Annotated in this window: 67 protein-coding genes, 2 rRNA genes and 4 pseudogenes; 53 read left to right on the top strand and 20 right to left on the bottom strand. The window is 59.7% G+C overall.

Translation table 11 applies throughout. The features are described 5' to 3' along the window. The 3 genes from rrf (FIV35_RS30365) to FIV35_RS21600 all read left to right on the top strand — a co-directional run. Nucleotides 1-81: ribosomal RNA gene (gene rrf, locus FIV35_RS30365) — 5S ribosomal RNA — on the top strand; the annotation flags it as partial. 108 nt (nucleotides 82-189) lie between these two features. Continuing rightward, nucleotides 190-305: ribosomal RNA gene (gene rrf, locus FIV35_RS21605) — 5S ribosomal RNA — on the top strand. Nucleotides 306-629: 324 nt separating this feature from the next. Next, entirely contained in the window at nucleotides 630-2,510 is a 1,881-nt protein-coding gene (locus FIV35_RS21600; RefSeq protein WP_034111183.1) for a methyl-accepting chemotaxis protein, read from the top strand. A gap of 38 nt (nucleotides 2,511-2,548) precedes the next feature. On the opposite strand, the gene FIV35_RS21595 is transcribed toward FIV35_RS21600, so the two are convergent. The 5 genes from FIV35_RS21595 to FIV35_RS21575 all read right to left on the bottom strand — a co-directional run bounded on the left by FIV35_RS21595 (nucleotide 2,549) and on the right by FIV35_RS21575 (nucleotide 9,209). Then, nucleotides 2,549-3,013 (bottom strand): SRPBCC family protein, encoded by a 465-nt coding sequence (locus tag FIV35_RS21595; protein ID WP_083377922.1) that lies wholly within the window; start codon nucleotides 3,011-3,013, stop codon nucleotides 2,549-2,551. Between the two features lie 19 nt (nucleotides 3,014-3,032). Beyond that, entirely contained in the window at nucleotides 3,033-6,410 is a 3,378-nt protein-coding gene (locus tag FIV35_RS21590; protein ID WP_034136382.1) for an amino acid adenylation domain-containing protein, read from the bottom strand. Beyond that, nucleotides 6,407-7,354, bottom strand: coding sequence for a diiron oxygenase (locus tag FIV35_RS21585; RefSeq protein ID WP_034136383.1), 948 nt, complete (start codon nucleotides 7,352-7,354; stop codon nucleotides 6,407-6,409). Before FIV35_RS21585 ends, FIV35_RS21590 begins: the two co-directional genes overlap by 4 nt. Then, complete coding sequence (locus tag FIV35_RS21580) at nucleotides 7,351-8,109, bottom strand: DUF3050 domain-containing protein (protein WP_034136384.1); 759 nt, start codon at nucleotides 8,107-8,109, stop codon at nucleotides 7,351-7,353. Before FIV35_RS21580 ends, FIV35_RS21585 begins: the two co-directional genes overlap by 4 nt. 389 nt (nucleotides 8,110-8,498) lie before the next feature. Then, a complete protein-coding gene (locus FIV35_RS21575; RefSeq protein WP_034095238.1) occupies nucleotides 8,499-9,209 on the bottom strand; it encodes a GntR family transcriptional regulator in 711 nt (236 codons plus the stop codon). A 214-nt stretch (nucleotides 9,210-9,423) separates the two neighbouring features. On the opposite strand from FIV35_RS21575, the pseudogene FIV35_RS21570 reads away from it, so the two are divergent. The 8 genes and pseudogenes from FIV35_RS21570 to FIV35_RS21535 all read left to right on the top strand — a co-directional run. After that, nucleotides 9,424-9,516: pseudogene (locus FIV35_RS21570) on the top strand (ABC transporter permease); the annotation flags it as partial. 59 nt (nucleotides 9,517-9,575) lie between these two features. Then, nucleotides 9,576-10,496, top strand: coding sequence for a LysR family transcriptional regulator (locus tag FIV35_RS21565; protein WP_034136385.1), 921 nt, complete (start codon nucleotides 9,576-9,578; stop codon nucleotides 10,494-10,496). A 235-nt stretch (nucleotides 10,497-10,731) separates the two neighbouring features. Further along, nucleotides 10,732-12,267 carry an MFS transporter gene (locus FIV35_RS21560; protein WP_034136386.1) on the top strand — a complete coding sequence of 512 codons (1,536 nt, stop codon included), beginning with the start codon at nucleotides 10,732-10,734 and terminating at the stop codon, nucleotides 12,265-12,267. Between the two features lie 15 nt (nucleotides 12,268-12,282). Beyond that, a complete protein-coding gene (locus FIV35_RS21555) occupies nucleotides 12,283-13,341 on the top strand; it encodes an HlyD family secretion protein (RefSeq protein ID WP_034136387.1) in 1,059 nt (352 codons plus the stop codon). Next, a complete protein-coding gene (locus FIV35_RS21550) occupies nucleotides 13,338-14,783 on the top strand; it encodes an efflux transporter outer membrane subunit (protein WP_034136388.1) in 1,446 nt (481 codons plus the stop codon). Before FIV35_RS21555 ends, FIV35_RS21550 begins: the two co-directional genes overlap by 4 nt. 73 nt (nucleotides 14,784-14,856) lie before the next feature. After that, entirely contained in the window at nucleotides 14,857-15,366 is a 510-nt protein-coding gene (locus tag FIV35_RS21545; protein ID WP_034095247.1) for a sigma-70 family RNA polymerase sigma factor, read from the top strand. Next, entirely contained in the window at nucleotides 15,363-16,313 is a 951-nt protein-coding gene (locus FIV35_RS21540) for a FecR domain-containing protein (protein ID WP_034136389.1), read from the top strand. The genes FIV35_RS21545 and FIV35_RS21540 overlap by 4 nt, the downstream gene beginning before the upstream one ends. Nucleotides 16,314-16,405: 92 nt before the next feature. Continuing rightward, nucleotides 16,406-18,859, top strand: coding sequence for a TonB-dependent siderophore receptor (locus tag FIV35_RS21535; RefSeq protein ID WP_034136390.1), 2,454 nt, complete (start codon nucleotides 16,406-16,408; stop codon nucleotides 18,857-18,859). 40 nt (nucleotides 18,860-18,899) lie between these two features. Here the strand turns inward: FIV35_RS21535 and FIV35_RS21530 are convergent, their stop codons facing one another. Together FIV35_RS21530 and FIV35_RS21525 are read right to left on the bottom strand one after the other, a co-directional pair. Further along, a complete protein-coding gene (locus FIV35_RS21530) occupies nucleotides 18,900-19,604 on the bottom strand; it encodes a DUF3142 domain-containing protein (RefSeq protein WP_034136391.1) in 705 nt (234 codons plus the stop codon). Next, a complete protein-coding gene (locus tag FIV35_RS21525) occupies nucleotides 19,601-21,772 on the bottom strand; it encodes a PA5441 family protein (protein WP_034136392.1) in 2,172 nt (723 codons plus the stop codon). The genes FIV35_RS21530 and FIV35_RS21525 overlap by 4 nt, the downstream gene beginning before the upstream one ends. A gap of 160 nt (nucleotides 21,773-21,932) precedes the next feature. Here FIV35_RS21525 and FIV35_RS21520 point away from each other — a divergent pair, with 160 nt between their 5' ends. Genes FIV35_RS21520 through FIV35_RS21505 form a run of 4 tightly spaced genes read left to right on the top strand, consistent with a single transcriptional unit; the run spans nucleotide 21,933 to nucleotide 26,621 of the window. Continuing rightward, nucleotides 21,933-22,706, top strand: a complete 774-nt coding sequence (locus tag FIV35_RS21520; RefSeq protein WP_034136393.1) for an efflux RND transporter periplasmic adaptor subunit — start codon at nucleotides 21,933-21,935, stop codon at nucleotides 22,704-22,706. Continuing rightward, a complete protein-coding gene (locus FIV35_RS21515) occupies nucleotides 22,703-24,022 on the top strand; it encodes an efflux RND transporter periplasmic adaptor subunit (RefSeq protein WP_034136394.1) in 1,320 nt (439 codons plus the stop codon). The genes FIV35_RS21520 and FIV35_RS21515 overlap by 4 nt, the downstream gene beginning before the upstream one ends. Nucleotide 24,023: 1 nt before the next feature. Then, a complete protein-coding gene (locus FIV35_RS21510; RefSeq protein WP_034136395.1) occupies nucleotides 24,024-26,120 on the top strand; it encodes a site-2 protease family protein in 2,097 nt (698 codons plus the stop codon). A 9-nt stretch (nucleotides 26,121-26,129) separates the two neighbouring features. Beyond that, nucleotides 26,130-26,621: a GNAT family N-acetyltransferase gene (locus FIV35_RS21505; protein ID WP_034136396.1), complete on the top strand. Its 492-nt coding sequence runs from the start codon at nucleotides 26,130-26,132 to the stop codon at nucleotides 26,619-26,621. A 21-nt stretch (nucleotides 26,622-26,642) separates the two neighbouring features. Here FIV35_RS21505 and FIV35_RS21500 read toward each other — a convergent pair whose 3' ends face one another. Together FIV35_RS21500 and FIV35_RS21495 are read right to left on the bottom strand one after the other, a co-directional pair. Continuing rightward, on the bottom strand, nucleotides 26,643-26,954 hold the full coding sequence (locus FIV35_RS21500; RefSeq protein WP_034136397.1) for a DUF6916 family protein: 312 nt from the start codon (nucleotides 26,952-26,954) through the stop codon (nucleotides 26,643-26,645). 46 nt (nucleotides 26,955-27,000) lie between these two features. Next, entirely contained in the window at nucleotides 27,001-27,588 is a 588-nt protein-coding gene (locus tag FIV35_RS21495; RefSeq protein WP_034111238.1) for a phage tail protein, read from the bottom strand. Between the two features lie 306 nt (nucleotides 27,589-27,894). Between FIV35_RS21495 and FIV35_RS21490 the strand changes: the two genes are divergently transcribed. The 24 genes and pseudogenes from FIV35_RS21490 (at nucleotide 27,895) to FIV35_RS21380 (ending at nucleotide 66,066) form a co-directional block, all read left to right on the top strand. Next, the gene (locus FIV35_RS21490) at nucleotides 27,895-28,740 is read left to right on the top strand and encodes a sulfotransferase family protein (RefSeq protein ID WP_034136398.1); all 846 of its coding nucleotides are present in this window, start codon (nucleotides 27,895-27,897) and stop codon (nucleotides 28,738-28,740) included. 51 nt (nucleotides 28,741-28,791) lie between these two features. Beyond that, nucleotides 28,792-35,112, top strand: a complete 6,321-nt coding sequence (locus FIV35_RS21485; protein WP_034136399.1) for an Ig-like domain-containing protein — start codon at nucleotides 28,792-28,794, stop codon at nucleotides 35,110-35,112. A gap of 40 nt (nucleotides 35,113-35,152) precedes the next feature. Further along, on the top strand, nucleotides 35,153-36,667 hold the full coding sequence (locus FIV35_RS21480; RefSeq protein WP_034136400.1) for a TolC family protein: 1,515 nt from the start codon (nucleotides 35,153-35,155) through the stop codon (nucleotides 36,665-36,667). Then, nucleotides 36,651-37,226: pseudogene (gene cysC, locus FIV35_RS21475) on the top strand (adenylyl-sulfate kinase); the annotation flags it as partial. The gene FIV35_RS21480 and the pseudogene cysC, both read left to right, overlap by 17 nt. Nucleotides 37,227-37,271: 45 nt before the next feature. Beyond that, nucleotides 37,272-37,517 (top strand): DUF2789 domain-containing protein, encoded by a 246-nt coding sequence (locus FIV35_RS29785; RefSeq protein ID WP_173668953.1) that lies wholly within the window; start codon nucleotides 37,272-37,274, stop codon nucleotides 37,515-37,517. Nucleotides 37,518-37,934: 417 nt separating this feature from the next. Next, nucleotides 37,935-38,345, top strand: coding sequence for a MarR family winged helix-turn-helix transcriptional regulator (locus FIV35_RS21470; protein ID WP_034136401.1), 411 nt, complete (start codon nucleotides 37,935-37,937; stop codon nucleotides 38,343-38,345). Then, nucleotides 38,342-40,420 carry an FUSC family protein gene (locus FIV35_RS21465; protein WP_034136402.1) on the top strand — a complete coding sequence of 693 codons (2,079 nt, stop codon included), beginning with the start codon at nucleotides 38,342-38,344 and terminating at the stop codon, nucleotides 40,418-40,420. Before FIV35_RS21470 ends, FIV35_RS21465 begins: the two co-directional genes overlap by 4 nt. Then, nucleotides 40,417-40,626, top strand: a complete 210-nt coding sequence (locus FIV35_RS21460) for a DUF1656 domain-containing protein (protein ID WP_010214247.1) — start codon at nucleotides 40,417-40,419, stop codon at nucleotides 40,624-40,626. The genes FIV35_RS21465 and FIV35_RS21460 overlap by 4 nt, the downstream gene beginning before the upstream one ends. Further along, complete coding sequence (locus tag FIV35_RS21455; RefSeq protein WP_034095266.1) at nucleotides 40,623-41,513, top strand: efflux RND transporter periplasmic adaptor subunit; 891 nt, start codon at nucleotides 40,623-40,625, stop codon at nucleotides 41,511-41,513. The genes FIV35_RS21460 and FIV35_RS21455 overlap by 4 nt, the downstream gene beginning before the upstream one ends. Then, nucleotides 41,510-42,952, top strand: a complete 1,443-nt coding sequence (locus FIV35_RS21450; RefSeq protein ID WP_034136403.1) for an efflux transporter outer membrane subunit — start codon at nucleotides 41,510-41,512, stop codon at nucleotides 42,950-42,952. Before FIV35_RS21455 ends, FIV35_RS21450 begins: the two co-directional genes overlap by 4 nt. A 92-nt stretch (nucleotides 42,953-43,044) precedes the next feature. Then, on the top strand, nucleotides 43,045-43,677 hold the full coding sequence (locus tag FIV35_RS21445) for a hypothetical protein (protein ID WP_034136404.1): 633 nt from the start codon (nucleotides 43,045-43,047) through the stop codon (nucleotides 43,675-43,677). A gap of 147 nt (nucleotides 43,678-43,824) precedes the next feature. Beyond that, nucleotides 43,825-45,321: a YdgA family protein gene (locus FIV35_RS21440; protein ID WP_034095269.1), complete on the top strand. Its 1,497-nt coding sequence runs from the start codon at nucleotides 43,825-43,827 to the stop codon at nucleotides 45,319-45,321. A 242-nt stretch (nucleotides 45,322-45,563) separates the two neighbouring features. Then, entirely contained in the window at nucleotides 45,564-48,044 is a 2,481-nt protein-coding gene (pgaA, locus tag FIV35_RS21435) for a poly-beta-1,6 N-acetyl-D-glucosamine export porin PgaA (RefSeq protein ID WP_034136405.1), read from the top strand. Nucleotides 48,045-48,056: 12 nt separating this feature from the next. Continuing rightward, nucleotides 48,057-50,054, top strand: coding sequence for a poly-beta-1,6-N-acetyl-D-glucosamine N-deacetylase PgaB (gene pgaB, locus FIV35_RS21430; protein WP_034136406.1), 1,998 nt, complete (start codon nucleotides 48,057-48,059; stop codon nucleotides 50,052-50,054). A gap of 2 nt (nucleotides 50,055-50,056) precedes the next feature. Then, the gene (gene pgaC, locus FIV35_RS21425; protein ID WP_034095272.1) at nucleotides 50,057-51,397 is read left to right on the top strand and encodes a poly-beta-1,6-N-acetyl-D-glucosamine synthase; all 1,341 of its coding nucleotides are present in this window, start codon (nucleotides 50,057-50,059) and stop codon (nucleotides 51,395-51,397) included. A 2-nt stretch (nucleotides 51,398-51,399) separates the two neighbouring features. Continuing rightward, nucleotides 51,400-51,882, top strand: coding sequence for a poly-beta-1,6-N-acetyl-D-glucosamine biosynthesis protein PgaD (gene pgaD / locus FIV35_RS21420; RefSeq protein ID WP_034136407.1), 483 nt, complete (start codon nucleotides 51,400-51,402; stop codon nucleotides 51,880-51,882). A gap of 414 nt (nucleotides 51,883-52,296) precedes the next feature. After that, a complete protein-coding gene (locus tag FIV35_RS21415) occupies nucleotides 52,297-54,018 on the top strand; it encodes a ShlB/FhaC/HecB family hemolysin secretion/activation protein (RefSeq protein ID WP_034136408.1) in 1,722 nt (573 codons plus the stop codon). 31 nt (nucleotides 54,019-54,049) lie between these two features. Next, nucleotides 54,050-62,425, top strand: coding sequence for a two-partner secretion domain-containing protein (locus tag FIV35_RS21410; protein WP_231980878.1), 8,376 nt, complete (start codon nucleotides 54,050-54,052; stop codon nucleotides 62,423-62,425). A 7-nt stretch (nucleotides 62,426-62,432) separates the two neighbouring features. Then, on the top strand, nucleotides 62,433-62,726 hold the full coding sequence (locus tag FIV35_RS21405) for a hypothetical protein (protein ID WP_034136410.1): 294 nt from the start codon (nucleotides 62,433-62,435) through the stop codon (nucleotides 62,724-62,726). Between the two features lie 594 nt (nucleotides 62,727-63,320). Further along, on the top strand, nucleotides 63,321-63,836 hold the full coding sequence (locus FIV35_RS21400) for a hypothetical protein (protein ID WP_143521026.1): 516 nt from the start codon (nucleotides 63,321-63,323) through the stop codon (nucleotides 63,834-63,836). A gap of 400 nt (nucleotides 63,837-64,236) precedes the next feature. Beyond that, nucleotides 64,237-64,467 carry a hypothetical protein gene (locus FIV35_RS21395; protein WP_003218173.1) on the top strand — a complete coding sequence of 77 codons (231 nt, stop codon included), beginning with the start codon at nucleotides 64,237-64,239 and terminating at the stop codon, nucleotides 64,465-64,467. Nucleotides 64,468-64,778: 311 nt separating this feature from the next. Next, nucleotides 64,779-65,039: a NucA/NucB deoxyribonuclease domain-containing protein gene (locus FIV35_RS30360; RefSeq protein WP_080761368.1), complete on the top strand. Its 261-nt coding sequence runs from the start codon at nucleotides 64,779-64,781 to the stop codon at nucleotides 65,037-65,039. A 26-nt stretch (nucleotides 65,040-65,065) separates the two neighbouring features. Next, entirely contained in the window at nucleotides 65,066-65,512 is a 447-nt protein-coding gene (gene comJ / locus FIV35_RS21385; protein WP_231980877.1) for a competence protein ComJ, read from the top strand. Nucleotides 65,513-65,622: 110 nt separating this feature from the next. Then, nucleotides 65,623-66,066, top strand: coding sequence for a hypothetical protein (locus FIV35_RS21380; protein ID WP_080761370.1), 444 nt, complete (start codon nucleotides 65,623-65,625; stop codon nucleotides 66,064-66,066). 78 nt (nucleotides 66,067-66,144) lie between these two features. Here the strand turns inward: FIV35_RS21380 and FIV35_RS21375 are convergent, their stop codons facing one another. Beyond that, entirely contained in the window at nucleotides 66,145-66,402 is a 258-nt protein-coding gene (locus FIV35_RS21375) for a hypothetical protein (RefSeq protein ID WP_034112929.1), read from the bottom strand. 267 nt (nucleotides 66,403-66,669) lie between these two features. On the opposite strand from FIV35_RS21375, the pseudogene FIV35_RS30355 reads away from it, so the two are divergent. Further along, nucleotides 66,670-68,475: pseudogene (locus FIV35_RS30355) on the top strand (hemagglutinin repeat-containing protein); the annotation flags it as partial. A 1,275-nt stretch (nucleotides 68,476-69,750) separates the two neighbouring features. Further along, entirely contained in the window at nucleotides 69,751-70,323 is a 573-nt protein-coding gene (locus tag FIV35_RS21365; protein ID WP_146375055.1) for a hypothetical protein, read from the top strand. Nucleotides 70,324-70,973: 650 nt separating this feature from the next. Here the strand turns inward: FIV35_RS21365 and FIV35_RS29960 are convergent. After that, nucleotides 70,974-71,179, bottom strand: a pseudogene (locus tag FIV35_RS29960) (hypothetical protein); the annotation flags it as partial. A 420-nt stretch (nucleotides 71,180-71,599) separates the two neighbouring features. Between FIV35_RS29960 and FIV35_RS21350 the strand changes: the two are divergent. Next, nucleotides 71,600-72,025, top strand: a complete 426-nt coding sequence (locus tag FIV35_RS21350; RefSeq protein ID WP_146375053.1) for a hypothetical protein — start codon at nucleotides 71,600-71,602, stop codon at nucleotides 72,023-72,025. Between the two features lie 1,137 nt (nucleotides 72,026-73,162). Here FIV35_RS21350 and FIV35_RS21335 read toward each other — a convergent pair. Next, entirely contained in the window at nucleotides 73,163-73,915 is a 753-nt protein-coding gene (locus FIV35_RS21335; protein WP_034136414.1) for an SDR family oxidoreductase, read from the bottom strand. 127 nt (nucleotides 73,916-74,042) lie between these two features. On the opposite strand from FIV35_RS21335, the gene FIV35_RS21330 reads away from it, so the two are divergent. The 3 genes from FIV35_RS21330 (at nucleotide 74,043) to FIV35_RS21320 (ending at nucleotide 76,001) form a co-directional block, all read left to right on the top strand. Continuing rightward, entirely contained in the window at nucleotides 74,043-74,951 is a 909-nt protein-coding gene (locus tag FIV35_RS21330; RefSeq protein WP_034136415.1) for a LysR family transcriptional regulator, read from the top strand. A 48-nt stretch (nucleotides 74,952-74,999) separates the two neighbouring features. Beyond that, nucleotides 75,000-75,431: a hypothetical protein gene (locus tag FIV35_RS21325; protein ID WP_034136416.1), complete on the top strand. Its 432-nt coding sequence runs from the start codon at nucleotides 75,000-75,002 to the stop codon at nucleotides 75,429-75,431. An 87-nt stretch (nucleotides 75,432-75,518) separates the two neighbouring features. After that, the gene (locus tag FIV35_RS21320; protein WP_052198893.1) at nucleotides 75,519-76,001 is read left to right on the top strand and encodes a hypothetical protein; all 483 of its coding nucleotides are present in this window, start codon (nucleotides 75,519-75,521) and stop codon (nucleotides 75,999-76,001) included. Nucleotides 76,002-76,104: 103 nt separating this feature from the next. On the opposite strand, the gene FIV35_RS21315 is transcribed toward FIV35_RS21320, so the two are convergent. Further along, entirely contained in the window at nucleotides 76,105-76,692 is a 588-nt protein-coding gene (locus FIV35_RS21315) for a lipoprotein (protein ID WP_034095290.1), read from the bottom strand. Nucleotides 76,693-76,708: 16 nt separating this feature from the next. Further along, nucleotides 76,709-77,320 (bottom strand): hypothetical protein, encoded by a 612-nt coding sequence (locus FIV35_RS21310; RefSeq protein ID WP_034095291.1) that lies wholly within the window; start codon nucleotides 77,318-77,320, stop codon nucleotides 76,709-76,711. A gap of 172 nt (nucleotides 77,321-77,492) precedes the next feature. Between FIV35_RS21310 and FIV35_RS21305 the strand changes: the two genes are divergently transcribed. The 7 genes from FIV35_RS21305 (at nucleotide 77,493) to FIV35_RS21275 (ending at nucleotide 83,129) form a co-directional block, all read left to right on the top strand. After that, complete coding sequence (locus FIV35_RS21305; RefSeq protein ID WP_034112920.1) at nucleotides 77,493-78,074, top strand: hypothetical protein; 582 nt, start codon at nucleotides 77,493-77,495, stop codon at nucleotides 78,072-78,074. Further along, nucleotides 78,046-78,792: a CsgG/HfaB family protein gene (locus FIV35_RS21300; RefSeq protein WP_371263973.1), complete on the top strand. Its 747-nt coding sequence runs from the start codon at nucleotides 78,046-78,048 to the stop codon at nucleotides 78,790-78,792. The genes FIV35_RS21305 and FIV35_RS21300 overlap by 29 nt, the downstream gene beginning before the upstream one ends. Before the next feature lie 29 nt (nucleotides 78,793-78,821). Further along, the gene (locus tag FIV35_RS21295) at nucleotides 78,822-79,184 is read left to right on the top strand and encodes a DUF4810 domain-containing protein (RefSeq protein WP_034095294.1); all 363 of its coding nucleotides are present in this window, start codon (nucleotides 78,822-78,824) and stop codon (nucleotides 79,182-79,184) included. Continuing rightward, on the top strand, nucleotides 79,181-79,831 hold the full coding sequence (locus FIV35_RS21290; protein WP_034136418.1) for a DUF799 domain-containing protein: 651 nt from the start codon (nucleotides 79,181-79,183) through the stop codon (nucleotides 79,829-79,831). The genes FIV35_RS21295 and FIV35_RS21290 overlap by 4 nt, the downstream gene beginning before the upstream one ends. A gap of 402 nt (nucleotides 79,832-80,233) precedes the next feature. After that, a complete protein-coding gene (locus tag FIV35_RS21285) occupies nucleotides 80,234-81,874 on the top strand; it encodes a vWA domain-containing protein (protein ID WP_034136419.1) in 1,641 nt (546 codons plus the stop codon). Nucleotides 81,875-81,975: 101 nt separating this feature from the next. Next, nucleotides 81,976-82,548 carry an RNA polymerase sigma factor gene (locus tag FIV35_RS21280; protein WP_034095297.1) on the top strand — a complete coding sequence of 191 codons (573 nt, stop codon included), beginning with the start codon at nucleotides 81,976-81,978 and terminating at the stop codon, nucleotides 82,546-82,548. Next, nucleotides 82,545-83,129 carry a hypothetical protein gene (locus FIV35_RS21275; protein WP_034136420.1) on the top strand — a complete coding sequence of 195 codons (585 nt, stop codon included), beginning with the start codon at nucleotides 82,545-82,547 and terminating at the stop codon, nucleotides 83,127-83,129. The genes FIV35_RS21280 and FIV35_RS21275 overlap by 4 nt, the downstream gene beginning before the upstream one ends. A 60-nt stretch (nucleotides 83,130-83,189) precedes the next feature. On the opposite strand, the gene FIV35_RS21270 is transcribed toward FIV35_RS21275, so the two are convergent. Continuing rightward, nucleotides 83,190-83,825 (bottom strand): LysE family translocator, encoded by a 636-nt coding sequence (locus FIV35_RS21270; RefSeq protein ID WP_034136421.1) that lies wholly within the window; start codon nucleotides 83,823-83,825, stop codon nucleotides 83,190-83,192. Nucleotides 83,826-84,201: 376 nt separating this feature from the next. Here FIV35_RS21270 and FIV35_RS21265 point away from each other — a divergent pair, with 376 nt between their 5' ends. Beyond that, complete coding sequence (locus tag FIV35_RS21265) at nucleotides 84,202-85,266, top strand: 2,3-butanediol dehydrogenase (RefSeq protein WP_231980938.1); 1,065 nt, start codon at nucleotides 84,202-84,204, stop codon at nucleotides 85,264-85,266. A 107-nt stretch (nucleotides 85,267-85,373) separates the two neighbouring features. Here the strand turns inward: FIV35_RS21265 and FIV35_RS21260 are convergent, their stop codons facing one another. The 5 genes from FIV35_RS21260 to FIV35_RS21240 form a co-directional block, all read right to left on the bottom strand. Continuing rightward, complete coding sequence (locus FIV35_RS21260; RefSeq protein WP_034136423.1) at nucleotides 85,374-85,769, bottom strand: hypothetical protein; 396 nt, start codon at nucleotides 85,767-85,769, stop codon at nucleotides 85,374-85,376. Nucleotides 85,770-85,936: 167 nt separating this feature from the next. Then, on the bottom strand, nucleotides 85,937-86,842 hold the full coding sequence (gene yddG, locus FIV35_RS21255; protein ID WP_034136424.1) for an aromatic amino acid exporter YddG: 906 nt from the start codon (nucleotides 86,840-86,842) through the stop codon (nucleotides 85,937-85,939). Between the two features lie 103 nt (nucleotides 86,843-86,945). Next, on the bottom strand, nucleotides 86,946-87,722 hold the full coding sequence (locus FIV35_RS21250) for a helix-turn-helix domain-containing protein (protein ID WP_034136425.1): 777 nt from the start codon (nucleotides 87,720-87,722) through the stop codon (nucleotides 86,946-86,948). 407 nt (nucleotides 87,723-88,129) lie between these two features. After that, nucleotides 88,130-88,348 carry a hypothetical protein gene (locus FIV35_RS21245; protein ID WP_074909989.1) on the bottom strand — a complete coding sequence of 73 codons (219 nt, stop codon included), beginning with the start codon at nucleotides 88,346-88,348 and terminating at the stop codon, nucleotides 88,130-88,132. A 1,116-nt stretch (nucleotides 88,349-89,464) separates the two neighbouring features. Next, nucleotides 89,465-89,561 (bottom strand): transposase domain-containing protein (locus FIV35_RS21240; RefSeq protein ID WP_146374934.1); only part of this gene is annotated, 97 nt, incomplete at its 5' end.

The raw sequence follows: 89,561 nt of genomic DNA, 5'->3' as shown, positions 1-89,561 counted from the left end.
CATCCCGAACTCAGCAGTGAAACGATGCATCGCCGATGGTAGTGTGGGGTTTCCCCATGTGAGAGTAGGTCATCGTCAAGATTAAATTCCGAAACCCCAATTGCGAAAGCAGTTGGGGTTTTGTTTTATGTAGAAGTCCACGAATTTTCACCGGAACGATGCTCAAGGTCGATCTGGTACACAGAATTTCTTGACGACCATAGAGCATTGGAACCACCTGATCCCATCCCGAACTCAGCAGTGAAACGATGCATCGCCGATGGTAGTGTGGGGTTTCCCCATGTGAGAGTAGGTCATCGTCAAGATTAAATTCCAAAGCCCCTGTCTGCTAACGCAGGCAGGGGTTTTGTCGTTTATAGGGAATTAATAGGCGTCAAATCAAAGATTCGCCATTGAAGGGTGTCATAGGCTGGTTTAATGATTTTTGGTAGTTCGGATTTACCGCCTGTCGGTTTAACACTCAAAAAGAGGATGTTTCCCACAAAACCTTAAGATTTCACTCCGTTTGGCCGAAAGCCTGATGAGCCATGCGTGCACCGAAATAGAGCGGCCCGAGAAGCCGGCTATACCGTTACATGGAATGTTCCGTTCGGCACGCTCATCCCCCTTTGGCAAAAGAAGTCGACGAAATGAATCTCAAGTTCAGCCACAAAATTCTGCTAGCTGCGTCAGGCGTCGTAGTCCTAGCCTTCGCATTATTCACGCTTTACAACGATTATCTGCAACGGAGCACGATCAAGCAGAACCTGGAGTCGTCTATCCAGCAATCCGGTGAGCTGACCGCCAGCAGCGTGCAGAACTGGCTCAGTGGCCGAATACTGGTGCTTGAAAGTCTCACGCAGAACATTGCCCATCAAGGCGATGCCGCGGATCTGCCAGGTTTGGTGGATCAACCCGCATTGACCTCAAATTTCCAGTTCACCTATGTCGGTCAAACCAACGGCGTTTTCACCCAGCGTCCTGACGCCAAAATGCCTGACGGCTACGATCCGCGTCAGCGCCCTTGGTACAAGCAAGCCGTGGCCGCCGATAAACCCATGCTTACGCCGCCGTATATGGCCGCAGTGGGCGGGCAGATTGTCACTATTGCCATGCCGGTTAAAAAGAACGGTGAATTGCTCGGCGTGGTCGGTGGTGACCTGAGCCTGCAAACCTTGGTAAAAATCATCAACTCGGTGGACTTCGGCGGTATTGGCCATGCGTTCCTGGTCAGCGGTGACGGCCAGGTTATCGTCAGCCCTGACGAAGACCAGGTGATGAAGAACCTCAAGGACATCTACCCAGGCACCAGCGTCCGTATCGAGAAGATTAATCAGGACGTTGTACTCAATGGCCAGGATCGCATTCTTTCATTCACCCCCATCACCGGGTTGCCTGGCGCGGATTGGTACATTGGTCTGTCGATCGATAAAGACAAGGCCTACGCCCCGCTAGGTAAATTCCGCACATCTGCGTTAATCGCCATGCTAATCGCGGTAGTTGCGATTGCCGTGCTGTTGAGTCTGTTGATTCAAGTATTGCTGCGCCCCCTGACCACCATGGGTGTTGCCATGCAGGATATCGCTCAAGGCGAAGGCGATCTGACGCGTCGCCTGGCAGTCACCAGCAAGGATGAGTTCGGTGAAGTTGGCAGTGCGTTCAACCGGTTCGTGGAACGTATTCATGCGTCGATTTCCGAAGTGTCTTCGGCCACACGTCAGGTGCATGACCTTTCCCAGCGCGTGATGGCGTCGTCCAATGCCTCGATCATCGGCTCCGACGAGCAGAGCGCACGCACCAACAGCGTCGCCGCGGCGATCAATGAGTTGGGGGCAGCGACTCAGGAAATCGCACGGAACGCTGCTGATGCGTCCCAGCATGCCAGTGGTGCCAGCGAGCAGGCCGACGATGGGCGCAAAGTGGTCGAACAGACCATCTTGGCCATGTCGGAGCTGTCTCAGAAAATCAGCCTATCGTGCACGCAGATCGAAACCCTGAATGCCAGCACCGACAACATTGGTCACATACTTGATGTGATCAAAGGCATTTCCCAGCAAACCAACTTGCTTGCCCTTAACGCTGCGATCGAAGCTGCGCGTGCCGGTGAGGCTGGCCGTGGGTTCGCAGTGGTGGCCGATGAGGTTCGCAACCTGGCTCACCGAACCCAGGAGTCCGCCGAAGAGATCCATAAAATGATCACTTCGCTTCAAGTGGGTTCGCGTGAAGCGGTGACGACGATGAATGCCAGTCAGGTTTCCAGCGAGGAAAGTGTTGAGGTCGCCAACCAGGCCGGCGAGCGCCTGGTCAGTGTGACGCAGCGTATTGTTGAGATCGACGGCATGAACCAGTCCGTCGCGGCGGCCACCGAAGAGCAGACCGCCGTGGTGGAGACGCTCAACGTGGACATCAACCAGATCAATCTGCTGAACCAGCAAGGTGTGGAAAACCTCAACGAAACCCTGAGGGATTGCGATGCACTGTCACAGCAGGCCAATCGTTTGAAGCAATTGGTCGACAGCTTCAAGATCTGACTCGCCGGGGCACGCCGTAGGAGCGCGCCAACTCGCTCCTACGGCTTGTCGAGTAATTTACGTACGTTGTTCAGGGCGCTGTCGGCAAAGTCCTGCACGAACGCTTCGAACCCCTTGCGCGTTGTGTCTTCGGGTTCCGCGATGATCGTCCAGGTGACCTTGGCGCTCTGGGCGCCAAGTGCCTGCACATTAATCGCTGCCCACAGTCTGGCCACGCCCAAGGTGTTGTAGATCGTGGTCCATGTCATGTGCATGGCGTCGTCATCTCGACTGTTGAGTTGTTCGACCGCACAGTTGCCGTCATGGAAAATTTTTGTACGCAAAGCGCCCACGCCCGTGCCAATCATTTCAATGCGCGACAGGGCAGGGATAAAGGCATCAAAGTTGGAAAATCGCCCCACCAGATCCCATACACGAGCGGCCTCGCAGTTGACTATGACGCCGGCAACGATTGGCACGCCGTTTGGGTTGCGAATTAACGTATCGGGTTGCAGCGCTTTCATGAAGTTGTCCTGAAACGGTTCAAAGGAAGCCTATGGTTTTGAGGTAGTTACAGCCCTTGTCCAAGAGTGCCCGGTCTTTTTCGGGATACTGCTCGCCCATGTTTTGAACACCTCTGCGTGCGTTGTCATGCAGGATCCTCGTGGTATCGCCGATGTCTTTGTCCAGACGATCGAGATAGAACCCCAGTACCCCAAACAATGCGTTGTCCGGGCTCACGGCCCGTAGCGCCTGCTGCCATTGCGTCACACAGACTCGCTCAAAGCAGTAACCCGCGCGACTGAACGCATCCAGGTATTGCTCCCAACTCAACAGCTGTGGGTTATGCAGATTGAACACGCAACTATCGGCATTAAAACCGGCACTGTGAAAGGCGATAAATCGCGCCAGGAAGTCCACAGGCATCAGATCGAAATTCAAATGCAATTGCGGTAGCAGGCCTAATTGCAGCGACCCTTTGAGCATCAACATCAGGCGATTCTTGTGCGGTTGGCAAACACCGTTGCGGCTGTTGAAACTGATGTTGCCGGGGCGATGGATATTCACCCAGGCGCCTTGCTCCACCGCTCGTCCCAACATTCGCTCAGCCACCCACTTGGACAGGTTGTAGCCGTTTTTGATGAACAGCGGCAGCGACGCGCAGGCCGGAGCCTCGAGCACATGCCCTTGGGTGTCGACGCTGCTGGAAGCCGACAGCGTCGAGACAAAGTTGAGGATTTTCTTACTGTGGGTCTCACAGAGGCGCAGGCATTCGAAGACGGGGTCGACGTTGTCCCTGGTCAGTGACGCATAGTCCATCACATGGTTGACCTGTGCGGCGTTGTGCACCAGCACACCGAAGCCATGGGCGAGTGTGACATATGCGTTTTCGTCCAATCCCAGGCGTGCTTGGCTGATATCCGCAGCGAATACCTGCACACGACTCAGGTCCAGATGCTCCAACTGATAGTCGCGTAGCGCTTGGGTAAACCGTGCCGTTGCGCATTGCCCGGGCCGCTCGCGCACCAGGCACGCCACTTGAGTCGCACCGCCGGCCAGCAGCGCCTGAACAATATGGACGCCGACGAAACTGTTGGCCCCGGTCACAATCACTTTGCGCGGATCGCCTGCGCACGCGGCGGGTAGCATCTTGATGCTCCATTCGCGTTGCGCATCTCGTACGGCTTGGCTAGAGGACGCGTCGGGCAGCTCACCGTCTTCCATCAGCGTGGCGAGGGTACGAAGGGTGGGTGCTTCGATGAAATGGCTCAAGGCGAAACTGCGGCCAAATTGTTCGCGTACACGCAGTAACAGGGCCGACAGCAAGATCGAGTGACCACCTAGATCGAAGAAGCTGTCATCGACGGATAACTCGGCGCCATCCAGCCCTAGAAGCACTCCCCACAGGTTGGCCAGGCGCGCTTGAAGCGGTGTGTGTGCCACACGGCGTCGATCTGCAATAGTGAGCCGCAACGGCTGTGCAAGCAGGGCTTGCCGATCGACTTTGCCATTGTCGGAACAAGGTAGGGCAGGCAGCTCGGCCCATGCATTCGGTTGCATGTAATCCGGAAGCCACTGGCGTGCGTGCTGTTTCAGCGCTTCGAGGGTCGAGCCGTGATCGGGCTGCGCAACAAAGGTGCAGATCCGGTCATCGCGGTCGATCGCCACGGCCACCTGACGATAGAGCCGGCTGTTGCGCAAACACTCCTCAATCTCCCGCGGCTCGACCCGAAAACCACGGATTTTTACCTGATCGTCCTGTCGTCCGCCCAGCAGAATGCCATCGGCGCTCCACTGTGCCAGGTCGCCGCTGCGGTAGGCCCGCAACGATTGGCCGCCCGGCAGCGGTAAGTCGACAAACGCGCTCGTCGTTTGCACCTGTGCATTCAGGTAACCCAGGCTGACGCCAGGGCCGACGAGGTACAACTCGCCCATCACCTGTTCATCCACAGGCTGCAGATGCTCGTCGAGAATCAGTACCTGGCTGTTAGCAATGGGGCGGCCGATATTGCGGTTGCTGTCATCCGGGGTGAATGTGCGGTGGGTTACCAGCACAGTCGCTTCGGTAGGACCATACAGGTTGTGGAACTGACACTGTCCAGCCAGGCGCTCGATGACATGGGGCTCGCACACATCGCCGCCGGTGAGCAGTTGCGTTAGGCCCAACGGTTGATCCAGCGGCAAGATGCTGAGCAGCGCAGGTGGCAGGAACGCGTGAGTGACGCATTGCCGTCGCAGCAGCGCCAGCAGTAGCTCCGGATCGCGCCGTTGCGCTTCATTCGGGATGATCAGCTCGGCGCCGGCAGTCAGGGCGGGGACGATATCGATCAGCGACGAGTCGAAACTCAGTGGCGAAAATTGCAGGACACGGGCGTGTTCATTCAGTTTCATGCACGCCCCACACCAGGCGGTGAAATGTGCCAGGTTGCCCTGGCTCAGCAACACCCCCTTGGGCTGACCCGTGGTACCCGAGGTGTAGAGCACCATGCACGGTGCATCCAGGCACGGACGCTGTCGCATCGGCAAGGGCGGGTTGCCGACGGTGCAGGGCTCGATACTGCTGACATCCAGTGCGGTAAAGCGCTCCCGCAGAGGGTGTTCGCCCGCATCCAGCAAGAGCCGGGCTCCGGCAGTCTCCAGCATGAGCTGATGACGTTGTGCAGGCTGGTCCGGACCCAACGGCAGGTAGACCGCGCCGCTGCCCAGGACAGCCAGCATGCTCGCATACAGCTCGATGGATTTATCCAGACACACACCGACCACTGCGGGGGCTTCAAACGCCTCCAGCAAAAGGTGCAAGCGCTGTTGAATCGCCGCGGCCCGACGGTGCAAGTCGCGGTAGCTCACGGCATAGCCATCGATGTTCAGCGCTGGGCGCTCGGCGAAGGCGTGCAGGCTGGCTTGCATCCGTTCCATCACCGGCACTTGCGCCTTCTGCATCAATGCGGGGTTTGCCGTGCAATTGAATCGATGCATGAACGCCAACGCATCGAGCCCCAGCAGGCTCTGTTCGGGCCAGTCATTGCCCGTGGTGCTGATCGGCACGTACGCAGGGTCCCGTGAGAATTCACTGACCTGCAGCGCGACCCAGTCCACCAGGGCGTTCGTCACCTGCTTACGCTGTCGTTCGCCGTTACCCGTAGGCTCGTCGGCGATCTCCAGCGCTCCGTGCAATCGCCTCTGGCGGTCATAAGCGCGCAGTTGCAATGCTGGCAGCCCGTACTCGGTGGCGGCGCCCACCCCCAGGCGCAGGCGGATACAGGGCGCTTCGCCGATATCGCTTGGCAGCGGCAGGCTACCGTCTTCAATCCACAGATCGACGGCTTCGTCCCCCGTCGCGTGGCCGTATTGCTCCAGCATCTGCCTGATAGCCTGCAAAGCAGCACTGGTGCCGTTCCAGCCGATGGTCAGGCGCTTCATGCCAATCTCCTATTAACCGGCATGTAGTCGTTCAGTGCCCGCGCCACGCTTGGCGTTTGCAGCAGGCCGCTGTTATGCACAAAGCCCAGGATGTTGCCCATCAAGGGGTGCTGGCGATGGATGGGGAATGCCAGTGCGTTGATGTCATCGCGCAATGCACGGCGCACGTCCGTGCTGACGTCTAGATGCTCGATCAGGTGCAGGTCGAAATGCTTTTGCAGTTGGTTGGTCAGGTAACGCGAGAGGAACGTCGGCAGCGCCTGAGCGATGGCATCGCGGTCGTTCGGGCTTGCGCTTTGCCAGTAGCTGCGTACCAGGCAGGTCCAGAACTGCGCGTGGCGCCCTTCATCGAACAGGTGGTCGGCCATCAGGCCCCGGATCGAGCCTTTGACGCTGCTGTCTTTGGAGAACGCGGCCACTTCGTGGGTGACGGTGTTTTCGGCAATGGCCACGCCAATCAGCTCCACGGCATCGCGCAAGTGAGCCGGCACCTGCGCTTGCGCCGCTGGCAGGGCCAGGCTCAGTTCAATGTGTGTCGGCAGCTCAAGTGGCTCGATGCCTGTCATGGTTACGGTCTGTTGCAGGAAATCCAGAGCGACCAGCGCGTGGTAGTCCTCGTCCACCACGACGGTCATCGCGTCGACGCGACAGGCGAGGGGAAAGGGCAGCGAGAAGCGATTCTTGGCGATGGCGCGAGCAGTCTTGTCGACGATTTCCGTTTCGAAAATCACAACGTCATTGATGAACTTATAAAAACTTTGCACCAGCACAAAGTCGCGCCACTGCGGGCAGTGCTCAGTAAAGGTGGCACTGAGTACCAGAGGCTGGCGGCACAAGGGGAAGATCAATTTGTCGTCGTTTTCCAGCAAGCGGCGTGGACGTGTGCGAATGGTTGCGCGGCGCTCCCAATCGTCGGCAAAGGCTGGGTAACCGGCCATATTCATGGCTGCACCTCCAGCAGCGAGGCTCGAACCTCATCCCAAAGCGTGATCCGGCTTTGCATGGCTGCGAGAGCGGCGTCGTGGGCTTGTTGCGGGTAAGTCGGATGGGCATCGGTCAAACGCTCAAGTAAACGCTGCGCTGCCGGCCCGTGATCCTGAGCGTCCAGCTCGATATGACGGTTGAGGTAGGCACATAAGGTTGGCGCGTGCTCTCGAATCAACGTGCCGGCGTGCAGTAGCTGCTCGAACATGCTTGGGATCACGCGTTCGCGACTATGAAGAAACACCGCTGCTACGCAGTGGGTGGGGGCGTTCAATGCGATCTGCAACGTATCGCTGACAAAGCGGGCCGCGCCGCGCGGTACTTGAGCCCTAAGCAACGCCGTATTGGCGGCCAGGCCTTGGCGTTGCAGCGCAATGAAGTGTTCGATTGAAGCGGTGCTGGCACCGACTTCATCCATGGCTTCCAGATACAGCTGGAAATGGCTGCACTGGCCCTCTTGGGGGTGTTGGTCGGATTCTTCCTCCAGCACGATCTCGTTGATCAGGCGAGCAGCCGCCGGGTCGGTAGGCGGTAGCCAGGGCAAGCGTGTACAGGTCAGGTCTTGTTGGAGGCGTTTGAGCAGGGTCATGAAGTCCCAAACCGCGTACACATGACTTTCCATGAACTTTTTTAATGTGTGAATAGAAGTTATTTCTTTGAATAATGGGTGGGCGCAAAGGCGCTCTGCTCTTTGTGCAAGTAAGGATTGATACATGCTGGATGCCTATAAGTTATTGCGTCAACTGTGACTACAGCGATGGGCTTTTTTGAACGGCAAGTAGATAAGGGGATATAAGCCAGGCGTGGCGCAATCCCTCTGTCTAAGGGCTGCGCGCCCTGAATAAGGAGCCGGGTTAATGCCGAAGATAATAGTCAGGCTAACTAATTTGGCGAGCATATAAATGTGTTAGATGTTTTTCTAAATAATATCTTTTGTCAGTAAGTCGCTTTATATAGGTGGGAAAGTTCTTTGCCGCGCGCCCTCGCCTTGAACCCGGTACTGATGTTGGCGTTCTTGGGAGGGCAGTCGTTATTGAATAACGCACGTCACGCGCTGGAGCAGCAACCCTGCCGCGCTCAAGGGGGCAGGGCGAACGTTATAGGTTATTGCGGGCCTTTCTGACTGGCGACGTCTGGGCCATTGAGGTAAGTCCTGATCACTTCCATCCCGCGCATCAAGTGATTGCGCAGGGTCAGGACGCTTTCCTGGACTTTCTTGCGTGCGACCAGATTCAGCAGTTCCCGGTGGTCTTCCTGGGACGTCTCGCCCAGCCCCATGGCTTCCAGATTGAAGCGCAGGAAACGCTCCTCTTCGTTCAACCCGTGCTCCACCAGTTTGAGCAGCCGCTGGTTAGGGGCTTTGCTGTAAAGGGTCATATGGAACAAGCGATTCAGGCGGCCTATCTCGGTGTAGTCTTTTTCTTGCTCCAGCGCACAAATCAACGCGTCAGCCTCGGCGATATCGGTGTCGGTGAGCAAAGGAATCGACAAGCGCAGCGCTTCGGATTCCAGCAACATCCGCAGCTCATAGGTTTCGGCCGAGTTGTCTTCGATCAACGGAGCGACCACGGCGCCCTTGTGAGTCACCACATGCAGCAGTGACTGGGCTTCGAGTTGGCGCAAGGCTTCGCGCACCGGCATGCGGCTTACCCCGAACAGGCTGGCCAACTCCTGCTGACGCATGGCGGTCCCGCAGGGCAGGCGCCCATCGAGGATGGCGTTGCGCAAGGTTTCTTCTATGACGGAGCGAGCAAGGTGAGCGGGAATCGGACCGCTGATCTTGATGCTGTTCAAAGGTGTAGGCTTCTGCGTCACGGTTACGCTGCCCTCCTTATTGGAATGGCTGATGGCTAATTGGATCCAAAGCACACTAGTGACTGCCCATAAGCTTGTCAAACACGCACGGTTTCGGCTTGTAAGTGGTTCAACACCACGCTCCGCGCACTCACAGCATGCCTTTATCGCGTCTTACAAACCACGTGGAAGCGACCTCAGCTTAGGCGCTCCACTGTGAGCGCTATACCGTTTCGCGGTGGTGATCCTCATCGGCCTGCTGGTGGAGAACCTGGTGTTCGATACCGTCGAACGGCTGACGGTCAAGCGCTGGGGCATGCAGCGCTGATAGATCCAGCCTGATACGATTGCGCCCAGTTCACTCCTGACCGCTTACGAGTGCTTGGCATGCAACTACCGGATATGAACCTACTGGTCGCCCTCGACGCTTTGCTCGACGAGGGCAGTGTGGTCGGCGCCGCGCGCCGCATGAACCTCAGCCCGGCGGCCATGAGCCGTACTCTCACGCGCATACGTGAAGCGGTGGGCGACCCGATCCTGGTGCGCGCCGGGCGTGGCCTGGTGCCGACTCCCAAGGCCTTGCAGTTGCAAGAGCAGGTGCGCAACGTGGTCGAGCAGGCGGCGCTGTTGTTTCGCTCGGCCGACCGAGTGGACCTGAGTACCTTGCGCCGGCGCTTCAGCGTACGAGCCAATGACTTCTTTATCGGTGTGTACGGCGGGCGGCTGTTCGACACCATGGAGCGCGTCGCACCGCTGTGCGAGCTGTGTTTCGTGCCCGAAGGCGACACCGACGACGAAGCGCTGCGCGAAGGTCGACTGGACCTGCGTGTGAGCAACACCATGCCCGCCAGCCCTGAAGTGAAAGTACAAAATCTGTTCTCCACCACTTTTGTCGGCCTGGCGCGGCAAGATCATCCCTTGTTCGATGAAGAAATCACCGCCGCCCGCTTCGCCAGCTATTCCCACATCAGCATCTCGCGGCGCGGCATCGCCCGTGGGCCGATCGATACGGCCCTCAATGCCCAGGGCCTGGAGCGCCGCGTGGCGATGATCGCACCGGGGTTTCACGGCGCAATGTTTATGCTGCCCGACTCCGACCTGCTTCTGCCGGTGCCCAAGGAAGCGCTCTACAGCGCCAACCGACTGAAGCTGCCCCTGCGCGCGTTCCCGCTGCCCATCTCCTTGCCGACACTGGTGTTGGCCCAGTCCTGGCACCCGCGCTTCGACAACGACCCGGCGCACAAATGGCTGCGCGAGACCCTGCGTGAAAGTTGCCATGCCACCTGGCTGGAAGCTCAACCCACCTGACCTCTAAATCATGCAGGGTCAAAATGTGGGAGGGGGCTTGCCCCCGATAGCGGTGTAAAGATGGAAAAAACCGTGGCTGTCACAAAGCATCGGGGGCAAGCCCCCTCCCACCTGGAGATTTTGGCCGGGTTCGGGATTGCGTTTGGCGCACTTATAAGCTGCCGATAAGTAACTTTTTGTCATGTGTTAGCCTGATTAAACTGCTCGGGTATTTCCTACGCCGAGTTACCTGTTCATGACGTCCCTCGCTGCCCCCACCCTTGCGGCCGCAGCCCAACCCACCGCCATCGCCCCGCCCGTATTCGGCCCGCGCATCATCATCGGCCTGGTCGGCGTGTTGCTGGCGGTGCTGGTGTCCGGTCTCAACGAGATGGTCACCAAGATTGCCCTCGCCGACATCCGTGGCGCGCTCGCCATCGGGTTTGATGAAGGCACCTGGCTGGTCGCCGCGTATACCGCCACCTCCGTGTCGGCCATGGCCTTTGCGCCCTGGTGCTCGGTGACTTTTTCCCTGCGGCGCTTCACCTTGTGGGCCATCGGGTTGTTCACCTTGCTTGGGGTGCTGTGCCCGTTCGCGCCGAACTACCAAAGCCTGCTGGCGCTGCGCACCCTGCAAGGCCTGGCCGGTGGCGCGCTGCCGCCGATGCTGATGACCGTGGCGCTGCGTTTTCTGCCGGCCAACGTCAAGCTGTACGGCCTGGCCGGTTACGCACTTACCGCCACTTTCGGCCCGAGCCTGGGCACGCCGCTGGCGGCGTTGTGGACCGAATACGTCGGCTGGCAATGGGCGTTCTGGCAAATCGTCGCGCCGTGCCTATTGGCGATGGCCGCCGTGGCCTACGGGTTACCGCAGGACCCGCTGCGCCTGGAGCGCTTCAAGCAATTCAACTGGCGCGGCCTGCTGCTGGGCTTCCCGGCGATCTGCATGCTGGTCATCGGTGTGCTGCAAGGCAATCGTCTGGACTGGTTCGAGTCCGGCCTGATCACCTTCCTGCTCAGTGGCGGCAGCCTGTTGCTGGTGCTGTTCCTGTTCAACGAATGGTCGCAGCCGCTGCCGTTTTTCAAGCTGCAGATGCTGGGCCTGCGCAACCTCGCGTTTGCCTTGATCGTGCTGGCGGGCGTGCTGATGGTGCTGACCTCGGTGATCCTCATCCCGTCGAGTTTTCTCGCCCAGGTGCAGGGATACCGGCCGCTGCAAACCGCACCGCTGATGCTGCTGATGGCGCTGCCGCAACTGATCGCGCTGCCGTTGGTGGCTGCTCTGTGCAACCTGCGCTGGGTCGATTGCCGCTGGGTGCTGGGGGCGGGGCTGGGCATGCTGGTGCTGTCCTGTGTGGGCAGCGCGCACCTGACCTCGGCGTGGATTCGCGACGATTTCTATGTGCTGTACCTGCTGCAAATCTTCGGACAGCCCATGGCCGTGTTGCCGTTGTTGATGCTTTCCACCGGCAGTATCCAACCGGTGGAAGGCCCATTCGCCTCGGCCTGGTTCAACACCGTCAAAGGCCTCGCCGCCGTGATCGCTACGGGTGTGCTGGATGTGCTGACCACCCGCCGGGTGCATTTTCATTCGAGCAGGCTGGTGGACGGCCTCGGTAATTCGCCCCTGGCCGACGCCGATGCCCCGGGCCTGGCGCACCGTCTGCACGAGCAGGCCGTAGTGCTCACTTCTTCGGATCTGTACTACGTCATGGCCGCGGTGGCGGCGGCGTTGATCCTGCTGATTTTCTGGATGCCCACGCGGATCTATCCGCCGCGCGCACCGACCTAGCACAAAGGAACTCCCATGAAACGCAAAGACAAAATTGCCGTGTCGGCCATCGCCGTATTCGCCGTCGGCGTGCTGGTGTACCTGGCTGCCCCTGGGCTGTTGGGCAGCCGACAGCAGACCACCAACGACGCCTTTGTCGCCGCTGACTTCACCCAGGTGGCGCCGCGCGTGGCCGGTTTTATCAAGGAGGTGCTGGTGGAAGACAACCAGCGCGTCAAAGCCGGGCAACTGCTGGCGTTGATCGACGACCGCGATTTTCGCGCTGCCGCTCAGGCCGCCGATGCCGACACACTGGTGGCCCAAGCCCAACTGAAAAACGCCACCGCGACACTGGAGCGGCAAACCTCGGTGATCGCCCAGGCTCAGGCCACGGTGGCGGCGGATCGCGCCGAAGTGGCCTTCGCCGAACACGAACTGAACCGCTACAACCATCTGGCCGGGGTCGGCGCCGGCACTGTGCAGAACGCCCAGCAAGCCAAGACCCGCATCGACCAGGCCACCGCTCGCCTGGCCAAAGCCACGGCCGTGCTGGCGGCCGAGCGCAAGCAGGTGGAAATCCTCACGGCTCTGCGTGATGCCGCCGAGGGTGGGCTTAAACGTGCCCAAGCGGCGCTGGAAATGGCCAGTTATCAGCTGTCTTACACACGCATTGTCGCGCCAGTGGATGGCATGGTCGGTGAGCGCGCGGTACGGGTGGGTGCCTACGTAACACCGGGCAGCAAGTTGCTGGCGGTGGTGCCATTGGCCGAGGCGTATGTGGTGGCCAATTTCCAGGAAACCCAGCTGTCCCACATGCATGCCGGTCAGGCCGTGCAGGTGCGCGTCGACAGCCTCGACGGTGAAGTGCTCAACGGCCACTTGGAAAGCCTGGCGCCCGCCACCGGAGTGACCTTCGCCTCGATCAAACCGGACAACGCCACCGGCAACTTCACCAAAGTCGTGCAGCGTGTTCCGGTGAAGATCGTGCTTGAGCCCAATCAGCCGCTGACCGAGCGTCTGCGGGTCGGTATGTCGGTGGAAGCCAGCGTCGATACTCAAGCCGTAGCGCCACAGCGCGAGGTGGCCCAGCAATGAGACACCTCGCCTGGCTCACCCTCGGCCTGATCAGCCTGAGCGCCTGCACCGTCGGCCCGGACTTCCAGCCCCCTCACAGCGCGCAGCCCGCGCAGTGGACCGAACCCCAAGGCCGTCAGGCTGCCAGCCATGCCGTCAGCGACCCCTTGCAGGAGCGCTGGTGGGACGTGTTCCACGACGCGCAATTGTCGGCCCTGACCCGGCGCGCCCTCAGCGACAACCTCGACTTGAAACTGGCCAGCAGCCGTCTGCAACAAAGCCGTGCGGTGCGCCAGGTAACCACTGCCGAGCGCTACCCGAGCGTCAACGCTACCGGCGCCTATCAGCGCAAACGCAACAGTGGTGAGGGCCTCAACGACCCGTCCGGCGAGAATGGCCGCGCCGCGTTCAACCAGTGGGACGCCGGGTTTTCCGCCGCCTGGGAGTTGGACTTCTGGGGCCGGGTCAAACGCGAAACCGAGGCGGCCGACGCCACGCTGCAAGTCGCGGAGAATGACCGTCGCGCCGTGCTGCTGTCAGTGCTGGCTGAAACCGCCCAGGACTACATCCAACTGCGCGGGGTGCAGAACATCCGTGCGGTCACCGAGCAAAACCTCGACGTGGCGCGACACAGTCTCAAGCTCTCGCAATTGCGCCTGGCCGACGGCGTGGCGACTGACCTGGATGTGGCCGAAGCCGCCGCCCAGGTCGCCGCCATCGAAGCACGCCTGCCCGACCTGCAACAGCGTCAGGATCAGTTGATCAACGCTTTGAGCCTGCTGATGGGCGAGCCGCCGCAAGCCCTGCATGCACAGTTGTCCAAGGCCGCTGCCGTCCCGCAAACCCAGCGCCAGGTCGCCATTGGCCTGCCGTCTGAATTGGCCGAACGTCGCCCCGATATCCGCCAGGCCGAGGCACGACTGCACGCCGCCACCGCCAGCATTGGCGTGGCCAAGGGCGATTTCTACCCGCGCATCACCTTGTCCGGCAGCCTCGGCTCCCAGGCCATGCAACTGTCGGATTTCGGTGCGTGGGGCTCACGCGCCTTTGCCTTCGGCCCACAGCTGAGCCTGCCGCTGTTCAATGGCGGACGCTTACAAGGCATGCTTGAGCTGCGCGAAGCCCAACAGCAGGAAGCGGCGATTGCCTACCAGCAGACCGTTTTGCGCGCCTGGCATGAAATCGACGATCAACTGACCCGCTACAACGCCAGCCAACTGCGCCGCGACAGCCTGGCCGAAGCCGTGCGCCAGAACCAGATCGCCCTCACCACCGCGCAACATCAGTACGTCGAAGGCGTGGTGGACTTCGTCAACGTGCTCACGGTGCAAAGCGCGCTGCTGGCGACCCAGGAGCAATGGGTGGAGAGTTCTACCGGCGTGTCCCTGGCCATGGTCGGGTTGTACAAAGCCTTGGGGGGCGGGTGGGAATCGGTATATCCGCTGCAAACGGCAGGGGGCTGATCGACAAAGAGTTTTGTCAGTGACGAAATAAGGTGTAATGATAATTGCTCTCAATAGTGTATCTGAGCTTTTCATGGACACCGCGACTGACGGCCAGCAACAGCTTCATCTTCTGTACCGCGACCATCACGGCTGGCTGCAAGGCTGGTTGCGCAAGCGCCTGGGCGATCGAGAGCACGCCGCCGATGTAGCCCAGGACACGTTCCTGCGGCTGTTGGTGTCCGGACGTTTTCCAGGTGACAAGGAAAGCCGCAGCTATCTGGCGCAGATCGCGCGCAATCTGGTGATTGACCAGTGGCGGCGCCTGCGTATCGAACGCGCCTATCTGGAGAGCATTGCCCATCTGCCGGAGCCGGAGTCGCCGTCGCTGGAAACCCGCGCACTGATCCTTGAAACCCTGATGCAGATCGACGCCATGCTCGACCGCATGCCCGACAACGTGCGCCGGGCCTTCCTGCTATCGCAATTCGAGGGGTTGAGCTACGCGCAGATCGCCGAGCGCCTGGGTGTCACCATCAGCTCGGTGCAGAAATACATGACCCGCGCCATCGTCGCCTGTTACCAGGTGGTCTACGAAGAATGAAACACGACGCACCCATCGCCCCGGCCATTGTCGAGCAAGCCAGCGAGTGGTTGATGCTGCACTGGGGCGGCGAACTGCGCGGCGAGCAACGTCACGCTTTTGCCCAGTGGCAGGCCGCCGATGAGGAACACCGTCGCGCCTGGCAGCGTTTGCAGCACTTGCAGCACACCCTCGGCGGCGTTCCTGCCGACAGTGCCCGCGCGGTGCTACGCGATACGCCGGACACCCAGCGCCGCGCCGCCCTCAAGCTGCTCGGCGCGCTCTTGATGGTCGGCGGCAGCGGCTATCTGGTGCGGCGTAGTGAACCTTGGCAAGCGGCATTCGCCGAACATCGCACGGCGACCGGTGAGATCCGCTACGTCACCCTCAGCGACGGTACGCGTCTGGACCTCAACAGCGACAGTGCAGTGGATGTGCGTTTCAGCGCCACTGAGCGACGTATTCGCCTGATCCGAGGCGAGATCCTGCTGACCAGCGGCCACGATGCACTGCGCCCGCTGATCGTGGAAACGGCGGCCGGCGATGTGCAGGCGCTGGGCACTCGCTTTGCCGTGCGCGAACTGGGCGAGGGCAGCCGTGTCGACCTGTACGAAGGCCGCGTGCGCGTAACCCCGGTGCATGGCGCAGCGGTGCAGATGAACGCCGGTGACAGCCTGTGGTTCGATCAGCGCCAGACCCTTGCGTTACCTGCGGTGGGCGCCAACGGCAGCAGTTGGACTGAGCATCGGCTGATCGCCGAACGCCAGCCGCTGGGCGAATTTGTTACGCAACTGAGTCGCTATCGTCCGGGCCTGTTGCGATGCGATCCGGCCGTGTCCGGGCTGTTACTCACCGGTGTTTTTCCGTTGAACGATACCGACGCGATCCTTGCCGCCCTGGAGCGCTCGTTGCCGGTGCACGTCCAGGCAGTTACCCGCTACTGGGTGACGATCAAGGCTCGTGTCTGAAAATATTTTCTCTGGCGCTTGTCGGTTTCCCTATCCCGTTCGGGATACCTCTTGAAAGCCAATCAAGAAGCGTTCTCACGGGGAGTCCTGCAATGCCGCACCACCCAATCCAACCCTTGGCCCGCGCCCTGCGCCATGGTCTGTTTGTCGGCCTGATGGCGACCGCGCCGATGCTGCCGACCTTGGCCTATGCCGCCGAAGCCACTGAAGAAGTGCGTACCTACGCCATCCCGGCGGGCAGTCTCGACCAGGCGTTGAACCGTTTCGCCAGTGCCTCGGGCATCTTGTTGTCGGTTGATGCCACGCTTACGGAAGGTAAGCGCAGCGCCGGTCTGCAAGGGCGTTATGCGGTGGGGGCCGGTCTGGAGCGGTTGCTGGCGGGCAGCGGCTTGGTGGCGATGCAATCCCAGGGCGGTTGGTCGTTGCAGGCGAGCGCGTCTGACGGCACGTTGCAACTTGGGGCTACCCAGATCAGCGCCCAACAAGCCGAGGAAAGCGCCTGGGGCCCGGTGGACGGCATCGTTGCCACCCGCAGCGCCTCCGGCAGCAAGACCGATTCGGCGCTGGTGGAAATCCCCCAGACCATCAACGTGATCACTGCCGCCGAGATCAAGGCGCGCGGTGCCCAGAGCGTCACCCAGGCATTGCTGTACACGCCGGGCATGAGCGCCGGCGGCTTCGCCGACCGGGTCAAGTTGTTCGATGAACCCACCTCGCGGGGCTTCTCGCCCACACCCCTGTACCTCGACGGTTTGCACCTGCCCTATGGCGGTGGCAGCACTGGCGGCGCGCTGCAAATCGAGCCCTATTCCTTGGAGCGCATTGAAGTCCTCAAAGGCCCGGCTTCGGTGCTGTACGGGCAAAACCAGCCGGGCGGTATCGTCAATATGGTCAGCAAACGCCCCAGCGAAACCCCGGTACACCAAGTGGTGCTGGAAGCCGGCACCTACGAGCATAAAAGCGCGGCCATCGACCTCAGCGGTCCGCTGGATGAGCAGGGGCAATTTCTGTATCGCCTGACCGGCCTGGCCAACGATGGGCAGGACGAGATCAACTACGTCGAGAACAAACGGCAGTTCATCGCCCCCAGCTTCACCTGGCGCCCCAACGACGACACCCATGTGACGCTGTTCGCCCAGTACCAGAAAGACGAAGGTGTGCCCGAAGCCCAAGGCCTGCCGGCGTCCGGCACCTTGTGGGCCAACCCCAACGGTAAGATCAAGCGCGATGTGTTTATCGGCGAGCCCGGCGTCAACCAATACAACCGCGAGCAGTACGTGCTGGGCTACGAGATTTCCCATCGCCTCAACGAAACCTGGACCCTCAAACAAAATGCGCGCTACGCCGAGGTGGACGACCGTTACACCGCGCCGTTGCACGGCTACCGTTTCGTCGCCAACCCGGTCACCGGTGTGCAGGATCAACGCTACCTGCAACGCTTCGGTGTGGACTGGGCGCAAAACAACAAAGTGTTTGGCGTGGACAGCATCGCTCAGGCCGAATTCGACACAGGCGCGTTGTCCCACACCCTGATCCTGGGCCTGGATTACTACCATTCCGGCTCGCTGTTCCATGGCCTGTATGACCGCAATCCGCCGATCATCGACCTGTTCAAGCCGGTCTATGGGCAGCGCCTGAATTTTGGCCAGCCATATCGTTGGGATCGCACCATCACCCAGACCGGCCTGTACGTTCAGGACCAGATCAAGTTGGATAAATGGGCGCTGGTCCTGGGCGGGCGCTATGACTGGGCCAACGTCGTGAACAAAGAGCCCTTGACCGATACGCGCTTTGCCAGCAAAGACCAGGCGTTCACCGGTCGTGCGGGGTTGGTGTACCTGTTCGATAACGGCTTGGCGCCCTTCGTCAGCTACACGGAATCCTTCCTGCCACTGGCGGGCACCGACGTAAATAAAAAGCCGTTCGAGCCGTCTACCGGCAACCAGTACGAAGTCGGCGTGAAGTACCAGCCGCCCGGCCAGAAGAGTTTTGTGCAGGTCTCGGTCTATCAGCTGGACCAGGAAAATGTGCTCACCACCAACCCGGTGGACACCACCTACAGCACCCAAAGCGGCGCCATGCGCTCACGCGGCGTGGAGCTGGAAGCCAAGGCAGCGCTCAGCGACGCTTGGGAGATCATCGCGTCGGCCTCGCGTAACGACATCAAATACACCAAGGACAACGACGGTCGCCAAGGCCGCCACCCCGCAGGCATTTCGCCGCTCACGGCGTCGATGTGGGTCAATTACACCGTGCTTGGCGACACCCCGCTGGCCGGTCTCGGCGCGGGGCTGGGTGTGCGCTACGCCCGCCAAAGCCTGGGCGACTACTACGAAGGCGCCTTCAGCGTACCCTCGTATAGCGTCTACGACGCCAGCCTGAGCTACGACCTAAGCCGCTCGCCGCTGAAACTCAAAGGCGTGAAACTGGCGCTGAATGTGCAGAACCTCACCGACAAGACCTACGTTTCGCAGTGCACCAGCGATCTGGATTGCTACTACGGGCAAGGACGGACGGCGGTGTCGAGCCTGACGTACGACTGGTAGCCAGGTGCCCTTGGAGCGGGCAAGCTCGCTCCAAGGATGTTCAAGGGTTCTGCAAAAACACCACATACCCCCGAAACCATTCATTGCTCTGCAAATACCCCGGCGCCTGCCATTCACCGCCCTGAATCAAGCCGATCTTGAACGGCAGCCCCAGCCGATTCATCCGCGGCAAATACGCGGCGTAATCCGGGATGCTGTGGCGGCCTTGATAGGTCTGCACCACCACTTCATCCACCACGCCTTTGAGCTGGGCGATGGCGGCTGGGTCGGCGTTGCTGCTCCAGTCCATCAGGCCGGTGATGCTCAGCCGCAGGTCGGCGGGCAGGCGCTGGCGCAGGTCGCGCAGAAAGTCGGCGTATTCGTGCAGGTATTGGGTGCGGGCGTCGAAGTCGATCTGGATACCTATCACCGGGTTGCCCGCGTCGCGCCAGCGTTGCACCTGGCCGAGCAGCTGGGTGTAGATCGGTTCTGGCCAGCGCAGGGTGTGGGCGCGGTATACCACCCAAACCTCGCCCTGGGTCAGGCGCGGTACGCTCATGCCCTGGGCGATCAGCTGCACGCCGCGCTGGGGGGCGCGGCGGGTAGAGTTGATCTGGCCCTGCAGGATGTAGAGGGTCTTGGCCTGTTTGAGCACCGCTTGGGACTTGACGCCGCTCCACAGCCAGAAGGCGTCATAGTCGCGGGCGTCGACGGCGCCAAAGGCCGGGCTCGCCAGCATCAGCAAGCCGAGCCACAGGTGTTTCACCAGTAGTACTGCAGCGATTTGCCCCACTGGGTGTCGGCGTAGCCGCTTTTGAGCTGGCGGAACCAGGCTTTGCGCACGGCCGGTTCAACGTCCTGCCCACCGCAGCTGTTATAGCCGGCCGGCGCGTAGCAGTTGATGGCGCGAAACAGCGCATAGGCCTTGTCCGTTTTCGGCGCCTTGGCGTCGCCAATCACCTGCTTGTAACCGTCGAGTCGCGAGAAGGTGGTTCCTTTGAAGTCCGACGCGGTGCTGCCCAGGCTGCCGGCGGCGCGTGCTTGTTCCAGCGGCATGCCGTCCAGGTTGTTGCGCAGGATGAACTCGCCGAGGCAGTTCAGGGCCTGGGGGTTCTTGGCCTCGGTTTGCAGGGTCGCGGCAGTTTGCGCGATGGCCGGGCAGGTGTAGCCGGAGGCGGCTTTTTCACCGTTCCACTGGAACAGTTTCAACGTCTGCCCTTCGCTGTAGACATAGCCCAGGCTGCTGCTCAACTTATCTTCGGGCACTGGCGTCGGCAGTTGCTTGAAGTCCTCGGCAAAGGTGGCGAACTGGCCGCGCAGCAGGTCTTTGTAGAGCAACACGAATTGCGCAGTCTGGCGCTCCACCGGATCGCTGGCCTGGGCGATCTGTTGGCGCAGCAGCTCAGGCCCGGCGACGTTGCGCAACAGGCTGTAGCGCACTTGCTTGGCGCTGATCGGCGAGTCGGCGGCAAACACCTCGGCCAACTGGCCGCTGCGCTCGTAGTTCATGGCCAGGGCCAGTTCCAGTTGATCGTGCATCAACGGCAGTTTGGCCAGTGGCAGCAGTTGCAGCCACAGCGCTTGGGCGCGTTTCCAATCTTGCTTGGCTTCCAGCGCCAGGGCGCGCAGGGTCTGTTGGCTGAAGGCGAAGTAATTCAGGCTCGACGGCACACGTTGCGGCAGCTGCTTCAACGCGGCATCCGGCTGGTGCTCGATGTACAGCGCACACACCGCCAGCAGGTAATCGTAGAGTTCGGGTTCGCTGGCAAACAATGCCTTTTGCTTCTCCAGGTCTGCGCGGGACAAGGTCGGCTGATTGCCGCCGCGCATCACCATCAGGTCGCTGACCAGTTGGATCATCGGCGTCTTCACTGGCTGGCTGTTGACCATCAACAACTTGAGGTCAGCCTCTTCCACCAGCTCATCCTCGGACACATTGCGCTGCGCGTCGCTGGCTTGCGTGAGGCTCCAGGCATACGCCTCGGCCAGTTTGCTGCCATCATCGGCCAACCAATAGACCCGCCGCAGCAGGCCGCGCGCGGAGGCGCTGTAATCGCCTTGTGGATAAGTACTCAGGTAGCTATCGAAGGCTTGCTCGGCATTGGCCAGCGCCGACTTATCCACACGCGCCAGAGTCGGCACGCCGTCGGCATCGTACGCGTCGGCCTGGGCCTGGTTCAGCGCAGTGCGGGCGGTCATGTACAGCGCGGCTTCCTTGAGCCAGGGCAGGGCGCTGCTGCGGGCGGCGCTGAAGCCGCGCTCGGCTTCGGCAAAACGGCCGCTATAAAAATCGGCGGCGGCTTGCAGGTAGGTGTACAGCTGCTGGCCGTCGGTCGATTGCAGTTGCTGTGCATTCGCCACGACCGGGCCGTCCCACTCGCAGGTGGTGAGCAGTTGCAGGCGGGCTTTGACCAGCAGCTCGCGTTCGGCGGCCGGCATATCGGCCTTGACCACTTGGCGCACAAACGCGGTGGCACTGTCGTCGTCGTTGCTGCGGCAACGGCTGCCCTCGCCCGTGACAAACGCCTCGCCGGCGGTGGTGTAGTCCTCGCGCTTGATGCCCAGGGGTTGCAGCAGGTTGTCCAGTTCGGCAGTGGACGATGTGTCTGCGCCGTCATCGGGCTCGGTGTCCGTACCGCCACCCTGCGACAAGCGATATACCGGGAACGGCACCGGGCCGAAACCCTGGGCCAGGTCATCTTCGCTCAGGGCATTGGGCGTCAGGCCCGTATTTTTTTTGTCGGCCAGCAGCAGGCGCAGGTTGACCCGGCTGTCGTTGCCGGGGCTGAGGAAAGGCTGGTTGCTACACGGGTCGAGGGTGTCGCGGGAAACACGCCAGTCGGGGTAGCACGAATCGTCGGAGCTGGCCTGGGCCTGCACGGAGAGACCGGCCAGCAGGGCCAGTGCCAGAGGTGACAAAAAACCGATGCGCATGAGGTGTCCTTGATCCTGGTGCTTGGAGGGGCGCAATCATAGCTTGATCTGACAATTGCTTTGGTGACTGCCTACACAATTTGCCGATTTGTCCGATTGGGGGTAGTGGCAATTTAATTTCGCTGACTTAGACTGCGGTCATCGTCAGGGAGTCGACCATATGAAGCAATTGCATGGATGGGCGTTGGGTTTTATCGGCATATTGGGCGTGGCTCAGCTGGCCATGGCCGAAGACCCGTTGTTGGATCATTCGCCTGCGACCACCGCCAGTGCCGACAGCGAAGCGCGGGGCGTGTTGCGTGCCCGCGACCAGGCGATGCTCGCCAGTGAGCTATCCGGGCGCATCGTCGAGTTGCCGTTCAGCGAGGGTGAGACGTTCAAAAAAGGCGACACCCTGGCGCGTTTCGATTGTTCGGCCTACCAGGCCCAATTGAACGCCGCCCAAGCCGCCAGCCGTGGTGCCGGGGAAGAACTGGCGCACAACAAACAGTTGGCGGCGCTCAATTCAGTCGGACGCTTTGAAGTGGCCCGCGCCGAAGCGCGGTTGAGTGAAGCCCAGGCCCAGTCCCAGGTCTACCAGGTACAAGTCAAACGCTGCAATGTGCTGGCGCCGTATGACGGTCAAGTGGTGCAGCGCAAAGTGCAACGCTATGAGAGCGTTTCGGCTGGCGCACCGTTGCTGGAAATCGTCGATAACCGCAGCTTGGAAATTCACCTGTTGGTGCCGTCGCGCTGGATGGGCAAGCTCAAGCCGGGACAGACGTTCAGCTTTACGCCGGATGAAACTGGCAAGTCGCTACAAGCGACGGTCAAGCGTTTGGGGGCACGCATCGATGAGGGGAGTCAGACGCTGTTGCTGGTGGCGAGCGTGCCGGATGCCGGTGGGCTGCTGTCCGGCATGAGCGGTACCGCGCGTTTCGCAGAGCCCCAGTGAACGCGCCGTTCAAAGGCAACACCGAGCAGGTGTTCGCGCGCTTCCTTGACCTGGAGCGCCAGACCCGTGCCGCGCGAACGCCGGCGCAACTGAGCTACAGCCTGGTCAATGACGGTCAGGCACTGTTCGGGTTTCGCCATGCCGCTTTATTGATTGCCGGCAAAGTCCAAGCTGTCACCGGTGTGAGCGCGGTGGAGCCGAATGCGCCGTTCGTGGCATTCGTCGAGCAGGCCGTGGCGTCGCTGTTCAAGCAGACCCGTTTGAATCAGGCACGGGTGATCGACGCCGATGAGGTAAGCGAAGCCATTCGGGCGGACTGGCAAAGCCTGTCGGCCGGTCAGGTGTTCTGGTTGCCGTTGATCGATCATCAGGGCCAAGTGTTCGGAGGGTTATGGCTGGCCCGCGACCTTCCGTGGAGTAACCCCGAACAAGTCCTGTTGTCGCAATTGGGCGATACCTACAGCCATGCCTGGCTGGCGCTGCAACCGCGCAAGCCATGGCGCTTGCGCTGGTCGCGCAAATGGCGGGTGGCGCTGGTGGCGCTGCTGTTGTTGGGCTTGCTGATACCGGTGCGCCAATCGGTACTGGCCCCGGCCGAAGTGGTGCCGCTGGGCGGGCAAGTGGTCGCCGCACCGTTGGACGGTGTGATCGCCGAGTTTCTGGTCAAACCCAACCAAACCGTCAAAAGCGGCGACCTTTTGCTGCGCTTCGAAAGCACCAGCCTCAAGGCCCAGGCCGATGTGGCCGAACGGGCCTTGGGTGTGGCCGAAGCGGAACTCAAGACCCACTCCCAGCGTTCGTTCGCCGATGCGGAATCGAGTTCGAAGATCGACCTGCTGGCCGCGCGCGTGGAACAGAAACGCGCTGAGCGCAACTACGCGGTCGAACTGCTCAAACGCAGCGAAGTGCGCGCCGAGCGCGACGGTATTGCCGTGTTTCCCGATGCCGAACGCTGGCTGGGCAAACCGGTGCAGACCGGCGAGCGGTTGATGGAAATCGCGGACCCGAATCAGGCCGAGTTGCGGATCGAATTGGCGGTGGGCGACGCGATTGCCTTGGCCCCAGGCGCGCAGGTGGCATTGTTTCTCGACAGCGATCCGCTGCATCGGCATGTGGCCTGGCTCGAACGTTCGGCCTATGAAGCGCAACCCACCGCGTCCGGTCAATTGGCCTATCGCCTGGATGCACGTTTCGATGCGACCGCGCCGCGTATCGGCCTGCGTGGCACCGCGAAGATTTTCGGCGACCGCGCCCCGCTGGCGCTGTACCTGCTGCGTCGGCCGTTGGCCGGCCTGCGTCAGAGCGTAGGTCTCTAGCATGGGCTTGCCGAGTCTGCGCGCCGATCTGCAACTATCGGCAGCGGCGCCGGATCGGGACGGTTCGCCGCAATGGACCCTGGCCGACCCGGTGCGCGGGCGCTATTTCAAAATCGGCGCGGCGGCCATGCGCATGCTGCGGCATTGGTCCCTGGGCGACCCGGAGCGGGTCCTGCAAGCGGCGAACCGTGAGCCGGGCCTGCCACTTACGCCGCAGTCCCTGGAAGAACTGCTGGGGTTTTTACGCGGCCATGACTTGATCAGCGGCCTGGATGCGCAACAACGCGACAGCTATGCGCTCAAGATCGCCGCCCAGCGCCAGAGCCTTTGGCAAATCCTGCTGCATCAGTACCTGTTTTTCCGCATTCCGTTGTGGCGCCCGGATGCCTTTCTCAACCGCACCTGGCCTGTGTTGGCGCGGTTTGGCCCGAGCATGCTGCGCTACGGCATACCGCTGGTCCTGGGGCTGGGGGGGTTCCTGGTGTCGCGGGATTGGCAGCGGTTCGTTGCGACATTTCCGCATCTGTTCAGCCTTGGCGGGGCGCTGGCGTTTGGGGTGGCCTTGTTCTTTGCCAAGTTGTGCCATGAGTTCGGCCATGCGTTTATGGCCAAGCGCGCTGGTTGTCGCGTGCAGAGCATGGGTGTGGCGTTCATGGTGCTGTTGCCGATGTTTTATACCGACGTGAGCGATGCCTGGAGGGTCAATGATCGGCGTGCCCGTTTGCTGATCGGTGCCGGCGGCGTGCTGGCGGAATTGCTGCTGGCGTGCGTTGCCTTGCTGACCTGGTCGCTGCTGCCGGACGGGCCGGCGCGCACGGCGGCGTTCATGCTGGCCAGCGCCACGTGGATCACCACGTTGATCATCAACCTCAATCCGTTTATGCGTTTCGATGGCTACTTCCTGCTCAGCGATTTCTGGGCGGTGGATAACCTTCAGGGTCGCGCGTTCGCGCTGTGTCGCTGGCATCTGCGTGAAGTGTTGTTCGGCTATGGCCTGGCCGCGCCGGAGCCGTGGTCGCCGCCGATGCGCCGTCGTTTGTTGCTATGGGGCTACGGTGCCTGGTTATGGCGCGCGGCGTTGTTTTTCGGCATCGCCCTGGCGGTGTATCACCTGTTTTTCAAGGTGTTGGGCATTTTCCTGATGATGGTGGAATTGATGTGGTTCATCGTGATGCCCATCGTCAAAGAATGGCGGCAATGGTGGAGCCGCCGCGAACAGGCCCATGGCCCAAGGGTATGGCTGACCGGTCTGGTGTTGCTGACGCTGCTGCTGGCGCTGTGGCTGCCATGGCGCAGCGCCGTGGAAGTGCCGGCAATGTTCGAGGCCGGGCGTGCCAGTGCCTTGCATGCACCGGTGGCGGCGCGGGTGCGGCAGGTCAATGTGCACGACGGCCAAACGGTGGCTCAGGGCGATGTATTGATTGAGCTGGAATCGTCGGATATGGCCTCGCGTCTGCTCATCGTGCGCCGGGAAATCGAGATCCAGCAGTTGCAGATGCGTCGCCAGGCCGGGCGCAGTGAAACCGCCGCGGATGCCGGCATCATCGAACAACAATTGGCCGAAGCGGTGGCCGAGTACCGGGGGTTGGTTGCCCAGCGCGAGCGCCTGTTGCTGCGCGCGCCCCATGCCGGTCAGGTACGCGACCTGCTGCCGCAACTCACCATGGGCCGTTGGTTGGCGCCCACACAAGTGCTGGCGCGGGTGGTGCAGACCGATTCGCGGCTGCGCGGCTACCTGACCGAGGCCGAGCTGTGGCGCGTCGCGCCTGGCGCCAAGGGACGGTTTATCGCTGACGATCCGATGCACGCCTCCATTGCCGTGCAATTGGATGAAATCGACACCAACGGTGTGGCCTTCATTGAGCAGCAAGCCTTGACCTCCGACCACCACGGACCAATTGCCGTACGCCGGGATTCGCAACAACGGGCGCAGCCCGTGCAGGCGCACTATGGCGTGCGCTTGAGTGCCATTGACGATACCGCCGCGCCGCTGCAACCGCTGCGGGGTGCGGTGGTTCTGCAGGGGCAGGGTGAGTCGGTATTGGGCGCGGCTTGGCGACGGTTGGCGGCGCTGGGTGTCAGGGAAAGCGGCTTTTAAGGAATCGATATGGATGCAGTCACGGCTGAAGGATTGGTGGTGCGGCCCTCAAGGGTCAGCGATGCTGGGTTTTTGCAAGCGCTCTATCAGGCGGCGCGCCCGGATCTGCAATGGGTCGACGGTGAGCCCGAGCAACGGCAGCAGATGATCGCGCAGCAATTCCAGGTGCAGGAGCGAGGGCTGGGCGAGCATTTTCCCGATGCCATGCATTACGTGGTGGAAAAGCTCGGCACCGCTATCGGCGCCTTGAGCACGGATTTTGGCGCCCATGAAATCCGGGTCCTGTACCTGGCCTTTATCCCCCAAGCTCGTGGGCGCGGGTATGGTCGGGCGGTTCTGCACGGGGTGCAGAAGGCTGCGCAACAGATCCGCTGCCCGGTGTGGACTGTGGTCTGGGCCAGCAACCCCCATGCGCGTCAGCACTATCTGGCGCTGGGCTTCGAGGTGCAGGAGCAGAACCCGGGGGCAGAGCGGTTGGTCTGGTATCCGAAAAGTCTCTGAGCGGCCGCCAACCGCTCGGGTTCAATTGAACGTGATGCAGAAATAACCCCGCGACGGGTCCCGTCCCGCGGCCGGTACGCGGGATACGAAAACGCCTTCCAGCCTTCCCAGTTCAGGGATGTCCAGATCGCACAGTCCGTCCACGAAGGCCGTGTCTTCCAGGCTGTTGAGTTGCACATTGAACGGCATGCGCTCGGTGTTGGGCATTTTAGCTTTGGGGGTTTCTTCCAAGTGCTCAATGCGCACTTCCAGACGGTGACCGTCCGGCAGGATCAGGCTTCGGGTCTGACCCAGCAGCGCTTGAAAATGGTGGCTATGAACCTTTTGCAGCATATCGACACTCCACAAGGCCAGAGGGCCGCAGCCCTCTGGCGGATCATCAGTCGTGGGGAGGGAAAATCCCTTCAAGAGCAATGCTGAAGTTGACGGCCAGGTATGGGTTCATGACCGCCATCGGTGTGCCGCCTCCAGAAGGCGACACCGTGCCGCTGACGGTGGTGGTCACGCCTTGCAGCGGCACTGGCGAGGCACCCAACTGATCTGAATAGATCGCCGCCGAGCCCGGCCCGGTACCCGAGGTGCCAATGAATGAGTTGGTGGATGTCGGCGCGTTTACGGGATTGCTGGCCGGGTTGGCCAATTGCAGGGTGGTCGAGGCGGTGACGCCCGTGAGCGTATGGGTGTGTGCAGGCAAGTTGGACAGTGTTGCGCTGACGTTCTCGCTGCCAGCCGTGTCGCCGATGGTCCTCTGTGTCAGGCCCAGCCCGGTGCCCATCCCTAAAGGCAGGCGCCCTTGCAGGTTGGGGAGCATAAAGGTGGACTGGCCGTTGCCTCCGAAGTTGATCCCCAGCAATGCAAACAGCGCCGAATATTGGGAAATGCTGATCGTCTGCCCATTGCACAGCGCCCAGCCTCGGGGTGCGAAATTAAAGGCGAACGGTTGGATAGTGCCCATGAATACTTCCATAACTTCCTCATCCCTCAGGTCATTGGTCTGACGCCACCTGGCAGGTACAAGCAAGCCGTCCGCGATCAGCCCGACGCCTTCATTCCCTGGCCTGGTTACGCATGGCTGAGCGTAGACGGGATCATTTGATTCTGTCGAAACCAAGACATCGAAAAGTAGGTTTGGTTGGCTTAATCCATTCAGTTCTCGATCAGGCAATACCATCCATCTCTTTTTCTCATTCAGGGTGGGTTGATATCAAAGTACTACTAGGCGGAGTATTTTTCCTCGGCTACGCTTGGCCTCACAAAAAGGACTTTATGACTGGTGAAGGGATTGCCGCAGTTTCATTTTATTTCCGGTCTTCCGCGCTCAGGCTCGACCCTGCTTTCTGCGATTTTGCTGCAGAACCCGCGGTTTCATGCCGGTATGACCAGCCCGGTCGGTTCGCTCTTTAGCAGTGTGCTGCAGCAGTGCAGCGCCGGCAGCGAATTTGGCTCGGTGATCGATACCAACCTGCGCCGCCGGCTGCTGCGCGGCCTGTTCGATTCCTATTACGCCGATAAGGCCGACAAGCCCGTTATTTTCGATACCAACCGGCATTGGTGCGCGCGCTTGCCGGCCTTGCAGGATCTGTTTCCCCAGGCCAAGACCATCGCCTGTGTGCGCAATGTCGCCTGGGTGCTCGACAGTCTGGAGCGCCTCTACCGCGCCAATCCGTTCGAGAACACCAAGCTGTTCAACGACGATGATGAGCGCAACACCGTCTACAGCCGCTGCGAAACCCTGGCCCAGCGCAATCGCCTGGTGGGGTTTGCCTGGACCGCGCTCAAAGAAGCGTATTACGGCGACAACGCCGAGTCCTTGCTGATCGTTGACTATGACTTGCTGACCCAAGCCCCGGAGCGCGTGATGCGGTTGGTATATGCGTTCATCGACGAGCCTTGGTTCGAACACGATTTCAATCACCTGACCTACGACGCCCCGGCCTTCGACCAGGCGTTGGGCGTTGCCGGCCTGCACAAGGTCAAGCCCAGGGTGGCCCCCCAGTCGCGGCGCACGCTGTTGCCGCCGGACCTGTTTGAAAAGTTTGCCCAGTTGTCGTTCTGGCGTGATGGTTCTGCCAGTGCGGCCAATGTCATTCGTATGAAAAGCGACGCCGCGATCGGCTGATTGCGGTTTTTTTATTGGCGTGTGGTAGCAGTTCGAGTTCGGGTGATCGTCATGTGGTGGAGCAAAGGCAAATCGCGGGTAACCGAGGCTTCTAAGGCCCTGGCATCGCCAATGATCATGTCCCTGGAACCGCGAATGCTGTTCGACGGTGCGGTGGCGGCGACCGTGGCCGAGGTGGCGCAGCCGGACGCGCATGCGCCGGCCGAAGCGGCCAAGCCCCCCACTGCGGAAGAGCCCGCCGACAGCCATGCGCCTCAGGGCCAGGTCGATGCCACCCAGGCTGCGGTGCCCGGCAAGAGCGTGGTGTTCGTCGATTCCCGGGTCAAGGATTCCGCCAGCCTGCTCGAAGGCGTGGCGCCGGGCACCCAAGTGGTGCAACTGGACGGCGGCAAGGACGGTCTGCAGCAAATTGCCGATTACCTGGATTCACACCAGGGTATCAGCTCCGTCCAGATCATCGCCCACGGTAATGCCGGTGATTTGTGGCTGGGCAACAGCTATCTCTCGGCCGATAACGTACAGGCGCGCAGCGAAGTGCTGGCGCAGATCGGTCAGGACATGAACGCCGGAGGGGATATCCTCATCTACGGCTGCTATACCGCCGAAGGCGAGCGTGGATTGAGCCTGGTGGATTCGCTGGCGCAGTTGACCGGCCGCGACGTAGCCGCCTCCAATGACCGCACGGGCCTGGGCGGCGATTGGGATCTGGAAATTGCCACCGGCACCATCGAAAGCACCAGCGCGCTGTCGAGCAAGGCCATGAGTGAGTACCAATGGGGCCTGGCCACCTGGACCGCAACCAACAATCAAAACGCGGGCGTGGGCTCCCTACGCAGCGCCCTGGCTTCCGCGCAGAACGGCGACATCGTCACCTTCAATAACAGCATGACCGTTGCGCTGACCCAGGTGCTGGTGGTCAATAAGAACATCACGATCGATGGAGACATCAATAACGACAACGTTGCCGATGTCACCCTGGATGGGCAGTTCCGAACCCAAATCATCAACGTGACGGCCGGCACCACGGCCACCCTCGACGGCTTGGTGATTACCCGCGGCGTGGTGTCTGGCAACGGCGGTAACGGTGGTGACGATGCGCTGGTGGCCAAGGGGGGCGGGATCAACAACGCCGGCACCCTGACCCTGCGTAACGTCACGGTCACCGCCAACGTGGCGGCGGGCGGTGGTGGGGGTGGGGGTGTGACACCTGAATATGCCGGCGGCGGTGGTGGCGGTGGTGGCGCCCTCGGCGGCGGGATCGGCGGTCGTGGTGGCGACACACTCAACTCCTCAGGCTCCAACGGCTCAGCCAACCAGGGCGGTGCCGGTGGCGGTTTCTTCAATATCGGTGGCCGTGGTGGCAGCACGACCGGCGGTGCCGGCGGCGCCGTCTATGCGGGCTACAGCACCGGCTCCTCCGGCGGCACGGCCTCCAGCGCCGGGCTGTCCATCGGCGGCGGTGGCGGCGGTGATGGCTATAACGATATCGGTGGTGCCGGAGGTGGTGCGGTTGGTGGTATCTATAACGACACGGGCGCCACCCTGCGGGTCATCGGCAATTCGGTCATCTCCAATAACATTGGCGCGGGCGGCGGTGGCGGTGGCGGCGGTGCGGGCGGCGGTTATACCCAAAATGGCGGCGCCGGTGGGGTCGGGGTCGGGGCTATCTGGAACAAGGGCGCGATCCTTTTCACCGCCGCCAATTTCGCGGCGTTGAGTGGCAATGTCGGTGGCAGTGGCACGGGGGGCACGAGCGCAGGCACTGCCGGTGTCTCCCCGGCGTCGGTGAGCAACGTCTACAACGATGGCGGCACCCTCGTCACCAACTATGTACCGGACGAGACGCCGCCAACCGCTACAGTCGTGGTGGCAAACACCAACCTGAACTCCGGCGCTACGTCGTTGGTGACCATCACCTTCTCCGAGGCGGTGACAGGGCTGACCGCAGCCGACCTGACCGTGCAGAACGGCACCGTTGGCCTGTTGACCAGCGGCGATGGTGGCATCACCTGGACCGGCACGCTGACCGCAGCCAGCAATATTGCCGATACCACCAACATCATCACTTTGAACAACACCGGTGTGGCGGACCTGGCCGGTAACGCCGGCGTCGGTACCACCGATTCGAACAATTACGTGATCAACGATACCGTGGCGCCCACGGCGTCCATCGTCGTGGCCGACACGGCCCTCAGAAGCGGCGAAACCTCGTTGGTCACCATCACGTTTTCCGAGGCCGTCACCGGGTTTACCACAGCGGATTTGACCGTGGCCAACGGCACGCTCAGCGGGCTGAGCAGCAGTGACGGCGGTATCACCTGGACCGCGACCCTGACGCCGGACACCGCGATCAGCGATACCAGCAATCTGGTCGTCCTGAACAATGCCGGTGTCACGGACTTGAGTGGCAATGCCGGCGTCGGCACTACCAATTCCAACAACTACGCGATCGACACGGTACTGCCGACCGCCACGATCGTGGTGACCGACACGGCATTGAGCATCGGTGAAACGTCCCAGGTGACGATCACCTTCAACGAAGCCGTGAGCGGTTTCACCGTCGCCGATCTGACGGTGGCCAACGGCGTACTGAGCGGGCTGAGCAGCAGCGACGGGGGCATCACTTGGACCGCCACGCTGACCCCTAGCGCTAGCGCCACGGATGCCACCAACCTCATCACCCTGAACAATACCGGCGTGAGCGATCTCGCTGGCAACATAGGCACAGGTACCACTGACTCCAACAATTACGCCATCGACACCCTGCGCCCGACGGCCACCATCGTGGTTGCCGACAACGCGCTGTCCATCGGCGAAACGTCCCAGGTGACGATCACCTTCAGCGAAGCCGTGAGCGGTTTCACCCTGGCTGATCTGGCTGTCGCCAATGGTGCCCTGAGCGGACTGAGCAGCAGCGATGGCGGTATCACCTGGACCGCCACGTTGACCCCTAGCGCCAGCACCACGGATGCCACCAACCTGATTGTCCTGGCCAACACCGGCGTGCTCGATCTGGCCGGCAACTCTGGCAGCGGTACCACCAGTTCCAACAACTATGCCGTCGACACCGCGCGCCCAACCGCCACGATCGTCGTCTCTGATAACGGCTTGAGGATCGGCGAAACTTCCCTGGTGACCATTACCTTCAGCGAAGCGGTGAGCGGTTTTACCAGTGCCGATCTGACGGTCGCCAACGGCACCCTGACCGGGCTGAGCAGCGGTGACGGCGGCATCACCTGGACCGCGACTCTTACCCCGAACGCCAGCATCAGCGACAGCACTAATCTGATCACTCTGGATAACACTGGTGTGTCTGATGCCGCCGGTAACGCCGGTAGCGGCACCACCGACTCCAACAACTATGCCATCGATACCGTGCGCCCCACCGCCACCGTGGTCATCGCCGACAGCGCTGTTGCTTTGGGCGAAACCTCGGTGGTGACCATCACCTTCAGCGAGGCGGTGACTGGCTTTACGCTGGCGGACCTGACAGTTACCAACGGCAGCCTGAGCGGGCTGAGCACCAGCGACAACATCACTTATACCGCGACCTTCACCCCGAGCGTGGGCGTGAGCGATACCAGCAACCTGATCACCTTGGATAACACTGGCGTGACGGACGGCGCCGGTAATGCCGGCAGTGGTACCACCGATTCCAACAACTACACCGTCGACACGCTGCGCCCCACCGCGACCATCGTGGTCGCTGACACCGCACTGAGCGTCGGCGAAACCTCGCTGGTGACCATCACCTTCAGTGAGGCGGTCACTGGGTTCGACAATTCTGACCTGAGTGTGGCCAACGGCACCCTCAGCGCCGTCAGCAGCAGCGATGGCGGTATCACCTGGACCGCTACGTTCACCCCGAACCTGGGCGTCAGCGACACCTCCAACGTCATCGTGCTGAACAACACCGGTGTCTCGGATGCTGCGGGCAATACCGGCAGCGGCACGACCAACTCCAATAACTACCAGATCGACACCAACGTCCCGACCGCGACTATCGTGGTTGCCGATACTACGCTGGGGATCGGCCAGACGAGCCTGGTGACCATCACCTTCAATTCGGCAGTGAGCGGTTTCGATAACGCCGACCTGACGATCAACAACGGCACCCTGAGCACTGTCAGCAGCAGCGACGGCGGCGTGACCTGGACAGCGACGTTTACCCCGAGCGCGAGCATTTCCGATAGCAGCAACGTGATCACGTTGGACAATACCGGCTTGATCAACGGCGCCGGCAATGCCGGCGTCGGCACCACCGACTCCAACAACTACGTGGTCGATACGGTGCGCCCTACCGCGACCATCGTGGTGGCCGATACAGCCTTGGCCGTCGGCGAAACCTCACTGGTGACGATCACCTTCAGCGAGGCCATCGTCGGCTTCTCCAATGCTGACCTGAACGTGGCCAACGGCACTCTCAGCGGGCTGAGCAGCAATGACGGTGGCATCACTTGGACCGCGACCTTGACCCCGTCGGCAGGCGTCAGCGATACCAGCAATGTCATCACCTTGACCAACGGCGGCATCGCCGACCTGGCCGGCAACGTTGGCAGCGGCACCACCGATTCCAACAACTACGCCCTCGATACCCAGCGCCCGAGCGCTACCATCGTGCTCAGCGATTCGACATTGAGACCAGGCGAGACCGCGCAGGTGACGATCACCTTCAGCGAGGCCGTCAGTGGCTTCGACAATTCCGACCTGACCATCGTCAACGGCAGCTTGAGCGCCGTCAGCAGCAGCGATGGCGGCCTGACCTGGACCGCGACGTTTACCCCGGACCCAGGCGTCTCCGACACCACCAACCTGATCACCTTGGATAACACCGGCGTGAGCGACGCCGCCGGCAACACAGGGGCAGGCGCCACCGACTCGGCCAACTTTATGATCGAAACACGGGTGCCGACGGCGACGGTGGTGGTGGCCGACAGCGCACTCAAGGTCGGTGAGACCTCCCTGGTAACCATCACTTTCTCGGAAGCGGTCAGTGGTTTCGACAATGCCGATCTGCTGGTGAATAACGGTACTCTCAGCGCCGTCTCATCCTCCGATGGCGGTGTGACTTGGACGGCAACCTTCACCCCGAACGCGGGCATTACCGACACCAGCAACCTGATCAGCCTGGATACCAGTGGCGTGGTCAACGTCTCAGGCAATGCAGGTAGCGGTACGGTGAACTCCAACAGTTTTGCCATCGATACAGTGCGCCCTGGCGCGACGATTACCCTGGGTGACACCCGCCTGGGCATCGGCCAGACCACTGTCGTGACCATCCGCTTTACCGAGGCGGTCAGCGGTTTCGATCTGTCGGATTTGAGTGTGGCCAATGCTGTGCTGTCCGACCTCGCCAGCACTGACGGCGGCCTGACCTGGACGGCCACCTTGACGCCCACGGCGGGCGTCAGCGATGCCACTAACCTGATCCTGCTGGACGCAAGTACTGTCCAGGACCTGGCCGGCAATGTCGGGGCGGGTATTGCGATCTCCAGCAACTATGCCCTCGACGCCACCCGGCCAACCGCAACCATCGTGGTTGCCGATCCGAACCTGACAGTAGGCGAGACAACGCAGGTCGTCATCACCTTCAGCGAGGCGGTAAGTAATTTCGACCTGTCGGACCTGAGTGTCACCAATGGGGAGTTGACCAATCTGGTCAGCAGCGACGGTGGTCTGACCTGGACCGCGACGTTCACGCCGACCGCCAACCTTACCGATCCGAGCAACTTTATCGCCCTGGACACCGCCAACCTCACTGACCTGGCGGGCAACGCCGGGGTAAGCGTGGCCGTGTCCAACAACTATGCGATCGATACCGTGGTACCCAACGATGTGAAACCGCCGCCGGACTTCCTCACCGCAGACCCTGTGACGGTGGTTGCGCCATCCGAGGTGCCGTTACAACCGGTCGTCATTGCGTCACCCAGGGGCGATCTCGGCTCGCCGCTGGGCTTCCCGCCGCTGTTCGAGCAGCGGGACGTTGGCGGTGACCTCAAACCGATCGGCAGTATTTTCATCAGCCGGGGCCAGTTGGCACCGAGCTATATCGCCCAGGTGTTCGGCAACGACACCGCCGGCGATGGCTCGGGCCAAGGTTTCCTGGGGTTTGGTGGGGGCGATGGTGGGGTATTCGGCAGCAGCACGTTGTCGGGCGTGTTCAACCGCGACGCCGGTTCCGAGGACCATTCCTTGAACACTTTCGGCAGCCAATCAATGCAGAGTCGAGACCTTACCCAAGGGCTGCGCGGCCTGTTCGGCGCGCCGACGCTGGGTCAGCAACTGCAACACCTCAAAGACACCGAGCAGCGTCAGGTCGATAACCTGGCGATGGCTTTACGACAGGCCGGCATCAGCGAAGTGCAGGCTTGAAAACTTCAAGAAAAGAACCGCAGTCAGGGGCAAGTCAGGGATGAATAGAGGTCAGAAGTTATTCGGAATGAGTCTGCTGGCGTTGGTTGTCAGCGGTTGCGCAGTCACCAGTGACCCCATCGAGCGCAGCGTCAGCGAGCAACGCGCGCGCAGCGATCTACATGGCATGTACAAGGATCAGGAACCGTTGAGCGGCCCGCTGACCCTGCACGAGGCCATGGCCCGTGCGGTCAAGTACAACCTCGAAGGCCGTTTGAAGGTGATGGAAGAGGCGCTGGCCAAGCGTCAATCCGACCTGTCCAGTTTCGACATGCTGCCGCGCATGGCCCTATCCGCTGGCTATGCCGGGCGTAACAACACCAACGCCTCCAGCAGCCAGAGTGTGCTCACCGGCACCCAGTCCCTGGAACCCTCGACCTCCCAGGACCGCGACCGTCGCGTGGCCGACCTGACCATGGTGTGGAACGTGCTCGACTTCGGCGTGAGTTACATCAGCGCCAAGCAGCAGGGCGATCAGCGCCTGATCATCCAGGAACGTCGACGCAAGGTGGTCAACACCATCGTGCAGGACGTGCGTTCCGCCTACTGGCGCGCGGTGGCCGCCGAGCGTCTGCTGACCCAGATCGACAGCCTCATGACCCGTGTCGACCAGGCCCAGGCCAATAGCCAGAGCATGAGCGAACAGCGTATCGGCGACCCGGTCCAGGCGCTCGGCTATCAGCGTGCGTTGATCGAAGCCACGCGCCAGTTGCAAGAGCAGCGCCGCGCCCTGTCGTTGGCCAAGACCGAGCTGTCGACCCTGATCAATCTGCCCATGGGCACCGAGCTGAAACTGGCCACGCCCGATGACTACAGCGTTCCTCAGCTCAAGGTGAACCTGGCCAGCCTGGAGCAGGAAGCCCTGGCCAACCGCCCGGAACTGCGCGAGCAGGATTACCAGACCCGCATCAGCGCCGCCGAAACCCGTAAAGCCATGCTGCGCTTGCTGCCGGGGCTGGAGTTTTCGGCCGGCGGGCATTACGACAGCAACTCGTTTCTAGTGGACAACCGCTGGGCCGACTACGGCGCCAAGGTCACCTGGAACCTGTTCAATGTGATCTCCGCCCCGGCGGCCATCGACGTGGCCAAGGCCGGTGAAGAAGTCGCCACCGCCCGGCGCCAGGCGATGTCGATTGCCGTGCTCGCGCAACTCTATGTGGCCAACGCCAACTATCAGGACGCGGTGCGCCAGTTCAAAACCAGCGAACAACTTGCCGATATCGACGGGCAAATCCTCGGTCAATTGCGCAACCGTCATGAGGCCGCCGGGATCGGTGAGCTGGACCTGATCCAGGGCGAACTCAACACCTTGCAGGCCGACCTGCGCCGCGACCTGGCCTACGCCGATCTGCGCAACGCCTACGGGCAGATCTTCGCCAGCGCCGGTCTCGACCCGCTGCCGGAGCAACTGGACTCCGACCGCGTGCAAAGCATCGCCAGCGCCCTGGCCAGCCGCGAGTCGGCTTGGGCGGCGGGCAATATCGCTGCACCAGTGCCCCGTGCCGTCGCTCAATAACCTGGTAGCGCCGACGGCGAGCATCACGCGCCGTCACCGCGAAGCGCGCAATGGGCATCGCGGCGTGGCGATCCTGCTCACCGGCCTGCCGGCGTCGGGTAAGTCCACCTTGGCCCAGGGCCTGCAAGCCGCCTTGTTCGAACAGGGCCGACAGACCCTGGTACTCGACGGCGATACCCTGCGCGGCGGCCTCAATCGAGACCTGGGTTTTTCCGATAAGGACCGCCTGGAAAACATCCGTCGCGCCAGCGAACTGGCGGCTCTGCTGGTGGACAACGGGCAGATTGTGATCCTGGCAATGATTGCGCCGCTGACGGACCTGCGCGCGGTGTTTGCCGAACGCCTCGGTGACGATTATCGCGAAGTGTGGTGCAGTGCCTCACTGGCAGTGTGCGAAAGCCGCGACCCCAAGGGGCACTACGCCCGTGCGCGTAACGGCGAGTTGCCGGGGTTTACCGGCATCGGCTCCCCCTATGAACCGCCGCCCCTGGCATCGCTGGTGTTGGACACCGGCGTGCTGTCGGTGCAGCAGGGCGTCGAGCGATTACTGGCCTGGCTGGTGCCTGAACTAGACTCTGGGTATTCATCTTCTCAGGAGCCCACCATGGAATCGCCCGTGCACAGCTTGCCGTCGCTGTTCAAACAGCTTGGACTGCCGGATGACCCGGTCAGTATTAATCAGTTTGTGACCGCCCACTCACCACTCAAGCCGGATTTGAAGTTGGCAGAGGCGTTTTTCTGGACAGACAGCCAGAAAGCATTTTTGCGTGAGGAAATCTTGGACGATGCGGATTGGACGGAGGTGGTGGATGAGTTGAATCTGATGTTGCGGGATGGCCGAGGGGTGTAAAAAAATCTTTTGAAAATTGTGTTTTCGTAAAAAAAAGGTGAGCAGTAGAAAAATCTGGGCGCTAATCGCCTGGGTTATTTTTTCTTGGGGGATTCACCTTGGCGAGAGTCGGATATGCCCATCACTCGAATCGGCAGCGCCACCTGGATGGCGAGGCCGCATAACAATCCTGAAGCTGACACCGATCCAAATGTGGGAGGGGGCTTGCCCCCGATTACGGTGTGCCAGTAACAGCTTGTTTGCCTGATCCACTGCTATCGGGCGCGCGCCCCCTCTCACCTGTGTCATGCACTCACCCTCCATCCATCGCTAAATTGTTTCAAAACTTGACGCAATTCGATCCCTTCGCCATATTGATAGTTAGCAAACTAACTGTATGCGAACTATCCAGTGCCTCAATCCCTCGAACAACTCCAGATGAACCTCAGCAGCAGCATGGTGGTGGGCGCCCGTCATTGGCGCAAAATCTGCCAGAGCACGCTGGTGAGCTACGGTATTTCCGAAGCCTGCGCCGTGCCGTTGTTGATGATCGGCCGTTTGGGCGACGGTGTGCATCAGGTCAAGGTCGCCCATGCGTCGGGGATGGAAAGCCCGTCCCTGGTGCGCCTGCTCGACCAGCTGTGCAACGGCGGCTATGTGTGCCGCACCGAAGACGTCCACGACCGCCGCGCCAAGGCCTTGAGCCTCACCGAACGTGGTCGCGAACTGGTGCAGGCGGTGGAGGCGCAACTGGTGCGCCTGCGCAAAGATGTGCTGGCGGATATCGCGCCCGCCGATATGGAGGCGGCCCTGCGGGTGTTGCGCGCCTTTGAGGCGGCGACGCTTTGAACGGATTTTTCACCGGTTTCCCGCCCGCCCGCGACTGGTTCTACGGCGTACGCACCTTCGCGGCGTCGATGATCGCCCTGTATATCGCCATGCTGATGCAGATGCCCCGTCCGTATTGGGCAATGGCCACGGTGTATATCGTTTCCAGCCCGTTTGTCGGCCCCACCAGTTCCAAAGCGCTGTACCGCGCCATCGGCACCTTGATGGGGGCGGCGGCGGCGGTGTTTTTTGTGCCGATGTTCGTGCAATCGCCGTACATCCTGGTGGTGGTGATCGCGCTGTGGACGGGCACCTTGCTGTTTCTGTCCATGCACCTGCGCACGGCCAACAACTACGCGCTGATGCTGGCCGGCTACACCTTGCCGTTGATTGCCCTGCCGGTAGTGGATAACCCACTGGCCGTGTGGGACGTGGCCGAAGCGCGTACCGAAGAAATCTTCCTCGGCATTGTGGTGGCCGCCGTGGTCGGCGCGATGTTCTGGCCACGACGCCTGGCGCCGGTGTTCGACGGTTCGGTGGCCAAGTGGTTTGCCGATGCGCAGGTCTACAGCCAGCGGTTCCTGACGCGCACGGTGCAGCCTGACGAAATCAGCACGTTGCGCGGCGGCATGGTCGCCACCTTCAACACCCTGGAATTGATGATCGGCCAGTTGCCCCACGAAGGCGCGCGTCCACAGACGGTGCGCAATACCAAAGAACTGCGCGGGCGCATGATCCACCTGCTGCCGGTGGTGGAGGAGCTGGATGACGCGCTGTACGCCGTCGAACAGCGCGCGCCGCAGTTTCTCGAACGCCTCAAGCCGCTGCTGGACGCCACCGCCCAGTGGCTGCAAAGCAGTGCCGAAAATCCGTCCCTGGACAGTTGGTGTGCCCTGCGTGACCAGATCGAAGCCCAACAGCCCAAGGGCGACGCGCTGGATGATCGCCACACCTTGCTGTTTTCCAACGCGCTGTACCGCCTCGGCGAATGGGTCGACCTGTGGCAGGACTGCCGCAGCCTGCAAACCGCCATCCACTGCGAGAGCCAGGACACCTGGCGCGCCGTCTATCGCCACTGGCGCTTGGGCCGGCTCACGCCGTTCCTCGACCGTGGCCTGATGTTCTACTCGGCGTTTTCCACCGTCACCGCGATTATCGTCGCCTCGGTGCTGTGGATTCTGCTGGGCTGGACCGACGGCGGCAGCGCGGTGATCCTGGCCGCCGTCGCGTGCAGTTTCTTCGCCTCGATGGACGACCCCGCGCCGCAGATCTACCGGTTCTTTTTCTGGACGGCGATGTCGGTGCTGTTTGCCAGCCTCTATCTGTTTTTGGTGCTGCCCAACCTGCACGACTTTCCGATGCTGGTGCTGGCGTTCGCGGTGCCGTTTATCTGCATCGGCACGCTGACCGTGCAGCCGCGCTTCTACCTGGGCATGCTGCTGACGCTGGTTAACACCTCGTCGTTCATCAGCATCCAGGGCGCCTACGACGCCGACTTCCTCAACTTCGCCAACGTCAACCTGGCCGGGCCCGTGGGACTGCTTTTCGCATTTGTGTGGACGCTGATTGCGCGCCCGTTCGGCGCCGAACTGGCGGCCAAGCGCCTGACGCGCTTCAGTTGGCACGACATCGTCGGCCTGACCGAGCCGGCGACCCTGGCCGAGCACCGGCACCTGGCCGTGCAGATGCTCGACCGTTTGATGCAGCACCTGCCGCGTCTGGCCCTGACCAATCAGGACACCGGCATTGCCCTGCGCGATTTGCGCGTGGCGCTCAACCTGTTGGACCTGCTGGCCTACTCGCCGCGCATCCTCGGCGTGCCGCGTGTGCTGCTCAACCAAGTGGTGGAGGGTGTGGGCGGTTACTTCAAGGCGTGCCTGAAAGCGGGTGAACGCTTGCCCGCGCCAAGCGGTCTGCTGATGACCCTCGATCGCACGCGCCGCGCCCTTAACGGCCAGGGCCTGCAAGGCGAAGACGACACCCGCCTGCATTTGCTGCATGCGCTGGCCGGCCTGCGTCTGGCGTTGTTGCCCGGCGTGGAATTCATTGGCGGCACGGAGATGCAAGCGCCGCTACCCGATGGAGCGCCTTTATGATCGGTGATCTGGATATCAGCGGGGTGTTCCTGCCCACGCTGCTGGTGCTGATGGGCATTACGTACGTGCTATTTCTGGTGGTGCATGGGTTGTTGACCCGTCTCCACTTCTATCGCCTGGTCTGGCACCGGGCATTGTTCAATGTGGGGCTCTACGCGCTGTTGCTGGGCGCGGTGGACTCACTCAGTCGATACCTGATGACATGAAAAAACCGTTTTTGACTATTGGCCGTGTGGTCCTGACGCTGCTGATCGTGAGTTTTGCGGTCGTGGTGGTGTGGCGCATGGTCATGTACTACATGTTTGCGCCGTGGACCCGTGACGGCCATATCCGTGCCGACATCGTGCAGATCGCCCCGGACGTGTCCGGGCTGATCCAGCGCGTGGACGTGCACGACAACCAACTGGTGAGCAAAGGCCAGGTGCTGTTTGCCGTCGACCAGGACCGCTTCAAGCTGGCCCTGCGTCAGGCCCAGGCCGCCGTGGCCGACCGCCAGGAAACCCTGGCCCAGGCCCAGCGCGAATATAAGCGCAACCGTGGCCTGGGCAACCTGGTGCCCAGCGAGCAATTGGAAGAAAGCCAGTCTCGCGTGGCCCGCGCCCAATCGGCCCTGGCCGAAGCCCAGGTAACGGTGGACTCGGCGCAGCTCAACCTCGACCGCTCGGTAATTCGCAGCCCCGTGGACGGCTACGTCAACGACCGCGCGCCGCGCACTCAGGAGTTCGTCACCGCTGGGCGCCCGGTGCTGTCGGTGGTGGACAGCAACTCGTTCCATATCGACGGTTATTTCGAAGAGACCAAGCTCGACGGCATCCACGTCGGCATGGGGGTGGACATCCGCGTGATCGGCGACAACGCCCGCTTGCATGGGCACGTGCAAAGCATCGTCGCCGGCATCGAAGACCGCGACCGCAGCAGCGGCTCCAACCTGTTGCCCAACGTCAACCCGGCGTTTAGCTGGGTGCGCCTGGCCCAGCGCATTCCGGTGCGCATTGCCTTTGATGAGGTGCCGGCGGACTTTCGCATGATCGCCGGACGTACCGCCACGGTGTCGATCATTGACGACTCGACCAAGGCCGGAGCCCGGCCATGAAACAGTTGTTAGCCATCGTTGCCCTGGGTTCTTTGCTGTCGGCCTGTCAGATGGTCGGCCCGGATTACCAGGTGCCGGACACCGCCGCGGTCAAGCGCGGCGATCTGCAAGGGCAACTGCCGTCCGATGGCAAGAACGTGGTGTCGGCGCCGGTGCCGACGGATTGGTGGAAGCTCTACAACGACCCGCGTCTGGATGAACTGGTGCGCCAGGCCATGGCCTCCAACACCGACCTGCGGGTGGCTGCGGCCAACCTGCAACGCGCGCGCTATCAAGTGCAGCAGGCCGAATCCGCCGGCGGTTGGAGTGCCGGCGCCAAGGCCGAGGCCCAACGCTTGCAGGAATCCGGCGAAGCCTTCCTGCTGTCGGAAAAAGTCCCGGTGGGTAACATCGGCAGCGTGGGCATCACCACGTCGTATCAATTCGACCTGTTCGGCACCTTGCAACGCGGCATCGAAAGCGCCCAGGCCAGCGCCGACGCCACCCAGGCCGCCGCCGACATCGCGCGCATCACCCTGGTGGCCGACGTGGTGCGCTCCTACACGCAAATCTGTGCGGCGAATGAAGAACTGGCGATTGCCAACCGTTCCCTGGAACTGCAAGCGCAAAGCACCACGCTGACCCAGCGCCTACGCGATGCCGGCCGGGGCGATGAAACCCAGGTGACGCGCTCGCAAACCCAATACAAATCCCTGCGCGCCGAGATGCCGCGCTACCAGGCGGCGCGTCAGGCGGGGCTCTATCGCTTGTCGATGCTGCTGGCCAAACCCCTGGAGCAACTGCCGGCGGGCACCGGTGATTGCGCCGAGTTGCCGCACATCGCCCAATTGCTGCCGGTGGGCGACGGTGCCACATTGCTCAAGCGCCGCCCCGACGTGCGCCAGGCCGAACGCCAACTGGCCGCCGCCACCGCGCGCATCGGCGTGGCTACCGGCGCCCTGTACCCGGACATCGCCATCGGCGCCAGCGTCGGCACCGTGGGCCTGCTCGATAACCTCGGCCAACCGGCGACCAACCGCTGGGGCTTTGGCCCGATGATCAGTTGGACCGTGCCGACCAACGGCGCCCGCGCGCGTATCCATGAAGCCGAAGCCGCCACCCAGGGGGCGTTGGCGCATTTCGATGGGGTGGTGCTCAACGCGATCCGCGAAACCCAGACCGGCCTGGCCCAGTACACCGCCGTGCTGCAGCGCCGCGACGCATTGGCCGAGGCCGAGCAATCGGCGCAGCAGGCAGCGGACCAGACCCACCGCTTCTTCCAGGCCGGTCGCGCCTCGTTCCTGGCCGACCTGCAGGCCACGCGCACTTACACCGAGATGCGTGCTCAACTGGCGGCGGCCAACACTCAGGTCGCCATGAGCCAGATCGACCTGTTCCTGGCCCTGGGCGGCGGCTGGGAAAGCGGACGAACGCAAGCGTCGGCGTCCAGCAAACCCTGAGCGAATAGCTATGCTTTGACAGGCGGGCGCCGTGGCTTTCGAGCCAGGCGCACGCCTGACACTGCTCGCGTTTGCTCATGGGGATTCCAATAATGAAAAACCCTTATGCTCCCGCTTTCTGGTGCGTGCTCTTCGCACTGGTGCTGTTATCGGCCGCGTATTTCTATGGCGTCATGCTTTCCCACCAACTCGACAAGGCCATGGTGTTTCTCGACAGCGCCTGCCTGGTGATCGGCACTTTGTCCATCGGCGTGGTGGCCTGGGCGTCCTACCAGAATCAACGCATCAAGAAAAAACTCCTCGAACAAGGCAAGACCCGCGTGGCCATCTGGGACACCAAGGTCGCACTGCGCCGCGTCGAAACCGTATTCGACCGCTATTTCTGGGGCAGCTACTGGCAGCCGGGGCGCACCTTCCAGGAAGTGATGGGCGACCTGACGGGCACGCCGTTGGAAAAAAGCCTCGAAACCCTGAAAAAACAGTGCGTGGTGCTCGACAAGCAGGTCGCCGAAGGTCGGCATTGGCTCAATAACGCGCGGGAATTGTCCGACGTCGCCACGCAGATGGCCCGCGAGCGCTACCAGCTGGACTTCTGCGACCCCAAGGCCGACACCCCCGGCAACGCCGTGATCCACCGCGAGTTCGAGGTGCTGGTGTACACCTGGACGGCACGCTTGAAGAGCTTCGATCACCAGCTCGATGAAATCGAATTGGAGTATTCGTGAACCAGTAGCGATCTGATGCCTCTGAAAGGTTGCGCCGTTTAAGGCCGCCAGTGCTAATCTTCCCCCCGTTTTCGGCGGGCTTGAGCCAACCCTTGCAGGGTTCAAGGAAGACAGCCCACTTCTCACAGGATTTGATCAGGTCACTTCATGAATAAGCCAGCAGTCGTTCTTTTGGGTTTTGTTGTCGCCGTGGGCGTCGTCAGTGCAGGCGGCGCCTGGTACACCGGTAAGCAGTTGGAGCCGGTGTTGCAGACCGCGATCCAAAACGCCAACAAGGAACTGCAAACCTCCATGGCCGGCGTCGACGGCAGCGTCGCCCTGGAACTGGTGTCCCTGGAGCGCGGTGTGTTCAGCAGCACCGCGCACTACCGCTTGAAGGCGCAAGGTCCGGTGTTCGGCGAAGAAAACCCGAACCCGGAGCTGCTGTTCGTCGACCATATCGAACACGGCCCGTTGCCGTTCTCGCGTCTGGTCACGCTTAAATGGCTGCCGGTCATGGCCACCAGTCACTACGAGCTGGAAAAGAACGCCACCACCGAGAAGTGGTTCGCTGCCGCCAAAGACGCTTCGCCGCTCAAGGGCGTGGCCAATATCGGCTATACCCGCGCGGTCAACGGCAATGTCGAACTGCTGCCCCTGGAGTTCAAGGACGATAAGTCCTCGGTGAGCTTCTCCGGCGCCAACCTGAATTTCGATGGCACCGCCGAAGGCCAGAAAGTCAAAGCCGACGGTTTTATGAACAGCCTCAAGGTCGCCGCCGTGGACGCCCAGGGCGCGCCGTTCGAAGCCGAACTGGCCGGCCTGACCGTGGCCAGCAACCTGGCCAAGTCCACCTTCGGTTTCTACACCGGGCAGAACACCGTGGAGCTGACGGACGCCAAGTTCACCGTCGGCGTGCAGAAAGACGTGATCTCGCTCAAAGGCTTTGAGCAGAAAGACTCCAGCGAAACCACAGACAACAACCTGGCCGGCCGCGTCGACTACAAAATCGACGAGATCGGCTACAAGGGCAAACCCGTCGGCTCGGCCGCCATGGCGCTGAGTATGAAAAACGTCGACGTCCCGGCCATGCTGGTGCTGACCAAGCTCTACCAAGACAAGATGCAGCCGGTGCAAGCCGCGGCCGCCGCTGGCGAGCCCGTGCCTGAACTGCAATTGACCGAAGCCGAGCAGACCCTGGCCGAAGCCAACGTCAACCAACTGTTGGCCGCCAAGCCGCAACTGGCGGTGGAAAACCTGTCGCTGAAAACCACCCATGGCGAAAGCAAGTTCAGCCTGGTGGTGGACCTGGCCAAACCGGCGTCGATGGAATTGCCGCCGGTTGAACTGGGCAAGCAGATGGTGTCGCTGCTGGACGCCAACCTGACCCTGTCCAAGCCAATGATCGCCGATGTGTCCGCCCTGCAAGCCCAGGCCGGCGGCCTGACCGACCCGAAAGCCATCGAGCAGCAAGCGCAGATGGCCGCCGAGATGGTCAGCGGTATGGCCGTGGGTACACAACTGGCGACCCTGGTGGGCAGCGATGTGGTGTCCAAACTGCACTACGCCAACAATGAAGTGACCTTCAACGGCCAGAAGATGACCGTCGAGCAGTTCATCGGCTTTGTGATGTCCAAAGTCGGCGCGGTCAGCGGCGCGCAATAATCGCCTCACGTGTGGCAAGGGCGCTTGCTCCCTTGCCACAAGCGGCGCTGCTTCGCGGGCCGCGCGTAAATCCCCCTTCTTCATCCAATTCTGAACAATTGTTCTGATTTGCGCTTTTACCCACCGCCCTCGGCGATAGTGACCACAGGAAAGCTAGGCCGGGTCATGAGACGTCGGCACCCTGAAGCGAATTGCTCAGGACCACCTATCGTTACAGCTTTCCCTGTAAGGAAGCTCACGATATGTTGCCAAACCCACCACTCAGTGCATCAGGCCGGTTGCGACTGCTTATCGGGGTCGCCTTGTGCAGCCAATTGCTGATGCCTGCTTTTGCCCTGGCCGATCCGGCCTATGACGCGCTGATTATTCAGGCGCGCAACGGCAACTTCACCCCCGCCCTTACGCAATTGCGCCAGTTGTCCGCCGAGCGCCAGACGCCTGGCCAGGTCAGCGATCACCTGGTGATTGCCGGTTGGGCCGGCCAGGACGCCGAAGTGCTGCAGGTCTACGAGGCCCAGGGCAAGCATCGCAACCTCAGCACCCAAGCGCTGGCCACGGTGGCGCGCACCTATCGAAATCAGAAACAGTGGGCCCAGGCCGAGGCGGTGTACCGTCAGGCGTTGCTGCGCGAACCGAACAACATCGACCTGCAACTGGGCCTGGCCCTTACCCAGGCCGATGGCGGCAAGGCTAACGAAGCGGTGCAGAGTACCCGTGCATTGGTGGCCGCCAAGCCTGACGACCCCAACCGCCGCATGGCCCTGGGTTATGCGCTGACCCGTGCCGGCTTGAATTACGACGCGCTGTTCGAATTCGATCAGGCGTTTATGCGTGCCGGCGATAAGCCGGAAGTTGCCCGCGAATACATCATCGCTCTGCAAAAGGCCCGCTTGCCGGAAGCCGCGCTGCGTCTGTCGGCCCAGCGTCCGGGCCTGCTGGATGCGGTTACCCAACGCCGCCTGGAAGGCGATCTGGCCGCCGAGCGTGTGCGCATGGCCGAGTTCGCCACCCGCAGTGAACAAGAGCGCTACGTGATCGCCGACCGTGCGCTGCAGGCGTACGACAACCTGCTCGCACGCTGGACCCCCGACGCCAGCGCCCACGATGACGTGGTGCGCTGGCGCATCGACCGCCTGGGCGCTCTCAAGGCTCGGGCGCGCACGGCGGATGTGGTGCGCGAATACGAAACCTTGACTCGCGAAGGCGTGCAATTGCCCACCTACGCGGTGCGTTGGGTGGCGGCGTCCTACCTGGACCAACGCCAGCCGGAAAAGGCCGAGCCGCTGTACCGTCAGGCCCTGAGCGCCGCCGATGCCGAACCGGATGATCGCGTCGAAGACACCACCGCCTTGTTTTATGCCCTGCAAGAGAGCGATCAGGGCGAACAAGCCCGCGAAGTCGCTAGCAGCCTCGCCAACAGCCAAAAACCTCGGGTCGAACTCAAGGGCCTGCCGATTGGCAACCCCAACGATTCATGGATGGACGCCCAGCAACTGGCCGCTCAGTCCGGCGTCTACGGCGGCGACCTGCCGGGCAGCGAAGCCAGCCTGGAAGCGTTGGTGGCCAAGGCCCCAGGCAACGTCGGCTTGCGCCTGGCCCAGGCCGACATGTACCGCGCCCGCGACCTGCCGCGCCGCGCCGAAGGCATTCTGAAAGAAACCGAAGCCCAGGCCCCGCGCGACATCGGCCTGGAAGTGTCCCAGGCTTACACCGCCATGGACCTGCAGGAGTGGCGCCAGCTCGACGTGCTCACCGACGACGTGGTCGCGCGCAACCCCGACAGTCGCCAGGTGCAGCGCCTCAACCGCTTGCGCAATGTGCACGACATGGCCGAATTGCGCGTTGAAGCCTACACCGGCAAAAGCTACGGCGGCGGCAACAACAGCGATGCCGGCGCAGTGGCCGGCAGCCGTGACTGGGGCATCGAGAGCGTGATCTACACCCCGCCCATCGACGAAGACTGGCGCCTGTTCGCCGGTGCTGGTTACGCCACCGCCGACTTTGAAGAAGGCACCGGCCACCACCGTTGGCAGCGCGTCGGCGTGGAGCGACGCACCCGTGACCTGACCCTGGAAGCCGAGGTGTCCAACCACTCCTACGGCTTTGGTTCCAAACAGGGCGCCCGCGTAGCGTTTGCCTATGACCTCAACGATCACTGGCAATACGGCGGCAGCCTCGACTACCTCGCCGCCACCACGCCGTTGCGCGCGTTGAATGCCGACATCACCGCCAATGGCGGCAGCGGGTTTATCCGCTGGCGCGCCAATGAAAGCCGCGAGTGGAAGTTGTCCGTCAGCCCCTCCCACTTCAGTGACGGCAACGACCGCGTCGAAGCCCTGCTCGCCGGCCGCGAGGGCCTCTACAGCTCGCCGAAGGTGCAAGTGGACCTGGGCCTGGAAGTCGCCACCAGCCGCAACAGCAAGGAAGACACGGTGTACTTCAACCCGAAGTCGGACTTCAGCGTGTTGCCCACCGTCAACGTCAACCATGTGCTCTACCACCGCTACGAGACCCAGTGGAGTCAGCAGTTCCAAGTCGGTGCGGGTACGTACAGCCAGCGTGATTATTCCACCGGCGGCGTCGGCCTGATCGGCTATGGCCAACGCTTTCGCTGGAACGATGTACTGGAAGTCGGCGCCAACCTGAGCCTGATCAGCCGACCTTACGACGGTGATCGCGAACGCGATCTGCGCCTGCTCGTCGACCTCACTTACCGTTTCTAAAAGAGCCTGACCATGACTGTTCTCAGCCGTTGCTTGTTGCTCCTGGGTGTATTGCTGGCCAGCGCCTGCGCCCAGCAACCCGCGCCCTTCACTCCACCCGCCGAGCGGCCGACCCCAGCCAACGAAGCGGCGTGGCCGAAGAACCATTTCCTGGGGATCGCCTACCACGACGTGTCCGACCGCGACCCCGATCAGGCCGTGGTGGCGGTGCGTACCGAGCGGTTGATCGAACAATTGGCCTGGCTGCGCGAGAACGGTTACCAGGCGGTCAGCGTCGATCAGATTCTCGCCGCACGCCGTGGCGGCCCGGCGTTGCCACCCAAGGCGATCATGCTGAGTTTCGACGACGGCTATTCGAGCTTCTATACCCGGGTGATGCCGATTCTGCGCGCCTACCGCTGGCCGGCGTTGCTGGCACCGGTGGGCTACTGGATCGATACGCCGCTGAACAAACCGGTGGACTTCGCCGGCATGCCACGTCCTCGGGGTGAGTTCCTCACCTGGGAGCAGATTCGCGAGGTGTCGCAATCGGGCCTGGTAGAAATCGCCGCCCACACCGATGCCAACCACAAAGGCATCCTGGCCAACCCCCAGGGCAACCTGGAACCGGCCGCGACCACCCGTCGCTATGATCCGGCGACCAATCGCTACGAAACCGAAGCGCAGTTCCAGGCGCGCATGCGTGCCGACGTGGCGGCGATCTCCAACAAAATTCGCAGCGTCACCGGCAAGGCACCACGGGTGTGGGTCTGGCCGTATGGCGCGGCCGACGGCACGTCGCTGGCGGTGGTGGGCGAGCAGGGTTACCAGATGGCCCTGACCCTTGAAGACGGCCTCGATAACCTCGGCGACCTGATGAACAGCCCGCGCTTCCTGGTTGCCTCCGATCCGGACGGCGAGCACTTCGCCAACAGCATCGTGGCCGTGCAGGCCAAGGCGCCGCTGCGCGTGCTGCATGTGGACCTGGACAACGTCTACGACCCGGACCCCGCCCAGCAGGCGCGCAACCTCGACCAACTGGTACAGCGCGTGGTGGACATGGGCGCCGGCACGGTGTTCCTGCAAGCCTTTGCCGACCCCAAGGGTGACGGCCTGGTGCACTCGCTGTACTTCCCTAACCGTCACTTGCCGATGCGTGCCGACCTGTTCAACCGCGTCGCCTGGCAGCTGCATACCCGTGCCCATGCCAGCGTATATGCCTGGATGCCGGTGCTCAGTTTTGCCCTCGACGCCAAGCTGCCGCGCGTGACCCGTTGGGATCCCAAGACCGGCAAGATCGGCCTCGATCCCGACCAGTACCAACGCCTGTCACCGTTCGATCCCGCCGTGCGCAAGGCTATCGGCGAAATCTACGAAGACTTGGCGCGGGTAGGGCCGATCGACGGCATCCTTTATCACGACGATGCGGTGTTCAACGATTTCGAAGACGCCAGCCCCGCCGCATTGAAAACCTACGCAGCCAACGGTTTGCCCGACAGCATTGCGGCCCTGCGCGCCGACCCTGCGGTGATGCAACGCTGGACGCGTTTCAAGAGCCGCTACCTGATCGACTTCACCCATGAGCTGACCGCCAAGGTGCGCGCCATCCGCGGGCCACAGGTGCTGACCGCGCGCAATATCTTCGCTGAGCCGATGCTCAACCCGCCGAGCGAAGCCTGGTTCGCGCAGAATCTGGATGATTTCCTCCAGGCTTACGACTGGACCGCGCCGATGGCCATGCCCCTGATGGAAGGTCAGCAGGTGAACACTTCTAACGCCTGGCTGGAGAAACTGGTCGCCACCGTCAAGAAGCGCCCCGGTGCCCTGGAGCGCACGGTGTTCGAGTTGCAAGCCAAGGATTGGCGCACCAAAGAGGCCACCGATATCAACGGTGCGCAAATGGCTGAATGGATGGGTGTGCTTAAACGCCAGGGGGTCACGAGTTTTGGTTACTACCCGGACAACTTCCTGGAAAACTCCCCGGACCTGAACACCGTGCGTCCGGCCCTTTCCAACCAATGGAACCCTTGACCATGTTCGACAGAATCCTGGCTTTATTCGTACTGGCGCTGGTGTTGGGCGTGCCCCTGGGCCTGATCTTTCTGGTCACCGGGCAGTTCCTGATGGACTTCGTGTTCTTCTACCCGCTGTTTATGTCGGCGCTGTGGATTGCCGGCGGCCTGTACTTCTGGCTGCACTGGGAGCGCCACTGGCCTTGGGAGGAAGACACCCCGGCGCCGACCCTGGCCGGCAACCCGCTGATCTCGATCATCATCCCTTGCTACAACGAAGGGGATAACGCCGCCGATACCATCCATGCGGCGCTCGGCCAGTTGTACCCGAACATTGAAGTGATCGCGGTCAACGACGGCTCCAAAGACAACACCGCGGCGGTGCTCGATGCCCTGGCGCTGGAACACCCACGCTTGCGCGTGTTGCACCTGGCGCAGAACCAGGGCAAGGCCGTTGCCCTGCGCATGGGGGCCGTGGCGTCACGCAGCGAATACCTGGTGTGCATCGACGGCGACGCGTTGCTCGACAAAAACGCGGCGGCTTATCTGGTGGCGCCAATGCTGGACAACCCACGCCTGGGCGCCGTCACCGGCAACCCACGGATTCGCACGCGGTCGACCCTGATCGGTCGCGTCCAGGTGGGTGAGTTCTCGTCGATCATCGGTTTGATCAAGCGCACCCAGCGCGTGTTCGGCCGGATCTTCACGGTGTCGGGGGTGGTGGTAGCGTTCCGTAAGAAGGCGCTGGACCGCATCGACTACTGGAGCACCGACATGATCACCGAAGACATCGACGTGAGTTGGAAGCTGCAGTTGGATCACTGGGCCATCTTCTACGAGCCGCGCGCGCTGTGCTGGATCCTGATGCCCGAAACCGTCGGCGGCCTGTGGAAGCAGCGCCTGCGCTGGGCCCAGGGCGGCGCCGAAGTGCTGTTCAAGAATATCCGCGGCATCTGGCAGTGGCGTCACCGCTATCTGTGGCCGCTGCTGTTCGAGTACTGCCTGTCCACCGGCTGGGCGTTCACCTTCCTGCTGTCGGTGATCTTTTGGGGCGTGGGCAAGTTTATTGCGCTGCCACAGGCAATCGCCGTCGACGCTCTGATGCCGCCGGCTTTTACCGGGCTGGTACTGGCGATGGTCTGCCTGCTGCAGTTCGCGGTGAGCATCATCATCGACCGCCGTTACGAGAAAGACCTGTGGAAAACCCTGTTCTGGACCGTGTGGTACCCGATGGTGTTCTGGTTGGTCAGCCTGTTTACCACGCTGGTCAGTTTCCCCAAGGTGTTGTTCAACCAACATCAGAAACGCGCGCGCTGGGTCAGCCCGGACCGTGGCATCAAACCTGTCAGTGAGGAGGCGTGATCATGCACCTGGTCAGAACTCGCCAAAGCCTGGTGATGTGGATTATCGATGTGCTGTTGACCCTGATGGCTTGGGCCGGATTGATCTGGCTGCTGGCACGCGGTATCACCTCGATGCTCGACACCCACGGTGGCCCGCGTATCGAAGCGCCGATTTTCGCAGCGCTCAACACCTTGCAGATCTACCTGTGGATCGCGTTGTTCAACGCGGTAATCCTGGTGTCCTGGGCGCGCTATCAGCAACGCAAGGGCCGTAAGTTCGCCCAACGCCGCGCACAAGCCAACGCCTTGAGCGACCAGCACCTCAGTGAGAGCTTCAAACTGGGTGCCGGCGATCTGGAGCAACTGCGCCGCCCCGGCGTACTGGTTATCCACAACGACGAAGAGGGCGGTGTGGAAGAGGTAAGGTCCCATGTCTCCCGCGACGTGGAACGCCCGGCATTGACCCTCGTCCCCGGCCAGGAAAAAGATCAAAGCGTCAGATAAACCGTGCAGTCATGACGGTGTGGTGAGCGGGCTTGCCCTAGTGAGCAGGCTCACCACGCCAACGCTGGCGGGTCCTGCTCTAGCGGCGTTGCATTGGAATACCGACAAATGGGATCCAATTCACAAAACGCCCGCGAACTTTTCCGTCTTTCTCGGTACTAACCTATCTCGGCAATAACTTGATGGCTAAATAATGGCATCTAATTAGTTGTGGTCGACTCAAATTCAAAAAGTGCAGCCACTGGTCGGAATAATTGTTCCGTTAATCTGTGCATGCTCTTTTTGATTGGTTTTTTTGGTTATTAATCAAAGAGTTGCAAACTAAATAGGTGCGATCGTGCAACCAGCTCATTAGCTTGGGCTAGCGCAAGTTCGATGTTAGTTTGCGCCCCCTTGATTTTCGATGGATCGAACATGTCTCTGTTATTACCACGGACTCGGTACTTTCTATGCACTTTCCTGCTCGTTTGCTTGAGCATGAACAGCGCCACCGCCGCCCCCACCCCCGGGGACCAGGACCTGATCCGCGACCGGCAGAATCGCCTGCTCGAAGAGCAGAGCCGTCGCCTGCAGGAACTCCAGGACCTGCCCGGCAAACAGACCAAGCCCGCCGCTCCAACGACGCCGACAGACACTCGTTGCTTCCCGATCCAAGACATCGAACTCAAGGGCGCCGACAGCCTTTCCGTCGCCGACCGCGCGCGCCTGCTCAAACCCTATTTGGGCCAGTGCCTGGGTGTGTCGCAGCTCAACGAACTGCTCAAAGTCATCACCGACTATTACATCGCCAAAGGCCGCGTCACCAGCCGTGCCTACTTGCCGCAGCAAGACCTGTCCAGCGGCCACCTGCAAGTGCTGGTGGTGGAGGGCAAGCTTGAAGCGTTGAAAAGCGCCGAGGGCAGCAGCGTCACCGACCGCGAACTGGCCATGGCCTTTCCCGGCAAGGTCGGCGAGGCGCTGAACCTGCGCGAAATCGAGCAACTGGTGGACCAACTTAACCGCTTGCCCTCCAAGCAGGCGCAGATGGAACTGACCCCAGGCCAGCAGATCGGCGGCAGTGATGTGGTGGTCAAGAACACCCCGCAAAAGCCCTGGCGTGCCAGCCTGTCGCGTAACAACGACGGCCAGAAAAGCACCGGCGAACAGCAGTGGGGCGCCGGCCTGGAATGGGACAGCCCGCTGGGCCTGGGCGACCAACTGATGCTGCGCGGCGGCCACGATGCGGTCAGCGACCACCAGAAAACCTCGAAAAACAGCATGCTGTATTACAACGTGCCGTGGGGCTGGTGGAACTTCAGCTACACCTACAGCGAAAGCGACTACCGCACCTACGGCCACACCAACGACTTCAAATTCAAGCAGGACGGCGACAACCAGAACCATCAACTGCGCGCCGAGCGGGTGATCCACCGCGACGACGTGAGCAAGACCTCGGTGAACGTCGGCCTGTCCCATCTGCGTACCAACAACTACGTCCTCGACGTGCGCACCGCGCCGAGCAGCAACCGCCTCAGCGAACTCCAGTTCGGCATCAACCACGGTCGGCGCATCGGCAATGCGTTCGTCAACCTCGACCTGGGCATGCAGAACGGCATCGGCCTGCTCGATGCCCAGTCTGAAGAAGAACGCGATCAGTTCGGCAACCGCCAGGCCAATTCGCGCTACCGCAAATACACCGCCACCGTCAGCTATCTGCAGCCGTTCACGCTGTGGGGCGAGTCGTTGAGTTTTTCCAGCCTGGCCACCGGTCAGCGCAGCGAAGACATTCTGTTCAGCCCGCAACGCGTGAGCCTGGGCGGCTCGGCCTCGGTACGCGGTTTCAAGGATCAGCAACTGACCGGCGACAGCGGCGGCTACTGGCGCAACGAGGTGCGCTGGGCGCGCCCGGTGACCCTGGATTGGATGCGCCCGGCGTTTGCCGAGTACGGCGCCAGCGTCGGCTACGACCAGGGCGTGATCAGCAACGACCGCTACAACGGCGATGTGCATGGCCGCGTGTCCAGCAACTCCCTGGAGCTGTTCGCCCGGGGCAAGCACGTCAGCACCAGCGTGACCTTTGCCCATTCTTTGGAAAGACCGGCCGTAGTGAGCGAGCGCGAAGCGCCGATCTACTTCCGTATGGACTTCTTCCTGTAATTCAACGCCCCGCCGCAATGAGAATCTGACAATGGATGTTCGCCAATTTGCCTTCCTGGCCCGCCAACCTTCCGCCGCTTTGAAGCCGCGTGACGCGTTCTTCGGCCTGCCCAAGCGCGGGCTGGCGTTGATCCTGGCCAACGCGCTGTTCTGGCAGCCGCTGCTGGCCCAGGCCGAAGGCATTGTGGTCAGCGCGCCGGGCACCACTGTTGGCGCGGCGGGCAATGGCGTGCCCGTGGTGAACATCGCCACGCCCAACGGCGCCGGCTTGTCCCATAACCAGTTCAAGGATTACAACGTCGGCCCCAACGGCGTGATCCTCAACAATGCCAGCGGCGCGGTGACCAACACCCAGTTGGGCGGCTACATCGTCGGCAACCCCAACCTCAAGGGCGGCGCGGCCAGCGTCATCCTCAACGAAGTCACCGGCAGCAACCCCAGCCAACTGCGCGGCTACACCGAAGTGGCGGGGCAGTCGGCCAAAGTCATCGTCGCCAACCCGTACGGCGTCACCTGCAGCGGCTGCGGCTTTATCAACACGCCGAACGTCACCCTCACCACCGGCAAACCGGTACTCGACGCGAACGGCCAACTGCAGCGCTACCAGGTCGACGGCGGCGCCGTGACCATCGACGGCGAAGGCTTGAACGCCAGCAATGTTGACCGCTTCGACATCATCACCCGCTCGGCCAAGATCAACGCGCAGATCAATGCGCGCGAACTGAACGTAATCGCCGGGCGCAACGATGTGGACGCCCAAAGCCTGAAAACCACACCGCGCGCCGACGACGGCAGCGCCAAGCCCGAACTGGCGATCGACTCCAGCGCGTTGGGCGGCATGTACGCCGGCGCGATCAAGCTGGTGGGCACCGAGGCGGGTGTGGGCGTAAAGCTCGACGGCACGCTGGCGGCCAGTGGTGGGGATATTCAGCTGGATGCCAACGGGCGCCTGAGCATGGCCCAGGCGGCCACCGCCGGCAACATCAAGGTCACTGCGCAGAACGTCGACCTCACCGATAAGGTCTACGCCACCGGCAACGTGCAGATCACCAGCGCCCAGGCCCTGGTCAACCAGAAGAGCGTGGCGGCCGGCCAGCGCATTGAACTCAACGCCGCGACCGTCACCAACCCCGGCATCGTCGAAGCCGGCGTCGCCTCCGACAACAGCCGCAACACCACCGGCGACCTGGTGGTCAACGCGCAAACCGTCACCACCTCCGGCAACCTGCTGGCCAGCCGCGCACTGGCGATCACCGCCGCGCAAGAGCTGACCAACCAGGGCGCGATCATCCAGGCCAAGACCGTCGACGTCAGCAGCGCCAAGTTGACCCACCAGGGCGCCACCGCGCGCCTGTTCGGCGAACAGAGCCTGGCGATCAACTCGCCGGCCATCGTCAACCTCGGCGGCCTGATTCGCTTTGGTGACGGCCAGGCCGCCACGCTCAACAGCGCTTCCCTGAACAACCAAGGCCGTATCGAGATGGCCGGCGGCAGCCTGGTACTCGCCAGTGCCGACCTGAACAACAGCGGCGGGCAAATCATCGCCGACGAGCTGACGCTCAACGCCGGCAAGCTCAATAACCAGAACGGCGTGCTGGTGGCCAAGACCGCCACCGTCAATGCCACCGAACTCGACAACAGCCTCAAGGGCCTGATCCAGGCCGACGGCGGCGCGCTCAACCTCACCGTCAGCAACGGCTTCAACAACGCCCAGGGTTTCGCCCAGGCCAGCACCGACCTGACCGTCAACGCCGGCACCCTCGGCAGCAATGCCGGCGGCGTATTGAGCGCCGACACCGGCAAGCTGACCCTCACCGCCGCGCAACAGCTCAACAACGCCCAGGGCCGCGTGCAGGCCGGGCAGGGCAATATCGAACTGCACGCCGCGAACCTGGATAACCAGAGCGGCGTGATCGTCGGCAAACAATTGCTGCTCGACGTCGCCGGTGGCGATATCGATAACCGCGCCGGACGCGTATTGGGTGACCAACTCGACGTACGCGCCTCCGGCCTCGACAACCGCAGCGCCGGCTTGCTCGCCGGTGGCGCCCAGGGCGTAAGCCTGCTGCTCAAAGGCCCGGGCCAATTGCTCAACGCCCAGGGCCGCATCCAGAGCGAAGGCCTGCTGCAACTGCGCGGCGAGCGTTTCGACAACAGTGCCGGCATCCTGCTCGGCCAAACTGTCGATGTGACGGCGCAGCGCTTCACCAACAGCAACAAAGGCGCGTTGGTCAGCGATGGCGGCGACGTGGTGCTCAACGTCAGCGACCTGTTGACTAACGTCGGCGGCCAGATCGACGCGGGCGAGCGCAGTGTGTTGGTCAAGCAACTCACTACCCTCGACAACAGCGGCGGCACCCTGCGTGGCAAGCGCCTGGACATCACCGCCCAGCACCTGAATAACAACGACGACGGCCAACTGCTGGCCGGCGCCGGGGGCTTGAGCTTCAGCGGCCAGGATGTGAGCAACCGCAAGGGCCTGATCCTCAGCGGCGGCGCCCTCACCGAGTTGCACACCACCAGCCTGGATAACCAGGGCGGCACGCTGCAAGGTGACAGCCTGACCGTCACCGCCGACAAGGTCGACAACGGCAGCGGCGGCCTGATGGCGAGCCTGGTCGGCAACCTGCAACTGACCGTCGAAGCGCTGGCCAACCGTGGCGGCAAACTGTTCGGCAAAGAACAGCTGACCGTCAGCGGCGCCACCCTCGACAACAGCGAGGGCGGCCAGGTCAGCGGCAACCTACTCAACCTGACCTCACGCGACACCCTCACCAACCAGGGCGGCCTGATCGAAGCCAACCAGGGGCTGAGCCTCAACGGTGGCAACCTGGACAACAGCGCCAACGGCCAACTGCGCGCGCTTGGCGGTGCCAGCAGCAGCCTCAACCTCAGCGGCGCGGTGAACAACCAGGGCGGCACCCTCGAATTCGGCAGCACGGCCTTCAGCCTCGACGCCACCAGCCTGAATAACCAGGCCGGCCTGTTGCAGCACGCCGGCAGCGGCCTGTTTCGCATCAACACCGCCAGCCTCAACGGCAGCCAGGGCACTATCAACGGCATGGGCACCGCCGACTGGGCGTTCGGCAAAGTCGACGGGCTCGGTCGCCTGCAACTCAACGAAGTGCTTACCTACAAAAGTGCTCAAGGCCTGGCCCTCAAGGCCGGCGACCGCATGGCCAGCGGTAAGGGCCTGGTCCTCAATGTGGCAAGCCTGGACAACGGCGGCGAACTGCTCAGCGACGGTGACCTGAGCATCACCACTGGCGACATGAGCAACAGCGGTCGCGTGTCGGCCCTGCAGACACTCACCGTGGCGGCGAACAACCTCAGCCAGAACGGCGGCCGCCTGGCGGCCAACAATACCCGCCTGACACTGGGCGGCACCCTGGACAACCTCGGTTTCCTCACTGCGCGTCAGCAACTGGATATCGCCGCGGCGCAGATCAATAACCGCGGCACCCTCGGCGCCCAGGGTGCGGTAAATCTCACTGCGGTCAATGGCATCACCAACGCGGCCGATTCGCTGCTGTTCAGCGGTGGCAACCTGACTCTGCGCGCCAATGGTTTCAGCAACCTTCATGGCGACGTCTACAGCAAAGGCGACTTGAGCTTCGCCGCGCGCGATGGCGGGCGTGCCGCGCTGTTCAGCAACCGTTCCGGCACCGTGGAAAGCGAAGGCTCGATCGGTATCAATGCGGGCTTTATCGAAAACGCCAAAGATGAATTCGAACTCGGGCAGACGCTGACCACCGGCAGCTTGAGTTGGATCTGTGGCCAGCACTGCGGCGAAAAAGATTGGTGGGAAAAAGGCATCATCACCATCTACGAGACCTACCTTGAGGCGGCGACCAAGGATTCGGCAGCGGCGCGCCTGGTAGCTGGCAAAAACATGCTGCTGCAAGGCGACAATGTGCAGAATCGCTACAGCCTGATGGCTGCCAATGGCGACCTGAGTATTGCCGCCGGTGACCTGCTTAACCAGGGTGCCGCCACGCGCACAGGGCAGCGCAAGATTGTCGTCACCACGCCAGGACGTGTCTCCGACGATTTATTTGAACGCATGCAATGGGTCGACGTTCCCGCTTTCAATGCGGCCACGGCGGCTGGGCATTTCGATAAGGCACGCTTTGAAGAGCTGAAAAACCGCTCACCCAATAGCTATCCTTTCGAGCACATAAGCGACGTCACCACCTGGACCAAAAACAGTGGCCCCGGCTACGACGCCACCCTGCAAGCCGGCGGCACGGTCAACCTCAACGTCGCCCGCACCCTGCAAAACGGCACGCTGCACAACAACACCCTGGCCCAGTTGACCGGCACCCTCGGCGACGACCAGACCGGCATCCCCGTCGGTGGCATCAACATCAACCTGAGCAAACACGCCAACGACCCGAGCGCCAAGGCCGCCGGCAGCATCCTGCCCGTAGCAGGCGCGGCCCCCGGCGGCGGCTTCGTGCCCGTGGACTACACCGGCACCGCCTTCGCCCCGGTCGACCCGACCACCTCGCCCAACTTCCAACTGCCCAAGGGCGAGTACGGCCTGTTCGTTAAAAATCCTGACCCGACCAGCCATTACCTGATCGAGACCAACCCCGAGTTCGCCTCCCTCACGGGCTTCTTCAGCTCCGACTACATGCTCGGCAAACTCGGCTTCAGCTCAGACAACGCCTGGCGCCGCCTCGGCGATGGCCAATACGAAACCCGCCTGATCCGCGACGCCGTGCTCGCCCAAACCGGCCAACGCTTCCTCGCCGGCGGCCTGTACAGCGACGCCGACCAGTTCCGCTACCTGATGGACAACGCGTTGGCCAGCAAAGATGCGCTGCGCCTGAGCCTGGGTGTCACCCTCACCAGCCAGCAAGTCGGCGCCCTGACCCACGACATCGTGTGGATGGAAAACCGCGTGGTCGACGGCCAGACCGTCCTCGTGCCCGTGCTCTACCTGGCCCAGGCCGAGTCGCGCAACGTACGCGGCAACAGCCTGATCCAGGGCCGCGACCTCAACCTGGTCACCGGCGGTGACCTGATCAACGTCGGCACCCTGCGCGCCAGCAACAACCTCTCCGCTGCGGCTGGTGGCAGCCTCTACAACGGCGGCCTGATCGAAGCCGGCAACAACCTGGCGTTGCTGGCCCAAGACAGCATCCGCAACGCCATGGCCGGTGAGATTCGCGGCAAGCAAGTCAGCCTCACGGCGCTCAAAGGCGACATCACCAACGAAACCACCGCCATCCAGGTGCGTGACGGCGCCGGCATGCGCACCCTCACCGACGGCAGCGGCGGCACCATCGTCGCCCGCGAAAACCTGGCCATGGACGCTGGCCGCGACCTCACCAACCGAGGCGCGCTGGTAGCGGGCAACGACGCCAACCTCACCGCAGGCCGCGACCTCAACCTCATCGCCGCCAGCGACACCAGCGTCAAGCACGAGATCCGCGACGGCGGCGAGAAATCCAGCATCACCACCGACGTCAAAAACCTCGCCGCCAGCGTCACCGCCGGCGGCAACCTGAACATGAAGGCCGGGCAGGACGTCAACATCATCGGCAGCACTGCCACCGCTGGCAAAGACTTCAACGTCGACGCTGGGCGTGACTTCAACGTGGCGTCGGTCAGCGATGTGCACAACGTCGAAGGCAAGGAGAAGCACGGCAAGAAGCGCATCAAGACAGCGGATGAGCAGACCACCCAAGTGGCGAGCGTGCTGACGGCGGGTGGGGATTTCACCAGCCAGGCCGGGCGTGACACGACGCTGGTGGCGAGCAGGATCAGTGCGGGAAATGAGGCTTATCTGTATAGCGGGGATAAGTTGAGTTTGTTGGCGGCTGAGAACAGCACGCACACGCTGTATGACATGAAGAAAAACAGCGGCTGGGGTTCCAAAAAGACCCAGCGCGATGAGGTAACGCGCATTACCAACGTCGGCACTGAAATCAAGACCGGCGGCGACCTGACCCTCAAGAGTGCAGGCGACCAGACCTATCAGCTTGCCAAGCTACAAAGCGGTAAAGACATCGTCCTGGACAGCGGCGGCGCGATCACTTTTGAGGCGGTCAAAGACCTGCATCAAGAGAGCCACGAAAAGAGCAACAACAACGCGTTCTGGGTTTCTTCCAAAGGTAAGGGAAATACTGACGAGACCGTCCGCCAGAGCCAGTTGATCGCCGAAGGGAACGTGGCGATCAAAGCGGTCGCTGGCTTGAAGATCGACATCAACCAAGTCAACCAGCAAACCGTCAGCCAGTCGATTGATGCAATGGTGAAGGCTGATCCGCAATTGGCGTGGATCAAGGACGCTGAGAAGCGCGGCGATGTGGACTGGAGGCAGGTTAAAGAGATTCACGACAGCTTCAAGTACAGCAATTCAGGGCTGGGGCCTGCTTCGCAGATCATTATTGCGATTGTGATGGCGGCGGTGGTTGGGCCATTGGCCGCGGGCGCGATGGGCACCGCTACTGGCGGAATGGTTGCTGCCGGAACAATGACGGCGAATACCGCAACCTTCATTAGTGCGGCATCAGGTGCAGTCGCAGCGGGAGCAGCAACTAACGCAACAGTTAGCGTCATTAATAATCGGGGCAACCTGGGCGCAGTATTCAAGGACGTGACCTCGTCAGATGCAATGAAGGGGTACGTGATTTCTGGCGTTACAGCCGGCCTGACAGCTGCTTATTTCGATGGTTGGACGGGGACCAAGACTGAGTTCGGAACAGGGAACATTACGTCTCCGCCTTTGAATACATGGACTGGGGTTGGTCAGTTTGCTGCGAGTCAAACTTTGCAGAACGGCACGTCAATGCTTGTTGGCAAGGCGTTAGGGCAAGGTGGCAGTGGCAGTGACGCACTCAAAAGCGCGTTATTCAATACGCTGGCGGCGGTCAGTTTCAATGCCGTTGGAGACTATACAAAAGGCCGGTTGACCGAAGGCTATCCGCCAAAAATCATTGTGCATGCCATGGTGGGTGGCTTGCTTGCAGAGGCAACAGGAGGCGATTTCAAAACAGGTGCTTTGGCTGCGGGCGTTAACGAAGCGGTAGTTGGGCACTTGAGCTCTCTGGTTCATGGCGATAAGACATTGCTCTCCATGAGCTCACAAGTGATTGGAGTGCTCGCAGCGGCGACGCAGAAAGACGCTGACGCTGAATCCTTGGAAAAGGGCGGCTGGGTGGCGAAAAATGCTACGCAGTACAACCATTCGCTTCACGAAATGCAGACCGTTGCACTGGATGAGCTACGTCGACGCGACCCTGAGAGCAAGGCGAAATATGACGCTGCAGCATGTGCATTGACCCACTGCAGCGCGTCTGTTCCTAAAAGTGACGAAAATTACAAAACGCTTGTTGAGTTGGAAAACAAGGGTAATGAATTTACCAAGGAAATTGCGTTACTCAAAAGCACGGGGCAATTTGATTACACCTTCAAGGATCGAATAGACGACGCGCTTAGTGCAAACAACGAGTTATTCACGAACGTCGGGTACGCCGCAAGCGCAGCAGGCGGGGCGGGAGCTGGCACTTTTTCTTACATTGGTATGGTTGGTGCCTCCCCTGCTTGTGTGAGTATTGTTGGTTGCGCTGCTCCATTCGCCCTCGGCGCGATGGGCACTGTCGCGTTTGCAGGTGCGGCTGCCTCATATGATCAGATTGGCGCACCTTACACATCTACGGAGGGCGCGCGAGTTTTAGCTTCGCTTCACCCAGAGCAATACCCCGGGGAAGCAAGCCCCCTGGGGGATCTCAGCCAGAGAGCTGCTGAGTCGCTGGCGGAGTTGGCAGTCGCGCACTATGGGGGGAAGGCGTTATCTGGAGAGCTGTCGTCGGTAATAAAGAACGGTGTTAATCCTAATGCTGCGACGAAGGGCCAACCTGTATTTGGTGGCGGCACTGATAACGAAGCGGGTACGCTGGTTGAAAGAAATGTCATAGAGGGAACGTCTAAAGGTGCAAAAGGTGGCGGTTCTAGTGGTTTCAGTGGCGGTAAACCAACTATCGTTGATGATCCATACAGCCCGAATGCTGTTACTGAAAGGTCTAGCGTAAATAGAGATTATTATGGTCGGGAAAATGCTGCCGATGAGTTTTCTGCTGGTCTTCCAGACTATGCAACGCATTCAACAGCAAAGAGCTATCAGTCAACGGCGCCAAGAGATCTGAACGAGCAGACTTTGTGGAACAGAGTGACAGAAAATCCCTCTGCGGGTCGTGATACAAAACTAGCGGGCGATAAAGACTTCCCGCGGAGTGAGGGATGGAGAAAAATGGAAGTAAGTCACCGTCTACCTAGCGGAGAAAATATAACCATCCACTACCAGTACAACTCCGTAACCGATAAAGCATACGATATGAAAATTACTACGCCGCAACAGCTGCCCCCTGTGCTGCAGCCCGGTAGAACTATTGAGTGATGTGGATATGATTATTCGAGAAATTGGGCGAGAAGAGCCTGTAGAGGTGTTTGGGATTTACTGGATAGAGAACGAGCGTTTTTACTGGGTCATTCCTTATGATGGCTACGGTGGCCTGATGGCACTCAGCGATAGAGAAGTCAATGTTGTTGACTCTTCTTTGTCAAGTGATCTCATCCTCTGCAAGGATGGGGGGGGAGGGGACATGATTCTGCATTGGGCAGCGGAAGATTTGATTGAAGAACTTGTGGAGCGTGATCCACTAGCAATGGTCGAGTTCTTAGCGCGCATAAAAGGCTGATGGTACAAAAGGGGCTGCAAGCTTCCCGGAAGGCATGAGCTTTAATCCGAGCATCAAAAACCAGCTGAGTAGTTTAGATGGATTGACCCAGAAAAGTGGGGTTAGCGGAACCCATAATCTTGATGCATTCTCTCAGGCCGTATCTTCAAATGGCATGATGCGAGTTTTATAGCAACATCCACATCCAGCTGGACGAAAATCTCGGGTGACGCTCGCGCGGTGGTCCGGGACGTCGAGTACCATTCAGGTGTGCCAATGCCCTCTAATCAGCGCACGAAACTTGCGGATGAGCTACGTCAGGTTGATCATACTTATGTTGCGCCGAGAAGTGACTATCAGGCACTGCAGCGTCAATACAATAGCCAGCGGAATAATCTTAAGCGTGAGTGGGAGTTGAATACTGGTTTGGCATGGCCAAAAACTGCGAGTGGTGTGGATTTTCAGGCGCGCCATGTGATACCACAGCAGTACGGTGGGACCTAACCAATGGTGGAATTTGCATCCGGTTCCGGGTGGAAGTGCTCAACAAGGTGGCGTCCATGCCCCAGCAAGTCCAACTACAACAGCGTTTCTGCAGCCCCCTCCGAGGCTACCATGAACATGTACGAAAATTTAGAAGCCTTTAATACGATGGGATGTGCGCTATTGGAGCGGCTTACGCCTGTTTCTTCAAGTGAAGTAAGTATGATGCGGCGGCAGTGGCCGGCGGCTCCCACCGAGTACTTTGCTTTTATGGAGGAACGGGGGCACGGTGAGATCAAGGAGGACGACTGCGCACTGCCGCTTTTGACGATTCAACCGATGCTGCTTTCTGCTGCGGTTGGCTACGTCGGTGATGATGGAATTTATAAAGACGGGCCTTATGAAGCGGGCGCGAAGGGCGAGGTGTGGCTGTTCGGCTGGGATAGCGCCGGGACTGCTTTCGGTTTCGACAGCGGAGACAACTGGCGTTTGTTGGAAATAGACAATATGCGTTGGATAACGCGACTTGACTTATCCTTTTGTCAGTTTGTCGAAGGGCTGTTGGTTTGTTATCCACAGCGGCCAGTGAGCTTTGCGAATGGAGTTTGGCGCGACTCGGGAGATGTTTCTTACAACGCTCCGGTATAGGCGCAACAGCCAGGCGAACCCAAAACAGGTGCAAAAGCCACTGCTACAACGGGAGAAGTTGTAGCTACTGAAGCCATAAGTGCAAATGCCCAAGCTGCATTGAGAGCGAAACTATCAGGACTAAAAAAGCTCAAGAGACAGCAGCGGTCACTAGAACACTGCCTGATGGCCGTATTCGTTACTACACACAAGAGGTTCCTGCAAGGACAGGAGGACCTACTCGGGGTGCTTCTTTCGCCACGGAGTTTGATCCTAAAACGGGCAGTGCGAGGCAATGGATGGAAAGCTATGGCCATGCAGGAGAAGTAATCCGTTTCCACCCGAAAAGTATTAATGGGCAGCCGGTGGATACTCAGCACTACCCTCCGACCGGAGCAGAGCTAAAGAGTTGGGGGCAGCAATGAGCATGGAAGACATAGTGGCTGACAGACTTGGAAGAGCAGTTGCTGATGGATTTGATATTTTTAAAATATCAAAAGAGGCACTTGATATTTACCAAGATCCAAACCTTTCTCTCACAAAAGATTTAGACATTGCGTTGTTGTCACTAATGGCAATGGTCGAAGGGCCAGAGTTTGAGATGACAGAAAAAGAATTTTATGATTTTTTATCTGATATTCGACAGATGTAGTTTTCAATATACCCAACTTGATCAGGCACTATCGACACCGGCCTTGCGCCGGTGTTTTGCACTCTATTTGCACCCTTTTTGCCGCCTTTCTGCACTCATCCTGTAGCCTTCTTGTACTCAAGCTGTACCCTTTTTGTAGTCCTTTTGTCTCCTTTTTGTCTACCAACCCGACGGCCTACGGTCTACCTGCTCAATACGCCCTTTTTCAGCATGAGTTTTCGCTCCTTAACAGGAGCAAAATTTCAATACACAACACGCACCCCCGTCCGGGGTAAGTGTTTACTTTTAGATCAAAGGGTTAGCCATTTTTCGTGCTGATTGGAGGTTATACATTTTTAACAATTGATAGGCCTGGTGCTCCCGGGAACAGAAAGGACTCTATTGGTGGCCTTCCTAAGGTCCCTGGAAAACAGTTAGATGAGTATCCACCGGCAATGTTTAAAGAGGGTGGGACTGGAGCGGGTGTTAGATCCATAAGCTCGAAAGATAATATGGGGGCTGGCGCACGTATAGGTAATGCATGTCGCGGACTGCCCGATGGCGAGAAAGTCAGAATTGAGGTGGTGGACTAATGGCTAGGTTTAGAGAAAGTATATATTTGTCTTATTCGCAATTTTGCGTGTTTTTGAGTTCGCTTGATCAGCCGTATAATGATTGGAGTGATCGTAGTTATGCGCAAGGATTTGCGTGGAGGTTAGGGAGTGTCTCTTTTAGAGCTTTGATTGATGAAGGGGATCATATAATTAGATTTTTCATCAACGAACAAGTGCCCGCTATAAGCGCAGCCGTGGTTCGGGCCTTTAAAGTTCCCTTCTCAGTGATAGATAGAAATATTGAGGTTGGTAGTATTTCGAGTACGGTTCCTCTAGAACTGCCTGAAGGAGATTATTCTTTTCAGGTCGAATTTATAAGACCCTCCTCAAGTGGAGTGTATGAAATAAATGTCCATTTGAATTTAGGGGGCTGCGATTTTGAGGTGTTGAGAGCAGACGCCGAAATTGACGAGCAAGGTGAGTTTGATATCGATGCGGTTCCTGCGGGATAAGAATTCGGAGAAATGGGTAGAAAAGGGACAGATTTATTTAAATTAGAGTTGAAAACCTATTAAGTAATTCTGCCCACTTTTGTTGTATTTAATTACATAGGGGGCGATTTGTGTCGGACAAACAAGTATATGAGCTAACGATTGATGATCTTGATAGCTGTAGTGTTTGGTTTTTTCCGATGGACGAAACCGTGGAGGATGAATCAACTGTACGCCCCCTCGCCGAACAGGAAACGTGCTCAGATTTTCAGATTATCGTTCGAGCTGATTTTCATGGTGAAAGTGGCGCTGTGTATCGCGGTTATTTATATTGGGACTTCAATGCCGCAATTGAATACGTAAAGCCTGTTATATTGTCTGATAAGGGAGGCGCAGTAAGTTTTTGGAGCGGTATAGTCACTCCAGCGTGGGATAGTTCGGAGTTTGCCGGTTCGATTAGATCCGAGCTGCCTATTTCTTATGCCTCAGAACCGGTTTTCGGTCTTCCTTCCATTTGCGGAAAGCTGGAGGGACTTTATTATCTTTCGGATGATCAGGTTTGCTGCGTGAAATGACGAAAAAAAGTGGACCGGTTTATTAAGTTGAATTGCTCACGCATAAAGCGGGCGACACTAAGGCCGCCCGATTTTAACTCAGTACGGATCGGCATTCAGCCTGCGACTGATGACATCCAGCAAATCACACCCATCGCGCAGCGGAATGGCCAGCAAATGGGCGAAGTCTGAAAGCACTACGGCATCGCTGCTGAGTTGTTCGCGGAAGGCCAGGTTTTCCAGCAGTTGGGTGACGGCCCGAATGCGGTGCACGGCGGCGTCGTGAAGGACTTCGAGAGGTGCCTGGGTGTCGATGATCAGCGCTGGGACGGTGCAGTCGTGGCCGGTTAGGGGCATGTATCTATTCATACTTAACACTCTGTTTTTGGTGGTTGAAGCCGCCACTCAATCGTCGCCAAACGAATGGGTGGCAGCTGTACGCAGGTTGGCGAACCGGCAACAGAGTAAACCGGCAGACCCGAAGGTCTCCCGCGCACAGCCGCCATAACGAGCACAGCTTTGCGGGTGCAAAAACACCTGCATGAAGCGGATTGCTTTTGCACTCTGTTGTCAGGTCGCCAAACCTGATCGCCGTATGGGCGACAGCCGGACTATAAGCCCCTCTCCCAAAACCGTGCAAGGCGTCACAGCGGCAGCATCTACACCATCGGCCTGGTCGAAGCCGGCAACAACCTGAGCCTGCTGGCCCAAGACAGCATCCGCAACGCCATGGCCGGTGAGATTCGCGGCAAGCAAGTCAGCCTCACCGCCCACCGAGGCGACATCACCAACGATACCACTGCTATCCAAGTGCGTGACGGCGTCGGCATGCGCACCCTCACCGACGGCAGCGGCGGCACCATCGTCGCCCGCGAAAACCTGGCCATGGACGCTGGCCGCGACCTCACCAACCGAGGCGCGCTGGTAGCGGGCAACGACGCCAACCTCACCGCAGGCCGCGACCTCAACCTCATCGCCGCCAGCGACACCAGCGTCAAGCACGAGATCCGCGACGGCGGCGAGAAATCCAGCATCACCACCGACGTCAAAAACCTCGCCGCCAGCGTCACGGCGGGCGGCAGCATCAACATGCAAGCCGGGCAAGACGTCAACATCATCGGTAGCACCGCCACCGCCGGCAAAGACCTCAACATCGCCGCCGGCCGCGACCTCAACATCGCCTCCGTCAGCGACATGCACAACGTCGATGGCAAGGAAAAGCACGGCAAGAAACGCATCAAGACCGCAGACGAGCAGACCACCCAAGTGGCCAGCGTACTGACGGCGGGTGGGGATTTTGTCAGCCAGGCCGGGCGTGACACCACGATCGTGGCGAGCAGGATCAGCGCGGGAAATGAGGCTTATCTGTATAGCGGGGATAAGTTGAGTTTGTTGGCGGCGCAGAACAGCACCTACAGCCTTTACGACATGAAGGAGAAGGGTGGCTGGGGCGCGAAGAAGACCAAGCGCGATGAGGTGACCCGCGTTACGAATGTGGGGACTGAGATCAAGACTGGTGGTGATCTGGTACTCAAAAGTGGAGGCGACCAGACCTATCAACTTGCCAAGCTTCAGAGCGGCCGTGACATCACTTTGGATAGCGGTGGCGCGATTACCTTTGAGGCGGTCAAGGATCTACATCAAGAAAGCCATGAAAAAAGCAAGAACAGCCTGGTTTGGACCAGCGCCAAAGGCAAAGGAAATACTGACGAGACGTTGCGCCAGAGCCAGCTGATTGCGCAGGGACAAGTGGTTATCAAAGCTGTAGATGGCTTGAAGATTGACGTTACGCATGTTGATCAGCAAACGGTTAGTCAGGCCATTGATGCAATGGTGAAGGCAGATCCGCAGTTGGCTTGGCTGAAAGAGGCTGAGAAACGTGGGGACGTAGATTGGCGCAGGGTTCAGGAGGTTCACGATAGCTTTAAGTACGACCACTCCAGCCTCGGTGGAGGCGCTGCGTTAGTTATTGCAATCATCGTTACATATTTCACTTGGGGAGCGGGGGCTGGCCTTGTGGGCGCCGCGTCCACGACCACAACCGGACTTGTTGCTAACTCTGTTGTCACCGCCGTGGCAGTAAAAGGTGCGACAAGTACTATAAATAATCGGGGTAATATTTCAGACATTGCCAAAGATGTTACCTCTGAAGATAGTATTAAAGGGTATGCAATTGCGGGGCTGAGTGGTGCAATTGCTAAATTCGCTGGTGTAACGGGTAGCCTTACAACTTCAGATTTAGGGCGGCAACTTGCTGTTAATTCTGCCTTAAGGACAGTCACGAACGGCGGCAGTTTTACAAAAAATGTTGGTCAAGCAGCAATCGATCTGACAGCCAGCGTTCTTTCTGGAGTGATTTATGAACATGTGGGCACAGAGTTAAGCGGTACGGGCCTAAGTACGAAAGTTGCTGTACATGCGATAGTTGGTGGGTTGATAGCAGAAGCCGCTGGAGGAGATTTTACAGCGGGTGCCATCGCGGCAGGTGCGAACAAAGCACTAATACAGACATTTGGCGCTGAAATGTTTCCTGGCGAGGCACATGACCGCGTGCTAGCGATGACCTCGCAACTAATAGGAATGACAGCGGCAGCAGAGTTAGGTGGCGATGCCAAGGATCAGGAGGTTGCTGGGTGGGTAGCACAGCAAGGTACAGTTTATAACTATCTTGAACATTCGGATGTCAAGTCTTTTGCGTCAGATATGAAAAGCTTTGGAAAAGATGGAAGATGTCAAGAGAATAAATGGAGTAACGAGCGTTATAATGAAGAAAGTATTTATAATACGGAGAATGCGCTCAGTATCACCAGTTCCATGTTAGCGAAAGATAAACTCCCGGGCGTTATTGTTGCGCTTGATGAATTGATGTCGATTGAGTGCCAAACAGCGGTATGTGAAGGGTATAAAACCGAGCTCATTAGTCGTTCTGTCCTCGTGGCAGGGCATCTGGCGAAACAGATTGCCGACTGGGGGCCGTCAATGGATCGGCTGGCTTTGTTAAGTGGAGGTGCAACTGGTGGTGGTAAGGTTGAGCCTAGGTCCCGGTTGCCGGGAGAGGTCGATCCCGCTGGATTGGTCCAGCTTGAGAAAGCGATAAAGTATTTAAAAGATACAAAAGGATCTTCTTCAGGCTTGGTGTTCGGAGAGACGAAAGTTGTAGGCACCGGCAAGCCTGCTGCAAATGATGCGAGCTTCAGTGTTCCCAAAGGGTACACGCAGGGGGCGGACGGCGTGGTGACAGGCCCCGGTGGAGGAATTTACAAAGCCACCGGAACGCTTGACAGCAGCGGCAATCAGATCTACCTGGGTGGCAACGGTAACTACTACACGCTTACAGTAGAGAGCTCAACGCGAATCGTTTCACCTAATCCGTCGCTGGAAATTGGAGTAACGGGAAGAATTGGGGAGGAAGCACTGAAATCTCTAGGGGGGCAACCTCAGGTAACCTTTCAAACAACGCAGGGCGCTCGTGTTGTTGATCAACTAGCTCCAGGTAGTATTGCTTATGAATCTAAGGTCGGATACACATCGCTTGATGCAAATACAGCGTTGCAAGTTGCTAAGGACGCTGTTGTTGAGACGCGGCTTGGTCAATGGGGTAACATGGAACTTCTTCAGAAGTCCCGTTACAGGCCGTGTTGGACCCGCAGCGGCACTAGAAAAAGCGTTGTCCGAAGCCGGTATTAAGATAAAGGTGCATTAATCATGAAGTTCACAATAGCCTATTCGCCAGTTACAACAGCATTTGTATCTATGAGCGACAAAGATAGAGATGCTTTTTATGAATGGTTCATGCTTAACAAACCTTACTGTTTGGATGAGTTGATTCACACCGTTTGGCAGACCCCTGGATATGAAGGCTGGAGTGCGGATTTCTCACCTGCGTCGCTGGGTTTGCTAGGTGAGTGGCTTTTTTTCGTAATTACTACAAAACATCCAACCCTAAAAGATGACCACGTTGAGGAGAATTTTCTGAGTGGCGTGGATAAGTTCGACGCTGACCCCCTGTCGGATCAAGAAAAGTCATTGGCTGTTATGGTTGGTATGTATTACGGAGATGTTGCCGTTAGAAATAATCCAGAGCTCAGTTGGGGTCAATTAAGAGGCAGCAAAAAAGAGGCAGATTATGGCCAGCCTGTCATATCTGGTCCAGGCTTACTACCTACAAATCCTGTAAGAGTTTCTAATGCATTCGCATGCGGGATCGCCGATGGCTCCAGAAGTGGAAGCCGACTTCGAGAGACATACGAGCACTGGATGACTTTGGTAAAGAGGTAGAATGCGTAATTGAGGTCATAGTGGATTTAAATTTTAGAGCGACATCGCGTCAGTTTCCTTTGTTTTTTTTTTGATATCTTTTGGAAAATTGTAGGGATTGAGCTCTTTAAAAATAATTTATTTTCACCTGTTTGATTTTTCTAAGCAGGTGGTTAGGAAATTGGGACATCCACGAAGAAGGTAAGGAGTACCGAGTACTTTATAAATTTTACTTGAGAAAGAGTTGTAGGTAAGGTTCTAGATGGAAATCCATTGTTGAGTCCGCACGGGCATTGGATGACGTGACCGAAAAATTTTGAGCTTTTAAAGATGAACCTGCATTTTCCAACAATAATGCAAGTTTGTCTTTCTAGAGGGAAGCTAATCAAAGCACATGGCAGTCATTACCGGATAAATTGAAGCGGTTTCCGCTTCTGGGTTTCTTGCAAGAAGGTGCGGCTGCGTATAAAGAGTTTGCTGAAATCTATCGTAAAAGAAAATTGATATTAATATTGTTGAGAAAATTATCGAGTCGTTGACAGAGCGGTTGGCTGTACTTGATTATGAAGTTTGTTTCGATGATTTAGATGGTGATTTCCAAGTGGTTTTAGGTGGCACGATTTGATTGAAAATGTCTAGGTTGTTAGTTTTATATATGCGCTCTTTAAAACTTACCTCATTTTATTGAGTTTAGGTGTTGTCAAGTAGGGCGGTTGAAAGCCGCCCACTTTTACATCCAAAAAATCACAACCATCCCGCAGCGGTATAGCCAGCAGCAGCGCGAAATCATGTAGCACAACGGCATCACTGCTGATTTCCTCTCGAAACGCCAAGTTCTCCAAAACTGCGTCACCGCGCGAATACGATAGCTGAGGGCGAAACCCTGCTAGTCACGCCGGGTCACCCGTTCTATGTTCCGGCCAAGCGCGACTTCATCCCGGTTATCGATCTTAAACCGGGAGAGCAACTTCAATCCCTGGCTGATGGCGATACGGACAACACGTCCTCTGAAGTGGAGTCGCTGGAGCTTTACTTGCCGGTGGGCCAGACCTTCAACCTGACGGTGGACGTGGGGCACACGTTCTACGTTGGGGATTTGAAGACACTTTCGGCGGAAGAAATAATTCAGAAAAAATAAAGCTAGATGGCTCCGATCTTTATAAGGCCGCGGAAGCGGATATAGACACTTGGATGCCTGTGTGGAAGAACGAAGGATGGTCGGCTAGTAAAATAGACAATACGCGAAATCAAATTCACGAATTAAACAAAAGGTTATTTGAAGAAATGGGGCTTAAATATGAATCCAAATAAATACTTAAATGTGTCGTTAATTGATGCTCTTGCGGAGTTTAGAGAAGATAAGTCGATAGTCGAGTACGTAAAGGTTGAGGGTGATGAGTTCCTAAAACTGCCGGAGTGTGGGGTCTATTTTCAGGCGGGTAGTGACGGTGTTATTGTTGCATACCGCGTTTATTATCAAGCCTCTGATGAGTATTTCCCAGCTGATGATGAAACTAAAACTGCTTGTGCGGATGTTGAAACAATTGAAGAATCAATTGCTAAATATGGTACGCCTTTGCGTAATGTGCCCTCCATTCGAATTCCCGGTAGGGCTCCCACGAGTCCGGGGTGCGAGTTCTTAGTGAGAGGGAATGCGGTAACTGTGCATTATGATATTGACAGTAAGTTGGTTAATTATGTTCATGTTAGGAGGACGTTTTGAACTGGCGGAAAAATGTCTGGGTGGTTGGGGGCGATATGAGAGGGCAGTTTTTTTGAATTCTACGGGGTCGCGTTTTTTGGAGTTCAGCAGAGTTGCTCTTTAAAAATATGATTTATTTTTGTAATCAGTTATTCTATTTAGTTGGTCTGTGATAGGCGGCGAAGCTGAAAGCTCTTATCCACTTAGGGGTTTAGATGGCTCGCCGTCCTAGGGTTTACTAATAGAAGAATAGTGGTCTGAACCCTAATTTTCCAAGAGATTTTAGGCGGCACAATTTGATTGAAGATGTCTTGATTGTTGATTTTATGTGCGCTCTTTAAAAACTTACCTATTTTTATTGACTTTCGGTGTTCTCAAGTAGGGCGGTTGAAAGCCGCCCACTTTTTATTATGAATTCTGCGAATTAAATTTCCTTCCAATTACGTCCAACAAATCACAACCATCCCGCAGCGGGGATAGGGCTCAGACCCAGAGAAATTCCGTAATGCAAACGGTACATTACATGGTCTTGAGGTCAAAAGCGGAACCGCTAGCAAGACAAGCGACCAAGAATTTATCGATTATTTTTTTAATAAGTTTGGGGAGTAAGGAAAAGGACGACTAGAGGGCAAAGTCATCGAAAGCGCTACAACTTGCTAGGTGCCATGGAGGTGGTAAATATTAAGCTCGAAGCCGAAAATAGTCCTGTAATAGTTGGTTTTAATCAGGCGCAGCTTATAAAAGAGCTAAAAAAATTAAAAAGCTACGGCCCTAGCTCGTTCGCATGCATCACTGATGATAACGGTAACTACGTGCAAGTGGCTGGAGGCAGATCTACTTGTTTTATTGAAGGTGCCGTTCGTACTGAGTGGTGAGTTTGTGCTGGATAATTTGTACTTGGCTGTTGCTGTAGAGGGAATGAGATCTAGAGCAGATATAGCCAGTCAAATTAAAGAGCTGCCGGACGGCGCCCAGATTAGATTAAATATTGACAGCTAAATTTTTATACCGGCCGATAGATTTAGGTGCATAAGGTAAAGGCACCGAGGCTCCGTACAATCCGTAATCCATCAGAAATGAGAAAATAGGGTCAGACCACGATTAGTGCACCAATGTATATAGGTGGTCTGACCCCTATTTCTGCTATTTTTCTCGCACTCAGCCATTCAGCAGGCGGCCGCCGTCAAGAACGATTTCGGAGCCGACTGTCCAGCGCGACTCGTCGGATGCCAGATACAGCACGGCTTTGGCCACCTCTTCGGAGGTACCGAATCGCCCAAGCGGAATGGTTGCCGCGATCTCTTTGTTAAGTTGCTCGCGATATGCTTGCGCAATACCGAGCTTGTCATAAAGGGGAGTCTCGACGGGACCAGGGCTCACTGCGTTGACACGGATGCCACGGCCGAGCAATTCGGTCGAGAGCGTTTTCGACATGTTCAGCAGTGCGGCCTTCGTCGCGGCATACACGGACGAGCGATTTGCGCCCGCGTGCGCGCTTACGGAAGTAGTCAACACGACGGAAGCGGGATTTGCGAAGACCGGCAACAGCGCCTGCATCAGGAAGTACGGCCCCTTGACGTTGATGTCGAAAGAGCGGTCGAACCTATCTTCCGTCCATTCCTCAATGGGCAGCCATACGGATACGCCGGCGTTGAGAAAGGCAACATCGAGTTGGCCATAGTGCTCCTTGATGGCTTGTGCCAGTTCCTTTTGTGCTGCCACGCTGGCGGAGTCGGCGCGCAGCACCGGCACTTCCGGGCCCAACTCGGCCTGAGCCTTTGCAATCGAGTCGGGGTTTACACCCGTTATGATCACGCGAGCACCCTCGGCCAGAAAGTGCTTTGCCGTTTCCAGGCCGATACCGCTGGTGCCGCCAGTGATGAGCGTACGTTTACCTTGCAAGCGTGACATTTGAATTCTCCGGTGAATGACGACCACCGCGGTCGATATGGAGAAATATGCGCTTATGCGCTGAATAGGATAAGACCGCCTATTCGCATATGATTCATGCAAATAAGGCATGAGTTGAGGTGGAGAAGTGGACCGATTTCTTTTGATGACATGCTTCGCGCGTGCTGTAGAAACCGGGAGCTTTTCGGCGGCTGGGCGGGATCTAGGGTTGGGGCAGCCCAATGTAAGCCGCTATATAGCGGCTCTGGAGGATCATTTGCAGACGCGTTTGCTCCACCGGTCTACGCGCAAGCTATCCCTGACGCCGGAGGGCGAACGCTACTATGCGGATATCCGGCGCATTCTGGATGCGGTGGATGAATCCGAATCGTCCTTCAGGAACACCATCGACCCATCGGGACTCTTGCGCGTCGCCTGTCCGACCGCGCTCGCGCATGCGTTTGTACTGCCGCATGTGCCGACGTTTTTGCAGCGCTACCCTCAATTGGTCCTGGATCTCCAACTCAATGATCGATACGTAGACCTAGTCAATGAAGGCACCGAACTCGCCATTCGTATAGGACAGCTGGAGGACAGCGCCTTGCGCGCCCGGCCTCTTGGGTGGTACGACCGGGTCTTCGTCGCCAGCAAGGACTACTTGGCTAAACGCGGAGTTCCGCAAACCCCGGATGATCTACGCGACCACGATTGCATCGTCTACACCTTACTGTCGTCCGGTGCGACCTGGCGATTCCGCGACGCGGACATTCCGATTGCCGGCAGGCTCAGGGTTAACTCCCCCGACGCTGTGAGTGCGGCGGTCGCTGCAGGCCTGGGTGTGGCGCATGGGCCCGCGTGGCTCTTTGAGGGCGGGCTCAAAAGTGGGAAATTACAGTTCATTCTCACCGACCATGCGGTTCCCCCTGTCCCCGTGCAGATGGTTTATGTCGCCAATAGACTGCTTCCCACGCGGGCTATCGTGTTCATGGATTTTATGACTGACGTTTTTTCAAAGATTCCAGCCTTGAACGGCAATACCCCTTTGCCGACTCTATAAGACAAGACGACAAAACGTGACTTCTCACGTTTGCTTGAGGGCGTTTCCATGAGCTTTAAAATCGCGCGTTTTTCGACCGTAGGATGCCGGATTGGCCAGTGGCTGTGCTTGCTGGTGATGTTTGTCAGCGCCACTGCCTTCACGCTGGTCTGGTCCTACCTAGACCGTCGTCAAGCGGGGTTGGGCACGGCAGCGGCTGGTTTTGTGTGGGGCGGTATCGGGCTGCTGTTCGCGTACGTGTTAGAACGGCCTCGTACCGTCGTCGCCACATTACGATTCATGCTGGCTCGGACCTTGGCATTGCTGGTGCTGGCGACGGGCGCGGCCTATTTGATCGGCCTGCTGTGGGTCGAGCCGCAGCAGGACTTTCTGGAGGCTCAATTAAAGGGCGCATCGTGCGGTAAATACACCGGTACCATTGAGAAAGGTTGGGAGCAAATTTGCGCCCGTTCGTATTCAATACAGACACAAACCCCTTGAAACTGGAGTAGCACGCTTGGAGAGTCTCGGCGAACACTCGCAATCGCGCTCAGCAAATCACCCATGCCAAGTTCAAGTGATCAACCTATGAACACTGGGAAGTACCCTCATCTGAAAGTGTTTTTTGCTTTCTGGTTTATGCCCTTTGCGGTCGGTTTGGTAGCCGGCCCCGTGATATTTGTCGCAATGGTGGCGCGGCTGTTCGCTAACCCACGCACACTTGGCGAGGTGCACGGGCTGGAGCTGTGGGCTGTGTTTATTTCCACACCAGTAATGGCGCAATTGATTTATCTGCTGCCAGCGCTGGGTTTTGCGTTGTTCGTGACCCTGCGCAGATTCAGGAAGGGCCGTAGCGCTTATAAAACTATTGCGCTGAGCGGTGGCACGGTTGCGTTTGTATGGCTGGCGCTGTTGACCTATTTGGTGATGCGTGACAGCGAGGTTGTCTGGTTTATAAGCAACGGCTTACCTCTGATGGCTGCGTTTTTGATCGGTGCGCTCGGCAGTGGACTGATGGCGGTGATTGCATTGCCGGAACCGTCCGGTGCGTGCGAAGTGCCGGTCCGATGAACATCGGGGTCAGATCACTGTGCTTCAAGCCTCTTCTCATGCCCGATGACTTTGCGGCTTGCAGTGGTGAGCAGGTCAAACCCGCTCCCACCTTTGGTCCGCGTTACAGCAACTTACGCTGCACCGCCTCATCCAGCGTGCTGCGCGTCAGCGCTTCAACCACTTCCCGCGTGTCCGCCTGGAACGGGATGCCGACGATCAGCACCAGGTGCATCCAGGTGCGCACCGATTCGCTTTTTTTGACGCGGCCCAGTTCCTTGCCTTCCTTGTCCTTGAACACCGTTTCCAGGGTGAAGATGTTCTTCGCCGTGCTTGGGATGATAAAGAACGTGAAGCCGGTGATGAACGCCGACACCGTGCTGTACTCTTCGTTGTTATGCAGCGTGGCATCCACGTAGATATCTGAGTCGACCTTGTCGGTGCTCACTCGGGAAAACCGGTTGGACGCACGATACGTATCGGCCACGGCTTTTTCCCACAGCACCACGGGAGCGCCGACTGCGGCGTTGCCCGGGCCGCCGTTGACGTGGTTCTGCGCCGTGGTGTGCACGTACGCCGTGGGCTTTTGCGCCGGCGCGTTGGCGGTCGGTGGCCAGGTTTGTACGGCGGGCAATTCGTGTTGCGAGTAAGACACGCAGCCGGTCAGCAGGACAGCGGCCAGTACCAGGCTGTGTTTGATCAATCCTTTCACGCGGTGCTCCTTGAAATTACGGTTTGGCCAGGTTGGCGGTGGCGGTGTCGAGCAGTTGCCCGACCAGTTTGGTCAGCTGTTGGCCGCCCATCGAAGGCGCCCAATATTGGCCGCTGTACAAGCCGACGTTGTGTTCGAACTTGATCGAGTCTGTGGCCTTGGCCAGTTCCTTGCCGTTGCGGTCGACGATCACCAGGTCGCCGGCCACGTCGAAGCTGTCCACGTAGATCGGGCCGTTGACCCAGATCCAGATGGTCAGGGTCAGCAGCGCGCCAGGCACGTAGGCCGGGTGCGGTGCGCGATGGCCCTTGAGGGACGTCATGTTGAATTTGAGCGTGACGTCCTGCTCGCCCAGGCGCACGGGGTATTCGGTGACTTGCTTGAAGTAACCGGCGGTGCGCACGTACTGAGTGATCTGGGCCGTCAGGGAGCTGCTGATCGCCGCTTTGTTGGCCTCGTTGACGTCGGCGGCGCTCACCGTCACATCGGCGATTTGCGCGCTGCGCGGGCTGCTGACAGATACCGGGTGGAGCGGGGTGGCGATAGGGCCTGTGACGGTGTAGGACACGCAGCCGGTCATCGACAGCGCGGCAAGCAGGGCCGTAGCCCGAAGGAGGGTTTTAAGCACGCAATTTCCCTATAAGTAAATAAGCCGAGTCAGTGTCTCGACGCCTTTAAGCAAAACTTGAGGCGTGTGCATTAACGCACATCGCCCGACGAAACACCTTGAGAACCCCTCTCAACTCCGTAAAATGCCGCCACTGTTTAAAGCACGATACTTTTCAGGGACGAATTCAGACATGCGCGCATTTGCCGTGTTCCTCGCCGTCTGCCTCCTGGCGGGCTGCGCCTCCAAGCCGGATTACTACATCTCGCCGGCGCCGGTGACCATTCCCAAAACCGCCACGTATTGGCTCGACACCTTCGATGTGGAGGTGGTGGGCAAGAACGAACGCTTCCTGCCCGATGACAAAGTGCGCCAGCAACTGGGCGTCGACCTGGTCGATCGGTTGCTCAGTGCCAAACGTTATGCTCCCAGCAAGGACAAAGCCGATTACCTGTTGGATGTCAGCATCGTCTACACACGCCATATACCGGACTCCAAAGGCGGCCTGTCGACATTGATCGTCGATGACAACACCATTTTGGCCAGCGTGGATTTCAGCTATCAGGTCAAGGTCAAGAAGGCGGGTAGCGAAGTCCTGCACTTCGCCAAGACCCGCGAGAACCTCGTACCCGCCGGTGTGATGGGGGAGGCGCAAAAATGGAAGACCATGGGCGGCATCCTCACCAACTCCGGCAACTCAAGCGTCGAGCGGTTTTATACCGGCGTCCTGAGTCGCGACATCGTTGATGATCTGCTCGACATCCCGTCTCGCTGACGTTGCCATTACCGATTTATCACCCCAGGAGCATTCCGTGAAAACACTCTGCAAAACCCTGCTGTCCGGCCTCACCGCCGCAGCGCTGCTGACCGTGGCCGGCTGCGCCACCGAAAGCAATCGCGCGATGCCGGTAGAGCAAGTCGCCAGCGCCAACGTCGCCTATTCCGGCGTGCGTGTGCCGATTGCCGTGGGCAAGTTCGACAACCGCTCCAGCTACATGCGCGGCATCTTCTCCGATGGCGTCGACCGTCTCGGCGGCCAGGCCAAGACCATCCTGATCACCCACTTGCAGCAGACCAACCGCTTCAGCGTGCTGGACCGCGACAACATGGGCGAAATTTCCCAGGAGGCCAAAATCAAAGGCACCGTGCAGAAGCTTAAGGGCGCGGACTATGTAGTGACCGGCGATGTAACCGAGTTCGGCCGCAAAGAAACCGGCGACCGCCAGCTGTTCGGCATCCTCGGCCGTGGCAAGACCCAAGTGGCCTACGCCAAAGTCGCGTTGAATATCGTCAACATCAACACCTCCGAAGTGGTGTATTCCACCCAGGGCGCCGGTGAGTACGCACTGTCCAACCGTGAAGTGGTCGGCTTCGGCGGCACCGCCAGCTACGACTCCACCCTCAATGGCAAGGTCCTGGACCTGGCCATGCGCGAAGCGATCAATCGCCTGGTCGACGGCATCAACGCCGGCGCCTGGAACCCGCGCAACTGATCAGCAGCACCTCAAGGAGCAGTACACGGATGAGCAAGGCAGTTAAGTCAGCGCTGATGCTGGCAGCAATCGCAACGGTCGCAGGGTGCCAGACGGCGCCCCAGCCCCTGTATCAATGGGAAAGCTACCAGCCGCAAGTTTACGAATACTTCAAGGGCGAGCCCAAGGAAGCGCAGGTCGAAGCGCTGGAGCGTGATCTGCAGAAGATCAACGCCAGTGGTCGCAAGGCGCCACCGGGTTACCACGCCCACCTGGGCATGCTGTACCTGAGCATGGGCAAGGATGACCAGATGGTGCAGGAGTTTCGCACCGAGAAGGCGCTGTTCCCCGAATCCGCCGCCTACATGGACTTTCTGCTGAAAAACGCCAAGACCGGAGTCGCGACTAAATGAGCCTGTTAAAACTCACCGGCGCCCTGCTGGCCCTGGCCTTGCTCGGCGGTTGCGCGGCCCCCAAGACCATCGATTACACGGCGTATAAACAGGCGCGGCCCAAGTCGATCCTGGTGCTGCCGCCGCTCAATGAATCGCCGGAAGTACAGGCGTCCTACAGCCTGGTGTCGCAGGTGACGTACCCGCTGGCCGAAGCCGGCTACTACGTGCTGCCGATTGCCCTGGTGGACGAAACCTTCCGCCAGAACGGCCTGACCACTGCCAACGATATCCAGGCCGTACCGCCGACCAAGCTGCATGACATCTTCGGCGCGGACGCGGCGTTGTACATCACCGTCACCGAGTACGGCACCAAGTACATGCTGATCTCCAGCGATACAGCGGTGACCGCCTCGGCCAAACTGGTAGACCTGCGCACCGGCACCACCCTGTGGACCGGCACCGCACGCGCTTCCAGCGAAGAAGGCAACAACAACAGCGGTGGTCTGATCGGCATGCTGATCACCGCGGCGGTCAAGCAGGTAATCAACAGCTCCACCGACGCCGCGCACCCGATTGCCGGCATCACCAGCGCACGCTTGCTGTCGCCGGGGCAACGGGCGGGGATTCTGTACGGCCCGCGTAATCCCAAGTACGGCACGGACTGACAATCCGGCTCTGAAACACCATCGCGCTACTGTAGAACCGGGCCCGCTGTAGTGAGCGGGCTTGCTGTGGTGAGCGGGCTTGCCCCGCGCTGGGGCGCGAAGCGGCCCCAAACCTGGCGACGAGGTTTGTCTGCTTGAGCGCGATAGCCTTATGTGGGACCGCGTCGCCCCCCAACGCGGACGGCGCGACGATTCGACAAGCCTGCTCACCAAAGCCTTAAGGAGACACCCATGCCCCGATCGCGATGTATCAGTCACTAGAGGCAGTGGCTGACACGCTGCCATCGGGAGCAAGCTCCTTCCCACACCGATTGAGATGTTTTCTAAATCGGTATTAACCCGAATCCCCCGCACCTTGCGTCTGACCTTGTGAACGCATCATTCATTCACGAGGTTCAGCCCATGTCTCACTCTCTGCTCTGGCTACGTCCTGCTGCCCAAGGCTTCGCCGTTACCCTGACGCTGGCGCTGGCCGGGTGTGGGGCGTCGTCCTCCCACGATGTGGCGCCACCGGCCGACACGGGCCCGATCTCCCGGCTTGAGGCCGACACTGTGCAAGGTGCCCTGAGCAAACCCATGCCGATCCCCGCGCCGATGTCTACAGGCCTGGCGATGCAGGAATCGAGGACGATGGACTACCGCAGCGAGCCCCGTGAGCAATACGCCAATCTGCCGGATAACCCGGTGCACCGCGTGGCTGAAACGCCGGTGTCCACTTTCAGTGTCGATGTCGACACCGGCAGCTACGCCAACGTACGACGCTTCCTCAATCAAGGCAGCCTGCCGCCCGAAGGCGCCGTACGACTGGAGGAAATGGTCAATTACTTCCCCTACCACTACGCACTGCCCACCGATGGCTCACCCTTCGGCGTGACCACCGAAGTCGCCCCTACACCCTGGAACCCCCACACCCAATTACTGCGTATCGGCATCAAGGCATCCGACCGCGCCGTGGCGCAGCTGGCGCCGGCCAACCTGGTATTTCTGGTGGATGTGTCCGGCTCCATGGACCGTCGCGAAGGTTTGCCGCTGGTGCAAAGCACCCTGAAGTTATTGGTGGATCAATTGCGCGAGCAGGACCGCGTGTCGCTGGTGGTCTACGCCGGCGACTCCCGTGTGGTGCTCAAGCCCACGTCCGGGCGCGACAAGGCCGCGATCCGCAACGCCATCGACCAGCTCACCGCCGGTGGTGCCACGGCGGGGGCGTCGGGTATCGAACTGGCTTACCAGATGGCCCGCGAAGGCTTTATCGACAACGGCATCAACCGCATCCTGCTGGCCACTGACGGCGACTTCAACGTCGGCGTCAGTGACTTCGACAGCCTCAAGCAGATGGCGGCGCAGCAGCGTAAGAGCGGCGTGTCCCTCACCACCCTGGGCTTTGGCGTGGACAACTACAACGAGCACCTGATGGAGCAACTGGCCGACGCCGGCGACGGTAACTACGCCTATATCGACACCTTGCGCGAAGCACGCAAAGTGCTGGTGGACCAGCTCAGCTCGACCCTGGCCGTGGTGGCGCGGGATGTGAAATTGCAGGTGGAATTCAACCCGGCGCGGGTCAGTGAATATCGCCTGCTCGGCTACGAAAACCGCGCCCTCAAGCGTGAGGATTTCAATAACGACAAGGTGGACGCCGGTGAGATCGGCGCCGGCCATACCGTTACCGCGCTGTACGAAATTGTGCCCAAGGGGCAGAAGGGTTGGCTGGAGCCGCTGCGCTATGCTGGCGCGCCTGTGGCCGAGGGGCAGTCCGAGGAGCTGGCCATGCTGCGCGTGCGCTACAAGCCTGCCGCAGGTGGCGATAGCCGCTTGATCGAACGGCCAATCACTGGCCAAACCACCGAGGCCAGCGACGATTTGCGCTTTGCGGCGGCAGTGGCTGCGTTCGCCCAGCAACTCAAGGGCGATGGCCGCTACACTGGCAGCATGACGTTGAAAGACACCGCCGCACTGGCCCGCTCGGCGCGGGGCGACGACCCGTTCGGCCTGCGCAACGAGTTCGTGCAACTGGTGGAGTTGGCCCAAAGCCTCAAGCCCTGATCTCGAACACAACATAGCTGTTACTGATAGACCGCGATCGGGAGCAAGCGCACTCCCACATTTGACCCGCGTTAACTTTACAAAAGGAGTTCGCCCCCTACATGGCTGTTCCAGATGACCCCTCCAGCGACGAAGCATTGCTGGCCCGTTACCGGACCGGTGATGCCGCTGCGTTCGAAGTCTTGTACGCGCGGCATCGCCAAGGTCTGTATCGTTTCCTCGTGTCCCTGAGCAACAAGGCCGAACTGGCCGAGGAAATTTATCAGGAGACCTGGCTCAGCCTGATCCGCAGCGCCAGTCAGCCACAAGGCCGGGCGAGCTTTCGCACATGGCTGTTTCAGATTGCCCGCAATCGCTTGATCGACCACTGGCGCAAGCACGGCATCCACAACCCATTGCACGACAGCTACGACGAGCACCTGCACGCCCAGCCCGACCACAGCGCAGGCCCTGAGCAGCAATTGAGCCTGAGCCGCGACCAGGCGCGCCTCGACGCGGCCCTGCAAGACTTGCCCGAAGACCAGCGTGAAGTGTTCCTGCTGCGTTTGCATGGCGACCTTGAGGTACCGCAAATCGCCGCGCTCACCCAGACCCCGCTGGAAACCGTAAAAAGCCGCTTGCGCTACGCCCAGCAGAAATTGCGTCGTCTGCTGGCCGAGGAGGTACCTGTATGACTGACTCCCGACATACCCCTGACGACGATTTGATCCAGCATTTTCGTCAACACAGCACCGGCGAGCCGCCCGCGTCTCTCGATGCCTTCATCCTCAACGCCGCCCGCCGCGAAGCCCCGGTGCCGCAACCGAGCTTTTGGCAACGCTGGCTGCACGCCTGCCAACGCCCACGCTGGCAAATGGCGTTCGCCACCGTCGCCGGCGTCGCGCTCATGGTCGGCGTGGTCATGCGCTCGCCGGTGCCGCAGCCCGAAGTGTCCACCGCGACCTTCTCCGCGCTCCACGACCAAGCTCCACCGCCGGCACCCGCCCCTGCGCCGATGGCGCGTATGGCTGTCGCACCCAAGGCCGAGAGTGCCCAGGCCGAAATCACCGGCTCGCTGGCCCAGGCGCCAGCGGCAAAACCCTTGAGCAAGCGCGCGCCGCCGGGGTTGCCGAGCCTGGAGGAGGGGTTGCAGGAAATTGTGAACCTGCGCGCAGCAGGCCAAACCCGAGCGGCGGATGAAAAACTGCTGGCGCTGCACCAGCGCTTTCCCCAGGAAGATCTGCCGGCGCGATTGGAGGCGCTGCAGCCGCGCTGAAACCAGGCTCACGAAAAAAGCCCCAGGTCTCTCAACCTGGGGCTTTTTTACGCTGTGCCCTCAGCGCCGCCCTTCCAGCGCCATGCGCACGGCCAGCCCTGCCAGCACCGTCCCCATCAACCAGCGCTGTACCAACTGCCATAGCGGTTTGGCCGCCAGAAACGAGGCGATGGAGCCCGCCGACAGGGCGATCAACGCGTTAACGCTCACACTGATCATGATCTGGGTAAACCCCAGCACGAGGGACTGCGCCAGCACACTGCCGTGGCCATCGGGCACGATGAATTGGGGCAGCAACGACAGGTATATCACTGCAACTTTCGGGTTCAGTAGGTTGGTGACAAAGCCCATCATAAACAACCTGCGCGGTCCGTCCTGAGGCAGATCGCGCAACTGAAACGCCGACCGCCCACCGGGCTTCACCGCTTGCCAGGCCAGGTACAGCAAATACAACGCGCCGCCGAGCTTGAGCGCGTCATACGCAAAGGGCACCGCCATCAGCAGAGCGGTAATACCCAGCGCCGCGCAGAGCATATAAACCACAAAACCCAACGCCACGCCGCCCAGGGAAATCAAGCCCGCGACCCGCCCTTGGCAGATCGAGCGGGAGATCAGATAGATCATGTTCGGGCCGGGCGTCAGCACCATCCCGAGGCAAATCAGACCAAACGCCAGCAGGCTCGACAGTTCGGGCATGGGGTAACTCCTGTAGGTAATGCCAGCCGTGGGCGCGCGGTCGCGGGTGGCGGGATGCGCACGATAGTAGGGCGGCCGAAGGCGGCGCGTTAGATACAGATGGCCCGACAAAACGTCATACAGGCACGCAGCGCTGAGACGGAGCGTCTCAATCGCTCAGCGCTTTCTCAGAGGTCTGATTCAGGGCGTCTCATTCGACGGTGATTGCGGCCAGCGTGGGTTGTGCCACGGATCGCTCTAAAAAACGCCTGTGCGAGGATTTTCGCGCAGCTGGCACCGGCCTTGCTCTGGCCCTCGCAACCCCCCGCGGGGTTTGTCACTCACTGCCGTTTCAAGGAGCCTTGCCATGACCCTAACGATCAATCCGCAACGCAGCATGCGTGCCGCTGTTTGGCACGGCCGTCACGATATTCGCGTCGAAGATGTTCCCCTGCCCGATGCGCCGCCCGCCGGCTGGGTGCAGATCCGCGTGCAATGGTGCGGCATTTGCGGCTCCGATCTGCATGAGTACATGGCCGGGCCGGTGTTTATCCCGGTCGATGCGCCGCACCCACTGACCGGCATCAAGGGCCAGTGCATCCTCGGTCACGAGTTCTGTGGCGAAATCGTCGAACTCGGCGCCGGCGTGCAAGGCTTCAGCGTCGGCGAACCGGTGGCGGCCGATGCCTGCCAACATTGCGGCACCTGCTACTACTGCACCCACGGCCTGTACAACATCTGTGAAAACCTGGCGTTCACCGGGCTGATGAACAACGGCGCCTTCGCCGAACTCGTCAACGTACCCGCCAACCTGCTGTACAAGCTGCCCGCCAACTTTCCCGCCGAAGCCGGTGCACTGATCGAGCCCCTCGCGGTGGGCATGCACGCCGTGAAAAAAGCCGGCAGCCTGCTGGGGCAAAACGTTGTAGTGGTCGGCGCCGGCACCATCGGCCTGTGCACCATCATGTGCGCCAAGGCGGCAGGCGCGGCCCAAGTGATCGCCCTGGAAATGTCCGGAGCCCGTAAGGCCAAAGCCAAGGAAGTGGGCGCGACCCACGTACTCGATCCCAACCAATGCGACGCCCTGGCCGAAGTACGCCGCCTCACCGGCGGGCTCGGCGCGGATGTCAGCTTCGAATGCATCGGCAACAAACACACCGCCAAACTCGCCATCGACCTGATCCGCAAAGCCGGCAAATGCGTGCTGGTGGGCATCTTCGAAGAACCCAGCGAATTCAATTTCTTCGAACTGGTGGCCACCGAGAAACAGGTACTGGGCGCGCTGGCCTATAACGGCGAATTCGCCGACGTGATCGCGTTCATTGCCGATGGACGGCTGGATATCACGCCGCTGGTGACGGGGCGCATACAGCTGGAACAGATCGTGGGGGCGGGTTTCGAGGAACTGGTTAAAAACAAGGAACACAATGTGAAGATCATTGTGTCGCCTGCTCGGGTCTGAAGCGTGGGCTGTGCCCCCACTCCTGACTCCCCAAGCCAGACTGAGGAGGGGGTGGGGGCAAGATTGTCGGTATGAAGCTAATAGTCTTCGCAGACGGCGGCCTTCAATCACGCATCCACAGGCCAAGTACCGCGACGCACCATCTCCCGGACACGATCAGCGCCGTTGGCCCGAACCAGCAACTCCATGCGTGCTTTCTCGATGTCCTCCGCGCTCCATTGATCGGTCGCCATCGTGGCTTTTTCATGGGACCAACCGTTGTCGTAGTGACGCACTACATACTGCTGCTGGTATTCCCACATCGACGTCCCGGGAATCGGCGTGACGATAAACGGGTTGGCGTAAGCCATGCCGGCGCCCATGAGGTTGACCGCGTAGTCGATGGTGCGGTCGATCAGCTCCAGGCTCTCTACAAAAGGCTTTTGCCCAGGTCCGCCGGGGGGATTGACGAACCCCAGCATGAACCCGCCGGTAACCTGAATGCCGTGCTGGTGCCTCGCCATGGGCGCGACGGCGGATGCCGGTTCGGCTGTTCAGCAACGATGGCTTTCCCAGATGACTGAGTAAGGGCCGCGTGGGCGCGACTGAAAAGCTCGGCCCGTCGCTCTTGATCCTCATGGTTCCCTGCGAAGCTATCAAGTTCATTTCCCTGTCTCCTTACCCGTCGAGATCACCCTGAGGTCGTGCGTGAGCGTGAAGTGGCGATGACCGCCCCCGTAATGATCAACACCGCGGGAATCATCAGGATCGGCTTGGCATCGCTTTGCCCCACGGCAATCAGCAGCAGCGTGGAAAACAGCGGCGCCAGATAAGACAGGGCGCCCAGCATCGATAGGTTTGCGTGCTTGGTCGCGTGGTCCCAGGCAAAAAAAGCCAGGCCCACTGGGCCCAGCCCCAGGGCAATGATTGCGGCCCACTGGCCCGGCCCAGGCCGCACCGTGGTTTCCAAAGCCAGGTGGCAGAGCCCGCCGGCCACTGCCACCAGCCCGCAGATCCCCCCGATGATGCTGCTCGGAACATGGCTGAACCGCCGGTTGAACACCGAATACATCGCCCAGACCCAGGCACACGCAAAGGCTGCGGCGTAACCGACCACCGGCATCGACGCGCTGTCACTCCGGGCCCGCAGCTGCATGATGAAGGCCGTCCCCGCCAGGCCGAGCAAGGCGCCCAGCAGCTGGCGCTTGCGCAGCGACTCGCCGGTGGCAAAGCTCGACAGCAGCACGATCAGCAGTGGCCACAGGTAGGCAATCAGGCTGGCTTCAGCCGCAGGCGCGGCCTTCAACGCAAAGAAATACAACGCGTGATAGACAAAGATCCCGGCAAAACCCGTGGCCCACACAGGCCAGGGCTGACGCCAACTGCTGAACCCTGCTGCGCCACGCATCCCCAGCACGCATAGGCTGGCCACAAACGCGACCGCGAAGCTCAAAGCCAGTAACTGAAAGGCCGGGATGCCGGCGGTCAAGGTGGTCAAAAGCGCCAGGCACGCCCACAAAAATACGGCAATCACCCCGATCAGCGTCGCACTGGCTGCGCCCTTGGCAAGGGTGATGGATGGGTTGGAAGTGCTCATGCAAGCCCCGTCTGCGGATAATCCTCAAGCGGGAACAATAGAAAGGTCGGGAGAGCGAGTATTGATCAGGCCCGCCAAAGAATTGTTCGGGACTGCTGTTTTTTCAGAGAGCGCGCCCTTGTTTACGCACCACGGCCGGCGTCAGATGGCGGGCTTTCTTCAGGGCATGGGTTAACGCACTTTGGTCGGCGTACCCGGCGCGATGCGCAATATCAATGATCGACATAGACGTTTGGCGCAGCAGGTCAATGGCCAGATTCAGGCGCAAGTTCGCGATATGCGAGAACGGCGTGGTGTTCAGGTGCTGCGCGAATAGCACATACAAGCGCCGCTCACTGGTGCCCGCATGACGCGCAATATCATGCACCGTCAGGGCGCTGCCCAAGTGCTTCTCGATGTAGGCCAACGCACGAGCGAGAATGAACTGACCGGGATCGCTCCGCGCAACCTCGGGCTGCAATAACGAACACAACAACAACCGACTCCAGGACTCCGCCATCGCGAGCGACCCGACCAACTGTGGCCCGTTGCAACTGGCATAATCGAGCAAATGCCGTATATCGGGCCTGACCGCAAAAAAGCGCTTGTCGTTGAGTGGGTCAAATGACGCAACCTTACCCTTCTGCGCCTCGCCACGCTCGGTCGAGACGTCCAGCACCAGGAAACGGTTATGGGTATTGGCCAGGAACGTATGCCGAGCCCCAGCAGAAATCACCACCCCCTGACTCGCATCGACCTTGCCACCTCGCCCGTCGACCTCAATCTCCATCGACCCGGATTGAGGGAGCACGATTTGATGGAAGTCGTGCTGGTGAAGCTCGACCTGACCAGAGTAGGAGCGTAATGAGAGGGAGAGCGATTGAGAGGTGGTGGTGCTCATCCGTGAGTCTCCGGGGGTTAGGGGGGTATCGTATGTCAGTGTTCTGGTTGGATGCCAGACTGTATGTGGGGGGAGGGATTTTGCTGGGCTTGGGGTTGTGTTTATGAGGACGTTAAGGCGTGTGATTCAAAGGTGTGACAGGGGGGACTTGCGGGGGGAAGGGCAGTGGTAAACCGTTAGGAACAAGAAAGCCCGCACTAGGCGGGCTTCTTGGGGTGTTTCGTAGACTGTCGGAGACAGGTCTAATAGCTATATGGTGCCCCGGCGTCGTTTGAACTGGGCTATGAAGTCCCAGTATTTGCTGGGGCTAGCAGACAGGTTTTCGGTTAGGCATACATGTGGGCATACACGGCCAGCTCGCCTGGCCCATTAATGCCCTATGCAATGCTGCCATCTATTTTGGGTTATTAGCTGGTGTGGCACTGGTTGGAACAGTAGTAGCAGCCGTTAATCCGGCTATCCGACCATTTTTGTTTAGCTGCGGCTACGGCGCCATGACAAGTGGGATAGGTGCCAACTTCGACCTGGTTTTCAAGGGAAGGCATGAACCGGCATCCGTTGGTCGCATCATGGACTTCATGATCACCATTCGCCTGGGCGTTCTTGTTGATGATAAATCTTGGCATTGACTGTCTCCTTGGCTGCGTCATTTTTATTTTTAACCGACCAACAGCGGTACAGCGTTCACCTGGTCATGAGGGCCAGTTTGGAACGGTAGTATGAGAGCACCTACACAGCCCCTCTAAAACCGGTGTAACGCGTGTTACTCGTGTAACGCCTATCGCTAAACGCCTGTTTTCATTGGATTTTAGGCCCGTTACACAGTTTAGAGGTCTAGCGTACATCCGATGTAACGCTGCCCCTGCGTGTAACGCAGAAAGTCAGCGCACGTCTGCTGCGAGGCAAGCGTTCTGCACCTGGCGGCTTGGAGAGTAGCTGGGGAATTGGGAAATGCCATTAAGGCGCACCCTCTATTCAACCCACGGTCTCGCAGTCGTTACAGAGTGGCATGCAGCTATTCGAATTTTCGGCGACGGAAGCTAGCCCTGGTGCCAAAAACTGGCGGGGCCCCTGGGAGTATTGAGGTGGTACGGGGCATGAAACCCGCGGGATCGAGTTAGAGGGAGGAATTGGAAGTTATTGAAATTTCAATCATTGAAATTGAAAGGATTTTGAAGAAAAAAGGCCATCGTTACAGCTTCGGTAAAGGTGGCTGTATCTGTCGTTGATAGTGAACACCTGCATGGCGTCAACCATGGTAATGGGTGTCAAATTTCGTAGGAAAGACTATAGCTAACTCGATCGCTCGGATTTCCTACCCCGTCGCTTCATGCATGCATTACGCGGCCCAGATCAGTTCTTTTAAGCTGCAGGAGAACCATCTTTCGCTGAAGGTGCCCAGTAGCAAGGGCGCTGGGAGGTCCGCCCTGAAAAGCTAGGTAACAGGCCCAATAGGAGAGGGATCACCATAACATATTGAATTTATTGGCTTAAATAAGAGTAACGCCAACTTTAAGCGTGTTCGGATGCCGTGTAACTAAGCTCGCCGGTGTAGCGTTGAATTGTCCAGATCAAAGCTGGAGTGTTTGTCCACGATAGTCAATTGACATGTCAAATAGACGAAAGTATTGGCTGAGTACCCATATATTTTTTTGTGAGAAAACGAGCGGGGTGAGATGATCCAAATGATTTATAGCTGACCTGCGCTGAAAGTATGCGTCCGGGCAACACGTCTTGCGTGATTAAACCGGCTGCCACTTATGCGGAAGCAGCTGCTCGATTTCACTCGCCCGCTGCGTCGGTAGACGCGTGAGAACATCCTTTAGATAGGCGTACGGA

Source organism: Pseudomonas rhodesiae (genome assembly GCF_007858255.1).
Classification (GTDB): Bacteria; Pseudomonadota; Gammaproteobacteria; order Pseudomonadales; family Pseudomonadaceae; genus Aquipseudomonas; species Aquipseudomonas rhodesiae.
This window is presented reverse-complemented; position numbering and strand designations above follow the sequence as displayed.

Coding starts and splice junctions, on each gene's coding strand:
- FIV35_RS21600 (WP_034111183.1), top strand. CDS start 630: ATGAATCTCAAGTTCAGCCACAAAATTCTGCTAGCTGCGTCAGGCGTC.
- FIV35_RS21595 (WP_083377922.1), bottom strand. CDS start 3,013: ATGAAAGCGCTGCAACCCGATACGTTAATTCGCAACCCAAACGGCGTG.
- FIV35_RS21590 (WP_034136382.1), bottom strand. CDS start 6,410: ATGAAGCGCCTGACCATCGGCTGGAACGGCACCAGTGCTGCTTTGCAG.
- FIV35_RS21585 (WP_034136383.1), bottom strand. CDS start 7,354: ATGAATATGGCCGGTTACCCAGCCTTTGCCGACGATTGGGAGCGCCGC.
- FIV35_RS21580 (WP_034136384.1), bottom strand. CDS start 8,109: ATGTATCAATCCTTACTTGCACAAAGAGCAGAGCGCCTTTGCGCCCAC.
- FIV35_RS21565 (WP_034136385.1), top strand. CDS start 9,576: ATGCAACTACCGGATATGAACCTACTGGTCGCCCTCGACGCTTTGCTC.
- FIV35_RS21560 (WP_034136386.1), top strand. CDS start 10,732: ATGACGTCCCTCGCTGCCCCCACCCTTGCGGCCGCAGCCCAACCCACC.
- FIV35_RS21555 (WP_034136387.1), top strand. CDS start 12,283: ATGAAACGCAAAGACAAAATTGCCGTGTCGGCCATCGCCGTATTCGCC.
- FIV35_RS21550 (WP_034136388.1), top strand. CDS start 13,338: ATGAGACACCTCGCCTGGCTCACCCTCGGCCTGATCAGCCTGAGCGCC.
- FIV35_RS21545 (WP_034095247.1), top strand. CDS start 14,857: ATGGACACCGCGACTGACGGCCAGCAACAGCTTCATCTTCTGTACCGC.
- FIV35_RS21540 (WP_034136389.1), top strand. CDS start 15,363: ATGAAACACGACGCACCCATCGCCCCGGCCATTGTCGAGCAAGCCAGC.
- FIV35_RS21535 (WP_034136390.1), top strand. CDS start 16,406: ATGCCGCACCACCCAATCCAACCCTTGGCCCGCGCCCTGCGCCATGGT.
- FIV35_RS21525 (WP_034136392.1), bottom strand. CDS start 21,772: ATGCGCATCGGTTTTTTGTCACCTCTGGCACTGGCCCTGCTGGCCGGT.
- FIV35_RS21520 (WP_034136393.1), top strand. CDS start 21,933: ATGAAGCAATTGCATGGATGGGCGTTGGGTTTTATCGGCATATTGGGC.
- FIV35_RS21510 (WP_034136395.1), top strand. CDS start 24,024: ATGGGCTTGCCGAGTCTGCGCGCCGATCTGCAACTATCGGCAGCGGCG.
- FIV35_RS21505 (WP_034136396.1), top strand. CDS start 26,130: ATGGATGCAGTCACGGCTGAAGGATTGGTGGTGCGGCCCTCAAGGGTC.
- FIV35_RS21500 (WP_034136397.1), bottom strand. CDS start 26,954: ATGCTGCAAAAGGTTCATAGCCACCATTTTCAAGCGCTGCTGGGTCAG.
- FIV35_RS21495 (WP_034111238.1), bottom strand. CDS start 27,588: ATGGAAGTATTCATGGGCACTATCCAACCGTTCGCCTTTAATTTCGCA.
- FIV35_RS21485 (WP_034136399.1), top strand. CDS start 28,792: ATGTGGTGGAGCAAAGGCAAATCGCGGGTAACCGAGGCTTCTAAGGCC.
- FIV35_RS21480 (WP_034136400.1), top strand. CDS start 35,153: ATGAATAGAGGTCAGAAGTTATTCGGAATGAGTCTGCTGGCGTTGGTT.
- FIV35_RS29785 (WP_173668953.1), top strand. CDS start 37,272: ATGGAATCGCCCGTGCACAGCTTGCCGTCGCTGTTCAAACAGCTTGGA.
- FIV35_RS21470 (WP_034136401.1), top strand. CDS start 37,935: ATGAACCTCAGCAGCAGCATGGTGGTGGGCGCCCGTCATTGGCGCAAA.
- FIV35_RS21460 (WP_010214247.1), top strand. CDS start 40,417: ATGATCGGTGATCTGGATATCAGCGGGGTGTTCCTGCCCACGCTGCTG.
- FIV35_RS21455 (WP_034095266.1), top strand. CDS start 40,623: ATGAAAAAACCGTTTTTGACTATTGGCCGTGTGGTCCTGACGCTGCTG.
- FIV35_RS21450 (WP_034136403.1), top strand. CDS start 41,510: ATGAAACAGTTGTTAGCCATCGTTGCCCTGGGTTCTTTGCTGTCGGCC.
- FIV35_RS21445 (WP_034136404.1), top strand. CDS start 43,045: ATGAAAAACCCTTATGCTCCCGCTTTCTGGTGCGTGCTCTTCGCACTG.
- FIV35_RS21440 (WP_034095269.1), top strand. CDS start 43,825: ATGAATAAGCCAGCAGTCGTTCTTTTGGGTTTTGTTGTCGCCGTGGGC.
- pgaA (WP_034136405.1), top strand. CDS start 45,564: ATGTTGCCAAACCCACCACTCAGTGCATCAGGCCGGTTGCGACTGCTT.
- pgaB (WP_034136406.1), top strand. CDS start 48,057: ATGACTGTTCTCAGCCGTTGCTTGTTGCTCCTGGGTGTATTGCTGGCC.
- pgaC (WP_034095272.1), top strand. CDS start 50,057: ATGTTCGACAGAATCCTGGCTTTATTCGTACTGGCGCTGGTGTTGGGC.
- pgaD (WP_034136407.1), top strand. CDS start 51,400: ATGCACCTGGTCAGAACTCGCCAAAGCCTGGTGATGTGGATTATCGAT.
- FIV35_RS21415 (WP_034136408.1), top strand. CDS start 52,297: ATGTCTCTGTTATTACCACGGACTCGGTACTTTCTATGCACTTTCCTG.
- FIV35_RS21410 (WP_231980878.1), top strand. CDS start 54,050: ATGGATGTTCGCCAATTTGCCTTCCTGGCCCGCCAACCTTCCGCCGCT.
- FIV35_RS21405 (WP_034136410.1), top strand. CDS start 62,433: ATGATTATTCGAGAAATTGGGCGAGAAGAGCCTGTAGAGGTGTTTGGG.
- FIV35_RS21400 (WP_143521026.1), top strand. CDS start 63,321: ATGAACATGTACGAAAATTTAGAAGCCTTTAATACGATGGGATGTGCG.
- FIV35_RS21395 (WP_003218173.1), top strand. CDS start 64,237: ATGAGCATGGAAGACATAGTGGCTGACAGACTTGGAAGAGCAGTTGCT.
- FIV35_RS21375 (WP_034112929.1), bottom strand. CDS start 66,402: ATGCCCCTAACCGGCCACGACTGCACCGTCCCAGCGCTGATCATCGAC.
- FIV35_RS21365 (WP_146375055.1), top strand. CDS start 69,751: ATGAAGTTCACAATAGCCTATTCGCCAGTTACAACAGCATTTGTATCT.
- FIV35_RS21350 (WP_146375053.1), top strand. CDS start 71,600: ATGAATCCAAATAAATACTTAAATGTGTCGTTAATTGATGCTCTTGCG.
- FIV35_RS21335 (WP_034136414.1), bottom strand. CDS start 73,915: ATGTCACGCTTGCAAGGTAAACGTACGCTCATCACTGGCGGCACCAGC.
- FIV35_RS21325 (WP_034136416.1), top strand. CDS start 75,000: ATGAGCTTTAAAATCGCGCGTTTTTCGACCGTAGGATGCCGGATTGGC.
- FIV35_RS21320 (WP_052198893.1), top strand. CDS start 75,519: ATGAACACTGGGAAGTACCCTCATCTGAAAGTGTTTTTTGCTTTCTGG.
- FIV35_RS21305 (WP_034112920.1), top strand. CDS start 77,493: ATGCGCGCATTTGCCGTGTTCCTCGCCGTCTGCCTCCTGGCGGGCTGC.
- FIV35_RS21300 (WP_371263973.1), top strand. CDS start 78,046: ATGATCTGCTCGACATCCCGTCTCGCTGACGTTGCCATTACCGATTTA.
- FIV35_RS21295 (WP_034095294.1), top strand. CDS start 78,822: ATGAGCAAGGCAGTTAAGTCAGCGCTGATGCTGGCAGCAATCGCAACG.
- FIV35_RS21290 (WP_034136418.1), top strand. CDS start 79,181: ATGAGCCTGTTAAAACTCACCGGCGCCCTGCTGGCCCTGGCCTTGCTC.
- FIV35_RS21285 (WP_034136419.1), top strand. CDS start 80,234: ATGTCTCACTCTCTGCTCTGGCTACGTCCTGCTGCCCAAGGCTTCGCC.
- FIV35_RS21280 (WP_034095297.1), top strand. CDS start 81,976: ATGGCTGTTCCAGATGACCCCTCCAGCGACGAAGCATTGCTGGCCCGT.
- FIV35_RS21275 (WP_034136420.1), top strand. CDS start 82,545: ATGACTGACTCCCGACATACCCCTGACGACGATTTGATCCAGCATTTT.
- FIV35_RS21270 (WP_034136421.1), bottom strand. CDS start 83,825: ATGCCCGAACTGTCGAGCCTGCTGGCGTTTGGTCTGATTTGCCTCGGG.
- FIV35_RS21265 (WP_231980938.1), top strand. CDS start 84,202: ATGCGTGCCGCTGTTTGGCACGGCCGTCACGATATTCGCGTCGAAGAT.
- FIV35_RS21260 (WP_034136423.1), bottom strand. CDS start 85,769: ATGGCGAGGCACCAGCACGGCATTCAGGTTACCGGCGGGTTCATGCTG.
- yddG (WP_034136424.1), bottom strand. CDS start 86,842: ATGAGCACTTCCAACCCATCCATCACCCTTGCCAAGGGCGCAGCCAGT.
- FIV35_RS21250 (WP_034136425.1), bottom strand. CDS start 87,722: ATGAGCACCACCACCTCTCAATCGCTCTCCCTCTCATTACGCTCCTAC.
- FIV35_RS21245 (WP_074909989.1), bottom strand. CDS start 88,348: ATGCCAAGATTTATCATCAACAAGAACGCCCAGGCGAATGGTGATCAT.